This window comes from Mycobacterium sp. ZZG, from assembly GCF_054786995.1.
Genome location: NZ_JBTBFV010000020.1, coordinates 1 through 82,404 on the forward strand (window position 1 = coordinate 1; position 82,404 = coordinate 82,404).

70 protein-coding genes and 3 pseudogenes are annotated in these 82,404 nt (G+C 67.6%); 46 read left to right on the plus strand and 27 right to left on the minus strand.

Features of this window, described 5'->3' with window-relative positions; all coding sequences use genetic code 11:
* Window positions 1-315: 315 nt before the first annotated feature.
* Entirely contained in the window at window positions 316-1,641 is a 1,326-nt protein-coding gene (locus ACXMYJ_RS13465) for a UDP-glucose dehydrogenase family protein (protein ID WP_460356803.1), read from the minus strand.
* A 362-nt stretch (window positions 1,642-2,003) separates the two neighbouring features.
* Between ACXMYJ_RS13465 and ACXMYJ_RS13470 the strand changes: the two genes are divergently transcribed.
* Window positions 2,004-2,540: an arsenate reductase/protein-tyrosine-phosphatase family protein gene (locus ACXMYJ_RS13470; protein ID WP_460356886.1), complete on the plus strand. Its 537-nt coding sequence runs from the start codon at window positions 2,004-2,006 to the stop codon at window positions 2,538-2,540.
* A 284-nt stretch (window positions 2,541-2,824) separates the two neighbouring features.
* Window positions 2,825-4,315 carry a sugar transferase gene (locus ACXMYJ_RS13475; protein ID WP_460356805.1) on the plus strand — a complete coding sequence of 497 codons (1,491 nt, stop codon included), beginning with the start codon at window positions 2,825-2,827 and terminating at the stop codon, window positions 4,313-4,315.
* Window positions 4,316-4,686: 371 nt separating this feature from the next.
* On the opposite strand, the gene ACXMYJ_RS13480 is transcribed toward ACXMYJ_RS13475, so the two are convergent.
* On the minus strand, window positions 4,687-6,681 hold the full coding sequence (locus ACXMYJ_RS13480; protein ID WP_460356807.1) for a hypothetical protein: 1,995 nt from the start codon (window positions 6,679-6,681) through the stop codon (window positions 4,687-4,689).
* Between the two features lie 399 nt (window positions 6,682-7,080).
* Here ACXMYJ_RS13480 and ACXMYJ_RS13485 point away from each other — a divergent pair, with 399 nt between their 5' ends.
* From ACXMYJ_RS13485 to ACXMYJ_RS13500, 4 genes are read left to right on the plus strand one after another with little or no spacing between them, the layout of a single operon-like run.
* Window positions 7,081-8,340 carry a hypothetical protein gene (locus tag ACXMYJ_RS13485; RefSeq protein ID WP_460356810.1) on the plus strand — a complete coding sequence of 420 codons (1,260 nt, stop codon included), beginning with the start codon at window positions 7,081-7,083 and terminating at the stop codon, window positions 8,338-8,340.
* Complete coding sequence (locus tag ACXMYJ_RS13490) at window positions 8,337-9,455, plus strand: glycosyltransferase (protein ID WP_260757678.1); 1,119 nt, start codon at window positions 8,337-8,339, stop codon at window positions 9,453-9,455. Before ACXMYJ_RS13485 ends, ACXMYJ_RS13490 begins: the two co-directional genes overlap by 4 nt.
* On the plus strand, window positions 9,448-10,614 hold the full coding sequence (locus ACXMYJ_RS13495) for a hypothetical protein (RefSeq protein ID WP_460356812.1): 1,167 nt from the start codon (window positions 9,448-9,450) through the stop codon (window positions 10,612-10,614). The genes ACXMYJ_RS13490 and ACXMYJ_RS13495 overlap by 8 nt, the downstream gene beginning before the upstream one ends.
* A complete protein-coding gene (locus ACXMYJ_RS13500) occupies window positions 10,614-12,146 on the plus strand; it encodes an O-antigen polymerase (protein WP_460356815.1) in 1,533 nt (510 codons plus the stop codon). Before ACXMYJ_RS13495 ends, ACXMYJ_RS13500 begins: the two co-directional genes overlap by 1 nt.
* Window positions 12,147-13,070: 924 nt before the next feature.
* On the opposite strand, the pseudogene ACXMYJ_RS13505 reads toward ACXMYJ_RS13500, so the two are convergent.
* Window positions 13,071-13,283, minus strand: a pseudogene (locus tag ACXMYJ_RS13505) (glycosyl hydrolase family 28-related protein); the annotation flags it as partial.
* Window positions 13,280-14,431, minus strand: a complete 1,152-nt coding sequence (locus ACXMYJ_RS13510) for a glycosyltransferase family 4 protein (protein ID WP_460356817.1) — start codon at window positions 14,429-14,431, stop codon at window positions 13,280-13,282. The pseudogene ACXMYJ_RS13505 and the gene ACXMYJ_RS13510, both read right to left, overlap by 4 nt.
* Window positions 14,432-14,555: 124 nt before the next feature.
* Here ACXMYJ_RS13510 and ACXMYJ_RS13515 point away from each other — a divergent pair, with 124 nt between their 5' ends.
* The 4 genes from ACXMYJ_RS13515 (at window position 14,556) to ACXMYJ_RS13530 (ending at window position 19,886) form a co-directional block, all read left to right on the plus strand.
* The gene (locus tag ACXMYJ_RS13515) at window positions 14,556-15,263 is read left to right on the plus strand and encodes a GAF domain-containing protein (protein WP_396885419.1); all 708 of its coding nucleotides are present in this window, start codon (window positions 14,556-14,558) and stop codon (window positions 15,261-15,263) included.
* 263 nt (window positions 15,264-15,526) lie between these two features.
* Complete coding sequence (locus tag ACXMYJ_RS13520; RefSeq protein ID WP_443189212.1) at window positions 15,527-16,948, plus strand: sugar transferase; 1,422 nt, start codon at window positions 15,527-15,529, stop codon at window positions 16,946-16,948.
* Window positions 16,949-17,838: 890 nt separating this feature from the next.
* Complete coding sequence (locus tag ACXMYJ_RS13525; RefSeq protein WP_460356820.1) at window positions 17,839-18,486, plus strand: undecaprenyl diphosphate synthase family protein; 648 nt, start codon at window positions 17,839-17,841, stop codon at window positions 18,484-18,486.
* Between the two features lie 2 nt (window positions 18,487-18,488).
* The gene (locus tag ACXMYJ_RS13530) at window positions 18,489-19,886 is read left to right on the plus strand and encodes an NAD(P)/FAD-dependent oxidoreductase (protein ID WP_460356823.1); all 1,398 of its coding nucleotides are present in this window, start codon (window positions 18,489-18,491) and stop codon (window positions 19,884-19,886) included.
* A gap of 5 nt (window positions 19,887-19,891) precedes the next feature.
* On the opposite strand, the gene ACXMYJ_RS13535 is transcribed toward ACXMYJ_RS13530, so the two are convergent.
* On the minus strand, window positions 19,892-21,034 hold the full coding sequence (locus ACXMYJ_RS13535; RefSeq protein ID WP_460356826.1) for a hypothetical protein: 1,143 nt from the start codon (window positions 21,032-21,034) through the stop codon (window positions 19,892-19,894).
* Entirely contained in the window at window positions 20,962-22,443 is a 1,482-nt protein-coding gene (locus ACXMYJ_RS13540) for a glycosyl hydrolase family 28-related protein (protein ID WP_460356829.1), read from the minus strand. Before ACXMYJ_RS13540 ends, ACXMYJ_RS13535 begins: the two co-directional genes overlap by 73 nt.
* Window positions 22,444-22,998: 555 nt before the next feature.
* Between ACXMYJ_RS13540 and ACXMYJ_RS13545 the strand changes: the two genes are divergently transcribed.
* Window positions 22,999-23,517, plus strand: coding sequence for a PH domain-containing protein (locus tag ACXMYJ_RS13545; RefSeq protein ID WP_443189211.1), 519 nt, complete (start codon window positions 22,999-23,001; stop codon window positions 23,515-23,517).
* A gap of 33 nt (window positions 23,518-23,550) precedes the next feature.
* Here the strand turns inward: ACXMYJ_RS13545 and ACXMYJ_RS13550 are convergent, their stop codons facing one another.
* Window positions 23,551-25,311: a YncE family protein gene (locus ACXMYJ_RS13550; protein ID WP_460356831.1), complete on the minus strand. Its 1,761-nt coding sequence runs from the start codon at window positions 25,309-25,311 to the stop codon at window positions 23,551-23,553.
* Between the two features lie 628 nt (window positions 25,312-25,939).
* Window positions 25,940-27,016: a hypothetical protein gene (locus ACXMYJ_RS13555; protein ID WP_460356833.1), complete on the minus strand. Its 1,077-nt coding sequence runs from the start codon at window positions 27,014-27,016 to the stop codon at window positions 25,940-25,942.
* 373 nt (window positions 27,017-27,389) lie between these two features.
* Here ACXMYJ_RS13555 and ACXMYJ_RS13560 point away from each other — a divergent pair, with 373 nt between their 5' ends.
* Window positions 27,390-27,950 carry a YdcF family protein gene (locus tag ACXMYJ_RS13560; protein WP_460356890.1) on the plus strand — a complete coding sequence of 187 codons (561 nt, stop codon included), beginning with the start codon at window positions 27,390-27,392 and terminating at the stop codon, window positions 27,948-27,950.
* On the opposite strand, the gene ACXMYJ_RS13565 is transcribed toward ACXMYJ_RS13560, so the two are convergent.
* Genes ACXMYJ_RS13565 through ACXMYJ_RS13575 form a run of 3 tightly spaced genes read right to left on the minus strand, consistent with a single transcriptional unit; the run spans window position 27,947 to window position 29,391 of the window.
* On the minus strand, window positions 27,947-28,303 hold the full coding sequence (locus tag ACXMYJ_RS13565; protein ID WP_460356835.1) for a hypothetical protein: 357 nt from the start codon (window positions 28,301-28,303) through the stop codon (window positions 27,947-27,949). The two genes, ACXMYJ_RS13560 and ACXMYJ_RS13565, sit on opposite strands and share 4 nt — an antisense overlap.
* Window positions 28,300-28,668 carry a chromosome condensation protein CrcB gene (locus ACXMYJ_RS13570; protein ID WP_460356837.1) on the minus strand — a complete coding sequence of 123 codons (369 nt, stop codon included), beginning with the start codon at window positions 28,666-28,668 and terminating at the stop codon, window positions 28,300-28,302. Before ACXMYJ_RS13570 ends, ACXMYJ_RS13565 begins: the two co-directional genes overlap by 4 nt.
* 42 nt (window positions 28,669-28,710) lie before the next feature.
* Window positions 28,711-29,391, minus strand: a complete 681-nt coding sequence (locus ACXMYJ_RS13575) for a GtrA family protein (protein WP_260757694.1) — start codon at window positions 29,389-29,391, stop codon at window positions 28,711-28,713.
* Window positions 29,392-29,521: 130 nt separating this feature from the next.
* Here ACXMYJ_RS13575 and ACXMYJ_RS13580 point away from each other — a divergent pair, with 130 nt between their 5' ends.
* A complete protein-coding gene (locus ACXMYJ_RS13580) occupies window positions 29,522-30,682 on the plus strand; it encodes a 5-(carboxyamino)imidazole ribonucleotide synthase (protein WP_460356892.1) in 1,161 nt (386 codons plus the stop codon).
* Window positions 30,679-31,182 carry a 5-(carboxyamino)imidazole ribonucleotide mutase gene (gene purE / locus ACXMYJ_RS13585; RefSeq protein WP_460356840.1) on the plus strand — a complete coding sequence of 168 codons (504 nt, stop codon included), beginning with the start codon at window positions 30,679-30,681 and terminating at the stop codon, window positions 31,180-31,182. Before ACXMYJ_RS13580 ends, purE begins: the two co-directional genes overlap by 4 nt.
* A gap of 82 nt (window positions 31,183-31,264) precedes the next feature.
* On the opposite strand, the gene ACXMYJ_RS13590 is transcribed toward purE, so the two are convergent.
* The 3 genes from ACXMYJ_RS13590 to ACXMYJ_RS13600 all read right to left on the minus strand — a co-directional run bounded on the left by ACXMYJ_RS13590 (window position 31,265) and on the right by ACXMYJ_RS13600 (window position 33,273).
* On the minus strand, window positions 31,265-31,765 hold the full coding sequence (locus ACXMYJ_RS13590; RefSeq protein ID WP_260757987.1) for an isoprenylcysteine carboxyl methyltransferase family protein: 501 nt from the start codon (window positions 31,763-31,765) through the stop codon (window positions 31,265-31,267).
* A gap of 9 nt (window positions 31,766-31,774) precedes the next feature.
* A complete protein-coding gene (locus tag ACXMYJ_RS13595) occupies window positions 31,775-32,875 on the minus strand; it encodes a type III polyketide synthase (protein ID WP_460356842.1) in 1,101 nt (366 codons plus the stop codon).
* Between the two features lie 206 nt (window positions 32,876-33,081).
* Complete coding sequence (locus ACXMYJ_RS13600; RefSeq protein WP_460356844.1) at window positions 33,082-33,273, minus strand: hypothetical protein; 192 nt, start codon at window positions 33,271-33,273, stop codon at window positions 33,082-33,084.
* 124 nt (window positions 33,274-33,397) lie between these two features.
* On the opposite strand from ACXMYJ_RS13600, the gene ACXMYJ_RS13605 reads away from it, so the two are divergent.
* Window positions 33,398-34,567 carry an acyl-CoA dehydrogenase gene (locus ACXMYJ_RS13605; RefSeq protein ID WP_460356846.1) on the plus strand — a complete coding sequence of 390 codons (1,170 nt, stop codon included), beginning with the start codon at window positions 33,398-33,400 and terminating at the stop codon, window positions 34,565-34,567.
* A gap of 262 nt (window positions 34,568-34,829) precedes the next feature.
* Here ACXMYJ_RS13605 and ACXMYJ_RS13610 read toward each other — a convergent pair whose 3' ends face one another.
* The 6 genes from ACXMYJ_RS13610 to ACXMYJ_RS13635 all read right to left on the minus strand — a co-directional run bounded on the left by ACXMYJ_RS13610 (window position 34,830) and on the right by ACXMYJ_RS13635 (window position 40,887).
* Window positions 34,830-35,618 carry a biotin--[acetyl-CoA-carboxylase] ligase gene (locus ACXMYJ_RS13610; protein WP_260757699.1) on the minus strand — a complete coding sequence of 263 codons (789 nt, stop codon included), beginning with the start codon at window positions 35,616-35,618 and terminating at the stop codon, window positions 34,830-34,832.
* 35 nt (window positions 35,619-35,653) lie between these two features.
* Complete coding sequence (locus ACXMYJ_RS13615) at window positions 35,654-37,408, minus strand: PecA family PE domain-processing aspartic protease (protein WP_460356848.1); 1,755 nt, start codon at window positions 37,406-37,408, stop codon at window positions 35,654-35,656.
* Between the two features lie 261 nt (window positions 37,409-37,669).
* Window positions 37,670-37,999: a hypothetical protein gene (locus tag ACXMYJ_RS13620; RefSeq protein WP_460356850.1), complete on the minus strand. Its 330-nt coding sequence runs from the start codon at window positions 37,997-37,999 to the stop codon at window positions 37,670-37,672.
* A 233-nt stretch (window positions 38,000-38,232) separates the two neighbouring features.
* Window positions 38,233-38,562, minus strand: coding sequence for a hypothetical protein (locus ACXMYJ_RS13625; protein ID WP_260757702.1), 330 nt, complete (start codon window positions 38,560-38,562; stop codon window positions 38,233-38,235).
* Between the two features lie 131 nt (window positions 38,563-38,693).
* The gene (locus tag ACXMYJ_RS13630; RefSeq protein WP_460356853.1) at window positions 38,694-39,404 is read right to left on the minus strand and encodes a TIGR03089 family protein; all 711 of its coding nucleotides are present in this window, start codon (window positions 39,402-39,404) and stop codon (window positions 38,694-38,696) included.
* A gap of 1 nt (window position 39,405) precedes the next feature.
* Window positions 39,406-40,887, minus strand: a complete 1,482-nt coding sequence (locus tag ACXMYJ_RS13635) for an LCP family protein (RefSeq protein WP_260757704.1) — start codon at window positions 40,885-40,887, stop codon at window positions 39,406-39,408.
* Window positions 40,888-40,953: 66 nt separating this feature from the next.
* Between ACXMYJ_RS13635 and rfbD the strand changes: the two genes are divergently transcribed.
* The 4 genes from rfbD (at window position 40,954) to ACXMYJ_RS13655 (ending at window position 44,859) form a co-directional block, all read left to right on the plus strand.
* On the plus strand, window positions 40,954-41,811 hold the full coding sequence (gene rfbD, locus ACXMYJ_RS13640) for a dTDP-4-dehydrorhamnose reductase (protein WP_260757705.1): 858 nt from the start codon (window positions 40,954-40,956) through the stop codon (window positions 41,809-41,811).
* A 34-nt stretch (window positions 41,812-41,845) separates the two neighbouring features.
* Window positions 41,846-42,721 (plus strand): glycosyltransferase family 2 protein, encoded by an 876-nt coding sequence (locus ACXMYJ_RS13645; RefSeq protein WP_260757706.1) that lies wholly within the window; start codon window positions 41,846-41,848, stop codon window positions 42,719-42,721.
* A gap of 27 nt (window positions 42,722-42,748) precedes the next feature.
* Complete coding sequence (gene manB / locus ACXMYJ_RS13650; RefSeq protein WP_260757707.1) at window positions 42,749-43,828, plus strand: mannose-1-phosphate guanylyltransferase; 1,080 nt, start codon at window positions 42,749-42,751, stop codon at window positions 43,826-43,828.
* Window positions 43,829-43,992: 164 nt separating this feature from the next.
* On the plus strand, window positions 43,993-44,859 hold the full coding sequence (locus tag ACXMYJ_RS13655) for a hypothetical protein (RefSeq protein ID WP_443187828.1): 867 nt from the start codon (window positions 43,993-43,995) through the stop codon (window positions 44,857-44,859).
* Window positions 44,860-44,886: 27 nt separating this feature from the next.
* On the opposite strand, the gene ACXMYJ_RS13660 is transcribed toward ACXMYJ_RS13655, so the two are convergent.
* Genes ACXMYJ_RS13660 through cofD form a run of 3 tightly spaced genes read right to left on the minus strand, consistent with a single transcriptional unit; the run spans window position 44,887 to window position 47,773 of the window.
* Window positions 44,887-45,441, minus strand: coding sequence for an NUDIX hydrolase (locus ACXMYJ_RS13660; RefSeq protein WP_460356857.1), 555 nt, complete (start codon window positions 45,439-45,441; stop codon window positions 44,887-44,889).
* The gene (locus tag ACXMYJ_RS13665) at window positions 45,438-46,778 is read right to left on the minus strand and encodes a coenzyme F420-0:L-glutamate ligase (protein WP_460356859.1); all 1,341 of its coding nucleotides are present in this window, start codon (window positions 46,776-46,778) and stop codon (window positions 45,438-45,440) included. Before ACXMYJ_RS13665 ends, ACXMYJ_RS13660 begins: the two co-directional genes overlap by 4 nt.
* Window positions 46,775-47,773 carry a 2-phospho-L-lactate transferase gene (gene cofD / locus ACXMYJ_RS13670; RefSeq protein WP_460356861.1) on the minus strand — a complete coding sequence of 333 codons (999 nt, stop codon included), beginning with the start codon at window positions 47,771-47,773 and terminating at the stop codon, window positions 46,775-46,777. The genes ACXMYJ_RS13665 and cofD overlap by 4 nt, the downstream gene beginning before the upstream one ends.
* A 423-nt stretch (window positions 47,774-48,196) precedes the next feature.
* Here cofD and ACXMYJ_RS13675 point away from each other — a divergent pair, with 423 nt between their 5' ends.
* Window positions 48,197-48,466, plus strand: coding sequence for a WhiB family transcriptional regulator (locus ACXMYJ_RS13675; protein ID WP_260757989.1), 270 nt, complete (start codon window positions 48,197-48,199; stop codon window positions 48,464-48,466).
* A gap of 32 nt (window positions 48,467-48,498) precedes the next feature.
* Here ACXMYJ_RS13675 and ACXMYJ_RS13680 read toward each other — a convergent pair whose 3' ends face one another.
* A complete protein-coding gene (locus ACXMYJ_RS13680; RefSeq protein ID WP_260757990.1) occupies window positions 48,499-48,921 on the minus strand; it encodes a metallopeptidase family protein in 423 nt (140 codons plus the stop codon).
* Between the two features lie 131 nt (window positions 48,922-49,052).
* On the opposite strand from ACXMYJ_RS13680, the gene ACXMYJ_RS13685 reads away from it, so the two are divergent.
* The 4 genes from ACXMYJ_RS13685 (at window position 49,053) to manA (ending at window position 53,308) form a co-directional block, all read left to right on the plus strand.
* Window positions 49,053-49,472: a DUF3499 domain-containing protein gene (locus ACXMYJ_RS13685; RefSeq protein WP_260757711.1), complete on the plus strand. Its 420-nt coding sequence runs from the start codon at window positions 49,053-49,055 to the stop codon at window positions 49,470-49,472.
* Between the two features lie 100 nt (window positions 49,473-49,572).
* Complete coding sequence (locus ACXMYJ_RS13690) at window positions 49,573-50,970, plus strand: phosphomannomutase/phosphoglucomutase (protein ID WP_460356863.1); 1,398 nt, start codon at window positions 49,573-49,575, stop codon at window positions 50,968-50,970.
* Window positions 50,967-52,079, plus strand: a complete 1,113-nt coding sequence (locus ACXMYJ_RS13695; RefSeq protein ID WP_260757713.1) for a TobH protein — start codon at window positions 50,967-50,969, stop codon at window positions 52,077-52,079. The genes ACXMYJ_RS13690 and ACXMYJ_RS13695 overlap by 4 nt, the downstream gene beginning before the upstream one ends.
* A gap of 5 nt (window positions 52,080-52,084) precedes the next feature.
* Window positions 52,085-53,308: a mannose-6-phosphate isomerase, class I gene (gene manA, locus ACXMYJ_RS13700; RefSeq protein ID WP_260757714.1), complete on the plus strand. Its 1,224-nt coding sequence runs from the start codon at window positions 52,085-52,087 to the stop codon at window positions 53,306-53,308.
* Here the strand turns inward: manA and ACXMYJ_RS13705 are convergent.
* Window positions 53,253-54,628, minus strand: a pseudogene (locus ACXMYJ_RS13705) (FAD-dependent oxidoreductase). The gene manA and the pseudogene ACXMYJ_RS13705 overlap by 56 nt on opposite strands.
* Before the next feature lie 57 nt (window positions 54,629-54,685).
* Between ACXMYJ_RS13705 and ACXMYJ_RS13710 the strand changes: the two are divergent.
* From ACXMYJ_RS13710 to ACXMYJ_RS13740, 7 genes are all read left to right on the plus strand, one after another.
* A complete protein-coding gene (locus ACXMYJ_RS13710) occupies window positions 54,686-56,173 on the plus strand; it encodes an APC family permease (protein WP_260757715.1) in 1,488 nt (495 codons plus the stop codon).
* Window positions 56,174-56,616: 443 nt separating this feature from the next.
* Window positions 56,617-57,783, plus strand: coding sequence for an alkane 1-monooxygenase (locus ACXMYJ_RS13715; RefSeq protein WP_460356896.1), 1,167 nt, complete (start codon window positions 56,617-56,619; stop codon window positions 57,781-57,783).
* The gene (locus ACXMYJ_RS13720; RefSeq protein WP_260757716.1) at window positions 57,780-57,941 is read left to right on the plus strand and encodes a rubredoxin; all 162 of its coding nucleotides are present in this window, start codon (window positions 57,780-57,782) and stop codon (window positions 57,939-57,941) included. The genes ACXMYJ_RS13715 and ACXMYJ_RS13720 overlap by 4 nt, the downstream gene beginning before the upstream one ends.
* Before the next feature lie 35 nt (window positions 57,942-57,976).
* Window positions 57,977-58,156, plus strand: a complete 180-nt coding sequence (locus tag ACXMYJ_RS13725) for a rubredoxin (RefSeq protein ID WP_003929438.1) — start codon at window positions 57,977-57,979, stop codon at window positions 58,154-58,156.
* A 94-nt stretch (window positions 58,157-58,250) separates the two neighbouring features.
* Window positions 58,251-58,898 carry a TetR family transcriptional regulator AlkX gene (gene alkX / locus ACXMYJ_RS13730; protein ID WP_260757717.1) on the plus strand — a complete coding sequence of 216 codons (648 nt, stop codon included), beginning with the start codon at window positions 58,251-58,253 and terminating at the stop codon, window positions 58,896-58,898.
* Window positions 58,899-59,150: 252 nt separating this feature from the next.
* The gene (gene ahcY / locus ACXMYJ_RS13735; protein ID WP_260757718.1) at window positions 59,151-60,617 is read left to right on the plus strand and encodes an adenosylhomocysteinase; all 1,467 of its coding nucleotides are present in this window, start codon (window positions 59,151-59,153) and stop codon (window positions 60,615-60,617) included.
* Window position 60,618: 1 nt separating this feature from the next.
* Window positions 60,619-61,110 (plus strand): hypothetical protein, encoded by a 492-nt coding sequence (locus ACXMYJ_RS13740; protein WP_460356869.1) that lies wholly within the window; start codon window positions 60,619-60,621, stop codon window positions 61,108-61,110.
* A 68-nt stretch (window positions 61,111-61,178) separates the two neighbouring features.
* Here the strand turns inward: ACXMYJ_RS13740 and ACXMYJ_RS13745 are convergent, their stop codons facing one another.
* Complete coding sequence (locus tag ACXMYJ_RS13745) at window positions 61,179-63,677, minus strand: alpha/beta hydrolase fold domain-containing protein (protein WP_460356872.1); 2,499 nt, start codon at window positions 63,675-63,677, stop codon at window positions 61,179-61,181.
* A gap of 116 nt (window positions 63,678-63,793) precedes the next feature.
* Here ACXMYJ_RS13745 and ACXMYJ_RS13750 point away from each other — a divergent pair, with 116 nt between their 5' ends.
* From ACXMYJ_RS13750 to secA, 9 genes are all read left to right on the plus strand, one after another.
* Window positions 63,794-64,426 (plus strand): dTMP kinase, encoded by a 633-nt coding sequence (locus ACXMYJ_RS13750; RefSeq protein ID WP_460356875.1) that lies wholly within the window; start codon window positions 63,794-63,796, stop codon window positions 64,424-64,426.
* Between the two features lie 92 nt (window positions 64,427-64,518).
* Entirely contained in the window at window positions 64,519-65,172 is a 654-nt protein-coding gene (locus ACXMYJ_RS13755; protein ID WP_260757722.1) for a hypothetical protein, read from the plus strand.
* Between the two features lie 77 nt (window positions 65,173-65,249).
* Complete coding sequence (gene mtrA, locus ACXMYJ_RS13760) at window positions 65,250-65,936, plus strand: two-component system response regulator MtrA (RefSeq protein ID WP_011778995.1); 687 nt, start codon at window positions 65,250-65,252, stop codon at window positions 65,934-65,936.
* Between the two features lie 145 nt (window positions 65,937-66,081).
* On the plus strand, window positions 66,082-67,725 hold the full coding sequence (gene mtrB, locus ACXMYJ_RS13765) for an MtrAB system histidine kinase MtrB (RefSeq protein ID WP_460356879.1): 1,644 nt from the start codon (window positions 66,082-66,084) through the stop codon (window positions 67,723-67,725).
* Window positions 67,726-67,739: 14 nt separating this feature from the next.
* Window positions 67,740-69,479 carry an MtrAB system accessory lipoprotein LpqB gene (gene lpqB / locus ACXMYJ_RS13770; protein WP_396885428.1) on the plus strand — a complete coding sequence of 580 codons (1,740 nt, stop codon included), beginning with the start codon at window positions 67,740-67,742 and terminating at the stop codon, window positions 69,477-69,479.
* A 57-nt stretch (window positions 69,480-69,536) separates the two neighbouring features.
* Window positions 69,537-69,983 carry a QcrA and Rieske domain-containing protein gene (locus ACXMYJ_RS13775; RefSeq protein WP_460356881.1) on the plus strand — a complete coding sequence of 149 codons (447 nt, stop codon included), beginning with the start codon at window positions 69,537-69,539 and terminating at the stop codon, window positions 69,981-69,983.
* 122 nt (window positions 69,984-70,105) lie between these two features.
* Window positions 70,106-70,735 carry a ComF family protein gene (locus ACXMYJ_RS13780; RefSeq protein WP_260757725.1) on the plus strand — a complete coding sequence of 210 codons (630 nt, stop codon included), beginning with the start codon at window positions 70,106-70,108 and terminating at the stop codon, window positions 70,733-70,735.
* Between the two features lie 328 nt (window positions 70,736-71,063).
* Window positions 71,064-71,732, plus strand: coding sequence for a ribosome hibernation-promoting factor, HPF/YfiA family (gene hpf / locus ACXMYJ_RS13785; RefSeq protein ID WP_396885430.1), 669 nt, complete (start codon window positions 71,064-71,066; stop codon window positions 71,730-71,732).
* Window positions 71,733-71,925: 193 nt separating this feature from the next.
* The gene (secA, locus tag ACXMYJ_RS13790) at window positions 71,926-74,730 is read left to right on the plus strand and encodes a preprotein translocase subunit SecA (RefSeq protein ID WP_260757727.1); all 2,805 of its coding nucleotides are present in this window, start codon (window positions 71,926-71,928) and stop codon (window positions 74,728-74,730) included.
* Between the two features lies 1 nt (window position 74,731).
* Here the strand turns inward: secA and ACXMYJ_RS13795 are convergent, their stop codons facing one another.
* The gene (locus ACXMYJ_RS13795; protein ID WP_260757728.1) at window positions 74,732-75,256 is read right to left on the minus strand and encodes an Rv3235 family protein; all 525 of its coding nucleotides are present in this window, start codon (window positions 75,254-75,256) and stop codon (window positions 74,732-74,734) included.
* Between the two features lie 181 nt (window positions 75,257-75,437).
* Here ACXMYJ_RS13795 and ACXMYJ_RS13800 point away from each other — a divergent pair, with 181 nt between their 5' ends.
* The 6 genes and pseudogenes from ACXMYJ_RS13800 to ACXMYJ_RS13825 form a co-directional block, all read left to right on the plus strand.
* Window positions 75,438-76,847 carry a WS/DGAT/MGAT family O-acyltransferase gene (locus ACXMYJ_RS13800; protein WP_260757993.1) on the plus strand — a complete coding sequence of 470 codons (1,410 nt, stop codon included), beginning with the start codon at window positions 75,438-75,440 and terminating at the stop codon, window positions 76,845-76,847.
* Window positions 76,848-76,906: 59 nt separating this feature from the next.
* Window positions 76,907-78,655, plus strand: coding sequence for a BCCT family transporter (locus tag ACXMYJ_RS13805; RefSeq protein WP_260757729.1), 1,749 nt, complete (start codon window positions 76,907-76,909; stop codon window positions 78,653-78,655).
* A gap of 36 nt (window positions 78,656-78,691) precedes the next feature.
* The gene (locus ACXMYJ_RS13810; RefSeq protein ID WP_396885296.1) at window positions 78,692-79,195 is read left to right on the plus strand and encodes a DUF6912 family protein; all 504 of its coding nucleotides are present in this window, start codon (window positions 78,692-78,694) and stop codon (window positions 79,193-79,195) included.
* Window positions 79,196-79,290: 95 nt separating this feature from the next.
* Window positions 79,291-80,430 carry a ferredoxin reductase gene (locus ACXMYJ_RS13815; RefSeq protein ID WP_260757730.1) on the plus strand — a complete coding sequence of 380 codons (1,140 nt, stop codon included), beginning with the start codon at window positions 79,291-79,293 and terminating at the stop codon, window positions 80,428-80,430.
* Between the two features lie 69 nt (window positions 80,431-80,499).
* Complete coding sequence (locus ACXMYJ_RS13820) at window positions 80,500-81,756, plus strand: fatty acid desaturase family protein (protein ID WP_260757731.1); 1,257 nt, start codon at window positions 80,500-80,502, stop codon at window positions 81,754-81,756.
* A gap of 436 nt (window positions 81,757-82,192) precedes the next feature.
* Window positions 82,193-82,276 (plus strand): annotated as a pseudogene (locus ACXMYJ_RS13825) (hypothetical protein); the annotation flags it as partial.
* Window positions 82,277-82,404: the final 128 nt, after the last annotated feature.

Consider the following 82,404-nt stretch of genomic DNA (forward strand, 5'->3'; position numbering starts at 1 on the left):
CTGAGGCGACGGCACTCCCGCTGCGCCTATTCCAGTCCCGCAACCTACGAACGCAACCACGAAACCGCTACGCTGCCAGAAGCGGCGTAACCACAAATCCCGTGTCCACTACATGGGGGCAAGGCCCTAGCTATCTGGCGTCTCTTCTATTTCCCGGAGCTGATTTAGCTCTGCATACAGCAGATCTCAGTGTCCGCGCGGTGTGCCTTCCGCTGAAGCATGTCTTCCCCATTAGGTTGAGTAAGGTGCCGTCATTCCGTTTCAAAGGATGTCGTTTGGACAAGGACGGGGCGGGGTAATGTGATCGACGTAGCTTTAAGGTCTGCCGATTCCCCGATATATCCATCCCGCAGAACGCCAGGCGGTTGGGTCTAGGCAATTTCGACCGTCAATTATCGCCCGCCTGCGCACAGCTTTCGCTAAGGTGGACGGGTCCAACGAAACAAAGTCGCTCCATTCCGTGAGGACCATAACCACATCGGCGCCGTCGCAGGCTGCTGAAACGTCGGGTGCGTAGTTGAGTGTTGGAAACAACTGGCGCGCATTCTGCATCGCCTCGGGATCGAAGACACTTACCGCTGCACCCTGCAGCTGAATCTGGCCTGCAATATTGAGAGCGGGAGAATCCCGCACGTCATCCGAGTCGGGTTTGAAGGCCGCTCCTAGAACGGCGACGCGTGTGCCGACAAGCGAACCGTCGGTGGCCTCGCGTGCTAGCTCGACCATTTTGTTGCGCCTACGCATGTTGATGCTGTCCACTTCACGCAACAGGGCAAACGCCTGCCCAGCGCCAAGCTCGCCGGCCATAGCGATGAATGCTCGGATGTCCTTCGGTAAGCAGCCTCCGCCAAATCCGATTCCGGCGTTGAGGAATCGGCGGCCGATGCGTGCATCGTGGCCAATCGCGTCAGCCAAGACAGAGACATCGGCACCGGTGGCTTCACACACCTCGGCGATGGCATTGATGAACGAGATTTTTGTCGCCAGGAAAGCATTGGCCGAGGTCTTAACAAGCTCTGCCGTGGCCAAATCCGTAACCAGAAAAGGGGTCTTCTCATTCAACTGCGCGGCGTAGACTTCCCGCGCTACGGCTTCAGCGTTGCCAGCGTCCGCTTGATTAACACCGAGAACAATGCGGTCAGGATGGAGCGTGTCCTCGACTGCGAAACCCTCCCGTAAGAACTCTGGATTCCAGGCGAGCTCCACCTGGTCTGCCGGAGCGAGTTCGCGTAGCCGGGCGTTTAGTCGAGCTGCTGTGCCGGCAGGGACGGTCGACTTCCCGAATATGACCGACGGACGCGTTAACAAGGGCGCTATGGACTCAATGACAGCGTCAACGTAGCGCAGGTCTGCTGCAAGCTCGCCATGCTTTTGTGGAGTTCCTACCGCGACGAAGAACACGTCGGCGAAATCGGCTGCCTCTTGATAGGAGGTGGTGAAATGGAGTCTGCCAGCTTTAATATTGCGCCGCAGCACTTCTGGAAGCCCTGGTTCGAAGAACGGGAGTTCGCCCGCGGCTAGTTTAGCGAGCTTTCCCTCGTCGACATCTACGCCAAGAACCTCGTGGCCTAGCTCGGCCATGCACGCCGCGTGCGTCGCGCCAAGGTATCCGGTGCCAAACACGGCAATCTGGCGACTCATGCCAATCCCTCCCAGTCCCCCGGGCTATCCTAACGGTGCCACTCGAACCCGTCGCCACGAGCGGCGTTTCATGCGTTACATCCAAGACGCGCCCTATGCCCCAGGACGATTCGATAGGTATCAGCCATGCGCCCTCCACAGGACAGCGGATTCAGCTGAACATTCGGCACGGCATGTTGCAGGGCGCGCCTATCCGTCTACTCAGCCAGGTGACACCGTACACAGGTGGCATGGACAGGGTTCGGTGCCGCGAGGGGGGTATCGGGGTTCCTGCTGACATTCCTATGGAAACGGTGCGACACTTTCGCGCGTGCGTCTCCCCGCCGCTATGGTCCTATAAGACCTGAGTCCTAGGAGTACTTCTGCACGTTCTTTTCGTCTGCACGGGGAACATTTGCCGCTCGCCTACCGCCGAGCGGTTGGCAGAGGCGTACGCCGAGGAATCGAGGCTGCAGGACTTCGTAGCGTCGAGTGCGGGAACGCGCGCCATGGTCGGGTATCCGATTCACGAAGCGGCCGCAACCGTGCTCCGTGATTTAGGCGGCGACGCTTCGGGTTTCGCGGCTAGGCAACTGACGGCCAAGGTAATTCAGCCTGCGGGTCTCATCCTTACAATGACCCGGGAGCATCGCGACCGTGTCCTGGAGATCGCGCCAAGCAAGCTAAAGAGGACCTACACCCTCTGTGAAGCGGCCAGACTTAGGACGGAGTGCGGTGCGGCTACCCTCGAGGACCTTCCGGCGCTTCGTTCCTATTTGATTGCCGATGAGGGCCTCGACATAGAAGATCCGATCGGCAAGGCGGCTTCGGTGTTTGAAACGGTTGGACAACAGATAGCCGACCTGCTGCAGCCGATCGTGGAGATGTGCCGCCTGGGTTCGCCGTCTTCGCCAACGTAGGACGCGTCGTCGGCGCCATACGTCGGGGCGTTCCTGCAACGACGCTGCACTTCCGCAAAGTCTGCCAGCGACCGTTGCGGCGTGCTGGCAGGCGTTATTTACCGATGGCCCCACTCTTGACAAACAAAAGACTCAAGATCTGAAGGCGTCGCGGATAGGGCCGCCTCACCGTCGACTGGATGACGTCCTTGTAAATTGCTGAGCGAACATCGTGATCGCCTTGAGATGTCAAGGATGTGTGGGATAAAGTGCCAGCACAAGGGGGAGATTATGTGGGGGGATGGATGACCGCGGTTAACGATCGGCTGGAAGCTCCAGCAAACATCGTTCCGATACCAAGCAAGATTCCGACGTGGCAACAAGGCTATGCACTGCGTCTCGTGGCGATCGACATCGTCGGCGTCTTGCTTGCGGTCGGGCTGGCGCAGTGGTTGCGATTTGGTGCGGTCTCCGAGGGCATCGCGTCCTACCGCGGAGTTGACTACACAGTGGTGTCGGTCGGGATCGCCGTCTTGTGGATCGCCGCCCTGTCGATCAATCGCTCTCGCTCGCCGCGGGTCATCGGGTCTGGCGCTGAGGAGTACCGCCGCGTCTGGCTTGCGACGCTGTCCGTGTTCGGCGGCGTCGCGATCGTCTCGATGCTGTTCAAGCTGGAGATCGCGCGCGGCTACCTGGTGATCGCGCTGCCCGCCGGCCTGCTGTTCCTGGCGTTGGGGCGCTGGATCGCTCGCCGGGTCGTCATCCGCGCACGACTGAAGAATGGCAGCTGCATCACCCGCGTGCTGGTGGTCGGCAGCCCGTCCGCCGTCCGCGACCTCACCAAGTCCCTTGCCCGCGAGCCGGGCTCCGAGTACCAGGTGGTCGGGGCCTGCATCCCCGGCCCCATGTACCGTCCCAAGGTCGACGTTCCCGGTGTCGGATCGGTGCCCACCTTCGGTGACGAGTCCGACGTCGTGGACGCCGTCCGCATTACCGGCAGCCACGCCGTCGCCGTTACCGCCACCGAACGCCTCGACGGCCGCGGCATCCGCGATCTCTCCTGGGAGCTGGAGAAACTCGACATCGATCTGCTCGTCTCGCCCGGCGTCGTCGACATCGCCGGCCCGCGGTTGCAGATGCGTCCCGTGGCCGGCCTGCCGCTGATCCACGTCGAGAAGCCGCAATACAGCGGCGCCAAGCGTTTTCAGAAGCGCTTCTTCGACATCGTGTTCTCCGGCACCGTGCTGTTGCTCGGGCTGCCTATCCTGCTGGTCGTGGCCGCCGCGGTGAAACTGACCAGCCGGGGCCCGGTGTTCTACCGCCAGGAGCGAATCGGCCTCGACGGCAAGCCCTTCCAGATGATCAAGTTCCGCACCATGGTCGACGGCGCCGACAAGATGGTCGACAAACTCGCCGCGCTCAACGAGAGCGAAGGCGGGGTGCTGTTCAAAATCCGGCAGGACCCCCGCGTCACGCCGGTCGGGCGCCTGCTGCGCAAGTACAGCATCGACGAGCTGCCGCAGTTCATCAACGTCCTCAAACGGGACATGAGCGTCGTCGGCCCGCGCCCGCCGCTGGCCCGCGAAGTCCAGACCTACGACGAGCACGCCATGAAGCGCCTCCTGGTCCGCCCCGGCATCACCGGCCTGTGGCAGGTCAGCGGACGCTCCGACCTGTCCTGGGAGGACTCGGTGCGCCTCGACCTGTTTTACGTCGAGAACTGGTCGATGATCTCCGACCTGCTCATCGCCATCAAGACGGTCAGGGCGATGCTCAGCCACTCGGGCGCCTACTGACGATCGGATTCGCCGGCGGCACACGCACTCCCGCCGCCGGCACCGCGAATTACCTCGCCTTTGCGCAGCATTGGTGTATTACCGGCGAATTCTGATCACCGCTGAAGGGCGACCGTTACGCTCGCACACTTCGACGACTGATGGAACAGCCGCGCGTCGGGTGCGCGTGGGACGGCGGGTAAACGCGCATCGACAGCTCTGTCGCCGCCCATCCGGTATGTCAGCGACCCTGACGGCGGTACCGTTGGCGCGCTGGGGGTCTACGACCCAAATCGAAGGTCTGGGGTGTCGGCCACCGGCAGATCCTCGGCGACCTCGCCTGGTTGCCACCGAGCGGATGTTGGCCGGCCGCCCTACGGTGGCGCTGACCGCTAGGATTGCGGGTCGGCCGGCGCGGCTGTGCTGCGACGCCGCCACCACAGGGCGGCGCTCAATCCGAGGGCGACGACCACGATTCCGGCGCCGATGACAGCCCACGCGACGCTGACGGTGGTCTGCTTCTCAGCGACAGATGGTGCCACATCAGTGGTTCCGGCCAGGTTCGTAACCTCACCCGCGGCCCCGGCGGCGATCACGTCCCCATCCAGGCTCGACCAGCCGTCGGGCTGCCGGTCGATGTAGCCGAACAGCGGCTCTACCAGCGACCACGCACCCGTCGTCGTGACCAGCACGACCGTCCTGTCCCGGGGCGTGTCGGCGAACACCTGGATCGACGCCAACCCGTTGGCGATGTCGGCGCGCAGCTCCCTGCTCACATCCACCTGCACAGTCGAGCCCTCGCCGCCGATCGGCGGGCGCAGCGACGTCGCCTGGACCGCCGCCGAATTCGCCACGATCAGCGCCCCGGTACCGGCGTCGGCCGCGGCCTTCACGTCAACGACGCGCGGCGTCAACGCCGTTCCGGTTCGCTGGGCGATGTCGGCCACCACCCGGGCCGCGTAGTTCAGCTGATTCGGGCTGCCGCCGTCGAGGGCGACCAGAAACTCGGGGCTGAACTCCGACGGCACCGCACCGAAGCCACCCGGGGCGGGGCCACCGCGACGCATCGTCAGCGTCGACGCCGGGTCGAGCTGGAACCTCATCGGAGCGATGGTCGGGCTGCACAGCTGACGCGGGCTGAACGTCAGACCGAACTCGAAATTGATGCGCTGTCTGAGCAGTTCGCCGGGAACGTCGAAGACGGTGTCCAGCCGACCGGTGCGGTCCAGCGCAACGCTGTGTACCGCTTGGCCGTTCACGCTGACCATCGCGCTGGCCGAGTCCATGTCCGCGACCGGGGTGTGGGTGGCCAGCAGATGTACCTGCAGGCTTTCGACGCGACCGTCTCCCAATGCCGAACGGTCCACTCCGACGGTCAGATCGGCGGTCCTCAGCACCTCCCGTTCGCCGCTGATGCCCAACTGGCGGAACGTCATCTCGTCCGGATCGGCGCTCTCGGCTGCGCCGACCTGGTCCACGCGCGCGGACGGGGCCTGCGCCAGCGACTGCAAGCGGTCGGCGACCAGCGCGGCCTGGTTGGTGAGTTCCTCGCCGCGGCCGGTCACCATGAGGAACACGTCGGTCCTGTCGGGGTTGACCACTTCGAGTCCGGCGTCGCCGTTCTCGACCACCACAGAGCGGGTGAACTGAGGTGACGCCGGGGGCGTCGCGCCACGGGGCTGGCTGACGACTGTGATCGCCGGTGTCTGCGGCCGGTACATGCGGGCGACAGCGGAGGTCAGCGCCAGCACCGCCTGCTGTTCGGCGTCGTCGGCATCGATCGGTGCGTAGATGGTGAGCCGCTGCAGCACCGGCGGAAAGAATGTCGCGATCGTGGTGGGCGCTGGTTCGGCCCCGGCGAACAGGGCGCTGAGATCGCTGAGGACAACCCGCTCGCCGAGCCCGCACCGTTGCTCGGGGGGAAGCGCGGCCTCCCGTGCGGTGAACGACAGCCCCAGCGTCGAATCGCTGATCTGCGCCGCCGAGACGTCGACGTCGAACGGCACCACGGCCTGGGCCGGCGTCACCGCGGGAAGGTCCACTGTCCCCAGAACGGTGCCTCTGCGATCGGTGATCTCGACGAATCCCGCACCGAAATCCACCGGCGCGTGGATCAGCCCGCGCAGCCGTCGCGGCGTGAAACCCGACTGCACCGGGAGCGTGAAATCCTGGTTGACGTTGGCGCCGACCAGTGTGACGTCGGGGGGAAGCCCCAGCGCCGTCCATGGCAGCAGCACCTCGCCGTTGCCGGTCGGGTCGGCGTTGAGCGGTTCGGCGCCGGCGACGCCGGGGGCGGCGAACGCCATCACCAGCAGGGCCGACAGCAGGGCGCCCAGCGCGCGACCAATGATGTTGTGGCTCTTCGGTGATCCTGATCCGGGTTGCATCGTGGCCTCGTCCCCGACGGTAGTGATGGCACGATCGACCGCAAGAGACACTGCCGCTCCAGTTTCCGGTGGTTGGGCTTCGAGAATCTCATTCCCGGCGTCGGACGATACCGGCAAAACCGGGTACTGCGGTGCAGAACGCGCCCCGCGCAAACCACTCATCCGCAAACCCGCGTGCCATACAATCAAACCCAACTTCTACCGGGGCGGGCAATCATTCCTTTGCTGAAATCGCAGTGCGGCGACAAGTGTGTGAACAGCCCTACATATTGATCCGCAACGATCTTAGCCTCGCCGACCCGCGAATCGAGGCGTCCGGCCGGCAAATCGCCCACGGCTATCTACCATGGATGACCGCAACAGGTTCAGGGACGGAGCGCCACAGAGTTGTCTGACAACGTGTCGAAAGTGCCGGCGTCCGCGACCGCGCTGATCTCCGCAGTGGAAACCCGGGTCGTGATGACCAAGCTGACTCTGGGTGCGCTCGTCGGACTGTGCGCTGGGGCGCTCATCGGCGGGCTCGCCTTCGGTGCCCTGACCTCTGACACCACCGCCACGGCGTTTCTGCGGCTGCAGAACCCGGCCGACCTGACCGCGATCGCCGGCGGGGCCAGCCAGGTCACCCCCGACAACCAGGACAACACAGCGACTTTCGTCTCCGGCGAGATCGCCTACATGACCGGGGAGGGCTTCAGTCAGGCTGTTGCCAGGAAGATGGCGATGGACGAGCCCGCCGAACTCATGGTCGCGCAGGCCAGTGAGTCGGCCATGGTCACGGTCAGCTACAGCAGCAGCTCCCGCGACGACGCCATCAGGACCGTGCAGGCGGCCATCGACCTGTACGGCCAAGAGCTCGACCAGCGCGTCGACGCGCAGCTGCGCTCCATCTTGCCCACGTTGTCGGAGTGGCAGCGCAATGACACCGACCCGACACGGGCGCTCGAGATCCAGCGCGTGCGCGAGAGCGTCGAACTGCAGGCCGCCGCGGCGAGCGAGTTGCTGGTGGTGCAGCCACCGACACCGAACCATCCCAGTTCCGCGCAGTGGCTGATCGGCGCCATCCTGGGTGCGCTGGTCGGTGGTTCATGTGCGATCGCGCTACTGCTCGCCCGGCGACGCCGTGCGGGGCGCGGCTCGGTGGTGAAAACGCTGACCGGACGCGTCGACGGGGTGCTGCTGCCGGCCGTCGATCTCGACCTGCCGCCACGCGAGGCCTGGACCGACGACCAGATCCGCCTTGCCCGCGCGCTGTACTCCCAGTGCCGGGCCTCTGGATCAAATGAGGTCATCCTCGTGCTCGGCGCATCGCCGACGTCAGGGTCATCGGTGGTGGCGACGCTGTTGGAGTTCGCGGCCGCCGAGAGCACGCCGGCCGCGGCGAGCATCTCAGGACTGCACGCCGCGCCGTCCTCGACGGAGCCAGTCACCACCCGCATCGTGCACGGCGGCGCGGTCGGCGACCCGTCGCTGACCCCTGCCGTCATCGCCGGCGCCACCACCGTCGTCGCCGTTGCTCAGATCGAAGGCGACACCACAGCGCAGGTGCTGATGCTGCGCTCGGCGATCGCTGCTGCCACCGCACCCACGTTCGCTGCGTTCACCGTGCGGCGACCGTCAGCCCGTTGGCTGAGGCGCCGACGCGGGGGGAGCGCGCAGTGAGAGTCGCGCTCGTCCATGAGCGGCTGACCGAGATCGCCGGCTCGGAAAACGTCGTCGCCGAACTGTCCCGGCAGTGGCCCGACGCGCCGGTCACCATCCCGATCGTCGACCGGCGCGTCGACGCGTCATTCTCGGCCCAGGTGCAGACCGGCGCGTTGTCTTCGGCTTACCGGGCCGCGCGCTACCGCAGCTATGCGCCGCTGCTGCCGCTGGTGCCGGCGTGGTTGCGGCGCCGGGACTTCGGCTCGGCGGACGCGGTGATCATCAGCCACCACTTCGCCGCCGCCGCGGCGGTGCATGCTGCCGTGCCCAGGCCGACGATCGTGTACGTCCACTCGCCGGCGCGCTGGGCGTGGGACAAGGCGATGCGCGCCGAGGAGGCGTCGTCACTGCCCGGCCGCCTTGCCCTGGACGCGCTGTCGGGGCTGGCGATCAGGACCGAACTGGCCGCCGCGCCGAAGATGACCACCATCGTGGCCAACAGCACCGCGGTGGCTCAACGGATCAAAGACCACTGGAACCGCGAGTCGCAGGTGGTCCATCCGCCCGTCGACGTCGACTTCTACCGGCCCGATCCCGGCCAGACCCGCGGTGACTACTTTCTGCTGCCCGGCCGGCTGGTGTCCTACAAGCGCCCCGACGTCGCGATCAGGGCCGCCGTGCGGGCCGGGGTGAAGCTGGTGGTCGCCGGCGCCGGCCGCGACGCGGCCAAATGCCAGAAGCTCGCCGAAGGCGGAGACGTCGTTTTCCTGGGCCGGGTCTCCGGCGAGAAGTTCCGCGACCTCTACCGCGGTGCCAGGGCGATGGTCATGCCGGGAGAGGAGGACTTCGGCATCACCCCGGTCGAGGCGATGGCCTGCGGCACACCGGTGATCGCGCTCGGCGTCGGCGGCGCGCTCGACAGCGTCGTTGACGGTGTCACCGGAACGTTCGTCACCGGTGCCGACGACGCCGAGGTGGTCGAGCGCTTCGCCGAGACCTTCGCGACATTCGACACCAGCGGCTACGACCCGGTCCGGATCAGACGGCACGCCGAGACGTTCTCACCGGAGACGTTCCGCCGCAACATGTCCGAGGTGGTGGCAGAGACGCTGGCGGCCCGCCGCGATGGCTGACAGCAAGCATCTGCAGACCGCCGTCCAGGTGGTCGCCGGTCTTGCGCTGAACGTCTTCCCAGCGATCTTCATCGCCATCTACGCCCGGGTCGCGCCCATCGAAACCCAGGGTTTCCTCGCGCTGTCGCTGGCCGTCGGGGTCTACGTCGCGCAACTGGTCAACGCGTTCGTCGTCGAGGGCCGGCTCGCCACCCCCGACGCCGAAGGCGACCCCGGCCTGCCAGGGTGGGTGGTGGTGCTCGCGCTGTGCGCCGCAGCGCCTCTGGTGATCGGCCCCGCGGTTGCCTCGTCGGCGGTACTGATGGGCAGTTCCATCGGGGTGATGACCGGTCTGTTGATGTCGCGGTCGATCGGCGTGGTGACAGGCGAGTGGAAGCGCGAGGGTTTCGGCGCGACGCTGCTGGTCGTGGCCAGCGTGATCGCGCTGTGGATGGCCACCGAGCACAACCCGCACGCGGTGCAGGTGCTCGCCGTCGGCGCGTTCCTCGCCGTCCTGGTGCGGTATCAACCGCGAAAAAGCATGCCGAACATGGGCTTTCCGCCCGACGTCCGCAGGTCCGGGTGGGTGACCGCGGAGACCGCGGTTGTCGGCGCCGTCCAACCGGCCATCACCTCACTGCTACTCGTGATGGTCGGGCCTGCCGCGTCGGTGACCTTCCGCGTCATCTCCACCGTCGCCGGCGCGGTCGAACCGATCCTGGCCTATGGCAGATACCGGTTACTCGCCCACGGGCATCGCGGCGAACTCCGCCCCTTCGTCGTCGTTTTCGTCGTCGGTATGGTTGCGGTGCTGGCCGCGGCATTCGGCGGCTTCGGCAGCCTGGTGTTCGGCCCGGCATGGGACGCCGTTGGGGTAGCGGCCCTGCTGTTGGCCGCGCTGTGGAAGGCCGTCATGCTCGTCTCCACGGTCCCGTTCGCCGCGCTGCGCAAAGCCGGGAAAACGGTGCTGGTGTTCTGGATTCGTGGCGCCAGCACCGTCGTCTACCTGGTGATCAGCGTCGGCTTCCTGCTGCTGTGGCGATCCACCGAGGCGATCTTCGCCGCGTTCGTCGTGGCCGAGATGATCACCGCCGTCGTCTACCACTTCGCCGCGGTCAAGGGCGCACCCGACTATGCTGACTCCTTCGGACTGCGCCGGCAAGGGGAACGGTCCCGCTGATGACCCTCACCGCGCCCGCCGACACCTTCCTTGTGCGACACGGCAACACGTCCTCCCGCGCCCCGGCATGGTTCACCCCCGCGACCTTGCTGTTGGCCCCGGTCGCCATGTCGTTCTTGGCATGGTTCGGACTGGTCGCACGGCAGAAACTCGGGACGGCCCAGACCGCGTCCGAGGCGCTGACCGGATTCTCGGCCCCCGCCGCGGTGAGCGGGCGCGGCATCGCGCTGCTGGTGCTGTGGTACTTCGCGATCGTGATGGTGTCGATGGTCGGCTACTGGTGGGGCACCCACCGGTCCCGACCGCTGACCGGAGCCGACCGCACCAACACTGCGGGCTTCGAACGACGCTACTTCTTCGTGATCCTGGCCGCCGGCGCGGTCGGGGTGCTGTATTCGTTCTGGAAGGTCGGCGGTGTTCCGGCGATCATCGCGTCGCTCAGCGAGCAGACCGCCAACGACTTCAGCAATGCCCTGTCCGGTTTCGCGGGTCCCCAAACCCTGCGCTACGCCACGATTCTCGCCGCGCCGCTTGCGGTGTACCTGTGGCGCAAGAAGGTGATCGGCTGGCCCTACATGGTGGCCGGGGTGCTGCTGCTGTTCGCCAACGCGATGATCGCATCCCGGCTGTCGCTGTTGATGGCGTGTGCGGTGTACCTGGCGGCGTGGGTGCGCGGACGGGTACACCGCGAACCGGGCACCGGATCACCGGTGCGGGCACTGATCGCGGTCGCACTGATCGCGGCCACCGGGTTCGGTCTGCTCACGGTACTCAACTACGTCCGCAACGCCAACTACTACCGCGAGGCCGGGATCTCGAACCCGATCGAGATGAACGTGTACCAATCCGGGGCGTATCTGGCTGTACCGGCGCAGGTTTCACTGGGTATGGCCGACGCGGTGGGCCGGGGCGCCTGGGAGAACCCTGGCGGCGCGGCGGAATCTCTGGCGGCCGTGCAACCCACGTTTCTGCAGTTCAACAAGATCGCCAAGGACGACAGCTGGAAACAGGCGTCGGTGTACGGCTATTCGGTGACCTTCGCCGGGAACTTCTTCACCAATTCGGTGTTCGCCGACACCTACGCCGAGTACGGCGCCTGGGGCTGGCTGTACACGATCCTGGCCTACGGCGTCGCCGGCTACGCGTTCGCCCGGATCTTCAGCCTGAGTCCCGTGATCGCCGCGTCCGCGGGGGTGGTCGGATACTGCTTCCTGGAAGTATGGCGCGTGCAGATCCTGATCTACGGCATCGTGATCTTCCTGCTGTTACTCACCGCTGCGGGCGCAGTGGTGGCGTCGAGGCTGGGACGCCTGCCGCTAAGGCTGCTTCACGCTGAGACGGTCGACAGTCAAGCCGCCGGCATTCACGGTGTCGAACGCCGTCACCGGTTCGGTGTGCTGGATCGAGACGTCGGCCAGGGAAATGTCGCGGGCGTTGCCGATGCCGACCCCGCCGTTGCCGCCGGTCGTGGACGCCGAAGAAATGCGACAGTTGCGCAGGCGCAGCCCGCTGACCCTCCGGTCGGTCAGTGACTCGGCCCGCACTGACCAGTTCTCACACCGCTCGATTCGCACGTCGTCGACGGTCACATCGAACTCGGTGAAGCGGGGATCACCGGAAGGCCCCGGCCGGGCCAGCAGGTGAAGCCCCATGTTGCAGTCGGTCGCCGTGATATAGGCCAGGCGCACCCCACGGCTGGCGACGTAATCCCAGCCGGCGTCGGCGCCCGGTTCGGCGGAGTCGACCATCACGGCCGCGCCGGCGCGCGCCCCGTGGACAGCCAGCCCGGTGAGCGTGGCGCGGTGGACGCCGGCGATCCGGACGCCGTTGGCCCTGCCGCCGGTGACATGGGCGCCGTCGATCGTGAAATCGGTATTGGACCAATCCGTCAGGGCCGGGAACGCGAACGTCGACGAGTCGGTGTCGAACAGCGGTTCGTCGGCGTAGTACGTGACGAGCGCCAGCCCGTCATCGCCGGTGTCCGCGGCGCGGTAGTCCTCGATCCTGGCCTGTCGGCACGCGTTGAAATGCAGGCCGTCGGCCCTGGTGCCGGTGACCCGCAGCCCGGTGACGGCGATGGCAGCAGCTCCCATCATGATGACCCCGGCTTGCGGGCTGCCCTGCACCACGCAGTCGGTCAGGGTGACCCCGTTGACGGGACCCGGCCACCCGCGCGGCGCCGTGGCGAAGCTCGATCCTTCGACCACGGGGCCGCCCACCACGCGGATACCGTCGCCGAGCGACCGCCGCGCGTCGTGCGCCCACCGAATCCTGACGTGGTGCAACAGGATCCGTGAAGCCGGTCCGTGCACCAACACGGCGTGACCGGCACCGGCCCCGGTCGGGTCCAGGTTGTCCATCAGAAGCTCGGCGCCGGGATCGAACACGACCGCGACGTCAGAGACGCCGGCGACGACGATCGCCGCGTCGCGCCGAGTCCGGTGCTGTGCGAATCGGTAGGTGCCGCGGGGGAAGTGCAGCGTGCTGTGGGGCCGCAGGGCGGCGGCGGCAGCCTGGATGGCCCGGGAGTCGTCGGTGACGCCGTCACCTTTGGCGCCGAACTCCCGCACGTCGAGGACGGCGTGCCGCTGTCGGTGGTCGGGCAGCGCCACGCCGGCAGCGCCGGCCGCTGCGGCGCTGATCAGAAATGTGCGTCGGGAAATCCTCACGGCGGGCCGGCGGTGAGGTCGGCACAGATGGCATCGGCTGCCGCGGCCGGGCGGATCTGCTGCTGGCGTGCTTTGACGTAGGCCAACCCGCGCTGGGCGAGATCAGCCCGGGCCGCGTCGTCAGAACAGTAGGTGTGGATCAGCGCGGCCAGCGCGCCGGCATCGTGCGGGTCGAAGAACTCGGCGCCGGCACCGCAGGTTTCGCGGACGGCCGGAATGTTCGAGGCCACCACGGCGGTGCCGGACGCCATCGCCTCCAGCGGCGGCAGTCCGGCGCCTTCATACAGTGATGGCATCACCAGCAGCTGGGCCGAGGCCACCAGCGCCCGCAGCACCACGAAGTCCAGTTGCCCCATCACGACCACGCGCTCACCCATGTCCTCGGCCAGCCGGCGGACCCGGTCGTCGGCGGTGCGCAGCGACGCGCCACCCCCCGCGATCACCAGCTTGTGCGGCAGGACGTCGGCCAGTGTGGAGAACGCCTCCAGCACAAGCGGGAGATTCTTGTGCCGCTTGGTGTTTCCGACATACAGCACATACGGGCCCGTCACAGGCGACAGGGCCGGGTCGGCGGGTTGAAACCAGATGTCGTCCACCGGAATAGGGGTCACGAGCGTCCGAGCAGACTTCTCGATCCCTCTCAGGGTCACGGCGGTCGCTTCCGACGGGGTGAAGATGCGCCGGCACGAGCGCGCATCGGCGCGCAGCATCGCGCGGGCGTACGCGCGGCGGGCGCGGTTCTGTCCGCTGATGTCCTCGGGCAGCAGATGAATGATGTCGTGCACGGTCACGTAGGTGAGCATCCGGCGGTTGCCCGCCAGCATCCTCGCCAGCGGATACGGATAGTGGGGCAGCCACACCGCGCGAGGCCGCGTCGCCGCGAACGCCCGCCGCCAGACCCTCTGTTCCGCCGCCGAATACATCGCCGCCGACGCAGGTTCCGCGTGGACCAGCTCGGTGCCGGGCCCTAGAGCGGGCGCGGTGTCCGGATCTGCCAGAACCGCCAACGAGACTCCGTGCCGGTCTGCGGCCTCTTCGAGTGTCGGAAGCTGCGTGCGGATGTAGGTGCCGATGCCGCTCTGGCGGACATGCCGGGCGTCGAACAACACGTCCACGCCGTGTTTGCCCTGGGTTCGGGCTTCGACCACAGGCTCCTCCTGATCCTCAGCGGTGCAACCAAGGTTACGGGCCCGCCCCAGAAAGGAGGATTAACGGGCCCGTCGATATGTGCAGGGCGTCACAGTCCGTTACCGTCGGTGTGTGAGCACGTTTCTGTCCAGGTTCGACGATTCCCTCAATCGCATGCTCGAGCGGTGTGCGCGGGAAGCCGGGGAAGACGTCGACGCCTACGTCGCCCGCGCCGTGGGGGCGCAGATGGTGGCCGACCTGACGCGCGCCGAGGACCCGGTGACCAAGGATCTGTTGGTGCGCCTCTCCCAGGCAGGCGTGTTCGCGTCGGACGCGATGCCGGATGTCTCGGCCGCCGTGCACGACCCGGAGCGGCTGCGGGCGCTGTATGACACCGGGCTGCTCGACTCGCCGCCCGAGGCGACCTACGACCGAATCACTCGCGCTGCAGCCGACGCGCTGGACGCGCCGTTCGCCGCGGTGTCTTTGATCGACGTGGACCGGCAATTTTTCAAGAGCTCGGTCGGGATGGGCGGCGTGGCCGCCGAGGAAAGGCAGACGCCGCTCGAAGACTCGGTGTGTCAGTACGCCGTGGCAAACAACGTGCCGCTGATCCTCGAGGATGCAAGGACGGATCCTGTGTTCAAGCACCATCCGGTGGTGCAAGCCGGTGCCGTGATCGCCTACCTGGGGATTCCGCTGGCCGACCGCGCCGGACACGCGATCGGCACACTGTGCGTGTTCGACAACAGGCCACGCCTGTGGGGCACTGGCCATGTGCAGATCATGACCGACCTCGCGCAGATCGTCGCCGAGCGGGCGTTCGCTCCCGAACCCGACCGACACCGCTGATTCGCAGGGTCACAGCAACGTTTCATCCTATTGCTGTGATTCCCACATTGGCAAAGTCGGATGCCACGCGTTCGAATTCACTGCGTCTACTCCTCAGCACACTTAGAGTGGGGTTCAACGGATCGCTTTTTCGGGGGACTGAACACGTGCAACCAGGCGTGAAGACTGCGAGTCGTGAGCGCGCTGACGGGGCTGCCGCTCCGCGGCCGGATGTGTCGGAAGAGGCCGTACGGCACGAACCCTCCGAGCTGTCCGGATGGGTGATGCGGCTGCGCACAGACCCGTGGTACTCGGTACTCACGGTGGGGCTCGACATCCTGGCTGCGTCGTGCGCGGTGCTGCTGGGGCAGTGGGCGGTCGCCGGCGATGTGACCGCACGCAACATCGCGCTGTACTCGTGGGTGTTCGTTCCGCTGCTGCTCATCGTGCTCGCGTCGCGGTCGCTCTATCGACGGAACCTCAACAGGAGCTTCTTCGACGACTTCGAACCGATCGAGACGTCGGTCGCGGTGTCGACGTTGACCGCGATGGCGCTCGTGATCGTGTTGGTGCCACCGTTGGCGGCGAACGAGCCGGCGGGTGCGTACGTTCGCCCCAGCGAATTATTCGTCAAGATATGGGTGTTCGCCGCCGTTCTCGTGCCGTTGCTGCGCCTGGTGCGGGCGATGGTTCAGCGGTACTACCGCCGCAAGTACCACACGGCGGCTCCGGCGCTGATCATCGGTTCCGGGCCGATCGCCCACCAGCTCATCACCCGCATGCGGCAGGTGGCCGATTACGGTCTGCGCCCGGTCGGCGTGCTCGACGGGCAGCGTCCGACGGATGCCGAACTGCTCGACGTGCCGTATTTCGGCCCACCTGACAGCGTCGACATCGCGGCGCGCGCCACCCGCGCCGAAGAGCTGATCGTGGCACCGAGCGCGCTGCCCGAGGAGGAGTTGACCCGCGCGGTGAAAGCGGCGCAGGGACTCGGTCTGCAGGTGCGCGTGGTGCCGCGGGTGATGGATGCCGTCAGCGTCGGCTCCTTCATCGAACACCTCGGCGGTATCCCGTTGATGATCCTGAGCCACACCGACCCCAAGGGGTGGCACTTCGCGGTCAAACACGCCTCAGACCGGGTGGTCGCCGCCTTCGGGCTGCTGCTCATCTCGCCGCTGTTCCTGACTCTCGCGATGCTGGTCAAACTCAGCTCTCCGGGCCCGATCTTCTTCGGCCAGGATCGAGTAGGCCGCGACGGCAAGGTGTTTCAGTGCCTGAAGTTCCGCAGCATGCGCCCGGCCGATCCCACCGCCGCCGCGTTCACGCTGAGGGACGGCGCCGCGCCGGGTGGGGTGGAAGGTGAGGACCGGCGCACCTGGATCGGCAAGATCATGCGCAAGACATCGCTGGACGAACTGCCGCAGTTGGTCAACGTGCTGCGCGGCGACATGAGTCTGGTAGGCCCTCGCCCCGAACGCCCGGAATTCGTCGAATTGTTCGAGATGCAGATCCGGCGCTACGGCGAACGGCATCGGGTGAGGGCCGGCATCACCGGCTGGGCGCAGGTGCACGGCCTGCGCGGCCAGACCTCCATCGCCGACCGCGCGGAGTTCGACAATTACTACATCGAGAACTGGTCGGTGCGGCTGGATTTGAGAATCATGCTGTTGACCGTGCTCGCCGTGTTGCGTCCTACCGAGGACTGAGCCGGCTTTCTGTGTGCCACCCGGCGTAGGCGGCCGACGTGGTGAGAGTCAGCCGGCCCGCCGTGACCGGCGGCCGGCGCTTCCTCGGCGCCACCGGCCGCGGTGTCGGTGGTCTCGGCGGCAGCCAGATCCGGTTCCGGCTCCGACGAGTTCGTCGTCGGAGAAATCTCGGTCTGCGTCCGCGATCTCGGTGCTCGGCCCCGGTCTGTTGACTGCGGCGCGGTGGTTGTCTCAGGTTCTTGGACATCGTTTGCTGTGGTGTCGTCGTCCTGGTCAGTACGACGACGCTGTCTTCAGGTGTCTCCGCGGCCTCTTGATCGTCGACCTCCGCATCCACCGCACCCAGGATGCATCGTCAGCGTTCTGCTCTTCGCTGATGTCACCGCACCCGGTGTTCTACGCAACGTCGTGGGCCGTGGCGGCGTTCGACGTCGCGTCGGGCGCATCCGGTGTCGTACGGTCAGCTGACGGCCTCTGCCACGTACCGGGATCTGATACTGCGACAACAGGAATCGACAACAACGCCGTTCCGATCGCCAGCGCCACAGCGAGCGCACCGACGCGGCCGCGATGATCGGAATTCCGCACGATCCCCCGGGTTCGGCAAACTTCACCTCGGCGGCACTTCGGTTCCTGTGCCGGAAACATGCTTTTGCCGCCGAGTATTTCGCAATACGGAAAGCGCGGCATCGCGGTTGTTGTTTGCTGCGGTAGCCCGTTCAGACGCCTGGTACCGGGATGGCGTCCGGGTTAGCCGGCCACGCGTTTGGGCTGATGCCTGACCGTGAGTTGGCCTGCGGCGGGCCTGGTTCTCGAAACCGTCGCGGACGGTTGTAAGTTCAGCTACCTTTGCTGCGGGGTGATCAGCAGTTTGGGGGGAGTTTGTCGCCATGAAACCCGCGCACGTGGGGTTGATACCGGACGGTCTGCGGCGGTGGGCCGACGCGAACGGCGCGACGCTGGCCGACGCGTACCGGCTCGGCGCGCAGAAGGTTGTCGAAATCCTGCTCGTACTGCAACGCAACCTCGTGCAGACCGTCACCGTCTACAACCTCAGCCGGGCCAACTTGGGGCGGCCCGGGCATGAGCTGGACGGCGTGTACGCCGCGTCGGCGTTCTTCTTCGCCGCGCTGCTGCCGAAACACTTCGATCCCGCCGTCGTCGGCGTCCACATCCACGGCGACCTCACCCTGTTGCCACCTGAACTGGCCGCGGCGGCGCGCGCCGCCGAAACCGCCATGACCGGCGACGCCTTCCGCATCAACATCCTGCTCGCCTACGACGCCGCCGAGGAGCTACGTGCCGCCCATCAGCGCGCCGTCCGCGAAGGCTGTGACATCACCGAGGCGTTCTCCATCGGTGAGGTCGACCTCGTCATCCGCACCACCGCCGAGCCGCTGCTCAGCGGATTCCTGCCGCTGCAGAGCCAGTATGCCCAGCTGCGGTTCCTCGACACCCCGCTCAACGAATTGACCGCCCAGCACATCGACGACCTCGTCGACGAGTACCGGCGGTTCCCGCAACGGCGTGGAACATAGCGATGACCACGAGGAACCCGATCATCATCGGCGCCGGGCCTGCCGGGCTCACCGCCGGGCTGGAATTGGTCAACAGGGGAGTCACCCCGCGGCTCTACGAAACGTCGGCCCACCTCGGTGGGCTCGCGCGCACCCCGACCGACGGCGACTGGCGCATCGACCCCGGCGGGCACCGGTTCTTCACCCGCAACGAGGACATCCTCGATCTGTGGAAATCGCTGCTGCCCCACGATGAGTGGCTCGCAGTCGGCCGGCGCTCGGCGATGTTGGTCAGCGGGCACTACGTCCGGTACCCACTGCTCGGGCGAGACCTGTTGACCCAGATGGGGTATCGGCGCGGCGCCCGCGGCCTGAGCAGCCTGCTGTGGTCAAGGCTGCGGCGCAACTTCCGCATCAACGACCGCCCGTCGGAGAACTTCCGACAATGGGGCATTGGGGAATTCGGTCGCCATTGGTATGAGATGTTTTTCGACGGCTACGTCCGCAAGACCTGGCTCACCGAACCCGAAGAGCTGACCAGCGACTGGGCCAACCAGCGCATCAAGCCGATCGGCTGGCGGCGCGGCCACGACTCGGATCCCGCCTCGCAGGACGTCTTCCGCTACCCCCGGCTCGGGCCCGGCCAGCTCTGGGAGGCAGCCGCGGCGGCACTGACCGCCAACGGCGCCGCCCCGGTGCTCAACGCCCCGGTCACCGGGCTCCGCCACGACGGAGCCAGCTGGACCGTGCGACTGGCCAACGGGGACACCGCAACCGGCGACACCGTGTTCTCCAGCATGCCGCTGCGGCTGCTCATCGATGCGCTGGAACCCGCACCGCCCAGGCACATTCGCGCCGTCGCCGCCGCGCTGCGGCACCGGTCGCTGATCACCGTCGCCGTCGCGCTCAGGCAGTCCCACGACATCCCGTTCAACTGGGTGTACACCCCCGGCAAGAACTTCAACGCCGGCCGCATCCAGAACTACGGCCGCTGGTCGGCCGATCTGACCCCGGCCGACTTCGCCGGCACCTTCCTCGGCTTCGAATACTTCATCGCCCCCGGCGGCGAGCTGTGGAACGCCGACGACGCGCACCTGACCGATCTGGTCCAGAAGGATTTGCGCGCACTCGGCGTCGGGGACGCCGGCATCGAGAAGGTGATGACCGTGCGTTCGCAGTTCGCCTACCCGATCTACGACCCGGCCCGCGACCGCAGCGTCGTGCGGATCCGCGAATACCTGCGGCGGCAGCATCCGTCGCTGTATCCGATGGGGCGCAACGGAATGCACCATTACGACAATCAGGACCACGCCATGCTCAGTGCGCTGCGCAGCGTCGCCCAGTGCTTCGGCGAGAACGTCGACCCGTGGCAGGTCAACACCGACATCGGCTACCACGAGAGCGGTCTGCTACGGAACTGAGGGGGCTAGACCGGGCTCACGTCGCCGTAGGTCGCTGAGCGCCACTGCGGCTGCGCTTCGCCCCCATGCCACCAGGAGGCGTGGAGGGACCAGTTCTGCGGTCCGTAAGGACCGCCCTGAACCACGATGTGTGAGTCGGTGGCGTCGCGATCGCTGACATAGGTGATGGTGCCGACGTAGACGTTGCTGCCGGCGATGCCGTCCTGCGGATTGCCGCCACCGAGTTCCACTGCCCACCAGGTGCTTCCGACGTGATCGTCCATTGTGACGACGGTCTCGGTGATGTCGACGTCGAACACCTGCAGCAGTCGCACCCCATACCCTCCGCCGGCGCCCCGCGCGGGCAGGTGCGCGGTGATCGTGGTGAAGGACGCGTCTTTGACGCGGAAGAGCTCGACGGCCGCGCTGTCGGCACCCGACGACGACACGTCGCCAAACTGCACCCCGGCGATGTCCTGGATCAGAATCCGGCCAGGTCCCTCGAGGCTCATACCGTCAATCGTCAGATTCGACGAGGGGAGGTCGGCGGCGCTAAGGTGGCTGCGCATCTGCGCCGCCCCCAACAGGTTGATGTCGGCCTTATGAGCGGAGACCAGGCGGAGGCCGTCGATCACCGCGTTCTGCAGCGATGCCAGCAGGATTCCGCCGTTGCCGCCGAGATTCGGTCCATCGTCGTCGCCGGCGGTCTCGGCGTAGATGTTTCGCAACGTGACGCCGGCGAATTTGCTCGTCATCGCGGCCGGTGTCTCCACCGCCAACGACCAGTTCTTTGCCCCGTGGATCGTCACGTCACTGATGACCACGCCGGAGAAGTTCCACCATTTGGCGTCTTCAGTGCCGTCGATGTTGTTCGTCGCCAGGACCACGCCGGTTTGGACGTCGACGATCGTGACGTCGGAGATACGAATATCGCGCGACGCCAGACTCGTCCAGTCGCCAACGTGGGATGCCTTGGCCGAGTTGACGTGGAAACCGAACTCCTTGTCGGTGACGGTGACATCGCTGATGGTGATGTCGTATCCGCCCTGCACGCGGAACCCGTTGGCGCGACCGCCGGTGACCGTGATGTCGCTTGCTACCGAGCCGCCGTTGTTCCATTCGCCGAGGACGCCAGGTTGAATGGGCCGTCGGTCGGGCCGTACGTCCACGGCTGGCTTTCGTGGTAGTAGGTGACGAATGCGAGGCCGTCGTCGCCGGTGTTCTGTGCGACCAGGCCGTTGACCGTCGCCCGCCGGCTCGCATTGAAATGCAGTCCGTCAGCGAGGGTTCCGATGGCGGTCATGTTCGTCACCGTCACGTCGGAGGCGCCCATCACCACGACCCCGGACTGCGGCGTGTTCACGATGCGTGCGTTGACGATGGAGACGTACTCGACCTTGCCGGTGGAGCCGGTCCATACCGGCGGCGGTGCGGTATCGGACGGCCACCCGAGTATGGAGATTCCGTCTCCGAAGCTGCGCGCCGACGGCCGGGTGACCCACTCGATGGTCGGGTTGAGGATGGCCACGTGAGATGCCGCGCCTTCGACACGCAGGCCGTGGCTGGTGCCGTGCCCGTTGGTTGCCAGATTGTCCATGAGCAGCTTGGCGCCGGGGGCGAACTCCACGGTGACATTCGACAGTCCCTTGAGCAGGATCGCGGCGTTGCCGGCCGGGTGCTGCTGGGCGAACCGGTATTGTCCCTCCGGAAAGTACAGGCGCGCACTGGAAGTCAGGGCCGCCTCGGCGGCCTTGATGGCAGCCGAGTCATCGGTGACGCCATCACCGACCGCGCCGAAATCTCTGACGTTGATCGTGGTGCCCGTTTGGGACGTGGTCTGCCACACCATCGTGGACCCCGTCGAGGCGGCCGCTGCGTCGAGCCGACGGGCGCACGCCAGCAGCGCCAACGCGATGGGCGAGTCGGCGTGGCGACGTTCGTCTGTGATCCCCAGCGCGCCAAGCAGTTTGGTCATGAACCCGACGGTCTTGTTCATCGGGGCGGCAGCGTCCTCAGCAGTGAGTTGAGTGATGTTGGTGTGCGGCACGTGGTCATCGAGTTGTGCAGTCGGCTCGGCAGTGGAGACGGCGCCACCGACGCCGGAAGCCTCCGGCAGCTCAGCAGTGAGGTCGTCGACGTCGCTCGCTTCCGGCGCCGCGATCTGTTCGGTTCCGGCGTCCCCGGTGTGAGTGCCGTCTGCATGGGTGGGCGGCTGGAACGTGTCCGAGGCGCTGCTGTCGACGACGGGGGAGGACTTGCCGCCGTCCGCGTCAGCGCCGTGGTCGGCATCGCTCGCCTCGCCCTCGGTGATGTCGGGATCCGCACCGTCGGCCCAGCCGGCATCTGACTCGTCATCGACGCCGTTATCCGTGTCGACGTCGTCGATGCCGGTGTCATCCGCGACGTCGGTATCGGGTTCATCCTCGGCTTCGCCGTCGGGATCGTCTTCGGCCCCACCGTGGTCGGCCGGAGATGCTTCAGGAACTGTCGATGTGCCGGCCGCGTTCGAGGCCGTACTGCCGATCGAGGATTCAACGGCCGACGATTCGGCTCCGGCGGCCGCGTGGCCGGTGCTCATAGCCAGCCCGATGCCCGCAGCGATAACCACGCCACACGCTTGGCAAACCCTGTTTTTCATCGCGGGCGACCCCCCATCAATTTTCGCTCGCGTCATGGAGTCATGATTATGGCAGCTAATACCCCATTCGCCAACCCGGCGCCGGCCGAGTCTACTCAGGTTGGCAGCTCGCATATAGCAAAGTCGTATGCCATCGGCCGCGTAAGCCGCTCGTATGCCGTGGATCTCGCTACAGCAAGCTGACCCCGGTTGGTTTTCGAGTTCACCAGAAAGGAGATGGGGAGGTCGATCATGGCCTAGAGCAAGGGGATTGCGGAGGTACGATTTTTGCTGGAACTAGCGCTTAAAGAGCGACGCGAGCCAACGGGCGATGTCGGGCCGAAATCGCAGGCACTCGCACATTCCGCAATCCGAGCCGGGGCGAAAGTGCTCGTGAGCGGAGCGCTCATGCCCGCACCTGCAATCCACGAGGGAGAACTTACGCCGTCCACCACCGATCCCGGGGTAGCCACACGAAAGGCCGCCGAGTTCGCCGAACCCCAGTACAGTGCTGCCGTGGGTTACCCGGAGAACGTGCTGGCCAAGGACGAACACGTCGTCCTGCATCGCCACCCGCACTGGGGGCGGTTGACCATCCCCGCGCTCGTCCTGATCGTCGCGTCGGCGGCCGCCGCGTTCGTGGCCGGCTACGTCAACACCCTTGACTGGGAGCCGAACGCGAAGAACATCGTGTTCGCCGTCATCGCGGCGATCTGGCTGATTCTCATCGGGTGGCTGTCGATCTGGCCGTTCCTGAACTGGTGGACCACCCACTTCGTCATCACCGACCGCCGGGTGATGTACCGCCACGGGCTGATCACCCGCTCAGGCATCGACATCCCGCTGGCGCGGATCAACAGCGTCGAGTTCCGGCACGGCCTCGTCGATCGGATCTTCCGCACCGGCACGCTGATCATCGAATCCGCCGCCCAGGACCCGCTGGAATTCCAGGACATCCCGCGCGTCGAGCACGTCCATTCGCTGCTCTACCACGAGGTTTTCGACACCCTCGGCACCGAGGAGTCCCCGAGCTGACCGGGGCTCCGACGGTCGGCCTCCGACCTCGGGTCAGCAGGAGGGTGAGCCGAACCAACCGCCCACGTTGTATCTGGCGTAGTCGAACGGGATGTTCCAGATTGCGCTCACCCCGCCGTACCGGTCGGTGAAGCGTTTCGCTTCCGACGGGCTCATTTGGTCGGCATTCTTGTGGAACATGCACTGTGCGCGGAAGTTGAGGAATTTCTCGGATTCCTCGTTACTCAAAGGCAAGACGATCGAGATGATGGCCTTGCCGATCTCGATCGCGGCGGCGGCCGGCTTCGGCAGGATTGCGGTCACGACGTCGGCGATACCTGTGACGATCCGTGGCAGATCCCCTCTTGTGACGCCTTCCATGATCGATGTCACGCCGTCATTCAGCGCCTTGAAGCGCAGCAAGCCATCGAACCGCCATACCGTGGGAAAGCTGTTCAGCTTCTCGACCATCCGGTCGAGGACCTGGACGATCGCACCCACCGTGGCGAGACCCCGCCATGTGTCCTCGAAGTTCGGATCGCCGACGGTCGTGCTGACGGCATACAGGGTGGCGGCGCCGTTGCTCTTGCTGTCGGCGAGGTAGATGAAGCGTCCGTCGCGACTGAGAGTCATCTCGGACGGTCGTCCCTCGAAATCGACCCGATCGACGATGGCGTGACTGCGGGCATCGATCACCGACATCAGATAACCACCGGCGGTATATGACGTCGTGTAGACATACCTGCCACTCGCGCCGACAACAATGTCGACCATCCCGAGCGCCTGAGGATCGGCCGATCCTCGGATCGTGGTCACGATGGTGTTGTTGGTCGCGTTGATGATGGCTATCGCCGCATCGGTGCCAAGAGCTGAGCTACTCGTCGCGACGTACACCTGCTTGCCGTCGCGGCTGATGGCCACTGCGCGCGACGACCCGGGCAGCGGCACCTCGGTAACCGCACCGGTGGACAGATTCACCACCGAAAGCGACTTGCCGGTGGGGGAATCGTCCCGCGCGATGTAGGCGCGGTTCCCGTGTACCTCCACAGCGGTGGCGTCATGCAGGTACGCGCCCACGTCGACCGTCCGCTTCAGGGTGCCCGTGCGCGTATCGACGACACCCATCTTCCCGTTGTGCGAGAAGACGTATGCCGTGCGGCCGTCGGAGCTCAGAGTGACATTGGCCAGATAATTGCCCACCGACACCGGGAAGGTCCTCAGAACCTTCCGCGTACCGGCGTCGATGACGGTCATGGTGCCGCTCATCCCGTTCGGCCGGTTCGGCCGGTAGTTCACCGTCACGATGTAATTGCCGGCCGCCGCGACGTCGTCGACTTCGTCAGGAATTGAAACCCGGGTGACCTTGTCGGTTTGAGTGTCGACGATGTCAATGGCGTTGCCTGTTGCGACGTACACGTATCGGCCGCCGGGACTTGTCGTCGTGCTGCCGACCGCACCGGTGAGTTGGTAGCTGTCGACGATGGCGACTTTCGGAGCCTCGAACGGTGGCACTGCGGCCGCCATCACGAAGTGATCGGGCGCGGACTGATCCGGCGGGCTCGCCGGCGTTTCCGCGGTGGGTGCCGCCCTGTCGGCTTTGGCGGACGGGTTGGGAGGAAGCGCGGAAGACAGCACGGAGACCGGGACGAGCGCACTCAGCGGGGCATCGCCTGTGGATGACGCATCGTCGGCTACTGCGGTGCCCACGGCCGCCGTCGTGAACTCGATCGCAGCCGGTGGTGCTTGCAGCGGCTGCGAGGAAGGAGTCGAACGGTGGGCCCCTTCGTTGACGCTGCTGATGTCGGTGCCGGCCATGCCGGTGACCGGATCCAGGTCCGCTTCGTCCCCATCGTCGTCACTGTCCTGGGTGGCCGAGTTGTCTTCGACGCGAGTAGCTTTCGACTCGACGCCGTTCTCCTCGCTGCCACGCTCGGAGAAGTCGGTGTCGGATTCTGCGTCCGAGTCGGCGGAGTCATCGGTTCGCGCCGGATGCAGTGTCCGCTGCCTGGTGTCGGCAGCCTCGCGCTGAGAGGCGTCCGCAGCCCGTGAGGATGACTGCGAGTCATTCGCCGAGGATGCAGAGGCGTTGGTCGATGACTCCGAGCCGGCGTCGGCCTGCGCAACGCCGGGGGCCGCGGTCAGTGCCGCACCGACTCCCAGCGTGACAGCACCAGCGCCCAGCCATGTGGATATGTGCTGGCCATTGCGCTTCGCGCGATGACGTCCGCGAGTCTTGCGCCGCCTCGCAGAACCGGAAACCCCCGCCGATGCCCCCACGATTCCCCCTCAGTTCGTTTTGTTAGCTAGCTTCGCACCTTCACGTCCGGTTGCCCGTCGATTCTGCGACGAGTCAGACGTTTGACCGACACCGCGCGGTGGATCCGCCGACCGTCGGGCTCTGGTGGTATCAAGCGGGCTCGTGGCGAGGAACCTCTGACGCCGATCACGCGGCGATGTCCCGGCGTTGAAGTCCGGCGACACCGGCCAGAGTCAGCAACCCGGCGATCGCCACAAATGTTGCGAGAAACCACCAGTCGGGTGGTTCGGCCGGGGTGGCGGCGATGTGGACGAACGGTGAGAAGGTCGACACCCACGACGGGGCGCCGATGCTGTCGGCGATGACGTTGAGCAGGAATCCGCCGACCACGGGCACCGCACCGACCGCAGTCACCGCACCCGGCGCCCAGCCGACCGCCAACACCGCAGCGCCGAGCGCCAGCCAGGCCACCGGCACGGTGTTCAACGTACCGGCGACGGCATCGAGTAGGCCCAACCGCGCTCCGGTCAACGTCGCTCCGATGCTCATCGCCACGGCGGCGACCAGATGCAGCGTCACCAGGCCGACCGCGGTCACCAGGATCTCGCAGCCGAGGACCGACGTTCGGGAGACTGGTCCGGCCAGCACCGGAGTCCAGCGTTGTGCACGCTCGTCGGCCACCCACGCGGCCAACCGGGTCGCCGCATAGAGGCCGGTGGGTATCGCGAGCAGACTGAACAACGCCGCGGCGAAGCCGGAGGCGGTGTGCAAGCCGGCGAAACCGGCCGCGGACGCCAACTCGGCGAACCGGGGATTCTGGTCGAAGAAGTCGAGGATCGACGCGATCAGCGCACCCAAGATGAGGAAGTAGACGCCGATTCCGACCGCCCAGCCGACCACCGGCCTCACGGCCCGGCGACTGGTGAACGCCAAAACCGAACCGAGCAGCCACATTCGCGGCGCCCGACGGCTGCGGGGGCCGATCCATCCGGCGCCGAGGTCACGGCGGTGGGCGGCTGCCACCGCAGCGGCGGTCACCGCCACGGCGTAGGCGGCGAGCGCCACCAACGGCATCGGGTCGTTGTCGGCATACGGTGCGACACGCCCCATCAGCCCGAAGGGGCTCATCCACGCCGTGAACGCCAGCACGCTGACGCCGTCAGACAGCATGCGTAGCAACAGCGCCGCGACCAGGACCCCGACGGCGGCACCGGCCGCCGTCGGCCGGTTTCCGACGTCCGTTCGCGCGTAAGCTGCATGCACGGTGTGCCGGGAAGTCTGGTCGGCAGCACGCGGAGGCGACTAGCCGGGCGTGTTCATGGGATTGTCGATACAGCTGAGGTATGCACTTGTCAGGCAGCCGTTCTCGAGGGTGCGCGGTGTTTCGCCGGCGTCCCGTGCCCACGGTGTCGACAAATGCCGGCATGAGCGATCGAGGTGTGCGGTGAGCGGACCCAGGCGCTTGATTTGCGCGATCACCCACCCAGGACAACCGCGGGCGGCCGTACCCCCCTCTATGGCCGCCCGCGGCTGAAAACCGACAGGCCGGTCGCCGCAGCCCACGCCGGCCGGCGAAGAGTTCGGCACAATGTCCGGAGATGGTGGGGTCAGCTGATCTTCGGGGGTGGTGCGCGTGATCCGGCGTCGGCACCTGCTGATTCCCGCAGCGACGGCCGCGCTGGTGCTGCTGCTGGTCTTCAACGGCGCCAGCGGCACGTTGCTGTTCGCGCATGCACCACGCGATCCGCTGGCCCGCGCCGACGCGATCGTGGTGCTCGGCGGGGAACACGACGGCCGCGAGGCCTACGGGCTGCGACTGGCCGAGCAGGGCTATGCGCCGACCGTGCTGCTGTCGAACCCGTACCCCGCCAAAGACAAGGTGATGCGCAAAGCCTGCGCGCCGCGCACCGACATCCAAGTGATCTGCCGCAAGCCCGCGCCGGCCACCACCCGCGGCGAAGCGCGCATGGCCCGCGACCTCGCCGACGCCTACGGCTGGCACAAGATCGTCGTCGTCAGCTGGCGCTACCACCTGCCGCGCGCCCGCCGCATCTTCGACCAGTGCTTCACCACACCGACGCGCAGCGTGATCATGCGCGACGTGCCCCGCGAGTATCCGTTTTCGGTGGCGCAGTGGCAGTACACCTACCTCTACCAGTACGGCGGATGGGTGAAAGCCGAACTGATCGGCTGTTAACGCAACTTCACGTACAGCGTCGTCCCAGCCCGCAGCGCCAGGTACCCGGCCAACGCGAACGTCGCCCCGACCGCGCAGTGCACCGCCAACCGTCGGGTGACCCGCCACGCCGTCGCCGCGATCGCGTCCCCGCCCAGCCACAGCGGCCGCGCCAGGCTCACCATGACCATGCTCGCCGCCGAGCCGAGCACCCCGAAACCGACCAGCGCGGTCAATGCCTCGGACCGCTCCTGGACGCCGAACGCCCCTAGCAACGCGCACACCACCGCCGTCACCGCCAGCGGCCTGCGCCGCCCGACCAGCGCCAGCGCGGTGCCCGCGGCGCCGCCGAGCGCGACCAGCACCCACGTCACCGCGTCACCGCCCGCGTAGCCAGCAGGCCCAGCAGCAGTCCGCCGAGCGCGGCGGCCGGGGTCAGGGTCAGAAACGCGATCGACAACAGCGCCGGCTGGCTGACCGTCAGCACCGCGTAGGCGCTCAGACTGGCCGCGCCGGCGCACACACCCAGCACGAAACTCAGCACCGGCCCGGTCGCACCCCGGGCCACCACGAAGGTCGCGACGGTGAACGCCACCCCGACCGTGAGCGTCGTCGACACCAGCAGCTGATGCGGTTGCGGCCACGTGTCCGCGGCGGCATATCTGATCAGCGCGCCGACCGCGCCACCCGGGACCAGGGCCCACGGCAGCGCTTGGGAGCGGTGGTGTTGACCCGGCACAAGTTGAGGCTATGTCTGAATTGTCGTCCCGGCCGCGCCGGACTACGAGGTCTTCGACACCCGGGGCTCGGACGGATCCACCTGACGCTGCATCCAGCGGCGACGGCTGGGCCGCATCGGGGTGACGTTGCCGGCGGTGTCGGGATGCTCGGGGTGGCGCAGCTCGTACTCATCTTCGAGCGCCTCGGCCAGGCCGCCGCCGGTCAGCGTGGACTCCAGCGCCTTCTCCGGGTTGCGGGCGAACTCGTCGGGGAACACGTAGCGGCGGAACGCCCAGAACCGGAACGCCATCTGCAGCAGGTTGCCGATGATGTAGGCCGACACGAAGTCGGCGATGTTCTCCGTCATCAGCGACACCATCGGCGCGCGCAGCATGAACACGTAGCTGGAGATCCACAGCGGGGCCATGCTCAACAGCACGCCCACGCCGCTGACCCCGAAGAACAGCAGCGCCTCGTGATGACGCTCCCGGCCGCCCCGGTCGCGGAAGCTCCATTCGCGGTTCAGGATGTAAGACGCGATCACCGCGACGATGCCGGCGATGATCTTCGCCGTCACCGGCTTGGGCTCCAGGATCGTCAACTTCAGCGTGAAGAAGATCGCCGAATCGATGACGAACGTGGTCGCACCGACGATGGCAAACTTGATCAGCTCGTGGTGCCGTTCGGCGTAGGGACGGATCGGCCCCGGAAGGCGGCGGATCGTCGCATCGGCAAAGGACACAAGGAGCCAGTTTACGTAAGCGGCTGCCCAGATGCCGCATCGCGACGTAACCGCAGGTCAATGCTGTGGCGCCGGTCATGACAACATATACGCCGTGTCACGAACTTCCGCTTCTCCACCCGTCGTAGCAATGATCGGCGGCGGCCAACTCGCCCGGATGACGGCCCAGGCCGCAATCGCGCTCGGTCAGACGCTGCGTGTGCTGGCGGTCCGCAGCGATGAATCCGCGGCCCAGGTCACCCCCGACGTCGTCCTCGGCTCGCACACCGACCTCGCCGCGCTGCAGCGCGTCGCCGAGGGGGCCACCGCGTTCACGTTCGACCACGAACACGTGCCCCCGGACCTGCTGGAGAAGTTGGTGGCCGACGGGGTGAACGTGCTGCCGCCGCCGTCGGCGCTGGTGCACGCGCAGGACAAGCTGCTGATGCGCCGGCGGCTCTCCGAGCTCGGAGCCCCGGTGCCGCGCTTCTCCGCGGTGTCCACGGTCGAGGACGCGGTGGCGTTCGCCGACGAGGTGGGCGGGCCCGTCGTCATCAAGACCGTGCGCGGCGGATATGACGGGCGCGGGGTGATCATGCCGGCGTCGGTGGACGAGGTTCGGGAGGTCGTCGCGCAGTATCTGGCCGACGGCGTCCCGGTGATGATCGAGGAGCGTGTGCAGATGCGCCGCGAGCTGGCCGCGTTGGTGGCCCGCTCACCGTTCGGGCAGGGCGCGGCGTGGCCGGTGGTCGAGACCGTGCAGCGCGACGGCATCTGTGTGACCGTGTTGGCCCCGGCGCCCGGACTCTCCGAGGAATTGGGCTCTGCCGCTTCGGAATTGGCGTTGTCGATAGCGTCGGCGCTCGGGGTCGTCGGGGTGCTGGCCGTCGAGTTGTTCGAGACCGTGTCCGGTGGGCTGATGGTCAACGAGCTCGCCATGCGGCCGCACAACTCCGGACACTGGACCATGGACGGCGCGCGCACCTCGCAGTTCGAGCAGCATCTGCGCGCGGTGCTCGACTACCCGCTGGGCGACACCGCGGCGCTGGCGCCGACTGCGATGGGCAACGTGCTGGGAGCTGCGCAGACACCGGCGATGTCGATGGACGAGCGCGTGCATCACCTCTTCGCGCGGATGCCCGACGCGAAGGTGCATCTCTACGGCAAGGAGGAGCGGCCCGGCCGCAAGATCGGGCACGTCAACGTCGTCGGCGGCACCGAGTCGGTGGAGTCCCTGCGAGAGCGTGCCGAGCGGGCGGCACACTGGTTGTCGCACGCAGAGTGGACCGACGGATGGGATCCTCACGCATGAGCTCTCCACGGGTGGGCTTGATCATGGGCAGCGACAGCGACTGGCCCGTGATGTCCGAAGCAGCTACGGCGCTGGCCGAATTCGAGGTGCCGTTCGAGGTCGGTGTGATCTCGGCGCACCGCACGCCGGGCCGCATGCTGACCTATGCGGCCGACGCGGCGGGGCGGGGCCTTGAGGTGATCATCGCCGGCGCCGGCGGTGCGGCGCACCTGCCGGGCATGGTCGCCTCGGCGACGCCGCTGCCGGTGATCGGGGTGCCGGTGCCGTTGGCACGCCTGGACGGGATGGACTCGCTGCTGTCGATCGTGCAGATGCCGGCCGGGGTGCCGGTGGCGACGGTGTCGATCGGCGGGGCCCGCAATGCCGGGCTGTTGGCGGTGCGGATCCTCGGGGCCTCGGATGTCGGGCTGCGCGAACGCATGGCGGCGTTTCAGGCGTCGCTGGAGCAGATGGTGTTGCAGAAGGATGAGGCACTGCGGCAGAAGCTGCTGGGGGACTAGGGTTCTCCTCCGCCGAAATCGCATTCCACGCGCGTCAAGTTGAGTTTTGGCCGCGTGGAATGCGATTTCGGCGGGGTGGGGGTCAGGAGTAGCCGAGGGCGTGGTTCTCGGAGGTGATGCGCACCCTCAGGATCGCGGCGTTGGCGAGGCTGAACACCACGGCCGTCCACCACGCCGAATGCACCAGCGGCAGCGCGGCGACCTCCACCGCCACCGCGGTGTAGTTGGGGTGGTGCAGAAACCGGTACGGGCCCCGGCGCACCAGCGGGGCACCGGGGATCACGATCAGCCGTGGATTCCAGTGCCTGCCCAGCGTCGCGACGCACCACCACCGCGTCGCCGTGCTCGCCACCACCAGCGCCACCATCGGCCAGCCCAGCCACGGAAGAAACGGCCGGCGCTGGGTGGCGACCTCGACGAGGCACGAAACCAGAAGCAGCGCATGCATGCTCACCATGGCGGGATAGTGGCCACGGCCGAACTCCTTGCCGCCCTGGGCAAAGGACCAGCGCGCGTTGCGCCGTGCGACGACCAGCTCGATGAGCCGTTCGGCGCCGATCAGCAGGATGAACAGGGTGTAGATCATCGTCGGCTACCAGCTCAGCAGCAGAAGTTCGAAACTGAAGCCCGGTCCCATCGCCAGCATCACGCCGAACGAGCCGCGCGGCGGCGGCGTCTGCAGGGTGCGGGCCAGCACGTCGAGCACCGACGCCGAGGAGATGTTGCCGTGCTCGCGCATGGAGTTCCAGCTGTGCCGCAACGCGTTCTGCGGCGGCCGGACCGCGTCGTCGATCGCGTCGAGGACCTTCGGTCCGCCGTGATGGCACACCCACGTGGCGATGTCGGCCGCGGTCAGGCCGTGCTCGGCGAGGAACTCGTCCACCTCACCGGCGAGGTGGTTCTGCGCCATCGCCGGAACCTCGCGCGACATCACCAGCTGGAAGCCGGTCGAGCCGACGTTCCAGCCCATCACGTCGACGGTGTCGGGTAACAACCGGCTGCGGGTGGCCACGATCCGTGGACCCGGCTCCGGCGTCGACGGACTGCGTTGTGCGCCAGCGGAAACCACGGCGGCGGCGCCGTCGCCGAACAGGCAGAGCCCGATCAGTGCCGGGATGGAGGTGTCGTTGCGCTGCAACGTCAGTGAGCACAGCTCGACCGACAGCAGCACCGCCACGTGGTCGGGGTAGCCGCGCAGATAGTCGTGCGCCCGGGCCAGGCCCGCGGCGCCGGCGACGCAGCCCAGCCCGAAGATCGGAATTCGTTTGACGTCGGGCCGCAGGCCCAGCCGGGCGGCGATGCGTGCGTCGACGGTGGGGACGGCGATCCCAGTGCTCGAGACGGTGACGATCGCGTCGACCTCGGTCGGGTCGAGGTGGGCGTCGGCCAGCGCTCGGGCGACGGCCTGCTCACCGAGCTCGGCGGCCACCTCCAGGTAGGCGGTGTTGGCCTCGGTGAACCCGGTCAGGGTGGGGTAGCGGTGCAGCGGCAGGGCCAGGTTGCGGTGCTCGACGCCGCTGGTGCGGGCGAAGCGGGTGAACTTCGGGTCGGTGAACTCGCTGAGCGCTTCGACCACCTCGTCCTGGGCGTAGCGGCGCGCGGTGAACGCCGTCGCCGTCCCCGCGATGTGCGGGGCACCCGGGAATCGGGAGCGGATCGGTTCGGTCGGGGCGAGAAGTGAGGTATCGGTCATGCGGGTCTGAACGCCGTCCGCTCTCCCGGTTAGTTCGGAAATCGGGGCGACACAGCAGTTTGTGAGGTGATTCGAAGCAACGGGTCAGCTCGGGGAACGTCCGCCGAAACCGCATTCCACGCGGGAATTGGGCGCAAAAAGGCGCGCTACACGCAGTCTCGGCGAAGGGCGTGACATCGCTCACAGAGCGATGTTCGGGGGTGGTTCTACGACGCCCGCAGCACCACGACCGGCTCGGCCACCTGGACCGGGGATCCGGCTTGGATGTGGCCCGTCTGCGCCGCGTGCATGCCCGCGTCGACGACTGCGGAAGCGCGCAGCCAGCGCGGAGTAGCGTTCCAACCACACTCACAATGCGCGGTACGGCGGAAGGCGGGGCCCTCGATGTACACCTGCATGTCGACGAAAGTACCCACCGACACTGAGAGCGAACCAATCCGCGGGCTGAGCTTTCCCTGAGAGGCGACTTCGCCGCGCGGCGTGAGCGCGCTAAAGTTACCGGCGAGTAGCAAGGAGATGATGATGGCTAGTTGGGCCGGAGACCCGTCGTTCGATCTGTTCCAGTTGCCCGAGGAACACCAGGAGCTGCGCTCGGCGATCCGCGCGCTGGCGGAGAAGGAGATCGCTCCGCACGCCGCCGACGTCGATGAGAACGCGCGCTTCCCGCAGGAGGCGCTCGACGCGCTCGTCGCGTCGGGATTCAACGCGGTGCACGTCCCCGAGGAGTTCGGCGGGCAGGGTGCGGACTCGGTGGCGGCGTGCATCGTCATCGAAGAGGTCGCGCGCGTCGATGCGTCGGCCTCGCTGATCCCGGCGGTCAACAAGCTGGGCACCATGGGGTTGATCCTGCGCGGTTCGGATGAGCTGAAGAAGAAGGTGCTGCCGGCGATCGCCTCGGGCGAGGCGATGGCGTCCTACGCGCTGTCCGAGCGTGAGGCGGGCAGCGACGCCGCCGCGATGCGCACCCGCGCCAAGGCCGACGGCGACGACTGGATCCTCAACGGCGCCAAGTGCTGGATCACCAACGGCGGCAAGTCGTCCTGGTACACCGTGATGGCGGTGACCGACCCTGACAAGGGCGCCAACGGCATCTCGGCGTTCATGGTGCACATCGACGACGAGGGCTTCACGATCGGACCCAAGGAGCGCAAGCTCGGCATCAAGGGCTCGCCGACCACCGAGTTGTACTTCGAGAACTGCCGCATCCCCGGCGATCGCATCATCGGGGAGCCGGGCACCGGCTTCAAGACCGCGTTGGCGACGCTGGACCACACCCGTCCGACCATCGGCGCCCAGGCCGTGGGCATCGCGCAGGGCGCACTGGACGCGGCGCTCGACTACGTGAAGGACCGCAAGCAGTTCGGCAAGTCGATCAGCGAATTCCAGGCGGTGCAGTTCATGCTCGCCGACATGGCGATGAAGGTCGAGGCCGCTCGGCTGATGGTGTACTCGGCCGCGGCGCGTGCCGAACGCGGCGAGGGCAACCTCGGCTTCATCTCCGCGGCGTCGAAGTGCCTGGCGTCGGATGTCGCGATGGAGGTGACCACCGATGCGGTGCAGCTGTTCGGCGGCGCCGGCTACACGGTGGACTTCCCGGTCGAGCGGATGATGCGCGACGCCAAGATCACCCAGATCTACGAGGGCACCAACCAGATTCAACGCGTGGTGATGAGCCGCGCCCTGCTCAAGTGAGCTTGCCGCGGAATAGCGTTCCTGGTCGCGACTTCTGAGCGATCGCAGCCAGGAACGCTATTTCGCGGGGGTAGCGCCAGCGTTGGTATCTGAGGTGCCGCCTCGCGAGAGCGCCTTCACGGTAGTGCTCCGCACGTCGGAGCTACCGTGAAGGCGGTCTCGCGAACTGTTTGTAGCGGCTAAGGGTCACGGCTATTCGACGTCGACCTGCGTGAGCACGTTGATCGCGGCTTCGCGCTCCGCCGGGCTCACTCCGCGCCGCTCACTCCGCTGGGCGCAGGTGCGTGATGTCTGCGGCCGATACCGTCACCGTCGTGCCGGCGTCGTCGATCAGCAGCCGGCCCGCCTCGTCGATACCCGTTGCCACACCAAGGATTTCGGAGTTGCCCGGCAGCACTGCCCGGACCCGGGTGCCGATGGTCGTGCTGACGTCGCGGTAGTCCGCCGCCAACGTGGCATCGGCGCTGCGCCAGCGCCGCAACTGCGTGTCAAGCTCCTGGAGCACCGCTACCGCGAGCGCGGTCCGGTCGACGTCGTAGCCCAGCATCGTCAGCGACACCGCCTTCGGATCGGGCAGCTCGTCGGCGACCAGACTCACGTTCAACCCGAGACCGATCACGACCACCGGCGTGGACACCTCGGCCAGGATCCCCGCCAGCTTTCCGTCTCCGACCAGAATGTCGTTGGGCCACTTCACCCCTGCGTCAACACCGAACCCGGCCCGCACTGCACGGGCGACCGCCAGTCCGGTCAGCAGGGGCAGCCAACCCCACCGGTCGGGTGCGATGCCCGTGGTGTCCACGCCGACGGACACGGAGATCTGCGAGCGCGCCGGCGCCGACCAGCTGCGGCCGTGACGTCCCCGTCCGGCGGTCTGCAACTCAGCGAAGAGCGCCACCCCGGCGATGTCCTCGCCGGCCGCCGCGCGGGCAATCAGATCGGCGTTGGTGGAGCCGGTCTCCTCGACCACATCGACGCGCCGCCACGCGGTATCCGAAACGGCGGCACGGAGTCGGTCGACATCGAGTGCGGAACGGTCAGCTGCGGGCACGGCGTCGAGGGTAGCCCCGTGCCCGCACCGCGGGATCACCGGTAGTTGAACACCGTCGTGCCGTCGCCGCTGAAGTCGAAGTAGATGGAGGTCAAGCTGAACGGGACGTAGCCGGTGTTGAGCTCCACTTCATCGTCGTCCTCGACGATCCCGGGGGTGTTCGCCCTGGTGGTCCGGTAGGAGTACAGCAGTGTCTCGCCGTCCTCGGTGTACACCGAGATCAGCGTTCCTACCGGGATATTCGACGCTCCACCCACTGCGCGGCTGGGGATGTTGCCGAGGATCCCGCCCGAATCGATCCACCCGTCGACATCGGCCGCGTCATTGTCGCCGACCTGGAGTTTGACCGGGGTGTTCGGTGTGCCCTCCAGGGACACGCGCGCTACGTAAGGGTTGGGTCCCAGGATGACTCGGCGTCGACGCTCGTCGATCAGCACGCCCCGGCCGAGCAGGCCGGGAAGCGCGGCCAGGACGTTGACCGATCCCGGGCCGGCCTTGGGCCCGATGCCGAGCACGCCCACGTAGTCGCCGTTGTACTCCGTGAAGTCATACACGGACTCCAGATCGATGATGAGCACCTCGGTCTCGGCCGAATCGATGTCGTCGCCGACCTGAATAGTCGTCTGGTACGGGTGGTAATAGGACTTGACGCTGCCGTCGCCGTAGCTGGCGTAACCTTGCGGGCCGGAGGGCTCACCGATGCCCTCATAGCCGACGTTGCGTGGGTCGATCACCAGGCCGTTCGAGCCGCTGTCGAGAAGGACCGGGACCCGCTCTCCACCGTTGACCGAGATGTAGATGACCGGCTCGGTGCGGACCTTCTGGCCGTTGTATTGCATTGTGAGATCCAGGATCTGGTAGACCAGTCCGTTGTCGCGGGCATCGTGCACCAGATCGTTGACGTTGAGGACCGCCTCGCGAGGCCCGAACCAGCCGACGATCGGCATCAGCTTCTCGGCGAGCTCCATCTGGTCCTGCGCGCGGATCGGCCGATACATGCTGTTCTCCAGCCGCATCCGGATGATCGCGTTCGCGAACGGGTTGTTCAACGTGGCGACGAATTGCGCCTGCAGGCGAGAGTGATTCTCCACCCAGCGCTCCAGATTGGTCTGGGCGCCGCCCATCAGCATCTGCGGCAGCATCGCGGCCAGACCGGCGAAGATGTTGCCGTCGCCCCACGTCGCCGAGCGCAGCTCTTCGCGCGCCTGCGCGAGTTGATCGATGGCAAGGGCAACGGTGTCGTCATCATCGTCGTCGTCGGGATCCTCGGCGTCTTGAGGATCGTCGGCGTCGTCCTCATCGTCGAGGGCGGTGACCGAGACCAGCGCCTCGGAGTTGAACTGCCGAACACTGGAGGGCACGTAGTGCGGACCGGGCAGGGGCTCGTCGTCGGCATCGTTGGTCTTCGCGGAATCCTCGCCAGCCGCGGAATCCTCGCCAGCCGCGGAATTCTCGGCGGATCCCGCATCCTCGCTGGCTTCGGCGTCTGTGGCAGCGTCTGGATCCTCGGTATCCGAGTCCCCGGTGTCCAGATCGGCGTCGTCGACTCCTGCGTCCGCGTCAGCGCCGGCACCGTCGTCGCCATCGGCTGAGCGATTTGCGCGGTCGTCGTCCGTGCCGTGCGTGGATCGCGGCGACGTCTCCTGCGTGCCGGAAGCGGACGTGCTTTCGCTGCTGCTTGATCCCGTCTCGTCGGGTGCCGCCTGCGCGACAGCGGGGGCGACCATCAGGATTCCTGCGGCGATTGCGGGGGACGCGACGATCGTGGCCGCCCAGCTACTGAAATTCATGCGCGAAGTAGACCACGAGATGAGCTAGATAACTGACGTGAACGTAGCAGTTCGCGAATCATCCTTTGATTTACGCATTAGACAAGAAAATCCCTACAGAGAATCCCGCTTCTGGTGGAGAAATTCCGGTAGCGTGTGAGCGGCCTAGTGCGCTCCGGCAAAGACACTGCAAGGGCTGTCAATTGGTAATCGGGTTAGCCGATCTGTCTATCCGGTCAGCGAAAACGCGCAGGACGGAGGCACCGCGAAAGTGGCGAGTTGTTACCGCGGAAGTGCGGTTTCGGCCGGGTCGACCGCCTCCAGCGTTTGCGACCGCGCGGCGTGCTCGGCCGTCGCCCGGTTCAACGCATCGAAGCCCGCCACGAACGCGACCATGGCGCCCAATGCCCACAGGTTTCCGAACGCCCACTCCCATGTGGTGGCAGTCGGCGCACTGACCAGCCAGTATGCGGCGATGGTGACCAGCAGATAGCCGCTGATGACATAGCACCGGCCCGTCGAGCTGGCGAGCCATCCGGGGTGGCGCCGGTTGTGCAGATGCCACGCCGACAACGCCACGACGATCGCCACTGCGGTGATGGTCGACTCCATGGGTGGCCTCCTGCTGACCGAATTTGCCAGATCTGAAGGCGGCCGGCGCACATTGACAAGGCACGCGAAGTCGAGAACAGCCTGGTGACTACAAACGATAAGGTCAGGGTTACGTGCTCGTCAACAACCGGTAATGAGCGCGAGCGCATTATTGATAGGGCGAATGGTTCGCTATAACGGCACCTCTGCGTCAGATTTCGATCAGAGAGGCTGATGTGGCGGCTGTTGTATTTTCAGAAGCAAAGACGGCCGGTGGCGGGCTCAATGGTCTCCATCGCCACCGCCATCCGCGCGTGCTCCGCGGTGGCGCGGTTGAGCGCGTTGAACCCTGTGACGAACGACATCGCGGCCGCGAGGGCCCACGCGTTGCCCATCGCCCATTCCCACGCGGTGGCGGTGGGCGCGATGGTGAGCCAGTAGGCGGCGACGGCGACCAGGGGGTAGCCGCAGCGGACGAAGAAGCGGCCGTCGGCGCTGGCCTGCCAGCCCGCGTGCCGCCGGTTGTACAGATGCCAGGCGCCCAGCACGACGATGACTGCGATCGCAGCGGTGGTCGACAACATCGGCAGCCTCCTCGCGCTAAGGCTCCTCTGCTGGCTGAAAGGGCCCGACTTAGCCAAAACGGTGCTCGTCCGGCATCACAAAGTATGCGGGCGCATTATGTGAACGGCGTGAGGCTACGGAAACGATATGGTCACAGACTGATGCGGGTCGCCTTCTCGGTTGCACGCCTGCGCTCCATCTGCGTGGCATCCGGGTTTGCCACCAACACCAGCGACGCGCCGACGACGTACAACGCAAGTAACCGCTCGACGATGTCGTCGGCGGTCTGCCACTGGGCCGCCGACAGCACCCGGTCGTCCCCGGTGAGCCCCTGCGCCTGCGCCGACGCACGCGCCGCGGCCAGCACGTCATCCGCCGACCGTCCCTCCAGGGCGGCGCCGGGGCTGCGTTCCGGCACGATCTGATCGCCGTGCACCCGCACCGCCGTCGCATAGTCGGTCAGGCCGACCGGCAAATCCGGCACCGGCTTGCCGAACGGGTCCAGCGACAACACCGCCACCTCGCCCATGCCGACGCAGGCGTCCGCGTCTTCGATCCGGTCGGCCGTGCACAGCGCGAGGTCGGCGTCTCCGCTCAACACCACTTCGGCGCCGATCCACCAGATGCCGAACAGCACCGCCGTGGTCTGCCAGTGCGCGGGCAGCAGCACTGCAACCCGACTGCCCGGCGCCGCACCGAGCTCGTCGCGCAGCAGGTTTGCGGTCTTGGCCGCCCAATTGGCCAGCGTCGCGGTGGAGAGTTCGATGCGTTCGCCGGTCGCGTCGTCGTAATAGGTGATTCGCGGACCGGCCGGGTTGGCGGCCATCAGCGGATCCAGAATCACGGAGCCGAGATTCGTCATGTCAGTTGACGCACGCCGGGTCGCTGGAACCGGCCGTCAGGATCGGCGACGGCGCCGGCACCGCCTCGCCCGCGCCGGTCAGCATCCCCGAAGCCGACGGGTCGCCGCTCATCAGCGTCACGTCGCTGCCGTCCAGGCCGGCGCCGGGACCGGTGTAGTCGTCCGACAGCACCACCCGTACCGTGCCCGGCGGCACATCGGCGTTCTGCGCCACCGGCAACCCGCCCAGATCCTTTGCGACTGCCTGCGCGCCGAGATCGTCGATCTCGGCGGCCTGCACCTCGGTCCGGGACACCCGCGCGCCCTCGTTGTTGCCGACCTGCCCCTCTTGGAAGCCCTTGCCGGACAACACATGTGCCACCGCCGCCGCCAGACCGTTGATGTCGGTGTCGTTGAGGACCTCGACGGTGGTCTTGTCGTTGCTGTAGGTCAGCTCCTCGGTCTTGCCCTCGTCCTGGTCGTGCAGCAGGCTCGTCACGAATTCCTTGACCGCGGACGGGTCGACGCGGACCACGCTTTGCATGCCGTCGTCGCTCCAGCCCGCCTCTTCGATGATCGGGATGGTCGCGAACGCGACGTTGCCGCCGGCCAGCTTCTGCAGCTGCTCGACGAAATCCATGATGTCCCAGCCGTCGGAGAGCACCACCGAGCGCTGCACCGCATCCTGCAGGTTGTTCAGCGTGGTCGGGCTCGACAGCGTCTTCGACGAGATCACCTCGTGTGCCATCGACGCCATCACCGCTTGCTGTCGTGCCACCCGATCCAGGTCGCCGCGCGGCAGGTCGTGGCGCTGACGCACGAAGCTCAGGGCCTGCGCACCGTTGAGCTTCTGCCAACCGGCGGGGAAGTCGGCACCCGAAAGTGGTTCCCAGACAGGCGCGTTGAGGCAGACGTTGACGCCACCGAGCGCATCGGTGATCAACGCGAAGCCCAGCAGCCCGATCTCGGCGTAGTGGTCGACGGTGACGCCGGTCAGGTTCGCGACCGTCTTGATCAGCTGCTCACGCCCGGCCGCGGTGGCCTCCGGCTCGGCGACGCTCGGATCCACGCCCTGCTCCTCGACGAGCTCCTTCATCTGCTCCAGGTGCACCGAGCCGTACACGCCGTTGATCTTCATCTTCCCGATGCCGGGGGACTCGACATAGGAGTCGCGCGGGATCGAGATCGCCGTCGCGGACTTCCCGTTGTTCGGAATGCGGATCAGGATGATCGTGTCGGTGTTGGTGGATACCTCGTCGCCGGCGCGCAGCATGGCGCGTTCCTCGTCGCTCAACGGGTTGCCGTGCGCGTCGGTGCGGCTGTCGGAGCCGACGAGCAGGATGTCGATCGCACCGTCCTCGCCGCCGTCGCCGAGCGCGACGGGATTGATGTGGTTGATGCCCGACTCGAACGAGCGGATCTTGCCCCACGCGACGCCGGTGCCGATGACGACGATGACTGCCACGGCCACGGATATGGCACGGATGAGGTGAGCAGCAGGCATTTGTCCAGGCTACTGGCGAGCGGGCCGCATTCCGCGCAGCTGGAACCGGCGTGCCAAACTCGTGACGTGAGCGCCCGAATCGTGATCTCCGGAGCCGGCGGCCTGGTCGGGCGCGTGTTGGCAGGTCAGGCGCGCCGGGCCGGCCGCGAGGTGGCGGCGCTCACATCCGCCGAATGGGACATCACCGACGCAGCCGCCGCCGAGCGTGTCATCGCGACCGGCGATGTCGTCGTCAACTGCGCGGCGTTCACCAACGTCGACGCCGCCGAGGCCGAACCCGAGCGCGCCCACGCCGTCAACGCCGTCGGCGCCGGGAACGTCGCGCGGGCCTGTGCCCAGGTCGGGGCGTCGCTGATCCACCTGTCCACCGACTACGTGTTCAGCGGCGATTTCGGTGGCTCAGCACCCCGCCCCTACGACGTCGACGACGCGACCGGCCCGCTGTCGGTGTACGGACGCACCAAGCTCGCCGGTGAACAGCAGGTACTGGCCGCGCTTCCCGACGCGCACGTGGTCCGCACCGCCTGGATCTACGAAGGCGCCGACGGCCCGGATTTCGCGGCGGTGATGCGCCGGGCGGCCCTGGGCGACGGCACCGTCGACGTCGTCGCCGACCAGATCGGGTCCCCGACCTACGTGGGGGACCTGTGCGAGGCGCTGCTGCAGATCGCCGACGGCGCGATCCGGGCGCCGGTGCTGCACGCCGCGAACGCCGGCGCGGCCAGCCGCTTCGAGCAGGCCCAGGCCGTCTTCGCCGGGCTCGGTGCGGATCCGTCGCGGGTGCGGCCGGTCAGCAGCGACCAGCATCCCCGCCCTGCTCCGCGCCCGGCCTACTCGGCGCTGTCCGCGGTGAAGTCGGCCGCGGCCGGACTGACTCCGCTGCGGCCCTGGCGCGACGCGTTGGCCGCGGCGCTGGCCCGGTAGTTACTCTCTACGCCGTGGAACCGGTGGTGCGTGCGTGAGCGACGAACTCTTTGTCGTGACGGTGACGTACTCGCCCGGCCCGCACCTGGACCGGTTCCTGGCCACGCTGACCCATGCCACCGACCGGCCGGTGACGGTGATCATGGCCGACAACGGCTCGACCGACGGCACCCCCGAAGAGGCCGTCGAGCGCTACCCGAACGTCAAGCTGTACCGGACCGGCGCCAACCTCGGGTACGGCACCGCGGTCAACCGCGCCGTCGCCGAGTACGGGCTGACCTCGTGCTCGGATCTCTTCATCGTCGCCAACCCCGACGTGCAGTGGGGACCGCACAGCATCGACGCGCTGCTGGAGGCCGCCGCGCGCCGGCCGCGGGCCGGGAGTCTGGGCCCGTTGATCCGCGACCCCGACGGCGCGGTGTATCCGTCGGCGCGGCACCTGCCGTCGGTGATCCGAGGCGGCATGCACGCCGTCGTCGGACCGGTGTGGCCGTCCAATCCGTGGACCGCGGCTTACCGTCAGGACCACGCAGAGCCCAGTGAACGGGCCGTCGGCTGGCTGTCGGGATCGTGTCTGCTGCTGCGCAGTTCGGCGTTTGCGGAGATCAACGGCTTCGACGAGCGCTACTTCATGTACATGGAAGACGTCGACCTCGGAGACCGGCTGGGCCGGGCGGGCTGGCAGAACGTGTACGTGCCGTCGGCGGAGGTGCTGCACGCCAAGGGGCACGCCACCGGCCGTGATCCCGCCCGCAACCTGGCCGCCCATCACGTCAGCACCTACACTTTTCTCGCCGATCGGTACCCGAAGTGGTGGCAAGCGCCGCTACGCTGGGCTTTTCGGGGGGCGTTGGGGGCGCGGGCGAGCCTGGTCGTGCGCAATTCTCGCCGGAAGTCTCGTGGGTCGTGAACGGGGATACGAGAAAGGGCGTCGCTGATGGTCAATCCTGCCGAGGTTGATGCGGTCGTGCTGGTCGGTGGCATGGGCACACGCCTGCGCCCGCTGACGTTGTCGGCGCCCAAGCCGATGCTGCCCACCGCGGGGCTGCCATTCCTGACCCACCTGCTGTCGCGGATCGCCGACGCCGGCATTGAGCACGTGGTGATGGGCACGTCGTACAAGGCAGGCGTGTTCGAATCGGAGTTCGGCGACGGGTCCAAGCTCGGTCTGCAGATCGACTACGTGGTCGAGGACGAACCGCTGGGAACCGGTGGCGGCATCGCCAACGTCGCGTCGAAGCTGCGTTACGACACCGCGGTGGTGTTCAACGGCGACGTGCTGTCGGGGTGCGACCTCGGCGCGCTGCTGGATTCGCACGCCTCCCGCGACGCGGACGTCACGCTGCACCTGGTGCGCGTCGGTGACCCGCGCGCGTTCGGTTGTGTGCCAACCGATTCCGACGGTGTGGTGACGGCTTTTCTGGAGAAGACCCAGGATCCGCCGACCGACCAGATCAACGCGGGCTGCTACGTGTTCAAGCGGCCGGTGATCGAGGCGATCCCGAAAGGCCGTGCGCTGTCGGTGGAACGGGAGACCTTCCCGCAGCTGCTGTCGGACGGGCTGCGGGTGTGCGGCTACGTCGACGCCAGCTACTGGCGTGACATGGGCACGCCGGAGGATTTTGTGCGCGGCTCGGCGGACCTGGTGCGCGGGATCGCGCCCTCACCCGCGCTGAAGGGCCATCGGGGGGAAAGCCTTGTGCACGACGGTGCTTCGGTGGCCCCGGGAGCGCTGTTGATCGGCGGCACGGTGGTCGGGCGCGGCGCGGAGGTCGCCGGCGGTGCCCGGCTCGACGGGGCGGTGATCTTCGACGGCGTGAAAGTCGGTGCGGGAGCGGTGATCGAGCGGTCGATCATCGGCTTCGGTGCGCACATCGGGCCGCGGGCGTTGATCCGCGACGGCGTGATCGGCGACGGCGCGGACATCGGCGCACGCTGCGAGCTGCTGCGCGGCGCGCGGGTGTGGCCGGGCATCTCGATTCCCGACGGCGGCATCCGCTTCTCCACTGACATCTGAAGTTGGCCGCCGCGCTGTGTGCCGCGCGCTCGGGTTTTCGCGAAAGCGCCACCACGGTAGCTCGCGGGCCGCGCACGCTACCGTGGTGGCGGTTTCGCGACGCGCCTGTGGATAACTCAGTCGCGCGGGCGCCAATTGTCGGTGGCGTCGCGCAAGTTCGGCCCATGGGCAATGTCATCCTCGGCACCGAAGCAATTGCGGCCGGTCTGGTCACACCGGGTCAGCTCAGATACGGATATCGTCGGCTCTATCCCGACGTGTATGTGCAGCGGGCGCAGGCGAAAAGCCTGACAGACGACGCCATGGGTGCGTGGCTGTGGTCGGGACGACGCGGCATCGTCACCGGCAGGGCAGCGGCGGCACTTCACGGAGCACGGTGGGTGAGTAACGACGCGCCGGTCGAACTGGTCTACGACTGCAGACGCCGGCCGGCCGGAATCATCGCGCGCAACGAACGAATCGACTGGGACGAAATCGATGAATCCGGTGACCTCAACCTCGCCACCGTTGCGCGCACGGCATTCGATCTCGGTAGGCATCTGCCGCTGAACAGGGCCGTCGCGCACCTGGATGCTCTCGCCAACGCGACAGGTTTGACGCCGGAAATGGTCAAGCCTTTGGTCGATCGCTACAGCGGCGCGCGGGGGATGAAAACGTTGCGCAAAGCCCTCGAGCTGATGGACGGCGGCGCGGAATCTCCGAAAGAGACATGGCTGCGGTTGCTGTTGATGCAGGAGTTCCCGCGACCTGAGACACAGATTCCGCTGGTGGACGAGTGGGGAGTGCCTACCATTCGCCTCGATATGGGCTGGGAGGTCGAGAAAATCGCCGTCGAGTACGACGGTGCCCATCATCAAGAGGACAGGGTGCAATACGTCCGGGATGAGAAACGTCTTCGATTGATCCACGCTCAAGGCTGGCTCTACATCAAGGTCATCAAAGAGGACAAGCCTGCGGAGATCATGGCACGCGTTCGCCGGGCGTGGGCCCTTCGCGAAACCGCCTCCACGGTAGCGACGCGGGCGTCGTGACTACCGTGGTGGCGGTTTCGCGAGATGCTAGGGGGCGGGGGGCGAGGCTGCTGCTGCCGCGGCGGCGGCGAGCTGGGTGAGGCCGAAGTCGCAGTCTTGCGGCAGCGCCTCCAGCGGCCACCACCTCAGGTCCAGCGACTCGTCGCTGCGCACCGGCTGCGCTCCCGCGGGTGCGCGCACCACGAACTGCACGTCGAGGTGACGCGTCGGCACGCCCAGCGAGCATGTCACCGGATGCACATGCAGCGCAGCGGGTTCCGGCGCGATGGTCAACCCGTCGATACCGGACTCCTCGGTCGCCTCGCGCAGCGCCGCCGCGACGATCGTCTGGTCGTCGGGCTCGCAGTGACCACCGAGCTGCAACCACCGCCCGATCCGCGGGTGCAGCGTCAGCAGCGCGTGCCGTCCGCTGTGGTCGATCACCAGCGCCGAGCCCGTCACGTGCCCCGGCACGCACTCCCGCAGGCAACCGTCGGCCCGCGCCGCCAAGAACGCCAGCACCGCATGCCGCAGCGAGTCCTGAGCGTGGTCAGGCGGATTCCACGCGGTCAGCACATCGACAGTCGACTGATGCAGGCTCATCGGCGCACCAGCAGCGTATCGGTGGACACCGGCGGGCGTGGCGTCAACGGCTCGACGGGATAGCCGATGGCGATGGCGCCCAACGGTTCCCAATCGTCGGGCAGGTCCAGATCGGCCCGCACCAGGTCGGGGGCGAAGATCGTCGACCCGATCCAGCAGCTGCCCACCGATCGCGCAGCCAGCGCGACCAGCAGGCCCTGCACCGCCGCACCGGCCGCGACGGTGAACATCGTGTGTTCGGCCGCGGTGCGCCGCGCATCGGGGTAGGTGTGCGCGCCGTCGGGAACCATGAACGGAATCACCAACTCCGGCGCGTCGTAGAGGATCTGCCCGCGACCGACCCGACGCGCGACAGCGTCCGGGTCACGGCCGTCGCTGAGCAGATCGGCGCGCCAGCGCTCCTTCATGTTGTCGAGCAGCCGCTCCCGCGCCGTGGCGTCGCGCACCCACACAAAGCGCACCGGCCGCGTGTGATGAGGCGCCGGTGCCGTCAGCGCCTCCGCGACGGAGGCCTCGATCAGTTCCCCGGGCACCGGCTGATCGCTGAACGATCGCACCGAGCGGCGCAGCAACTGCGCCTGCGAGCGACCCAGCGCCAGCGCCTCCTCGGTGCCCAGCCAGAACAGGTCCTCCTCGCCGGCACGCACCAGCTTGCGCGCCGAGGACCCGTCGTCGCGCAGCGTCAGCCCCCGCACGACCGCGACCGGCACACCGGTCAGCTTGCCCTTGACCAGATCCGCGGCGGCGGCGATCTCGTCGGCGACCGCGATCTCGGTGACGATCAGCTCGTTGCCGTGCTGATCGCGTTCCCCGGCATAGGCGTGCAACACCTCCAGCCCCGCGGCGCCGATCGCGACGTCGGTCTGTCCGGTGCGCCACGCCCGCCCCATGGTGTCGGTGACGACGACGCCGACCCACACTCCGAGCCGCTCGTGCAGCGCCGCCACCAACGCCGCAGCGCTGCCGTCGGGATCGACGGGCAGCAGGGCCAATTCGTTGGAGTCGACGTTGGAGCCGTCCACACCGGCGGCGGCCTGCACCAGACCGAGGGCGTTCTCGGTGATCAGCGTGCGCCCCTTGCGGGCCAGAACCCGCACCGCCTCGTCATCGATCAGTTTGCGGCGCAGCGCATCCCGCTCCTGAGGGTCCGACGGGGCGGCGACCATCCGGCCCTCGGTCTTGGACAGCACCTTGCTGGTGACGACGAGCACATCGTCGTCCTGCAGCCACGGCGCGGCCCCGGCGATGGCCCCGGCCAGATCGTCCCCGGGCCGGAACTCCGGAAGCCCCGGTACCGGCAGCAGTTCCACCCGTGCCGACGTGCCGTGGTCGTTCACCAGGACACCCCGGCCAGTTCGATTCCGGCGCGGACCATCTCGGCGGTTGCGGCCGGATCGGTCATCAGCAGCGGAACCGACCGCACCTGCACGCCGTCGACCGACGCGGGGTCGCCGGTGTGCACCAGCCAGCCGTCCAGGATGCCCGTCGAGGAACGGGCACCGAAGTGATTGCCGACGGCCTCAGAGGTGCTGGGCACCCCGATCACGTTCAGGCACGCGTCGGCCATGCCGCGCAACGGCTTCCCGGCGATGATGGGGGAGTAGCCGATCACCGGCGCCTTGGTCGAGCGCAGCGCGCCGCGGATGCCGCCGATCGCGAGGATGGCGCCGACGCTGACCACCGGGTTCGACGGCGCGATCAGCACGATGTCGGCGTTCTCGATCGCCTCGGTGACACCGGGCGCGGCCGTGGCCTTGTCGGAACCGACGAATGCGAAGCTCTCGGTGGGGATCTGGGCGCGGTAGCGCACCCACCACTCCTGAAAGTGGATGGCGCGCTTCTCGCCGGCCGAATCGCCGGGCCCGGGATCGGTGACCACGACATGGGTTTCGCTGCGGTCGTCGCTGGCGGGCAACAACAGCGCACCCGGCGACCACCGCCGGCACAGGGCCCGGGTGACGTCGGAGAGCGGGTAGCCGGCCCGCAGCATCTGGCTGCGCACCAGGTGGGTGGCCAGGTCGCGGTCGCCGAGGCCGAACCAATCCGGCTGCACGCGGTAGGCGGCGAGTTCTTCCTTGGCGTTCCAGGTTTCGATCTTGTGGCCCCAGCCCCGCTCGGGGTCGATGCCGCCGCCGAGGGTGTACATGCACGTGTCGAGATCCGGGCAGATGCGCACGCCGAACATCCACGCGTCGTCGCCGACATTCACCACAGCAGTCACTTCATGCTCATTGGTATCGTGAGTGCCGAACTGCCCCAACCCCAATAGATGTTGGACGCCGAGCAAGAACCGTGCACCACCGACGCCACCGACCAGAACCGTGACCTTCACAACGATCGAGACTAGGCCGTCAGAGCCGCGAACTGCGCCTCGGGCGGAACGTGATAGACACGCCACAGCGCGACGCGCCGTAAACAAGTCACGGAATGGTATGAATTCCTGTTCTAGCGCTTGACCGGGGCAGCTAACGCGTGTGTAATCACACCAGTGTCATTTCGCGGTTCTCCGGCCGGTTCCGGTGTCGCAGACCGAGATTCGATCACTTGTTCGAATTGGGATGGCCGCACGTTCGGCAGTGGGGCCGGCATATACGGATCTACGAGACCTGTGGAGGAGGGGAACATGGCATTTGAACAGGCCGATTTCGGTGATTTGATTCGGTTCGACAACAGGCTCCTCGGCTCGGTGGGAAGTGCGCCGCACATCCAGACCGGACCGACACCGAGCGGAGCCAACGGGCGGCCGCAGCTGAGTCTGGTGCCCGATCATTCGGATTTCTTCAGCGAAGACTCCGAGCTGCCTGAAGAGGATCAGTGGCAGGAGCGCGCCCTGTGCGCCCAGACCGATCCCGAGGCGTTCTTCCCGGAGAAGGGCGGCTCCACCCGCGAAGCCAAGCGCATCTGCCAGGGCTGCGAGGTCAAGGACGCGTGCCTGGAGTACGCACTGGCCAACGACGAGCGCTTCGGTATCTGGGGCGGTCTGTCCGAGCGTGAGCGCCGGCGCCTCAAGCGCGGCATCATCTGATCTTCGAGCGCGCCCCGCGCGTTCACCCGCCGTCAGCCGTCGTCCAGGGTCGGGTCGATGACGGACGGTTCCACCCCCAGGTAGGTGGCGACCTGCGCCACCAGCAATTCATGCAGCAGCTCGGTCAGCTCGTCGGTGTCTTTAGCCCGACGCTCGATCGGCTTGCGGAACAACACAATTCGGGCGCGAGTGGAGTTACCTCGGACGTCCACCCCCGCAGGGATCAGCCGGGCCAGCGCGATCGGGCCGTCGGCTACCACCTCCGGTGGCCACTGCACACTGTCAGGATCTTTCGGCGCGATGCGCGGGATTTCGTCGACCGCCACGTCGAGCGTCGACACTCGGTCATGCCAGCGCCGCTCGATCGGCTCGTAGGCCTCCAGCACCGCCATGTCGAAGCGTTCGGCGCGGCTGCGCCACCCCGGAACGGTCGGGGGTAGCAACGGCCCGCGCATCTCCCGGCCCCGCCGCGACCCGCGATGAAGGCGCCTCGTCACGAAAAAGATCGTAACGGTTGGGCTTCGGCCGCCCGGCGGCTGCGCGTGTCCGCCGCAACCCGGACGACGTCGCAGGATAACCTTCCGCTGTGAATGTTCCCCGTCGCTGCTGCCGGCCTGGGTGCCCGCACTATGCGGTCGCGACGCTCACCTTCGTCTATTCGGACTCGACTGCTGTCGTCGGCCCGCTGGCCACCGTGTCCGAACCGCACTCGTGGGATCTGTGCGTCCTGCATGCCGGCCGGATCACCGCGCCCCGTGGCTGGGAGCTGGTCCGTCATGCCGGGCCGCTGCCGTCGCATCCCGACGACGACGATCTGGTGGCGTTGGCAGACGCGGTCCGAGAAGGCCGTGAGGCGACCGCGCCCGCCGCGGGCTTCACCCACGGGTTCAGCGACCCGGTCAGCGGTGTGCACGGGGGCGCGCTGATGGCCCCGCCTGCCCGGCGCCCCGAGACCAACGGACGCCGGCGCGGCCACCTGCGCGTACTGCCGGATCCAACGGACTAGGCCCTACCGCGAGGGCGATTCATCCGTGGGTGAGTCGCCGTGAGGAACGCCCGCGACGGCTAGGCTGATCACTACCAGTCTCTTCGTCCCAAGGAGCTCCATGTCTCGTCCCGCCGCGGCGGTGCAACGCGTCATCAAGGCCTATGACGTGCGTGGACTCGTGGGCGAGGAAATCGACGAGAGTTTCGTGCGCGACGTGGGGGCGGCGTTCGCGCGGCTGGTCCGTGACGGCGACACCCGACCGGCGACACAGATCGTCATCGGTCACGACATGCGGGACAGCTCCCCGGCGCTGGCCGAGGCCTTCGCCGACGGCGTCACCGCGCAGGGCCTCGACGTCGTGCGCATCGGCCTGGCCTCGACCGACCAGTTGTACTTCGCGTCGGGTCTGCTGGACTGCCCGGGCGCGATGTTCACCGCCAGCCATAACCCCGCCGCCTACAACGGCATCAAGCTGTGCCGCGCCGGCGCCAAGCCCGTCGGCAAGGACACCGGTCTGACCACGATCAGCGACGAGGTGATCGCCGGGGTGCCAGCACATGACGGTCCCCGGGGCGCCGTGTCCGACCGTGACGTGCTCGCCGACTACGGCGAGTTCCTGCGGTCGCTCGTCGACATCGCCGCGGCGCGCCCGCTGCACGTGGCCGTCGACGCCGGCAACGGTATGGCCGGCCACACCACTCCGGCGGTGCTGGGCCCGATTTCGTCGGTGAAGGTCTCGCCGCTGTACTTCGACCTCGACGGCACTTTCCCCAATCACGAGGCCAACCCGCTGGACCCGGCCAACCTGGTCGATCTGCAGCAGTACGTGCGCGACACCGGAGCCGATATCGGGCTGGCGTTCGACGGCGACGCCGACCGGTGCTTCGTCGTCGACGAGACCGGGCGGGCCGTGTCGCCGTCGGCGGTCACCGCGCTGGTGGCCGCCCGCGAGCTGCAGCGCGAGATCGGCGCGACGATCATCCACAACCTGATCACCTCCCGCGCCGTGCCCGAGCTGGTGGCCGAGCGCGGCGGCACCCCGGTGCGGTCCCGGGTCGGCCACTCCTACATCAAGGGCCTGATGGCCGAGACAGGCGCGATCTTCGGTGGCGAACACTCCGCGCACTACTACTTCCGCGACTTCTGGGGCGCCGACTCCGGCATGCTGGCCGCGCTGCACGTGCTCGCCGCGCTCGGGGAACAGGACCGCCCGCTGTCGGAGATGATGGCCGACTACCAGCGTTACGAGGCATCCGGCGAGATCAACTACACCGTTGCCGACGCACCCGCGGTCGTCGACGCGGTGCTGGAGGCATTCGGCAACCGCGTTCACGCTCTCGATCACCTCGACGGAGTCACCGTCGATCTCGGCGACGGCCGCTGGTTCAACCTGCGGATGTCGAACACGGAGCCGTTGCTGCGGCTCAACGTCGAAGCCCGCAGCACCGAGGAGGTCACCGAGCTCGTCGACGAGATCGCCAGCTACATCACCTCGGGCGCCGAGGATTCCACGTGAACGCGAGCCCGCTCTCGGCTGCCGGCGTCGATCTCGACGACGCCGAGGCTCTGCTGGCCGCGGATCGGGTGGGCTTGCTGCGGGCGGCGTCGATGGCCGGTGCGCAGGTGCGCGCCACCGCCGCCGCGCTCGAGGAGGGCGACCTCGAGGCGGTGCGCTCCGACTCGCCGCCGCGCACGATCGTGTGGGTCGCCGGCCGCGGCAACGCCGAGATCGCGGGCTCACTGCTCGCCGCGCTGCTCGGTGGGTCGGTCGGCGCACCGCTGGTCATCGCCTCTGAGGCGCCGCCCTGGATCGGCGCCCTCGACGTGCTGATCGTCGCCGGCGACGATCCCGGCGACCCGGTGCTGGCGTCGGCGGCCGCGACCGCGGTGCGGCGTGGCACCCGGGTGATCGTGGTGGCGCCTTATGAGGGACCGCTGCGGGACGCGACCGCGGGACGTTCGGTGGCCCTGCCGCCCCGGCTCCCGATTCCCGACGACTTCACCTTCTCCCGGTATCTGGCCGCCGGGCTGGCCGCGCTGCAGGTGACCATCCCGGGCTTCTCGATCGACCTCGGCGCACTCGCCGACGAGCTCGACGCCGAAGCGTTCCGAAACAGCGCCGGCCGTGAGGTTTTCACCAATCCGGCCAAGAGCCTGACCTCCCGGATGGTCGACCGCGAGGTCGTGTTCGCCGGTGACTCCGCGGCGACGGTGGCGCTGGCCCGCCACGCCTCCGCGGTGATGCTGAGCGTCGGGCATCAGAGCGTGGCCGCAGTGGAGTTGAGCGGTGCGTTGGCCGCCATCGGATCCGGGTGGGGCCGGACCGGCGGTCGGGAGGTGTCGATCTTCCACGACGAGGAGATCGACGGACCGGCCTCGCAACGTACCTGTACATTCGTGCTGACCACCGACGCTGAACGTCCGGCGCTGTCAGCGCGGCTGAGGGGGTTCGACGACGTTCACGTCGTCAACGCCGATGACGTGCCCGACGTCGCGGCAACAGGGGGGGACAGCGAGCCGGGCTCAGCCACGATGCCCGGATCCACGAGTCCCGAACAACAATTGGCGCTGTTGGCAGTCCGCTTCGAGATGGCGGCGGTCTACCAGCGGCTGGTTCGAGGTTGAGACGAGTGCATCTGCTCAAAGGCGCGGTGCGGACCTACGCATGGGGTTCGCGAACCGCAATCGCCGAATTCGTCGGCGCGCCCAGTCCTACGGCGCATCCCGAGGCCGAACTGTGGTTCGGCGCGCACCCGGGAGACCCCGCCTACCTGCAGACCGACGACGGAGACCGGTCTCTGCTCGACGCGCTGCGCGCCGATCCGGAAGGGGAGCTCGGCGCCGCGGTGCGCGGCCGGTTCGGGGACACATTGCCATTCCTGGTGAAGGTGCTCGCCGCCGACGAGCCGCTGTCGCTGCAGGCGCACCCCAGCACCGAGCAGGCCGTCGAGGGGTTTGCCCGGGAGGAGCGGCTGGGCATCCCGATCTCGGCGCCCAACCGCAACTACCGCGACCGCAGCCACAAACCCGAGATCATCGTCGCGCTCAGCCAATTCGAGGCGCTGGCCGGCTTCCGCCCCGCCGCGCAATCGGTGAAGCTCATGCAGGCGCTCGGGGTGGCCGACCTCGACCCGTTCGTCAGCCTGCTGCACGGTCAGCGCGACGAGGACGGCCTGCGGGCGCTGTTCACCACCTGGATCACCTTCCCGCAGCCCGACCTGGACGTGCTGGTGCCCGCGGTGATCGACGGAGCGATCAGCTATGTGCGTTCCGGGGCAACGGAGTTCGCCCGTGAAGCCAGAACCGTTCTGGAGCTCGGGGAGCGCTACCCCGGGGACGCGGGGGTGCTGGCGTCGATGCTGCTGAACCGGCTGTCACTGGCGCCGGGGGAGGCGCTGTACCTGCCCGCCGGCAACCTGCACGCCTACCTGCACGGCATCGGTGTCGAGGTGATGGCCAACTCCGACAACGTGCTTCGCGGAGGCCTGACCCCCAAACACGTCGACGTGCCCGAGCTGTTACGGGTGCTGGACTTCACCCCGGCCGAGGACGTGCTCGTCGAGCGCGAGACCCACCGCGACGGAGCCGAGATCGTCTACCCGACACCGGCGCCCGAGTTCTCGGTGTCGGTGCTGCGCCTGGACGACGAGTTGGGGCACGAGGTCGACGCGCCCAACCGCCACGAAGGACCGCAGATCCTGCTGTGCACCGAAGGGGCGGTCACGGTACACGCCAAGTCGAACGCCGTGGTGCTGAAGAAGGGCGCGGCCGCGTGGGTGTCAGCCGACGACGGGCCGATCAGGCTGTGCGCCCACGAGCCCACCTGGCTGTTCCGGACGACCGTCGGGATCTAGCCCGCTGCTGGGCCGTCCACAACCGCATGTTGTGCGCGATGGTGCGCCCGATCAGCCGCGGCGACGGCACCATGTAGAGGCTGTCGAGCAGGCTGAATCGACGCAGAAACCATTCGGCCAGAACGGGATCCGTCTCGGCCGCACCGAGGAACTGATCGAAGAGACCGCCCACGGGACGATACCACCACGGCATCGGCCCGTGCGCGCCGTGCATGGTCAGATCCCCGATGGCGTTCATCGTCCACACCGGATAGGTGGTCTTGGCCGTCGCGGTGAAAAAGGCGCGCCGCGGGTCCGGCGCCGGCAGCGCGCGGCGTAGGTGACCGGCCTGCAACGACGTCATCGTCATCCCCTGGCCGAACGTCGGATTGAAGCTCGCCACCGCGTCACCGAACGGCAGGATGCCCGCGGGGAACCGGTCCAGCTTGTCGTAGCGGCGCCACCGGCTGGTCGGATACTTGTGCACCGCCACCTCGCCCAGCGGTTCGCCGCGGCGCACCGCACCACTGAGATGCGCGGGCAGCACCTCGTCGGCCAGAGCGCACATCCCGTCGAAGTCGTTGGGCGGCTGCACCTTCGCGACTCCGAACGTGGTCAGACCCCAGGTCCCGTCCTCGTAGAACAGCATGCCCAGGCCACGCGGCTGATCGCGGGACGCGCCGGCCACCACCACCTTCTCGGCGATCAGGCCGTCGGGGATACGCAACTGATGCGTGGCGTAGCTGATCCCGACGTCCACCGTGTCTTCAGGCGGGCGGTCGAAACCCCACTGCTGCAACCAGACCGGAAGGCGCGTACCGCGGCCGGTGGCGTCGATGACGAGATCGGCGTCGACCGTCTCGCCGCCGGCCAGTCGCACCCCGGTGACCCGGCATCCGTCGAACACCGGTTCGTCGACACCGCCGTTGCAGACGGTCACGTTGGCGATCGCCGCGGTGCGCCGCCGGATCTGCCACTCCAGGTGTGCCCGGCTCGGCACATAGGCGGTGAACTCGTCCTGCAGGCGGTGCTGGGTGCCGAGCACGTGGCCGGCCGCGCCGAAGTGGATGCAATCAGGCCGGTTCTCCAAGATCGGCACCCCCCAGCGACCATGTCGGCGAGCAACCCCGGGAACAGCGACTCGAACTCCTGCGCGCCGCGGGCCATCAACAGATGCACGTGACGGCTCTGCGGCACCGCCTGCCGGTGCGCCGGTACATCCGGCAGCGAGTCGCGTTCGTACACGGTGACACGGTCGAAGGCCTCGGAGAGCACCCGCGCCGAACACAGTCCGCCGAGGCTTGCCCCGATCACGATCGCGTGTTTGGCGGTCTGAGTCATTGAAATTCACGGTAATGGGTAGATTCCGCTGAAGCGATGACGAAAGAAGGACGATCGATGGTGCAGGAGTCGGACTCGCAAACGGTCAGCAGACGGCGGACCAAGTCGGTGGAGCAGTCGATCGCCGACACCGACGAACCGGACACCAAGCTCCGCAAGGAGCTGACCTGGTGGGATCTGACCGTCTTCGGGGTGTCGGTGGTGATCGGCGCCGGCATCTTCACCATCACCGCGTCCACGGCGGCCAACATCACCGGTCCGGCGATCTCGCTGTCGTTCATCTTCGCCGCGATCGCGTGCGGGCTCGCCGCGCTGTGCTACGCCGAGTTCGCGTCCACGGTGCCGGTCGCGGGCAGCGCCTACACGTTCTCCTATGCGACGTTCGGGGAGTTCGTCGCGTGGATCATCGGCTGGGACTTGATCCTGGAGTTCGCCGTCGCGGCCGCCGTCGTCGCCAAGGGATGGTCCAGCTATCTGGGCACGGTCTTCAACTTCTCCGGCGGAACCACGGAAGTGGCTGGTTTCGAACTGGATTGGGGAGCGCTGGTGATCATCGCGCTCGTCACGATGATCCTGGCGATGGGCACCAAACTGTCGGCCGGCGTCAGCCTGGCCATCACCGCGGTCAAGGTGTCGGTGGTGCTGCTGGTGGTGATCGTCGGCGCGTTCTACATCAAGGCGGAGAACTTCAGCCCGTTCGTGCCGTCACCCGAAGCCGGCGGCGAGGGCGGTTCGGGGACCGAGCAGTCGCTGTTCTCGCTGCTGACCGGCGCCGAGGGCAGCCACTACGGCTGGTACGGCGTGCTGGCCGGCGCATCAATCGTGTTCTTCGCGTTCATCGGCTTCGACATCGTGGCCACCACCGCCGAAGAGACCAAGATGCCCCAGCGCGACGTCCCGCGCGGCATCCTCGCCTCCCTGGGGATCGTCACCGTGCTCTACGTCGCGGTCGCAGTGGTGTTGACCGGAATGGTCAGCTACCGCGATCTGCGTGAGGCCGAAACCCAGAACCTGGCCACCGCGTTCTCGCTGAACGGCGTGGACTGGGCCGCCAAGGTGATCTCGATCGGCGCGCTGGCCGGATTGACGACCGTGGTCATCGTGCTGGTGCTCGGGCAGACCCGGGTGCTGTTCGCCATGTCGCGTGACGGGCTGCTGCCGCGTCAGCTGGCCAAGACCGGCGAGCACGGCACGCCGGTGCGGATCACGCTCATCGTGGGCGCGGTCGTCGCGGTGACGGCGACCGTCTTCCCGATCGGCAAGCTGGAGGAGATGGTCAACATCGGCACGCTGTTCGCGTTCGTGCTGGTGTCGGCCGGCGTGATCGTGTTGCGGCGCTCGCGGCCGGACCTCAAGCGCGGGTTCCGCACGCCGTGGGTGCCGCTGCTGCCGATCCTGTCGATCATCGCGTGCGTCTGGTTGATGCTGAACCTGACCGGGCTGACGTGGATCCGCTTCCTGATCTGGATGGCCATCGGCGTGGTCGTGTACTTCCTCTACGGGCGCAGGCATTCGCTGCTCGGGAAGCGCAACCTGACGAACTGACCGAGGTCTCGGCATTCGCATCACTGTTGGCACCGTCATCGCGACGGTGCGTGTCTGCGGGGTGCTGACCGGCGTGTCGCGCTAGTCGGCGCACGCTCGCGGCGTCGCGGCGGCAGAGAACACCAGGCCGCGCCGTGCAGCTCTGGCATCGATGTGTGTGCGATTGGCACCCGCTTTGCGGCACGACTGCAGTCCCCGCCCACCCACGAGCGTGCGCTTCGTTCGCCTCGGAACGGCGTGTCGCGCTGCAGACTCGCACGCTCGCGCCTGGAGGGACTGCTTTACAAAGTGTGGGTCTGTGTCTAGACAGGCGACAAAAGTGGCTCTATAGTCAACCTCGAAGGGTGACCGCACTCACAGCAAGGAGGCAACGGGTGACCGCACCAGAGGTGTCTGAAGTCGAGGTGGAGCAGTGGCGCGACAAAAAGCGCTACCTGTGGCTGATGGGGCTGATCGCTCCGACGGCGTTGTTCGTGATGGTCCCGGTGATCTGGGCGCTGAACCAGATGGGCTGGCACGCCGCCGCGCAGGTGCCCCTGTGGATCGGCCCGATCCTGCTCTACGTGCTCCTGCCGGCGCTCGACCGCTTCTTCGGGCCGGACGGTCAGAACCCGCCCGACGAGGTGATGGAGCGGCTGGAGAACGACAAGTACTACCGCTACTGCACCTACATCTACATCCCGTTCCAGTACGCCAGCGTGATCTTCGGCGCGTACCTGTTCACCGCGTCGGACCTGAGCTGGCTGGGCTTCGACGGCGGGCTGAGCTGGTTCGCCAAGATCGGACTGGCGCTGTCGGTCGGTCTGCTGGGTGGTGTCGGTATCAACACCGCGCACGAAATGGGTCACAAGAAAGACTCTTTGGAGCGCTGGCTGGCCAAGATCACGCTCGCGCAGACGTTCTACGGCCACTTCTACATCGAGCACAACCGTGGCCACCACGTCCGCGTCGCCACCCCCGAGGACCCCGCGTCGGCTCGGTTCGGTGAGACGTTCTGGGAGTTCTTGCCGCGCAGCGTGTTCGGCAGCCTGAAGTCGTCGTGGGAGCTGGAGGCCAAGCGCCTGGAACGCACCGGCAAGAGCACGTGGCACTGGTCCAACGACGTGCTCAATGCGTGGGCGATGTCGCTGGTGTTCTACGGCGTGCTGATCGCGGTGTTCGGCTGGGCGCTGGTTCCCTACATCCTGATCTCGGCGGTGTTCGGGTTCACGCTGCTGGAGACCGTGAACTACCTGGAGCACTACGGACTGCTCCGGCAGAAGACCGCGAGCGGCCGTTACGAGCGCTGCGTGCCGTCGCACAGCTGGAACTCCGACCACATCGTCACCAACCTGTTCCTGTACCACCTGCAGCGGCACAGCGACCATCACGCCAACCCGACCCGTCGCTACCAGACGCTGCGCAGCATGGACGGCGCCCCCAACCTGCCCAGCGGGTACGCGTCGATGATCGGTCTGACGTACTTCCCGCCGTTGTGGCGCAGAGTGATGGACCACCGTGTGCTCGCCCACTACGACGGCGACATCACTCGGGTGAACATCCATCCACGGGTGCGGGACAAGGTGCTGGCCCGGTACGGCGCCGGCGACGAGCATCGGTACCAGGCGTGAGCGTCTACCGCTGCCCTGGCTGCGACTACGTCTACGACGAGGCCAAAGGTGAACCGCGCGAAGGGTTTCCGGCGGGCACCCGATGGGACGAAGTGCCCGACGAATGGTGCTGCCCCGACTGCGCGGTGCGCGAGAAGGTTGATTTCGAACCGGTGTGAACAACATCGAGAAAGCGATAGTGAGAGGAAGAGCCATGGACTACAAGCTGTTCGTGTGCGTGCAATGCGGATTCGAGTACGACGAGGCCAAGGGTTGGCCCGAGGACGGCATCGCCCCGGGCACCCGCTGGGACGACATCCCCGACGACTGGAGCTGCCCGGACTGCGGCGCGGCGAAGTCGGATTTCGACATGGTCGAGGTCGCCCGGCCGTGAACACGCCGTCATCCTCCGCGAGCGTGCGGATTCGTCAGCGCCGCGCCGTGCGCAGCGCCGCAGACACGCACGCTCGCGGAGAGGGCGGCAGAGCATGACGGCGGGAACCGTTATTGTCGCGCGTGTGAGCAGCCCCGCCGACAAGCGCGTCACCTATGCCGAGGCCTCGCGGGTGCTGCTGCGGGACTCGATCCTCGACGGAATGCGCGAGCTGCTGCTCACCCGCGACTGGTCCCACATCACGCTCTCCGACGTCGCCAAGGCCGCCGGCATCAGCCGGCAGACCATCTACAACGAGTTCGGCTCGCGGCAGGGCCTGGCCCAGGGGTACGCGATGCGGCTGGCCGACCGGCTCGTCGACCAGATCCACGGCGCCATCGGCAATAACGTGGGCGACGTCTACGCCGCGTTCCTGCAGGGCTTCCGCGACTTCTTCGCCGAGTCGGCCGCCGACCCGCTGGTGATCTCGCTGCTCACCGGGACTTCGAAGCCCGACCTGCTGCAACTGATCACCACCGACAGCGCGCCGATCATCAACCACTGCTCGTCGCGGCTGGCGGAATCGTTCATGACCAGCTGGGTGCGCAGCAGCTCCGAAGACGCCGGGGTGCTGGCCAGGGCCATCGTCCGGCTGGCGATGAGCTACATCTCGATGCCCCCGGAATCCGACCACGACGTCGCCCGCGACCTGGCCCGGCTGATGACGCCGTTCGCCGAGCGATACGGGGTCGTCGAGCCCTGAAATGCGTGGTCGTGACCCGGCAACCCTGCGGAGCGGGATGTGGGTCGTCGCGCCCGGAGAGTGCGTCGTCACGGACGGCCATGACCAGGCAACGGACCCGAGGCGCTACGGTGTCATAGACGCCCCTGGCCGGCAGAGCGCCGAAGCGCCTGTCCCGCGAGCCCGCAGGCCGGGGTTGTTCGCATGGGTGCCGCCGCTGCGCGCGCGCCCGTGCGCTCACAGGCAATTGACGAAACACAAAAGGGGCTCTACATGACTGCTCTGACCGCCGATGTCCGCAACGGGATCGACTACAAGGTCGCCGACCTGTCGCTGGCAGATTTCGGGCGCAAAGAGATCCGCCTCGCCGAGCACGAGATGCCCGGCCTGATGGCGCTTCGCCAGGAGTACGCCGAGGTCCAGCCGCTCAAGGGGGCACGGATCTCCGGCTCGCTACACATGACCGTGCAGACCGCCGTACTGATCGAGACGCTGACCTCGCTCGGCGCTGAAGTGCGATGGGCGAGCTGCAACATCTTCTCCACCCAGGACCACGCCGCCGCCGCCGTCGTCGTCGGCCCGCACGGCACCCCCGAGGAGCCCAAGGGCACCCCGGTCTTCGCCTGGAAGGGCGAGACGCTCGAGGAGTACTGGTGGGCCGCCGAGCAGATGCTCACCTGGGAGGGCGAGCCGGCGAACATGATTCTCGACGACGGCGGCGACGCCACCATGCTGGTGCTGCGCGGCGCCCAGTTCGAGAAGGCCGGCGTCGTGCCAACCCTTGAGGACGATGACATTGAAGCCTCTGCCGAGTACAAGGTGTTCCTGAACCTGCTGCGCGAGCGGTTCGAGACCGACAAGGACAAGTGGACCAAGATCGCCGAGTCGGTCAAGGGCGTCACCGAGGAGACCACCACCGGCGTGCTGCGCCTGTACCAGTTCGCCGCCGCCGGCGAACTGGCCTTCCCGGCGATCAACGTCAACGACTCGGTCACCAAGAGCAAGTTCGACAACAAGTACGGCACCCGGCACTCGCTGATCGACGGCATCAACCGCGGCACCGACGTGCTCATCGGCGGTAAGAAGGTCCTGATCTGCGGCTACGGCGACGTGGGCAAGGGCTGCGCCGAGTCGCTGGCCGGCCAGGGTGCCCGCGTCGCGGTCACCGAGATCGACCCGATCAACGCGCTGCAGGCCCTGATGGACGGCTTCGACGTCGTCACCGTCGAGCAGGGCATCAGCGAGGCCGACATCGTCATCACCTCCACCGGCAACAAGGACATCATCACCCTCGACCACATGAAGGCGATGAAGAACCAGGCCATCCTCGGCAACATCGGCCACTTCGACAACGAGATCGACATGGCCGCGCTGGAGCGTTCGGGCGCCACCCGGATCAACATCAAGCCGCAGGTCGACCAGTGGGTCTTCGACAACGGCAACTCGATCATCGTGCTGTCCGAGGGCCGGCTGCTCAACCTGGGCAACGCCACCGGCCACCCGTCGTTCGTGATGAGCAACAGCTTCTCGAACCAGGTGATCGCCCAGATCGAGCTGTGGACCAAGAACGACGAGTACGACAACGAGGTCTACCGCCTGGCCAAGCACCTCGACGAGAAGGTCGCGCGCATCCACGTCGAGGCACTCGGTGGCACGCTGACCAAGCTCACCAAGGAGCAGGCCGAGTACATCGGTGTCGACGTCGAGGGCCCGTACAAGCCGGAGCACTACCGCTACTGACGTGGCACGACTGCTGAGCGCGGTGACCCTCGGCGTTGTGCTGGCCCTGGCGGCATGTCAGGGCCAGCCCGCCGAGGAGGCCGCCGAGCCCGAGGTCACCTCGACACGGTCCGCCCCGGAAGTGCGGCACGACACCGAGGAGCTGGCCACGACGTTCCCAGCCCTCGGCGCGCCGGTGTCGGCGTCGTGGATCCGATGGGACAACAGCGGCGCCACCGAGCCGACCCGCCTGTCACTGACGTGGATCGACGCCGTCGTGCAGGTCACGCCCGAAACCATGACGGGGTTGGTCGGGAAGTACGACGCCGAGGACGTCGGCAACCGGCCGGCGGCGCAGAAGGTCCTCGAACCCGCACTGCCGCCCGGACCGTTCCTTACCGGCGTGGAGTTGAACATCTTCTTCGGCGGTCCGCGCAGGAGCACCCGAGTGTTCCTCGACCCGCCAGTGAACACCGTGGTGCTGCAGTCGAGTGTGGCCAGCTCCGCCAAGTGAGCGATGCAGGCGTGGGAAGCCCACCTCGACCGGTCACGAAACCAGCTGGTGCTCAGCGCCTTCGACGATTAGGCGACCTGCAGCGTCATGTACCGCGCCGAATCTGTGGACAGCAGCCCCAGCTGCCGGTAGACGTTGGCCCGCCACACGGGAGCCTGCGAGTTGACCACGATGCCGCCGAGCGCCCATCCGTGCATCTGCCCGTCGCCGATGATCACCGTCAGGTCGGCGTCGGGGTCCTGCGACAGCACCTTGTCGCGGAACGCCAGAACGCCCGGCAACAGCTTCTCGATCGTGCCGATGTACACCGTGGTCGGCGGCAGACCGGTCAGATCCGCTCCCGAGATCGGGTTGACGCGGGGATCGTCGAGATCCCAGTCGCCGTTCCAGCGCGGCCCCTCGCCGGGCTCGCGGCGCGGCAGGATCGGGTCGTCGATCGCGTCGATCTCCGGCCCGCGCAACGTCAGGTGCAGCGCCGGGGAGACCAGCACCATGCGCGACGGCTGCGCCTCGGCGGGCACGCACGTCACCTCGATTCGGCAGCGGCGCAACATCTCCTGCACCGCAAGCACCGCATACGAGCCTCCCGAGGAGTCGCCGTAGAGGCTGACGTTGTCCACCCCGTGGGTGTCGATCAGGATCTTCAGGTAGTCGGCCATCGGCGGCACCAGCGTCTCGGCGGTGCCGGTGCTCTTCGGCGGCGCCATCGGATAGATCGGCACCAGTACCGTCGCCCCGGTTTCGCGGGCCATCTGCGCGTAATCCGACCAATGCAGGACGGTGGCCTCGGCCTCGAACCCGCCGCCGTGCAACGCCACCACGAATTCACCGGACGGCTTGGGGGAAGCCAACTCCCACACCGTCCACCCGTTGTACTGACGTTCGGTCACCTTGAGTCCGAGCGTCAACAGCCATGGGGGAGTGGTGCTGGTGGAGGCGCCGGCCACACCGCTGAGGATCTTGATGCCGGTCTCCTCGTTGATCCATCGCAGGGTCCGCAGCAGTCCGACGACGAAGTTGTCGCCGAACGACGGTGGTGCGGTGGTGATCGTCTTCGGACCTGGCGCAACATCATTGAGGCCGAGTTGACGGTAGATGTCGGGGCGTACCTTGGGCCCCGCCGAGTTGAAGGAAAGCCCGCCGAGCGCCCAGTCGTGGAACTGCCCCGTGCCGATGACGGTCGACGCCACACCGCCTGCGGCTGACCACTTCTCGTGCAGCAGCAGTGTGTCGGGCAGGGCGTATTCCAGTTCGCCCACATAGATCGTCGATGGGGGAAGCGCAGCGAGCACTTCGTCTTCGAAGAACAATGGGCTGAGCAGCGGGTCCCGTGGATCGAGACCATCGCCCCAGTGGTTCTCGCGGGTGTAGAAGTCGAGGTTCCGCACGTCGATGATCGGGTCGTCGACCTCGTAGATGTCCGGATTGGAGAGTGAACCGTCGGGGGTGAAGGACAGCAGCACCATGCTGGCCGGCACCGGCTTTCCGTCGAGGATGAGTTCGCGCACCGCCGCCATCGCCAGCGACGGACCGGCGGAATCGGCGTAGATGCTGACGTTTTCCGCGCCGTGGGTGTCGATCTGGCCGGAGAGGAACTGCGCCATGGCCGGAACAACCTTGACCGCGGTCCCGGCTTTCGTCGTCCCGAGCGGGTACATCGGCACGACTACCGTCGCGCCGGTCTCGCGCGCCATGTTGGCGTACGCGAGCCAGTGGGTGACAAGCGGCTCGACGATGAACCCTCCGCCGTGCACGGCGACCACCGTCTTGCCGGTCGGGTTCGGAGGGTGGAACTCCCACACATCCCACACCGCACCCTCCGGGTCGTCGGCCGCCTCGAACTCGGTGCGACGGACGTCGAGGCCGCCCTTGACGAACCACGGCGGATTCCGGCTCTCCAGTGCCTTGCCGATCAGCCCGTAGAAGTCGACGCCGATGAAGCTGGAGATCCCGCGCAGCACGTAAAGGCTCGCGACCACGATCCGGTCGAAGAACGTCGGCTCATCGGTGTAGACGATATCGTTCTGCGCCGCCGCATCGACGGCGGTCGTCCTGACCGCCGTCGTCGCGACCGACGGCCCCGACTCGGACGGTCCCGCGTCGAATTCGCGGCGCGATGCGGCCGTCGCGCCGAACAACTGCGTGGCGGCGACGGGGGCCGGCGACGGCGCAGGCTCGTCGTCGATGTCGACCGCCGTGTTGCCATCGTCGACGACTTCGGGCGCGTCGTCCTCAGCCGTGTTGCCATCGTCGACGACCTCGGGCGCGTCGTCCTCAGCCGCCTCGCCATCGTCGGTCAGCTCGCCGGAGGGCGCTTCCCCGGCGACTTCTTCATCGGTGACCTCTTCGGGAACGTCCTCGTCGGCGGCGTCGTCCTCGGCGTCGGCGGCCGGCGCCTCGGAACCGGCATCAGCGGACTCGTCGCCGACCCTGGATGCGGAGTCTTCCCGGGTCGGACCGGTCTCGCGTTGCTCCGACGAATCGATGCCCGCGGAATCGTCGGCCGCGGCCACCCCGCAGCCCACTCCGAAGAACACCGCCGAGCCGACCCCCGCTGCGACAGCCAAACCCGCGCCTTTGCCGCCTCCCTGACCACCCCGCACTTGTAGAACTATGGGCGGGGATCCGATCGCCGTCAATGTTTGCCCGCCACATGTCCGAAAAGCTCGATTAGGCTCGCCGAGTGCTCATCGTGATCGAGGGAGTCGACGGCGCCGGCAAACGCACCCTGACCAACGGTCTGCGCGCGGCGTTCGAATCCGGCGGGCTGTCCGTGACGAGCCTGGCGTTCCCGCGGTACGGCGCCTCAGTGCATGCCGACGTCGCGGCCGAGGCGCTGCACGGCCGGCACGGGGACCTCGCCGACTCCGTGTACGCGATGGCCGTGCTGTTCGCCATGGACCGTGCGGGCGCACGCGACGAGATCGAACAGCTCCGGATCACCTACGACGTGGTGATCCTGGACCGCTACGTGGCGTCCAACGCGGCGTACAGCGCGGCCCGTCTGCATCAGGGCGCCGACGGCGAGGTGGTCGCCTGGGTGCGCGACCTCGAATACGGGCGGCTGGGTCTGCCGAAATCCGATTGGCAAGTGCTGCTTGATGTTCCGACCGAGCTCGCGGCGCAGCGGGCGGTGAACCGGGCCGCCGAGGAAGCCGACCGGGCGCGCGACGCCTACGAGCGTGACGACGGGCTGCAGCGGCGCACCGGCGCGGTCTATGCCGAACTCGCCGCCGCGGACTGGGGTGGGCCGTGGGTGGTGGTGCCCCCGGAGGTCGACGCCGCAGCACTCGCCGCGCGGCTGTCGTCGCGCTGAGGGTTGCGGTAACGGAGCGAACTCGTGCCTGAGCGGATAGGCTCCAGTTCCGGGGAAGTCGCCACGGTGACAGTTGTGCTCAGGGGGAATCGTTGCTCGTTCAATCGCGTGTCCAGACCGTATCGCTGCAAACACTGGATCAGCTGCTCGCCTGCGTCAGGTCGGCGAATCAGCGCTTCGATCAGGGCCGGCACACCGAGGTGAAGCCGTTGGCCGGTCACCTGCGGGCGCTGCTGTATCGCACCGACGGATCGGATGCGCTCTACGGATTGCGTGACACGCTGACCTGGGTGGACACCGCCGGTGTGCCTAACCAGAAGACGACCTGCGCGCTCGCCGGGCTCACCCTGATGCGGATCCGCAGCCGCCACCACGGCGCCGAGGAGTACGTCCCGAAGCTCGCGATGTACCCGCCGGCGCCGATCCGCACCCGCAGCGGTGACCAGATCTTCAGCGGTTCCCGTATTCCGTTCGAGCACTGGTGGACCAATCCCGTCATCCAGGACGCCGCCGGCGCGCAGTACTCGCGCAAGCAGCTCGTGCTCGCGATGGCCCCGACGGAAGACCGGGAAGCCCGGGCCGCGCGGCGCGCGCTGTCCCGCAGCGCGACGCTGGGCTGGGTGGTCGGTGGGACGACCTCGGCCCGGCTCTGCACCAGCCCGGTCGTCGCCAGCGTTCGCCAGATCGGCTACGAGGTGTTGCAGTCCGTCGCCGAGCAGCGCGACGTGCTCGAAGCGGTCGACTGAGGCTCACGCCGCGAACCGCGCTCAACTCGCAAAACACCCCGCGTGGTAGCGGCGCTTTATCGCCATCTGGTGACACCATGGACACCATGAGGCAAAGGATCCTGGTAGTCGACGACGACCCTTCGCTCGCCGAGATGCTCACCATCGTGCTGCGGGGGGAGGGATTCGACACCGCCGTCATCGGCGACGGCACCCAGGCGCTGACCGCGGTGCGCGAACTGCGTCCCGATCTGGTGCTGCTGGATCTCATGCTGCCCGGCATGAACGGCATCGACGTGTGCCGTGTGCTGCGCGCGGATTCCGGCGTGCCGATCGTCATGCTGACCGCCAAGACCGACACCGTCGACGTGGTGCTCGGCCTGGAGTCCGGCGCCGACGACTATGTGATGAAGCCGTTCAAGCCCAAGGAGCTGGTGGCCCGCGTGCGCGCGCGGCTGCGCCGCAACGAGGACGAGCCGGCCGAGATGCTCTCGATCGCCGACATCGACATCGACGTGCCCGCCCACAAGGTGACCCGGCAGGGCGAACAGATCTCACTGACGCCGCTGGAGTTCGACCTGCTGGTGGCGCTGGCACGGAAACCACGCCAGGTGTTTACTCGTGATGTGCTGCTCGAACAGGTGTGGGGTTACCGCCACCCCGCCGACACCCGTTTGGTGAACGTGCATGTCCAGCGGCTGCGGGCCAAGGTCGAGAAAGACCCGGAGAACCCGCAGGTGGTGCTGACCGTTCGAGGAGTGGGATACAAGGCCGGACCTCCGTGATCAGACGGCCCGCCGTCGGCGTGATCAGACGGCCCGCCGTCGGCGTGATCAGACGGCCCGCCGTCGGCGTGATCAGACGGCCCGCCGTCGGCGTGATCAGACGGCCCGCCGTCGGCGTGATCAGACGGCCCGCCCGGCGGTCGCCGTGATCTTCGGGTCCCGGCGGCGCATCCACCGTCGGTCGGCCCCGCTGATCCGCGGACTGGGTGTGCTGGGCCGCGCGCTGAGCACGGTGTGGCGGCGGTCTCTGCAACTTCGCGTGGTCACGCTGACCCTCGGATTGTCGCTGGCCGTCATCCTGGTCCTCGGCTTCGTCCTGACCAGCCAGATCACCGACCGCATCCTCGAAGTCAAGGTCGGCGCCGCCACCGAGGAGATCGAACGCGCCCGCACCACCGTCAGCGGCATCGTCGGTGGTGAGGAGACCCGGTCGTTGGACAGCAGCCTGCAGTTGGCGCGCAACACGCTGATCGACCGCAAGGCCGACGCGGGCGCCGGCCTTGCCGGGACGTTCGACGCGGTGCTCGTCGTGCCCGGCGACGGTCCCCGCGCAGCCACCGCCGCCGGCCCGGTCAACCAGATCCCCGACACCCTGCGCGACTTCGTCAAAGCCGGACAGGTCAGCTACCAGTACGCCACCGTGCACATCGACGGCTTCTCCGGGCCCGCATTGATCATCGGCAGCCCGACCTCGTCACCGGTGACCAACCTCGAGCTGTACCTGATCTTCCCGCTCAACAACGAGGACTCCACGATCGCTCTGGTGCGCGGCACCATGGCCACCGGCGGCATCGTGCTGCTCGGTCTGCTCGCCGCGATCGCCCTGCTGGTCGCCCGCCAGATCGTGCTGCCGGTGCGGTCGGCGTCGCGGATCGCCGAACGCTTCGCCGAGGGACATCTGACCGAACGCATGCCGGTGCGCGGCGAGGACGACATGGCCCGGCTGGCGGTGTCGTTCAACGACATGGCCGAGAGCCTGCACCGCCAGATCACCCAGCTCGAAGAGTTCGGGAACCTGCAGCGCCGCTTCACCTCCGACGTCAGCCACGAGCTGCGGACACCGCTGACCACCGTGCGCATGGCCGCCGACTTGATCCACGACCACGCCGAAGACCTCGACCCGGCCCTGCGCCGCTCCACCGAGCTGATGGTCAACGAGCTGGATCGGTTCGAGTCTCTGCTCAACGACCTGCTGGAGATCTCGCGCCACGACGCCGGCGTCGCCGAACTGGCCGTCGAGGCCGTCGACCTGCGCTCCATCGTGCAGAACGCCCTGGACAACGTCGGGCACCTGGCCGAGCATGCCGACGTCGAGATGAACGTCGACCTTCCCACCGACGAGGTGATCGCCGAAGTCGACCCGCGCCGGGTCGAGCGGATCCTGCGCAACCTGATCGCCAACGCCATCGACCATGCCGAGCACAAACCCGTCCAGATCCGGATGGCCGCCGACGTGGACACGGTCGCGGTCACCGTCCGTGACTTCGGCGTCGGGCTGCGCCCCGGTGAGGAGAAGCTGGTGTTCAGCAGGTTCTGGCGCGCCGACCCGTCCCGCGTGCGCCGCTCCGGCGGCACCGGCCTGGGGCTGGCCATCAGCATCGAGGACGCCCGGCTACACCAGGGCAGGCTGGAAGCCTGGGGTGAACTGGGCAAGGGCGCTTGCTTCCGACTGACGCTGCCGCTGGTGCGCGGCCACAAGGTGACCAGCAGCCCGCTGCCGGTCAAGCCGATCGAAGTGTCCGGCGGATCCAGCCGCCGGGTGTGCGAGACGGCAGGGGAGAGCGTGTGAGACGCGTTGCCGCGCTGTGGCTTTGCGCGTTCATGGTGATGTTGACCGGCTGTGCCGGGGTGCCGAGCTCGTCGTCGCCGCAGGCAATCGGGACCGTCGACCGGCCGGCGCCGCCCAGCCTGCCTAAACCCACCCCCGGCATGGACCCGGACGTGCTGCTGCGCGAATTCCTCAAGGCCACCGCCGATCCCGCCAACCGGCACCTGGCCGCCCGGCAGTTCCTCACCGAATCGGCGTCGGCCACTTGGGACGACGCCGGCAGCGCGCTGCTGATCGACAACGTCGTGTTCGTCGAAACTCGCTCGCCGGACCGGGTCCAGGTCACGATGCGCGCCGACATCCTCGGCTCGCTGTCGGACATGGGTGTCTTCGAGACCGGCGCCGGCGCGCTGCCCGATCCGGGCCCGATCGAACTGGTCAAGACCTCGGGCGGGTGGCGAATCGACCGGCTGCCCAACGGAGTGTTCCTGGACTGGCAGCAGTTCCAGGCCACCTACAAGCGGCACACGCTGTACTTCGCCGACCCCACCGGCAAGACCGTCGTGCCCGACCCTCGCTATGTCGCGGTGTCCGAACCCGACCAGCTGGCCACCGAATTGGTGAGCAAGCTCGTCACCGGCCCGCGCCCCGAGATGGACAAGACGGTGCGCAACCTGCTCGGCCCGCCGATGCGGTTGCGCGGGCCGGTGACCCGCGCCGACGGTGGCAAGACCGGCATCGGCCGAGGCTACGGCGGGGCCCGCATCGATCTGGAGAATCTGTCGACGACGGACCCGCACAGCAGGCAACTGCTTGCCGCGCAACTGATCTGGACGCTGGCCCGGTCGGGCATCAACGGCCCGTACGTGATCAACGCCGACGGTGCCGCCCTCGACGACCGCTTCGCCGAAGGCTGGGACACCGCCGACGTCGCGGCGACCGACCCCGGCGCCGCCGACGGCGCGGCGGCAGGCCTGCACGGGCTCGTCGGAGGGTCGCTGGTGCGGATCGACGGTCAGCGTGCTCCGCGCGTCCCCGGACCGTTCGGACAGATGCCGGGGCAGACGGCCGCGGCGCTGTCGCGCTCCGGCCAAGAGGTCGCCTCCATCGTCACGCTGCGCCCCGGCGCACCTGACATGGCGTCGTCGCTGTGGGTGGGGCCGCTGGGCGGCAACGCCACCCAGGCCATGGACGGCCGCAGCCTGAGCCGGCCCAGCTGGTCGCTCGACGACGCGGTCTGGGTCGTCGTGGACGGCAACAACGTCGTCCGCGTCATCCAGGACGCCTCCGGACAGCCCGCCCGGATCCCGGTCGACGTCAGCGCTGTCGTCACCCGGTTCCCGGGCGCCATCGCCGAACTGCAGCTCTCCCGCGACGGCACCCGCGCGGCCATGGTGATCGAGGGCAAGATCGTCCTGGCCGGGGTCGAGCAGACCGCCGGCGGGAACTACGCGCTGACCTACCCACGACGGCTCGGCTACGGGCTGGGGGAGACCGCGGTGTCGCTGTCCTGGCGCACCGGTGACGACATCGTCGTCACCCGCACCGTCCCGCAGAACCCGGTGTCCTACGTCAACCTCGACGGGGTCAACTCCGACGGTCCGAGCCGCAACCTGCTGATGCCGGTCCGCACGGTCGCCGCCGGCCCGTCGGCGGTGTATGTCGCCGACGGGCGCGGCGTGCTGCTGCTGTCGGGCTCGGCCGCCGAGGACCCGGCATGGAACGAGGTGCGGCCGCTGATGTCAGCGGGTGCGGTGCCGGTGCTGCCGGGCTGACACTGAACGTGCTGCCGGAACAGCCCTCCGGCGGCCAGCTCTACGGAGAGGTTCGGTATGGCGATGGAAGTTCCGCGCAAGACAGTGCTCGCCGGTGCGGGGATCGGCTTGGCGGCGGCTGCAGTGGCCGCGTGTTCGGGTGGATCGAAATCGGAATCGGGATCGGGACCGGAGTCGGTATCGGAGACGGCTCCGGCGTCGGGGGCGTCGCCGTCGGCGCCGGCGGGCAAGCCCCTGACCTCGACCGCCGATGTGCCTGTGGGCGCCGGCGTGATCGTCGGTGAGATCGTGGTGACCCAGCCGGCCGCCGGCGAGTACAAGGCGTTCTCGGCGGTGTGCACCCACAACGGATGCCTGGTCGACGAGGTGGCTGAGGGGACGATCAACTGCCCCTGCCACGGCAGCAGGTTCGGTCTGGACGGCGAGGTGGTCAACGGTCCGGCCGAGAAGCCGCTGCAGCCAGTGGCCCTGCGGGTGCCGGGAGACTCGATCATCGCTGAGTAGCAAGGCATGCCCGGTCGCGAGTGAGAAGTGGTGGTTGTGAAAGCTGCCTTGTTCGCAGCCAGGAATGCTATTCCGCGACAAACGGGGCCGGAGTTGTCGGACGTCGGGCCGACACTGGGCCCGTGCTCGATCTGGTGCTTCCGCTCCAGTGCGGCGGATGCGACACCGATGGCACCGCGTGGTGCCGAAACTGCGCCGACGACCTCGCGGTCCGGTCCGACGAACCGCACCTGGTCACCCCGCGGATCGACCCCGGCGTGCCGGTGCTGTCGCTGGGCCGCTACGCCGGCCCGCGGCGAAAGGCCATCGTCGCGCTCAAGGAGCGCGGCCGCGCCGACCTGCGGCACCCGCTCGCCGCGGCACTGTCCGACGCGCTCGCGCATTTGCTGGTTTGGGGGCTGCTCGACGTGCCGCTGACCCTGGTGCCGGCGCCCACGCGCCGCACGGCGGCCCGGCGCCGCGGCGGTGACCCCGTGACCTGCATCGCCCGCGACGCCGCGGCGGGCCTGCCCGGGGTGACGGTCGCTCCGGTCCTGCGCTTCAGGGCGTTCACCCGCGACTCCGTCGGGCTGTCGCCGGCGGCGCGGCAGCGCAACGTCGCCGGGCGGGTGCGTGTGCGCGGGCCCGTCGCCGACCCCGTGGTGGTGGTCGACGACGTGATCACCACGGGCGCCACCGCCGCCGAATCGGTCCGCGTCCTGCAAACCATCGGGGCCGACGTCGTTGCTGTGCTCGCGCTGGCGAACGCGTGACCTCCCGCGCCTGATTACCCGAGGATCAATCCGGCGTGAAGAACTGAGAACAGAAGGACGATTTAGTGGCACGTCCGGTGAACAGCGACTACCGTCGGCACCAACCATCCGTGAACATTTCACGGCGGCGCTCAGTAGCGAGACGCCGGTATCGCGCCAGCGGTAGGAGGTGAGTAGTCGACACCTTGCACCGGCGAGTGGCGAGACCAGAAAGCCCCGTCGGTGCCACGTCTGTTCAGTTGGGCACGCACGGGGCGTGCGATCGCGAGAGGAAATCGAGTTGCCAAGTATGTCAAGAATTTCCGTGGACGCCGACAGCACGATTTTGATGGACCCCGACGACGCGGCGGGGTCGTCTGACGCGACTCCGAACGCCGAGGTGGTGGTGACTGGGCGCAACGTCGAAGTGCCCGATCATTTCCGCGCCTATGTCGCCGAAAAACTGGCCCGTCTTGAGAGATTCGACCGCACCATTTACCTCTTCGGAGTCGAGCTTTATCACGAGAAGAACCGCCGGCAGCGCAAGAACTGTCAGCACGTGGAGATCACCGCGCGGGGGCGCGGCCCGGTGGTGCGCGGTGAAGCGTGCGCAGACAGCTTCTACGCCGCCCTGGAAGCGGCGGTGAGCAAACTTGAGAGCAGGCTGCGCAAGAGCAAGGACCGTCGCAAGATCCACTACGGGGACAAAACCCCGCGGTCGCTGCACGAGGCCTGTTCACCTGACCACCTCGAGCAGGTGTTCGCGCCGCCCACCCAAGATGGCGCGACCCCCGATGCCGGACTCGCCGACACCGCCGACGACCACGAACCCGGGCGGATCGTGCGTGTCAAGGAACATCCGGCCACCCCGATGACCGTCGACGACGCGCTCTACGAGATGGAACTCGTGGGCCACGACTTCTTCCTCTTCCATGACAAGGAGAGCGACCGGCCCTGCGTGGTCTACCGGCGCCACGCGTTCGACTACGGCTTGATCAAGCTCGCCGTACCCTCCTGAGCAACCGGAATCCCCCGGGGCCCGATGTGTCGGATCCCGGGGGATTTCCGTGTGCGCCCCACCGCGGCTGTGAGGCGGCCACGAGGATCCGGCACGTCGCGGCGGAGACGCGCGACCAGCATTTTCGGCGCGTCACCTACGATGGTGTCCGTCTATTCGCGTAACGCATCCGGCGAGGAAAAAGGTATTCAGCGTGCTGTCGAAGTTGCTCCGTATCGGCGAAGGCCGCATGGTCAAGCGCCTCAAGGGGGTGGCTGACTATGTCAACACCCTGTCCGACGACATCGAGAAGCTCTCCGACGCCGAGCTGCGGGCCAAGACCGACGAGTTTCGCCGGCGGCTGGCCGACGGCAAGGAGGACCTCGACGACCTGCTGCCCGAGGCGTTCGCCGTGGCCCGCGAGGCGGCCTGGCGGGTGCTCAACCAGCGGCACTTCGACGTCCAGGTGATGGGCGGCGCCGCGCTGCACTTCGGCAACGTCGCCGAGATGAAGACCGGTGAAGGCAAGACGCTGACCGCGGTGCTGCCGGCCTATCTGAACGCGCTGTCCGGCAAGGGCATGCACATCGTCACGGTCAACGACTACCTCGCCAAGCGCGACGCCGAGCAGATGGGCCGCGTGCACCGCTTCCTCGGCCTCGAGGTCGGCGTGATCCTGTCCCAGATGACCCCGGATCAGCGCCGGGCGGCCTACAACGCCGACATCACCTACGGCACAAACAACGAGTTCGGCTTCGACTACCTGCGCGACAACATGGCGCTGCGGCTCGAGGACTGCGTCCAGCGCGGCCACAACTTCGCGATCGTCGACGAGGTCGACTCCATCCTGATCGACGAGGCCCGCACCCCGCTGATCATCTCCGGCCCCGCCGACGGCGGCTCGAACTGGTACACCGAGTTCGCCCGGCTGGCCCCGCTGATGGAGAAGGACGTCCACTACGAGGTGGACATCAAGAAGCGGGTGGTCGGCATCAACGAGCTCGGCGTCGAGTTCGTTGAGGACCAGCTGGGCATCGAGAACCTCTACGAGGCCGCCAACTCGCCCCTGATCAGCTACCTCAACAACGCCATCAAGGCCAAGGAGCTGTTCGAGCGCGACAAGCACTACATCGTCCGCAACGGCGAGGTTCTCATCGTCGACGACTTCACCGGCCGCGTGCTGATCGGCCGGCGCTACAACGAGGGCCTGCACCAGGCGATCGAGGCCAAGGAACACGTCGAGATCAAGGCCGAGAACCAGACCGTCGCGACCATCACGCTGCAGAACTACTTCCGCCTCTACGACAAGCTGGCCGGCATGACCGGCACCGCCGAGACCGAGGCCGCCGAGCTGCACGAGATCTACAAGCTCGGCGTGGTGCCGATCCCGACCAACCGGCCGATGATCCGCTCCGACCAGTCCGACCTCATCTACAAGACCGAGGAAGCCAAGTTCATCGCCGTCGTCGACGACGTGACCGAGCGCTACGAGAAGGGCCAGCCGGTCCTGATCGGCACCACCAGCGTGGAACGCTCCGAGTTCCTGTCCCGGCAGTTCGAGAAGCGGCGCATCCCGCACAACGTGCTCAACGCGAAGTACCACGAGCAGGAGGCCGGCATCATCGCCGAGGCCGGCCGGCTCGGCGCGATCACGGTCGCCACCAACATGGCCGGCCGCGGCACCGACATCGTGCTCGGCGGCAACGTCGACTACCTGCTCGACCGGCGGCTGCGTCAGCGCGGCCTCGATCCGGTCGAGACGCCCGACGAGTACGAGCAGGCCTGGCACGAGGAGCTGCCCGCGGTCAAGGAGGAGGTGGCCGAAGAAGCCAAGGACGTCATCGCCGTCGGCGGGCTCTACGTGCTCGGCACCGAACGGCACGAGTCGCGCCGCATCGACAACCAGCTGCGCGGTCGCTCCGGCCGCCAGGGCGACCCCGGTGAGTCCCGCTTCTACCTGTCGCTGGCCGACGAGCTGATGCGCCGCTTCAATGGCGCCACCCTGGAGACGTTGCTGACCCGGCTGAACCTGCCCGACGACGTGCCGATCGAGGCCAAGATGGTCTCGCGCGCGATCAAGAGCGCCCAGACCCAGGTCGAGCAGCAGAACTTCGACATCCGCAAGGAAGTGCTGAAGTACGACGAGGTGATGAACCAGCAGCGCAAGGTGATCTACGCCGAGCGCCGCCGCATCCTGGAAGGCGAGAACCTCGCCGAGCAGGCCCACAAGATCCTGGTCGACGTGATCACCGCCTACGTCGACGGCGCCACCGCCGAGGGTTACTCCGAGGACTGGGACCTGGAGAAGCTGTGGGAAGGGCTCAAGCAGCTCTACCCGGTGAGCATCGACCACCACGACCTGATCGACTCCGACGCCGTCGGCGAGCCCGGCGAGCTGACCCGCGAGGAGCTTCTCGACGCGCTGATCGCCGACGCCGAGCGGGCCTACGCCGAGCGTGAGCGTGAGATCGAGGAGATCGCCGGCGAGGGCGCGATGCGTCAGCTGGAGCGCAACGTGCTGCTCAACGTGCTAGACCGCAAATGGCGCGAGCATCTCTACGAGATGGACTACCTGCGCGAGGGCATCGGCCTGCGCGGGCTGGCCCAGCAGCGGCCTGAGGTCGAATACGCCCGTGAGGGCTACGACATGTTCGTCGCGATGCTCGACGGCATGAAGGAGGAGTCGGTCGGCTTCCTGTTCAACGTGCAGGTCGAGCGGGCCCCGGCCGCGCCGGCGGTGGCCGCCCAGCCCACCCCGTCCGGCCTCGCCGAGTTCGCCGCCGCCGCGGCCCAGCAGGGCGGCGTGGCCACCAAGGAGCGGCCCGCCCCCGCGGCCGGCCTACGCGCCAAGGGGCTCGACGAGAAGGCCCAGCCGCTGACCTACTCGGGTCCGTCCGAGGACGGCGGCGTCGAGGTCAAGCGCTCAGGCGGCGCTCCGTCGACCGGCGGCAGCCGCAAGGAACGGCGCGAGGCCGCCCGCCAGCAGCAGAAGAGCGGCCGGCACGCCAAGCGCCGCTGACTCATCCGATCTGCAGCGCCACCAGGCGCCAGCTGTTGTCGTGGCGGATGATCCGTCCCGCGACGGCGTGTACGCGGCCGCTGCGGGTGAACGACGCGAACACCTCCGCGGCGGTGACCTCCCCGTCGCTGCCGACGGAGCGGACCCGCACCCGTCGCAGCGTCGCGCTGCCCGTCCGCGGCGCCGCGGCGCGGGCGATGACGCAGTCGACGAGCACCGGCGGCATCAGCGGACGCAGCTGCGCCACGGGCCGGCGCCGGTCGATGACCTCGATGACCCGGCGCAACGCGGTCTCGGCGAACAGCACGGCCGACCGCGGCGGCGGCGGCTCGTGGGAAAGTGGCGGCGGACGGCGGGTGCGCACCGGTCGTTGCGGCGCCCGGTGCAGGGCTGCCCCGGACGGGACCGGGCACGGCGGCGCCGGGCGGGCCAACGGCCGTGGGCGGGGTTCGTAATCGACGACCGGCGAGGTTCTCCACGCCGACGGCGGCTGCGCGAGTTCGGACAGGTTGCGGGGTGCGGACATGCGGGCTCTCCAGTGATCGCGGTGGTCGATCTGCCGGAGAGTTGCAGACCGCTCCATGTTCGCACGGCTGCCGGACCCCATCGAGCACCTGATGTGCACATGTGGTGGGCTGCCCGGGGGAATGCCGATACCGTGGCAGGGTCCGTACAGCGACGAGGCGAATGGGGAGGCAGCGCCGCACATGGTGACGAGGTTGTCGGCGTCGGACGCGTCCTTCTTCCGCCTGGAGAACTCGGCGACGCCGATGTACGTCGGGTCGCTGCAGATCCTGCGCAGGCCCCGCAACGGGCTGAGCTACGAGACACTGCTGGCCACCGTCGAGCAGCGGCTACCGCAGATCCCTCGCTACCGGCAGAAGGTGCGCGAGGTAACCCTCGGACTGGCCCGGCCGGTGTGGATCGACGACCGTGACTTCGACATCACCTACCACGTCCGGCGCTCGGCGCTGCCGTCGCCGGGCAGCGACGCCCAGCTGCACGAACTGGTGGCCCGGCTCGGGTCCCGCCCGCTGGACAAGACCCGGCCACTGTGGGAGATGTACCTGGTCGAGGGCCTGGCCAAGAACCGGCTGGCCATCTACACGAAGTCGCATCAGGCGCTCGTCAACGGCATGACCGCGCTGGAGATCGGGCACGTGATCGCCGACCGCACCCAGAAGCCGCCGGAGTTCGGTGAGGACATCTGGATCCCCGGCCGCGAACCCGGTGACCGGCAGCTGCTGATGGGCGCGCTCGGTGAGTGGATCATGCGACCCACTGCGCAGGCCGCCGCCGTCCGCTCGATGATGACCGAGGCCGTCACCAACACCAGCCATCTCGTCGACCTCGGGCGTCGCGCCGCGGACGTGGCGCGCACCGTCGCCCGCGGCGCCGCGCCGAGCAGCCCGCTGAACACCACCGTGTCCCGCAACCGGCGCTTCTCAGTGGCCTCGGGCAGCCTCGACGAGTTCCGCGCCGTGAGGGCCCGCTACGACTGCGACGTCAACGACGTGGTGCTCGCGATGGTCGCCGGCGCGCTGCGCAACTGGCTGCTGTCGCGCGGGGAACCGGTGCGCGCGTCGACCACGGTGCGCGCGATGGCGCCGATGCCGGTGTACCCCGACGCCGAGATCGACTCCGCCGGTCCCGGCCAGGCGATCGGCGAGGTAGCGCCGTTTCTGGTGGATCTTCCTGTGGGAGAAGGGAATCCGGTGGTCAGGCTGTCCCAGATCGCGCACGCCACCGAAACGCATCCGACCGCGCCGGCCCTCGTCGACGCCCGCACCATCATCACGCTGTCGGGCTTCGCGCCACCGACGTTGCACGCCATGGGCATTCGTGTCGCGACGAGCTTCTCGGCGCGGCTGTTCAATCTACTCATCACGAATGCTCCCGGCGCCCAGAACCAGATGTACATCGCCGGCACGAAACTGCTGGAGTCCTACGCTGTTCCGCCGTTGCTGCACAACCAGACACTGGCGATCGGCGTCACGTCCTACAACGGGATGCTGTACTTCGGCATCAACGCCGACCGCGACGCGATGAGCGACGTCGACATGCTGCCCAGCCTGCTCCGCGAGAGCCTCGACGAGCTGGTGGAAGCCGCGCGGTGACCATGTCGTAGCGGGCCCGGGATTGACTGGGCAGCGCCACAAGGGTCGAATGGTCGGCGATGGCTGACTTTTCCGAGCACCAGGCGACCGTTGTTCCTTCTTCCGAGGGGGACGCCGACTCCGGCCGTCACCCGGTGCTCGACATCCCGGTCGAGGAGGAGCGGATCACCCGCAGTCGCGGCATCGACTGGGTGGTGTTCGGTGTCACCGCCGTCATCGCGCTCAGCTTCCTGACGTGGGGTTTCCTGAGCACCGAGACGCTGGCCGGCGTCTCGAGCGCGGCGCTGACCTGGGTGATGAACAACACCGGCTGGCTGTTCGTGCTCACCAGCACCGGCTTCGTGGTGTTCGTGCTGTACCTGGCGCTCGGCCGGTACGGCACGATCCCGCTGGGCCGCGACGACGAACCGCCGGAGTTCAAGGGGATCTCGTGGGTCGCGATGATGTTCAGCGCGGGCATGGGCATCGGGTTGATGTTCTTCGGGGTCGCCGAACCGTTGTCGCATTTCACGACCCCGCCGCCCGGTACCGGTCCGGCAGGCAACCCCGAGGCCGTGCAGAACGCGATGGCCACCACGCTGTTCCACTGGAGTCTGCACCCGTGGGCGATCTACGCCGTGGTGGGTCTGGCGATTGCCTACGGCGTGTACCGCAAGGGGCGTCTGCAGCTGATCAGTGCCGCGTTCGAACCGCTGCTCGGCCCCCGGGCCAACGGCGCGTGGGGCAAGGTCATCGACATGCTGGCGATCTTCGCCACGCTGTTCGGTTCGGCGGCCTCGCTGGGCTTGGGTGCCCTGCAGATTCGTAGCGGTCTGCAGATCGTCGGCGGCATCGGAGAGACCGGAAACACGATCCTGGTCGTCATCATCACGGTGCTGACACTGTGTTTCGTGCTGTCGGCGGTCTCCGGGGTGGCGCGCGGCATCCAGTGGCTGTCCAACATCAACATGGTGATGGCGATCGCGCTGGCCTTCTTCGTGTTCGTGGTCGGCCCTACGGTTTTCATTCTCAACCTGTTGCCGACCACGCTGGGTAGCTACTTCGCCGACCTGAGCATGATGTCGGCGCGCACCGGCGCCGAGGGTCCCGACGTCAACGCCTGGCTGCAGTCGTGGACGATCTTCTACTGGGCGTGGTGGGTGTCGTGGACACCGTTCGTCGGCATGTTCATCGCCCGCATCTCGCGGGGCCGCACCATCCGTCAGTTCGTCGCCGGCGTACTGGTGGTGCCGAGCCTGGTGTCACTGGTCTGGTTCGTGGTGTTCGGCGGTTCGGCGATCAACGTGCAACAGAGCGGCACCGATCTGGCCGGCGAGGGCGGCGTGGAGGAGCAGTTGTTCACACTGCTCGACCAGTATCCGATCGCGACGGTCGCCAGCGTGGTGGTCATGATCCTGGTGGCGATCTTCTTCGTCTCCGGCGCCGACGCCGCGTCGATCGTGATGGGCTCGCTGTCGCAGAAGGGCACCATCAGACCCAGCCGCGGCACCGTCGTGTTCTGGGGTGTGGCCACCGGCGCCGTCGCCGCGGTGATGCTGCTCGTCGGCGGCGAGGACGCACTGACCGGCCTGCAGACCATCACGATCATCGCGGCGCTGCCGTTTGTGCTGGTGATGGTCGGGCTGGCGGTGTCGCTGCTCAAGGATCTGCGTCGCGACCCGATGATCGTGCGGCGCGAATACGCCGTCGAGGCCGTGAACAGCGCGGTGATCGCCGGGGTCACCGCGCACGGCGACGACTTCGTGCTCGCCGTGCAGAAGGACCCGCACGCCGACACCGACGACGACGAGCCGAGCGCGTCGCGCTGAGCAGGTGAGCGCGACCGGGCGGCTACCCTTCAGGTCGTGCGCGTCTACGTCCCGGCAACACTGGCCATGCTGCAACGCCTGGTCGCCGACGAATCCCTGCGGCCCGTCAACGGGACCGCGTTCGCGGTGACGCCGGCGTTGCGGGAGGCCTATGCCGAGGGGGACGAGGACGAACTGGCCGATGTCGCTTTGCGTGAGGCGGCGCTGGCGTCGCTGCGCATCCTCGACGACGCGGGCACCGGTGGTCTGCCGCCGCGGCGGGTGGTGGTCGAAGCCGACCTCGACGACGACGCCGTCACCGCGCGGCCCGACCTCGACGACGCCGTGGTCCGCATCTCCGGGGCCGTCCCGCTCGACCGGGTGATCGCCGGCTACGTCGACACAGCGGCGGCCGAGGCCGCCGTGCTGGCCGCGACGGAGGTCATCGACGCCGCCGATCTCGGGGACGAGGACGCCGAGCTGACCGTCGGCGACGCCCAGGACCACGACCTGGCGTGGTACGCGCCCCAGGAGTTTCCGTTCCTGCTCGAGCTGCTCTGAGGCTGGATACGGTGCCGTAAGTTACGGTACCGTAGGTTCACGCGTCGCTCCGGTGGGTACGCCATCGACAGCCACAGCAAGCCGGGTAGGAGCCCATGGCCAAGAACACCATCAAGAACACCGCGAAGGTCGCCGACACGGTGCGGCCGACGATCGCCGGCGCCAAGGAACGGCCCGGCTGGCATCTGCTGCGCACCATCGCAGGCCGGATCACCACACCGTTGCTGCCCGACGACTACCTGCAACTGGCCAACCCGCTGTGGTCGGCCAGGGAACTGCGCGGACGCGTGCTCGAGGTGCGCCGCGAAACCGTCGACTCGGCCACCCTGGTCATCAAGCCGGGATGGGGGTTCTCGTTCGACTACGAGGCGGGTCAATACATCGGTATCGGACTGCTGGTCGACGGCCGTTGGCGCTGGCGGTCCTACTCTCTGACCAGCAGTCCCATCACCAGCAAGGGCTCGCGCACCATCACCATCACGGTCAAGGCGATGCCCGAGGGCTTTCTGTCGACACACCTGGTCGGCGGCGTCGCGCCCGGAACGATCGTCAGACTGGCTGCGCCGCAAGGCAACTTCGTCATGCCGAATCCGGCGCCCGACTCGGTGCTGTTCCTGACCGCAGGGTCGGGCATCACCCCGGTGATGTCGATGCTGCGCACGCTCGCGCGGCGTGAGCAGATCACCGACGTGGCACACGTGCACTCGGCGCCCACCGAGGACGACGTGATGTTCGGCGCCGAACTGTCCGCGCTGGCCGCCCGGCACGACGGTTACCGGCTGCAACTGCGGCCCACCCGCACCGTGGGTCGGCTGGACCTGGCCCGCCTGGACGAGGTGGTGCCCGATTGGCGGGAACGCCAGACGTGGGCGTGCGGACCCGAGGCCATGCTCGAAGCCGCCGAGCGGACCTGGGGGGCGGCCGGGATCGCCGACCGTCTGCACCTGGAGCGCTTCGCCGTCACCCGGGCCGCGCACGGCAGCGGCGGCACCGTCGAATTCTCCCGGTCGGGCAAGACCGCCACCGTCGACGGTGCAACCTCACTGATGGACGCGGGTGAGGCCGCCGGGATCCAGATGCCGTTCGGCTGCCGCATGGGCATCTGCCAGTCGTGCGTGGTGGGTCTGCTGGACGGCCATGTGCGCGACCTGCGCACCGGGGTGGAGCACGAGCCGGGAACCCGGGTGCAGACGTGCGTGTCGGCCGCATCGGGTGATTGTGTGCTCGACGTCTGACATTTACTGACTAGTAACCTACGACGACGTAGGTTACGGTAGCGTAGGTAGACGAGAGGAGGGCTGATAATGGCCATCACCGACGTACCAGAGTTCACGCACCTGACCGAGACCGACATCGAGAATCTCGGACGCGAACTGGACGCCATCCGCCAGGACATCGAGGACTCCCGAGGCGAGCGGGATGCGCGTTACATCCGCCGCACCATCGCCGCCCAGCGTGCGCTGGAGGTGGCCGGCCGGCTGATGCTGGCGGGCAGCTCCAAGCGCCGGTTCTGGTGGGCCGGCACCGCGACCTTGGGCGTGGCCAAGATCATCGAGAACATGGAGATCGGCCACAACGTCATGCACGGTCAGTGGGATTGGATGAACGATCCCGAGATCCATTCCTCCTCATGGGAATGGGACATGAGCGGCGCCTCCAAGCACTGGCGCTTCACCCACAACTTCATGCACCACAAGTACACGAACATCCTCGGCATGGACGACGACGTGGGCTACGGCGTCATCCGCGTGACCCGCGATCAGCGGTGGCGGCCGATGAACATGCTCAACCTGTTCTTCAACACCCTGCTCGCCGTCGGGTTCGAGTGGGGCGTGGGTCTGCAGCACCTGGAGCTCGGCAAGATCTCCAAGGGCCGCGACGATCGCCGGGCCACGCTGGTGCGGGTCCGTGAGTTCGGGGTCAAGGCCGGCCAGCAGGTGTTCAAGGACTACGTGGCGTTCCCCGCGGTGACGTCGCTGTCACCCGGCGCGACGTTCAAGTCGACGCTGACGGCCAACGCGGTCGCCAACGTGATCCGCAACATCTGGTCCAACGCGGTGATCTTCTGCGGCCATTTCCCCGACGGCGCAGAGAAATTCACCAAGACCGACATGATCGGTGAGAGCCGCGGCCAGTGGTACCTGCGGCAGATGCTCGGCAGCGCCAACTTCGACAACGGCCCCGTGCTGCGGTTCATGAGCGGCAACCTGTGCTACCAGATCGAGCATCACCTGTACCCGGATCTGCCCAGCAACCGGCTCCACGAGATCTCGCTGCGGGTGCGCGAGCTCTGCGAGAAGTACGACCTGCCCTACACCACCGGCTCTTTCCTGGTGCAGTACGGCAAGTCGTGGCGCACGATCGCGAAACTGTCGCTGCCGGACCGGTTCCTGCGCGACACCGCCGACGACGCCCCCGAGACGCGCAGCGAGCGGATGTTCGCCGACCTGGATCCGTCCGAGCGGCGGGGGCTGAAGTCGGCGATCGCCGCGGTGCGCCGGCGCCGGCGCGAGAAGGCCGCCGTGAAGGCCGCGGTCAAGCCGCGGGACCTGGCTGCCTGAGTCTGCTTGCAGACACAGAATCGCCCGCTGTCAGCTTGGGTTCACACGGTCGTCGCAACGCTCTCAATCTGAGAGGTTGCGGCGACCGTGTCGTTTTCGGAGGACTGTGTTCGATTTGGTGATCAGCTGGCAAAGCTCGTCGATGCGGGCGTGCCAGTGCGGGAAGCGGCGGAGTCGTTGGGGGTGTCGCGGCAGCGGGCGTATGCCATCTTGAGGGCCACCGGCCGGCCGATGGGCTCGCCGCGTCCGGATGTCACCGGCGTGGACCCTGCGCGGGTGGCAGCGGTATTCACAGCGACTGGCTCGGTGAATGCGGCGGCCAAAGCTGTCGGAGTGGCGCACTCCACGGCCCGCCGGATGCTCGTGGAGGCGGGCTTGGTCGACCCAGCACCGCGCACGCGCGGGCAAGCCCGCTGAGCGGGCCCGGTTTCACGAATTGCTCGAGACGGGCTGGTCGTCGGCGCGGGCCGCCCGAGAGGTCGGGGTCAATGAGCGCACCGCCCGGGATTGGCGTGCCGGTAGGTCAAGTCCAGGGACGTGGTGTACGACGTCGTCGTGTGATTCTTCGAGGTGATGGTTCAGGTGGTCAGTGCCGCGGGGGTGGCCTCCTGTTCGGTCGGGGTGTCGTTGACGGTGCGTGATTTGCTC

Excerpts from the sequence above, each read along its gene's own strand:
- ACXMYJ_RS13465 (WP_460356803.1), bottom strand. The coding sequence starts at position 1,641 with ATGAGTCGCCAGATTGCCGTGTTTGGCACCGGATACCTTGGCGCGACG.
- ACXMYJ_RS13475 (WP_460356805.1), top strand. The coding sequence starts at position 2,825 with ATGACCGCGGTTAACGATCGGCTGGAAGCTCCAGCAAACATCGTTCCG.
- ACXMYJ_RS13480 (WP_460356807.1), bottom strand. The coding sequence starts at position 6,681 with ATGCAACCCGGATCAGGATCACCGAAGAGCCACAACATCATTGGTCGC.
- ACXMYJ_RS13495 (WP_460356812.1), top strand. The coding sequence starts at position 9,448 with ATGGCTGACAGCAAGCATCTGCAGACCGCCGTCCAGGTGGTCGCCGGT.
- ACXMYJ_RS13500 (WP_460356815.1), top strand. The coding sequence starts at position 10,614 with ATGACCCTCACCGCGCCCGCCGACACCTTCCTTGTGCGACACGGCAAC.
- ACXMYJ_RS13520 (WP_443189212.1), top strand. The coding sequence starts at position 15,527 with ATGCGGCTGCGCACAGACCCGTGGTACTCGGTACTCACGGTGGGGCTC.
- ACXMYJ_RS13525 (WP_460356820.1), top strand. The coding sequence starts at position 17,839 with ATGAAACCCGCGCACGTGGGGTTGATACCGGACGGTCTGCGGCGGTGG.
- ACXMYJ_RS13530 (WP_460356823.1), top strand. The coding sequence starts at position 18,489 with ATGACCACGAGGAACCCGATCATCATCGGCGCCGGGCCTGCCGGGCTC.
- ACXMYJ_RS13540 (WP_460356829.1), bottom strand. The coding sequence starts at position 22,443 with ATGAGCACCGGCCACGCGGCCGCCGGAGCCGAATCGTCGGCCGTTGAA.
- ACXMYJ_RS13550 (WP_460356831.1), bottom strand. The coding sequence starts at position 25,311 with ATGGCCGGCACCGACATCAGCAGCGTCAACGAAGGGGCCCACCGTTCG.
- ACXMYJ_RS13580 (WP_460356892.1), top strand. The coding sequence starts at position 29,522 with ATGATCGGCGGCGGCCAACTCGCCCGGATGACGGCCCAGGCCGCAATC.
- purE (WP_460356840.1), top strand. The coding sequence starts at position 30,679 with ATGAGCTCTCCACGGGTGGGCTTGATCATGGGCAGCGACAGCGACTGG.
- ACXMYJ_RS13595 (WP_460356842.1), bottom strand. The coding sequence starts at position 32,875 with ATGACCGATACCTCACTTCTCGCCCCGACCGAACCGATCCGCTCCCGA.
- ACXMYJ_RS13600 (WP_460356844.1), bottom strand. The coding sequence starts at position 33,273 with ATGCAGGTGTACATCGAGGGCCCCGCCTTCCGCCGTACCGCGCATTGT.
- ACXMYJ_RS13605 (WP_460356846.1), top strand. The coding sequence starts at position 33,398 with ATGGCTAGTTGGGCCGGAGACCCGTCGTTCGATCTGTTCCAGTTGCCC.
- ACXMYJ_RS13615 (WP_460356848.1), bottom strand. The coding sequence starts at position 37,408 with ATGAATTTCAGTAGCTGGGCGGCCACGATCGTCGCGTCCCCCGCAATC.
- ACXMYJ_RS13620 (WP_460356850.1), bottom strand. The coding sequence starts at position 37,999 with ATGGAGTCGACCATCACCGCAGTGGCGATCGTCGTGGCGTTGTCGGCG.
- ACXMYJ_RS13625 (WP_260757702.1), bottom strand. The coding sequence starts at position 38,562 with ATGTTGTCGACCACCGCTGCGATCGCAGTCATCGTCGTGCTGGGCGCC.
- ACXMYJ_RS13630 (WP_460356853.1), bottom strand. The coding sequence starts at position 39,404 with ATGACGAATCTCGGCTCCGTGATTCTGGATCCGCTGATGGCCGCCAAC.
- ACXMYJ_RS13635 (WP_260757704.1), bottom strand. The coding sequence starts at position 40,887 with ATGCCTGCTGCTCACCTCATCCGTGCCATATCCGTGGCCGTGGCAGTC.
- manB (WP_260757707.1), top strand. The coding sequence starts at position 42,749 with ATGGTCAATCCTGCCGAGGTTGATGCGGTCGTGCTGGTCGGTGGCATG.
- ACXMYJ_RS13655 (WP_443187828.1), top strand. The coding sequence starts at position 43,993 with ATGGGCAATGTCATCCTCGGCACCGAAGCAATTGCGGCCGGTCTGGTC.
- ACXMYJ_RS13660 (WP_460356857.1), bottom strand. The coding sequence starts at position 45,441 with ATGAGCCTGCATCAGTCGACTGTCGATGTGCTGACCGCGTGGAATCCG.
- ACXMYJ_RS13680 (WP_260757990.1), bottom strand. The coding sequence starts at position 48,921 with ATGCGCGGGCCGTTGCTACCCCCGACCGTTCCGGGGTGGCGCAGCCGC.
- ACXMYJ_RS13690 (WP_460356863.1), top strand. The coding sequence starts at position 49,573 with ATGTCTCGTCCCGCCGCGGCGGTGCAACGCGTCATCAAGGCCTATGAC.
- ACXMYJ_RS13710 (WP_260757715.1), top strand. The coding sequence starts at position 54,686 with ATGGTGCAGGAGTCGGACTCGCAAACGGTCAGCAGACGGCGGACCAAG.
- ACXMYJ_RS13715 (WP_460356896.1), top strand. The coding sequence starts at position 56,617 with ATGGGGCTGATCGCTCCGACGGCGTTGTTCGTGATGGTCCCGGTGATC.
- ACXMYJ_RS13725 (WP_003929438.1), top strand. The coding sequence starts at position 57,977 with ATGGACTACAAGCTGTTCGTGTGCGTGCAATGCGGATTCGAGTACGAC.
- alkX (WP_260757717.1), top strand. The coding sequence starts at position 58,251 with ATGACGGCGGGAACCGTTATTGTCGCGCGTGTGAGCAGCCCCGCCGAC.
- ahcY (WP_260757718.1), top strand. The coding sequence starts at position 59,151 with ATGACTGCTCTGACCGCCGATGTCCGCAACGGGATCGACTACAAGGTC.
- mtrA (WP_011778995.1), top strand. The coding sequence starts at position 65,250 with ATGGACACCATGAGGCAAAGGATCCTGGTAGTCGACGACGACCCTTCG.
- ACXMYJ_RS13775 (WP_460356881.1), top strand. The coding sequence starts at position 69,537 with ATGGCGATGGAAGTTCCGCGCAAGACAGTGCTCGCCGGTGCGGGGATC.
- hpf (WP_396885430.1), top strand. The coding sequence starts at position 71,064 with ATGGACCCCGACGACGCGGCGGGGTCGTCTGACGCGACTCCGAACGCC.
- ACXMYJ_RS13795 (WP_260757728.1), bottom strand. The coding sequence starts at position 75,256 with ATGTCCGCACCCCGCAACCTGTCCGAACTCGCGCAGCCGCCGTCGGCG.
- ACXMYJ_RS13800 (WP_260757993.1), top strand. The coding sequence starts at position 75,438 with ATGGTGACGAGGTTGTCGGCGTCGGACGCGTCCTTCTTCCGCCTGGAG.
- ACXMYJ_RS13805 (WP_260757729.1), top strand. The coding sequence starts at position 76,907 with ATGGCTGACTTTTCCGAGCACCAGGCGACCGTTGTTCCTTCTTCCGAG.
- ACXMYJ_RS13815 (WP_260757730.1), top strand. The coding sequence starts at position 79,291 with ATGGCCAAGAACACCATCAAGAACACCGCGAAGGTCGCCGACACGGTG.
- ACXMYJ_RS13820 (WP_260757731.1), top strand. The coding sequence starts at position 80,500 with ATGGCCATCACCGACGTACCAGAGTTCACGCACCTGACCGAGACCGAC.